Raw genomic sequence first — 114,344 nt, forward strand, 5'->3', positions numbered from 1 at the left:
AAGGATTTCATTTTTTCTTGAGCCATAACCCACATATCGCGACAGGCAATAAGCGTCACAACAGGTTTATCTTTTAATAATTGCTTCGCTTGGTCTGTTTTTAGAAAGCCAGTAATAGGTGTTGCGGGGGCTAAAAACCAAACAGTGTAACCGATAATAATTAAGTCATAGTCATCGGATAAATGCGGAGCTGGCTTTAGTTCACAACCATTCATATAGATTGCTTCAGGGAAAGCATCAAAAAATGAGTAAAACGTCCATGGATACGGATAAGGTTTGACAGGCTCCAAGATGTGATAATCAACTTGTATTTCATCACTTTGATTAAGTGGTTCTGTGGCGGATTTTACAAACTGAGAAAGCTGCCCACTTTGAGAGTAAGAAATGACTAGAACTTTTTTCATAACAAGACTTAGATTGGTTATTGGCTAGCAATTGATTTAAATGGTAGAACGATATCGCGGATATAATGCGCAAGGTTATCATTAACTCACGAAAATGTGTGAAAATATACGTTTAATTGCGACTCTAAGAGGCTGTACTCACTCTCGCAAACTAAATCCTCTTTTTAACGTTATCCCAGCACTCGCTTAAGCCATAAGGTTGAGTTCGGTACGCAGAAGTTGTGTAGCGTTTAGATACGAAAAAGCTGTGTCTTACGACACGGATCTTTCTAAACCTGGCTCTCTCGGTTGGCACTCAACGCGGGAGTTAGCTCTGAGACATTTGCTTGGAACAAGCAAGTAGCAGCTAAAACTCAACCTTTCGATTGAGCTTATTCTGGTTTTGGCTTCGCTCTGTCGGGAGTCAACGCGGGCGGCTAGCTCTGAGACATTTGCTTGGAACAAGCAAGTCGTAGTTAAAACGAAAAAAGCTCAACCTTTCGGCTGAGCTTTTTTCCAAATTTGGCTCCCCCTGCGGGACTCGAACCTGCGACATACGGATTAACAGTCCGCCGTTCTACCAACTGAACTAAGGGGGAATTGCTTTGAGCGAGGCGAATATTAGCGATCAGCTTAGGTAGTGTCAATATGATTAGCGCTATTCTAACCAAAAAAATCACATAAAAAATTCTTTACTTTCCTGAATCCCTTGCCGAATAAGGGGCAGCTTTAGTTATCCACCAATTTTGTGGATAACTATGTGTGTGAAATTTGAGTAAGTCAGAAAAATGTAAAACTTGATGATATTGGAATTTGGCTGAGTTTGACGATTGTGGCTGTAATGTGTTGTTGCGCAACGAATTATATAGGTATTTTTCGCTGACTCAAGGAAGTGGAAGAAATCTAAATATTGTGGATTAAAGTTATTTTCTAGCGAAAATGTGAATAAGCTGTGAGTTAAACTGAGCTTGTTTTAAAGGTAGATCTCTAGCAGGGCGGAAGATAATATCAGGATTAAAGATGATGATCTAGCGGTAAAATGCCACTTTATATAAAACAGAGATTAATTTTTTCGTTAAAGCTTGAGTCTGTATATATATACAGCCACAATAGAGCTTCCTCTTTATGACTAGACAGAGATGAAGTATGAGCAAAGTTTTTGATTTAGTATCTGATTATAAGCCTTCTGGTGATCAGCCGACAGCGATTGAGCAGTTGCTTGATGGCCTTGACTCTGGATTAGCCCACCAAACTTTACTTGGTGTTACTGGCTCAGGAAAAACTTTTACGCTTGCTAATGTGATCGCCAGTGCTCAACGACCTGCCATTTTACTTGCACCTAATAAAACTCTAGCAGCTCAGCTTTATGGGGAAATGAAATCTTTCTTTCCTAACAATGCGGTTGAATACTTTGTCTCTTACTACGATTACTATCAGCCTGAAGCTTACGTACCAACTACGGATACTTTTATTGAGAAAGATGCGTCAGTGAATGCTCATATCGAGCAAATGCGTCTGTCCGCGACTAAAGCACTATTAGAACGCAAAGATGCCATCATTGTTGCTTCTGTGTCGGCGATTTACGGTCTGGGTGACCCCGAGTCATATTTACAGATGATGCTACATATTCGTCGTGGTGATGTGATGGACCAGCGCGATATTTTACGTCGACTAGCTGAGCTTCAGTATAGTCGCAATGATGTTGCTTTTGAGCGCGGTCAGTTTCGCGTGCGTGGGGAAGTGATTGATATCTTTCCGGCTGAATCCGATCAAGACGCGGTACGTATCGAGATGTTCGATGATGAAGTGGACTGTATCAGTGTCTTTGATCCTCTCACTGGTGCCGTCAAGCAGCGTGACTTGGCGCGTTATACTATTTATCCCAAAACCCACTATGTTACGCCAAGAGAACGGATCCTTGATGCAATAGAGAAGATTAAAGTCGAGCTAGAAGGGCGTAAGAAGCACCTTCTCGACAACAACAAATTGCTTGAAGAGCAGCGTATTTCGCAACGTACCCAGTTTGATATTGAGATGATGAACGAACTTGGTTTTTGTTCGGGTATCGAAAACTACTCACGCTACTTGAGTGGTCGTAGCGAGGGTGAGCCGCCGCCAACCTTGTTTGATTATCTGCCGCACGATGGTCTACTGATTATCGATGAATCTCATGTCACAGTCCCTCAAATTGGTGCGATGTACAAAGGAGACCGTTCGCGCAAAGAGACGTTGGTGGAATTTGGTTTCCGTCTGCCTTCCGCTTTAGATAACCGTCCGATGAAGTTTGAAGAGTTTGAGTCTATCTCACCTCAGACGATATTCGTCTCGGCCACACCAGGGAACTATGAATTAGAGAAGTCGGAAGGTGAAATCGCAGATCAGGTTGTTCGTCCGACAGGTCTGCTTGATCCTGAACTCGAAGTTCGTCCGGTAGCGACACAGGTTGATGATCTGTTATCAGAAATTCGTATCCGTGCCGCGAAAGATGAACGAGTCTTGGTGACCACATTGACCAAACGTATGGCAGAGGATCTGACCGAATATCTGACAGAGCATGATGTCAAAGTTCGTTACTTACACTCGGATATCGATACCGTTGAAAGGGTTGAGATCATCCGTGATTTGCGTTTGGGTGAGTTTGATGTACTGGTCGGTATCAACTTATTACGAGAAGGCTTAGATATGCCAGAGGTTTCCTTGGTGGCGATTCTTGATGCTGACAAAGAAGGCTTCCTACGTTCAGAGCGGTCGCTTATTCAGACCATTGGTCGTGCGGCTCGTAATATATCGGGTAAAGCGATTTTGTACGCCGATAGAGTCACAAAATCGATGGAAAAGGCGATGGGTGAGACAGAACGTCGTCGCGAAAAGCAACAAGCTTACAATCAAAAGATCGGCATTGAACCACAGGCACTTAAGCGTAATGTCAAAGACATTATGGAGTTAGGTGACATCACGAAGAGCAAAAAACAGCGTGCAAGCAAAACAGTACCGCTGTCTAAAGTGGCTGAGCCATCTCAGAGCTACGATGTAATGACACCTCAGCAGCTAGATAAAGAGATCAGCAAGCTTGAAGCGCAAATGTATCAACACGCTCAAGATCTTGAGTTTGAATTAGCGGCGCAAAAGCGGGATGAAATCGATAAGCTGCGTAAACAGTTTATCGTCAATAGTTAGTGGCCTAGACTTAAGACAAAAAAATAGCCAGCAGAAACTGGGTTCTACTGGCTGTAATTTGTGAATACTAAGTTCACTAACAACGTCAGTTGGCTAGGTGACCCGTAAGGGTCAATAGGTATTTTGCATATAGCGTGCCAAATTATATTGCTGGTAAAATGCGTACTTCATCACCATATTCAGGAGTTTTTTGTCTTTTAAATTGCATAATGCAAAGCGCAATGCGACTATTTATATAAATGCGAAGAATGCCTTGGCTAGGTTATGCAATATAATACACAAGCAAAAAACTCAAAGTATTTGTTGATGGTAGAAGATACTGCTTCTGTTGCGGCGTTGTATCGTTCTTATCTGACACCTCTACAAATTGATATCAATATCGTCGGTACGGGCCGTGATGCAATTGATAGTCTCAATTTCAGAACGCCTGATCTAATCCTGCTTGATCTGCGTCTACCTGATATGACAGGTATGGACGTATTGCACGCGGTCAAAGAAAAGAACCCTGACGTCCCTGTCATCTTTATGACGGCACATGGCTCGATTGATACCGCCGTTGAAGCGATGCGCCATGGTGCGCAAGATTTTCTTATTAAACCCTGTGAAGCTGACCGACTTCGTGTAACGGTTAATAACGCCTTACGCAAAGCGAACAAGCTGAAAAACGACGGAGGTAATTCAGGAAGTCAGGGCTATCAAGGTTTTATCGGTAGTAGCCAAACGATGCAAGCGGTTTATAGAACCATTGACTCTGCAGCGACGAGTAAAGCGAGTATCTTTATCACCGGAGAAAGTGGCACGGGTAAAGAGGTCTGTGCGGAAGCCATTCATGCCACAAGTAAACGTGGTGACAAACCTTTTATTGCCATTAACTGTGCTGCGATTCCAAAAGATTTGATTGAGAGTGAGCTGTTTGGCCACGTTAAAGGGGCCTTTACTGGAGCCGCTACCGATCGGCAGGGTGCCGCTGAATTGGCCGATGGAGGTACACTTTTCTTAGATGAATTGTGTGAAATGGATCTGGATTTGCAAACCAAACTGTTACGCTTTATTCAGACTGGTACTTTTCAAAAAGTTGGCTCATCGAAAATGAAGAATGTCGATGTGCGATTTGTTTGTGCGACCAATAAGGATCCTTGGAAAGAAGTTGAACAAGGGCGCTTTAGAGAAGATCTGTACTATCGTTTGTATGTAATCCCGCTTCACCTACCACCTTTAAGAGATCGAGGTGATGATATTATTGAGATTGCCTACTCATTATTAGGTTTTATGTCTAAGGAAGAAGGTAAAGATTTTATTCGCTTAGCACCAGAGGTTGTTGAGCGTTTCTCGCGCTATGAGTGGCCGGGTAATGTGCGTCAACTTCAAAACGTTTTGCGGAATGTGGTGGTATTGAATAACGGCCGTGAGATTGACTTAGCGATGTTGCCACCACCACTTAATCAACCTTCAAAAAATGAAATTCGAGTGGCACGACCGCAGAGTGAAACTGTCACAGTACAAGATATTTTCCCCCTGTGGCTGACAGAGAAGAATGCGATTGAACAAGCCATTAAGGCCTGTGATGGCAATATACCGAAAGCAGCAGGCTATTTAGACGTTAGCCCATCTACAATATATAGAAAGCTGCAAGCTTGGAATGCGAAGGAAGTGCAATAGTGGATATACTAGATCAAAGCAAAATCGACAGGCTTGCCAGTGAAATCGGAGAAGAAAATGTTCCGGTGTTGCTCGAGATATTTTTAGGTGAGCTGCAAATGTATATCAACAAGCTTTCTCAAATAGACGGTGCTGAGCAAGAGCAGTATTTAAAAGAGATCAGTCACGCGCTAAAAAGCAGTGCCGCAAGTTTTGGTGCTGAGGCACTGCGCGCTTATTCGGTTGAGGTGGATTCATGTGCGAAGTTGGGTGTTGCACTCGACTCCGAGAGTAACAAGCAACAAATGTTATCTCTACTGGGCGAAACCCAACAGAGATACCAACAATTATTTGATCAGTAACCACTCGATAGCTTGTTGTAGCTTTGCCCGATCATGACGCCAGTCACGATTGGGTGAGGCCAGCGGCGTCGTAACACAGTTCCAACCGTCTAACTCAGGGTGGGGAGCTTCTCCCAGAACCACATCGATCTTTCGCCCTTGGCAAGAGCGTTCACACCATTCTAATTTTTCTTGTAACGTCATTTGCCCTGCAGGTCCAAACTCAGGTGAAAGGTTCTCGACAAAAACGAGTTTCGCGGTGCGGTTATTGGCTATCGCTCTGCCTACTTCTGGCAGCAAGAGCGGTGGCATAATACTGGTAAGAAAACTACCTGGACCAAGAACAATGGCATCGGCTTCTTCAATCGCGATGACCCCTTCCTTGGTCGCAGGGACCTCTGGTTCGAGATCCAATCGAATCAACTTTTCGGGCATTTCATCGACATTGGTCTCACCCGTAACCCAGCGTCCGTCTGGAGCCAGTGCCTTTAAGTCTGACGGGTGTTCTGACATCGGGATGATATTGACATCAACTTTCAGCATATTGCGGATCAGGTTTGTTGCGTCAAGAGGTCGAACCGAGAGGTTATCAAGGGCGGTAAGCATCAAGTTGCCGAGGTTGTGTCCATCGAGTTCTCCGGCGCCTTTAAACCGATATTCAAACATCATCGAGCTAATGGATGGGTCAGTGATGAGCTGATTGATACAGTTGCGCGTATCGCCCCAAGCGATGCCACCTTGGCAGTTGCGAATGCGTCCTGTAGAGCCACCGTTATCTGTTGTAGCAACAATACCTGTTGCGTTTGAGCCAAAATCTTTCAATGCTGCAAGCATACGTCCAAGGCCATGGCCTCCACCGACCGCGACCACTTTTTTGCTAGCGTAAATTGTCATGCTGAGCTTCTTTTTATTCATAACCAACTACAATTTAGATTATTGCATTAATAACCAATACTCAATATTAGGTAATTTGGGCTCCAAGCACGATTTTTTCGCTTTGAGGGTAGAATCACACACAATTATTAAGTATTTTATTTGTCAGCTACTACCAAAATCGTTAGGTAGTTGCCATAACTCCGAGCTCTATAAGCTAAGTCCAGTGGGATAAGCCTGTTGAGCCAGTGACATGTTGTCACAAGGGCATACTTGGAAATGATTATGCCTCCCGTGTTTGGAAAGGTGTTCCGTGGCGCAACAATTCGAAGATAGATTCCATCGCAAGTTTTATTATTTGCGACTTTCCGTTACAGATGTCTGTAACTTCAAATGCACATATTGTTTGCCTGATGGCTATAAGCCTTCTGGGCAGAAAAACTCGTCTTTTTTAGCATTGCCAGAGATCAAACGCGTTGTTAGAGCGTTTGCTGATTGTGGCACCTCTAAAGTACGCATTACTGGCGGTGAGCCAAGTTTGCGTAAAGATTTTACCGAAATCATCCATACGGTGGCTTCAACCCAAGGTATTCGTAAAGTTGCGACGACAACCAACGGTTATCGAATGGAGAAGCAAGTCGCAGAATGGAAAGAGGCAGGGCTAACTCACATCAACGTCAGTGTTGATAGTCTCGACCCACGCATGTTCCATCAAATTACTGGTGAAAACAAATATACTCAGGTCATGGCGGGTATTGATCGCGCATTTGAAGTGGGCTATGAACAGGTCAAGGTCAATGTTGTATTGATGAAAGACCTAAATGCGCACGAATTACCAGCCTTTCTAAATTGGATCAAAGATCGCCCGATTCAATTACGATTCATCGAATTGATGCAAACCGGTGAAATGGATGAGCTGTTTCAACGTCACCACGTCTCTGGAGTGGCTATTCGCAATCAATTGATTGCCAATGGCTGGTTACTGAAAGTGCGTGATAACAATGATGGTCCTGCTCAGGTCTTTGTCCATCCTGATTACCAAGGTGAGATCGGCTTGATCATGCCTTATGAGAAAGACTTTTGTGAAAGCTGCAACCGACTGCGTGTTTCTGCAACGGGTAAGCTTCACTTATGTCTGTTTGGTGACCATGGCGTTGAGTTACGTGATTTGCTTCAACAAGATGCTCAAGAGCTAGCACTTATCGAACGAATTCAACAACAGCTGCAAACCAAGTCGGTCAGCCACTTCCTTCATGATGGAAACTCGGGTATGACTCCTCACTTGGCATCCATCGGCGGCTGATAGACATCCTTAATCAAACTTCATGCTTGTGCATTCGATAAGCATGAGCTGACTTTGACAAAACTAAAGGTGAACAAATGGGTCACGCAGAAAGCAAATTCCAACCAGCAAATATCGCAGTACTAACCGTTTCTGATACACGCACTGAAGAGAACGACACTTCAGGTGGCTACTTAGTTGATAATGCAGAAGAAGCAGGTCATAACATCGTCGACAAAAAAATAGTTATCGATGATATGTACAAGATTCGCGCTATTGTCTCTCAGTGGATTGCTGACGAAAATGTTCAAGCGGTAATGATTACTGGCGGAACAGGTTTTACTTCTCGTGATAGCACACCTGAGGCCCTTAAACCTTTATTCGATAAAGAAGTTGAAGGTTTTGGCGAGCTATTTCGTATGGTTTCTTATGAAGAGATCGGCACATCAACGATCCAATCTCGTGCTATTGCTGGTTTTGCTAACCATACTGTGATTTTCGCAATGCCGGGATCTACAGGCGCTTGTCGCACGGGCTGGACAAAGATCATTAAGCAGCAGCTAGACGCAAGTCACCGCCCATGTAACTTTATGCCTCACCTAGCAGTCTAAGAGTAGGAGCCGATAATGAGCGAATTCACTCATATCAATGCTTCCGGTGAAGCAAACATGGTAGACGTATCTGCCAAAGCAGAAACGGTACGCGAAGCGCGCGCTGAAGCCTTTGTTCATATGACTCCAGAAACTCTAAAATTGATTGTTTCTGGCTCACATCACAAAGGTGATGTGTTCGCAACGGCGCGTATTGCAGGTATTCAAGCAGCGAAGAAAACTTGGGACTTAATTCCGCTTTGTCACCCCTTGTTGCTATCCAAAGTTGAAGTGCAGCTAGAAGCGATTGAAGCTGAGAGCATGGTCCGTATTGAATCAGTTTGTAAGCTTGCGGGTAAGACAGGAGTTGAAATGGAAGCATTGACAGCGGCTTCTGTCGCTGCACTGACTATCTATGATATGTGTAAAGCTGTGCAGAAAGATATGGTGATCGGCCAAGTCCGGCTGCTAGAAAAAACGGGTGGCAAGTCAGGTCACTTTAAGGTGGAGTCATGATTAAAGTACTGTTTTTTGCACAAACTCGTGAATTGGTAGGCATTGATGAACTACAGCTCGAGGGTGAATTTGCGACTGTTGAAGAAGTGCGTACCTACCTAGTACAGCAAGACGGTAAGTGGGATCTCGCGCTAGAGCCAGGTAAACTACTTGCCGCCGTTAATCAGTCAATTGTACCGTTTGAGTATTCTATTCAATCTGGTGATGAAGTGGCATTTTTCCCTCCGGTAACGGGAGGGTAATTATGGATAGTCGAGTTTCTGTTCAGTTTGAGGACTTTTCCGTAGGTTATGAATATCAGGCTTTAGCGCAGGGTACTTCTGCGGGCGCAGTTGTCACTTTTACCGGTAAGGTGCGTGATATGAACTTGGGCGATAACGTGACGGGGTTGTCACTTGAGCACTACCCTGGAATGACAGATAAAGCGCTTGGCGAAATCTGTGATGAAGCGCAGCAGCGTTGGCCAGTTCTCAATATTCGCGTGATACACCGTGTCGGAGATTTAGATATCGGCGACCAGATTGTCTTTGTTGGCGTTTCAAGCGCTCACCGTGGCGCGGCCTTTGAAGCGTGCGAATTTGTCATGGACTACTTAAAAACCAAGGCACCGTTCTGGAAGAAAGAGCGAACAACAGAGTCAACTAGATGGGTTGACTCCAGAGACTCTGATGCCAAGGCTGCGGAGCGTTGGCAGCGTAATCCCTAATTGCAATTTAAAACTTGAAGCTCCTATCAACAGGAGCTTTTTTCATTGTCAGTCAATTGATGTATAGAGCCGCGTTGACGTCCTTTGGCATAAAACAATGCTTTATCGGCAATAGCGATAAACCTTTCAGCATTCATATCTTGTGGGACGATATGACAGTGACGTATACCAATGGTAATCGAGAACTGTTCACCGACTGAAGATGAAGGGTGAGGGATGGCAAGTTTATTCACCATTTCTTGGAGCTGCTTGGCACGTTCAATACTTTCAGATTCAATTACGTTAGGTATAAATACCAAAAACTCATCCCCACCATAGCGGAAACAGAGGTCGTCATTTTTCGCCCAATTATGAATTATGCTGCTGAGTGTTTTGAGTGCTTTATCGCCTTGTTGGTGACCAAGACTGTCGTTGTACTGTTTGAAGCAGTCAACGTCTATCATCAACACTGCTGAACCAATCAGTTTCAATTTCGCCAATTCAATCGCTTCAGGTAAAAGCGCATCTAATGCGTAACGGTTATACATTTGACTTAGGTGGTCAATATAGGTCAAGCGCTCGAGTTCAATCTGCTGATGGGCGAGTCTATCTAGTGCTCTTTTGTATTCGGTGATGTTTCTTACTGTCCATAGCACCAACGATGTATTAGGTAAGGGAATTACAAGAGCGCTAAAGTGCTGAACTTGCTGAGGCCCTTCAATACCATCAAAGCAGCGTAAATCTTTTGGGTCTAAACTGTATTCAAGCTCAGAAGCAGTTTGGCTTTCAATGACATCAACAATCACTTGGCTAAACCAAATAGCTTTGTCAGCTGGAAGTACTTGATATTGATTGAGACCAACAACCGCAGTGGGGTCATGATGACGTTTCTTGTCTCTACCTCCCCAAGCTTCGACATAAGTTCCTGATTTATCGATCAGAAATGTCGGCTCTGGCAGTGACTCAAGAACTTCATGCATCATATCTGGGTTACTAGCAATCTTGGCTGAAAAAGTAGAATTCATGTCATGCCCCCATATATTGATTGATGCAACTATTTACAGTTTAGACATTTAATCTTGGAACGCATGTCACGAAAGGGTGAAAGATGACTTATATCATAATTAAAAGAGCCGTCCTCATTGCTTTGGTGGTAGGGACCTTACTCAATATCATTAACCAGTACGATGCGATTTTTGCAGAGCACCCATTTAACTGGCTAAAGGCTTGTTTGACCTATTGTGTACCATTTTGTGTTTCACTATTTAGTACCTGGCTGGCTCACCGCGATACGCAAGCGCACTGAGACTAGCACGGAGTTTATGAAACGTGATAGCCAGCACCTATTGTAAAAATTGTTGTTTTCCATTTAGTAAAATCAAGAAATTAGGCAACAATTACAGTATATGCAGCGAAGCTTGCACGTTAAGGAGACATAAATGGAATCGTTGAAAGTAAAAGACTATATGACATTGCAAGCCGTAACCTTTGCGCCAGAGATGTCACTAAGCGCGGCTTTAGATAAAGTGATGAACTCTAGATACCTTGGTGGTCCGGTGATCAACGAAAGAAAGGAAGTGATAGGCTTTCTTTCAGGACAAGACTTGCTTGATACTCTTATTAAAGTGAGTTACTACTGCCAAGACAGTCATACCGTGGCTGATTGTATGCATCCAGAAGTACTATCAGTCACATCTGATACTTCGATTATCGAACTTGCCGATATGATGAAAGTCGGACGGCCAAAAGTTTACCCTGTGATTGATGGGGGCAAGCTTGTCGGTATTATTACCCGACGAGATGTATTACGTGCTATTGGCAAGAACATCGAAGATTGCTTTAAGCATCCGGTGTAACATACTAATTCGCTAGATAAATAAGAGGTGCGAAAATCGCGCCTCTTATTTTTTGTTGTTGAGCAATACTGAAAGGAGAGCAAAATGCCCGATCAAAGTGCCAAATTTGTTGAAGGATCAACCATGCGACATATTTTGGTGATGTCGGGAGCAGGGTCGGTTGGCCTTATGGCATTGTTTGTGGTCGATCTTGTCGATATGCTGTTTATCAGTATGCTGGGGCAGGTTGAGTTGGCTGCTGCGGTCGGTTTTGCTGGGACTTTAGTTTTTTTCTCAACGTCTATCTCTATTGGTACTTCTATTGCTATGGGAGCGTTAGTTTCAAAGGCGATTGGCGCAAATAAGCGGCAATATGCTCGCGAACTAAGTACCAGTATTTTGTGTACCGCAGTGACGATCAGTGTGATTGTCGCAGCGGTAATGTTCGCTTACATTCCTGAACTATTGCAGGCAATTGGCGCTCATGGCGTAGCGGCAGAGCGAGCTGAAGCCTATCTAAGGATCATTTTGCCTAGTGGGCCGGTTATTGCAGTGGCAATGGCTGCGGGGGCGGGTTTGCGTGCCGCGGGGGATGCTAAACGTTCAATGTGGGCTACATTAGCGGGTGGATTAGTGAACGCAATTCTAGATCCGATTTTTATCTTCGGTTTTGGTTGGAATGTTGAAGGCGCGGCACTAGCTTCGGTATTTGCTCGCTTTACTGTGCTATTTTTCTCAATCTACCCACTTATTCGTGTCCATAAACTGGCGGCGAAATTTAACTATAGGGTTTGGTTAAGTAATCTAAAAATTATTGTCGCGATTGCTATTCCGGCGATCATCACCAATATAGCCACGCCAATCGGTAATGCGATCGTTACTTCTGCAATTGCCCAATTTGGTGAAAACTATGTGGCGGGCTTTGCGGTTATCGGCCGACTCATACCAGTCTGTTTTGCGGTTATTTTTGCTCTGTCTGGGGCTGTTGGGCCTATTATTGGACAGAACTACGGCGCGGAGCGTATGGATCGTGTAAAAGAGACGCTTAATAACTCTTTAATCGTCACCACACTTTACACCATCTCAGTTTGTATCATTCTCTACTTTGCTCAAGACTTAATTATTCATATGTTTAGCCTTGACGGTGACGCAGAAATTATCGTTGCTACATTTTGTACCTATGTTGCAGTGAGCTTTATTTTTAATGGCGCGCAGTTTGTAGCCAATACGTCGTTCAATAACTTAGGTAAGCCTCTATATTCAACGGCACTTAATCTGGGTAAGGCGACGTTAGGAACTTTGCCATTTGTTCATTTAGGGGCGCTTTGGTTTGGCCCGCTGGGCGTCCTTTATGGTCAGGCGATAGGTACTGTGGTATTCGGCGTCATTGCAATTGTTGTATTGCGTAAACACATCTCTGATTTGATGCGATCAACCTGTGTCACTCACGAGGTGTCAGATCCTTCAATTACTAGTGTCAATAGCCAACCATTCTGTACTCATGACGCGGTTTTAATTAATGATGTGGCGTCAACGACAGAAATTTCGCAAGAAAGCGCAGAAAAAGTTTGACCTTGGAGTAGGCTCCAAGGTTTACACTAATAGTGTACAGTGAATGGAGATAAACATATGTGCACTAAACATCAAGCTTGCCGCTCAGAAAAACTCGCGGCTAATCCTTCCCAATCTGGTTCTTGTGCTAGCCCACAAATCTCAACCATCAAGATGGCAGGTGTAACGAGTACAGAATCGAGCTGCTGTAGCTCGGACAGTTGTAATAGCGGGGCTGACCCATCTGACGAAGAGGGCGAGCCCAGTTCTGCTTCGCGTTATACCCACAGCTGGAAAATTCAAGGGATGGATTGCCCATCCTGCGCGCGTAAAGTAGAAACCGCCGTTAATCGAGTCGATGGCGTTGTGGAAGCCAAAGTTCTGTTTGCTACCGAAAAGCTGATTATCACCTCAGATAATACCCGCGTTGCCCAGCTCGTTGAACAATCGATTTTAGATACCGGTTTTACCTTTGCCAGTCCAAATTCAAATACTCCTAAGCCTGTGTCATCGGGTTGGAAATCTGTTCTACAACAAAACGCTCAGATTATTGCCATTGCTTTGGCGATGGCTGTGGCGGCAGCGATCAAGCCAACACTTCCTTACATCAGTGAGTGGATGTTTATCCTTACCTGTTTAGCAGGCTTATACCCAATCGCGAAAAAGGCGATCAGTCTCGCTCGCTCTGGAACGCCTTTTGCGATAGAAACTCTCATGAGCGTTGCTGCGCTCGGAGCACTTTACTTAGGAGAGACCATCGAAGCCGCAATGGTGCTATTGCTGTTTTTGATCGGAGAACGACTTGAGGCTTTTGCGGCTTCTCGCGCTCGTAGTGGTGTTCAGGCACTAATGGAATTGGTCCCGGAGAATGCGACGAAAATTGTCGATGGTGAACGCGTCAATGTTTCCGCTAGAGAGTTGCAGCCTGGTGATGAAATAGAAGTCTCTCCTGGCTCTCGACTACCCGCTGACGGTAAACTTATTGGCGACGTAGCGAGCTTTGATGAAAGCGCCCTCACAGGTGAATCCATTCCTGTTGAACGCTACCAAGGTGAATCTGTGATTGCAGGTGCAGTTGCTGTCGATAAAGTCGTTAGATTAACCATCACTTCAAAGCAGGGCGAGAACGCGATAGATCGAATTCTCCATTTGATCGAAGAAGCCGAATCTCGTAAAGCGCCACTAGAACGGTTCCTTGATAAGTTTAGCCGTTGGTACACACCGCTAATGATGCTGGTTTCGTTAATGGTGATTGTCACGCCACCGCTATTGTTTGCTCAACCTTGGGAAACGTGGATCTACCGTGGACTGGCTTTGCTGCTTATCGCATGCCCTTGTGCTTTGGTTATTTCGACGCCTGCCGCGATTACTTCTGGGTTAGCCGCCGCCGCTCGTCGAGGAGCCCTGATCAAAGGGGGCGCGGCGTTAGAGCAGTTAGGTCGAGTCGAAACTATCGCGTTTGATAAAACGGGCACCTTAACTAAAGGAAAACCGGAAGTCACAGATGTCGTTGCCTTGGAAGGTTGGACTGAGCATTCTCTATTGGAAAAGATAGCGGCTATTGAAGTGGGCTCTAGCCACCCACTGGCGGTATCTTTGGTGAATAAAGCGAAAAAACTTAAGCTAGATATTGCAGAGGCTGATGACAAGCAAGCTTTAGTTGGAAGCGGCGTTCGTGGGGTCGTGTCTGGCAATGAATATCAAGTGAGTGCACCTAGTAAGGTTGGCTTTGCTTTACCTGATTCGCTGGTTGAGATGATTGAGCTGCTGGAAGGGCAGGGTAAGACCGTTGTTGTTGCTATCGAAGCAAAACGTAACATCATGGGGGTGATCGCGTGGCAAGATACCCTGCGTGACGACTCTGCAAAGGCGGTGAAAGCGCTTAATGAGTTAGGTATTCACTCGATTATGCTAACTGGAGATAATCCACGTAGTGCTTTGGCTATCAGTTCAATGATTGGTATCGACTACAAGGCGAGTCTACTTCCGCAAGATAAAGTGACATATGTCGAACAGCTTTCAGCTAGCGGTAATGTTGCTATGGTCGGTGATGGTATCAATGATGCTCCGGCGATGAAAGCGTCTAGCATAGGTATTGCGATGGGCGGTGGTACAGATGTCGCGTTGGAAACCGCTGATGCAGCGATAACGCACAACCGTTTAATTGAGTTAGCTGGCATGATTGAGTTATCTCGTGCCACACTCAATAACATTCGTCAGAACATCGCTCTAGCACTTGGCTTGAAAAGCGTTTTCTTAGTGACAAGCCTACTCGGTATTACGGGTTTATGGGTGGCTGTTTTAGCAGACAGCGGGGCGACTGCTATTGTGACTCTTAATGCATTAAGGTTGCTAAAATTTAAGTCTAAGCAAGATTAAATAACTCAAGCGGTATATAGCCCCTGCATTGTTGATGTAGGGGCTATTTTTTATGCAACTGATAATTTGATATTGCTTATAAGTGTGATGTAAACCGTTTTTATGTGCAATGGCCTTGTTTGTTGCGAATGGTGTTGTGAAGATGATCACTATAATGCTCGCAGGAGTTCGCTAGAGTATGTCTTGTACCCAATAAGTTTTATAGAGCGCATCGGTTAATTAATGTATAACCCAACTGCGCCACAATAAGGAGCCCCCTATGTCTCAAGCTGTATTCCACCTTGGCGTTACTGAATCTGATCTGGCTGGTGCAACACTAGCGATCATTCCTGGTGACCCAGCACGTGTACAAAAGATTGCCGAAGAAATGGAAAACCCAGTTTTCCTAGCAAGTCATCGTGAATACACGCTTTACCGTGCTGAACTAGACGGCCAACCAGTTGTTGTTTGTTCTACAGGTATTGGCGGCCCTTCAACATCAATTGCAGTAGAAGAGTTAGCTCAGCTTGGCGTTCGTACTTTCCTACGTGTTGGTACAACAGGTGCGATTCAGCCACACGTAAATGTGGGTGATATGATTGTATCTACAGGTTCTGTTCGTTTAGATGGTGCAAGCTTACACTTTGCTCCTATGGAGTTCCCAGCAGTAGCAGATTTTGAAGTTGCTACGGCGATGAAAGCCGCGGTAGAAGAGTCTGGTGCAGCTGTTCATATGGGTGTAACGGCCTCAAGTGATACTTTCTACCCAGGTCAAGAACGTTACGATACTTTCTCTGGTCGTGTGGTTAAGCGCTTCCAAGGCTCAATGCAAGAGTGGCAAGACATGGGCGTTCTTAATTTTGAAATGGAATCTGCAACGCTTCTGACTATGTGTGCTAGCTCAGGCCTTAAAGCAGGCTGTGTTGCTGGTGTTATCATCAACCGTACACAGAAAGAGATTCCGGACCACTCTACGCTAAAAGAAACAGAAGCGCGCTCTATCAAAGTGGTAGTAGAAGCTGCTCGTAAAATGCTTTAAAGCTATTTAGTGAACTGTCCTTTTAAAGCTCCGTATTTTCGGAGCTTTATTATTTTTATTGGGGGATATCTTTTTTATCTGGAGAATTTATTCGGTTACTGTCAAAAACAATGGCTTGGTACTCTCCACTTTCAATTAGCACTTTTAAACCTTTAGAAAAAACTTCACTGAGTGTGCTACTACGTTGCATGTCTTTCTGAGTGAACATGATGTACATACTATCTTCAACTAGGGGTTTATCACCAATACGAATTACTCTCGCTTCTTCCTTTGATAAGTACTTGTCAATAAGGTATTTTCCACGAATCAGCCCAGTAGGATAGGCATCGATGCGGTGTTTAGCTAGTTTCTCAAAATTGCTTTCCTCTGTGTTTTCAATGGTTGGTTTGAGGCCTGCGTTTAACAGTAGATTTGTGGCTTGATAATCTTGCGTTGCGCCAATGTGAAAGTTCTTCAAGTCATTCAGTTTTTTCCAACTGAAACTCGCATCCCCATGAGAAAAGAAAACGACTTTTTGAGTAAACATGGCGTCTGAGAAATAAAAACTCTGTTTTCTCTCACTGTTAAACATCCATGGGAAGGTTCCGTCATAGGTGCCTTGTTTTGCCAATCTAAGCGAGCGAGACCAAGGGTAGTAACTAAGTATGACTTCATAACCTTGGCTTTCGTATGCACGAATTACTATTCGTTCAGAGATTTTTTCTCTGGGATTATTGGACGAGCTTGTATACGGAGCCCATTCTCCTATCGCAAATCTAACCGTCTTGGTGTCCGCGTTGGCTGAGAGCCCGACAAGTACGCAGCACAGCGCTACGGCTATTTTTTTCATCTCTATTCCTAAAAACAAGAATATGTTCAATTACAAGTTTAGATGGCAGATGAGTGATGTGCGCGATTAATGAGATTTCTATTACTTGTTAGAGTGATAAGATAAGGCTAGGGTGTCGTGGAGCATTGCACCCAAGCCTTAGAAGTTAGCTGTAGGCAACTTTTGGTAAAGGCTGATACAGATTTTCGGTCATATCTGATAGCATTTGGTCATATACTTGAGAAACAATCAGCGAGATATCAGTCGTGAGCTGGTAGAGCTCTTCGCTTTCCATTTGAATCTTATCACTAGCATTGATTTCAGTGAGAGCATGCATAGCTTTCGAACTTATTGGAGAAGCGACTGACAGAGGGCTGATTAGTGACAGTTGGTTCAACTTACGTCTGGCTTTGTCACAATAGTATTTCACTCTCAGCATACCGTTTGGATGATTTAGATCCTGAATCGAAATTCTTAGTTGGGTGAGTACCTCCATACTGTCTAATACTTGCTGCCAGTTCATATGGTACTCATCACTGATGTCTTCTCGTCCCGACTCAATTAACCAAGCAATCGCTATTTCATCCATAAGAAACATACAGTGTCTGATGGTTTTTCCGTGAATGACCTGATTGCGAGCAACGGTTCTCTGATCCCATTCTTTATGAAGTGTTTTCAGTTTTAACTGAAGAATACGGTACATGGGTTTGTTCTCGAATTGAGCATTGGCGATCAGCTGGTTTGATCGCTCCATCATGGCATCGTAATTTTCTTCTAACTGACTTTGGTGGATGTCAAAGTGGTGACTGGTCAACGCCTGATGGGTGATTGCTCTATGTTGACGACTTAGTAACAGTAACTGGCGTAGCAGAATTAAAAGCTCGAATTTACGTTCTAAGCCTGAATGACGTTTTTTCGAAAAGTAGAATAAGGTTACAAGCACGACAAATGAAATAATCAGTGAAAACAGCACGAACATAACCAACTCCTTGTTGTGGTTTACCTATAAAGTGGTAGAGCAGGTTTGGTGCCAAAGTTATTTTACTTATAATTCATATAGTTATAATTTTTATTGGAAGATGTTTGAACTCAATTGGTGCAAGAAAGCACTGAAAGTGTGAATAAGGACACAAAAAAGCCCTGCTGATTAGAGCAGGGCTTTCGATTAAAGTGGTGTTATTTACATTACACGCATACCAGGTTGTGCGCCTTCGTGAGGCTCAAGAATCCATAGGTCACTGCCACCAGGGCCAGCAGCTAGGATCATGCCTTCAGACATACCAAACTTCATCTTACGAGGCTTTAGGTTAGCTACCATTACCGTTAGCTTGCCTTCGAGCTCTTCAGGTTTGTACGCTGACTTAATGCCAGAGAATACCTGACGAGTTTCACCGCCGATGTCTAGTTGGAACTTAAGCAGCTTGTTTGCTTTTGGCACTTCTTCACAAGAAATAATACGTGCGATGCGCATATCGACTGCAGAGAAAGCGTCAAATTCAATCTCTTCTGCGATTGGTTCTTTGTCTAGCTCAGTTTGGCTTGCTTTGTTCTTTTCAGCTTCTGCTTTCTCTTTTGCTGCAACTTCTGCTGCGGCATCTTCTTTAGAAGCTTCAATCATCGCTTCAACCTTCTTAGGATCGATGCGGTTGAACAGTGCTTTGAACTTAGTGATCTCGTGATCAGTTAGTGGCGCTGCAACACCTTCCCAAGTTAGCTCTTCGTTTAAGAATGCTTCAGTACGCGCAGCAAGCTCTGGCATTACTGGTTTCAGGTAAGTCATCAGAACGCGGAATAGGTTGATACCAACAGAGCAGATAGCTTGTAGCTCTTGGTCTTTACCTTCTTCTTTCGCAACAACCCACGGTGCTTTCTCATCAACGTATTGGTTCGCTTTGTCTGCTAGTGCTGTGATTTCACGAATTGCACGACCAAATTCACGAGTCTCAAAAAGCTCTGCAATACGATCGGCGGCAGCAGCGAACTCGTTATATAGCTCTGGTTCAGCGAAGTTAGCCGATAGCTTGCCTTCAAAACGCTTAGTGATGAAGCCAGCGTTACGAGATGCTAGGTTAACAATCTTGTTTACCACGTCAGCATTTACTCGCTGAGTGAAGTCTTCAAGGTTAAGGTCTAGATCATCGATACGGCTGTTTAGTTTCGCTGCGTAGTAGTAACGCAGACACTCTGGATCTAGGTGATCTAGGTAAGTCGCTGCCTTGATGAATGTGCCTTTCGACTTAGACATCTTCGCGCCGTTTACCGTTACGTAGCCGTGTACGAATACGTTGTTTGGCTTACGGAAACCAGAGCCTTCAAGCATCGCAGGCCAGAATAGCGAGTGGAAGTAGACAATGTCTTTACCGATGAAGTGGTAAAGTTCTGTTGTGCTGTCTTTCTTCCAATACTCATCGAAGTCTAGGTCTTCAGTTTTGTTACATAGGTTTTTGAATGAAGCCATGTAGCCAACTGGTGCATCTAGCCATACGTAGAAGAACTTGTCTTTTTCACCTGGGATCTCGAAGCCGAAGTAAGGTGCATCACGAGAGATATCCCACTGTTGAAGACCTGACTCAAACCACTCTTGCATCTTGTTTGCAGTTTCAGACTGAAGTGAGCCAGAGCGAGTCCACTCTTGTAGCATGCTTTCAAACTGAGGCAGGTCGAAGAAGAAGTGCTCAGAGTCTTTCATTACTGGTGTCGCGCCAGAAACTGCTGATTTAGGATCGATCAGTTCAGTTGGGCTGTACGTTTCACCACAGTTGTCACAGTTGTCTCCGTACTGGTCTTCTGATTTACACTTAGGACAGGTACCTTTTACGAAACGATCCGGTAGGAACATCTCTTTTTTAGGGTCAAACAGCTGAGAAATCGTACGGCTAGAAATGAAGCCATTTTTCTTAAGCTCAAGGTAGATGTGTGAAGCCAGCTCACGGTTCTCTTCAGAGTGTGTGCTGTGGTAGTTATCAAAGCTAATATCGAAGCCAGCGAAGTCTTTTTGGTGCTCTTCACTTACTGCAGCGATCATCTCTTCTGGTGTAATACCCATCTGTTGTGCTTTTAGCATGATTGGCGTGCCGTGAGCATCGTCAGCACAGATGAAGTTTACAGTGTTGCCACGTAGGCGTTGGTATCGAACCCAGATGTCTGCTTGAATGTGCTCAAGCATGTGGCCTAGGTGAATCGAACCGTTAGCGTACGGAAGGGCACAAGTTACCAGTAATTTGCGTGGATCGTTTGCCATACTTAATATTCGCTTCTTAAGGAGTATAGAAAAATAGACGCTAATACTACCTTATCCCACCAGTGACTCCAAGGCTTCAACGACTGTATCCCCCTAGTTTTTTCAGGGTTCAGTCTAGGCTGGTGGAGTGTTACGATTAGAGACATAAGGAGGACCTATGCGTCAGTTCACTTCAAAGCAAGATTTCTGTGATTGGTTGAATCAATTTGAGCATCCAAGCCTCGCCCCTGGTTGGGCGTCTACGGCGAACGTCGTTTCAGTTGAAGCCAATCGGTTTACAATTGAAATTCCTTTTGCAGCCAATATATTAACTCAGGATTTGTCTGATTGGATGAGAGCTGCACAAGACAAACGTGAGGTTGGTTCATTCTCGTATAACATCGTTGTAGCGCCGAAGTCTCTGGAAACCCATGTTCCCGCATCGGTGAAAGGGGTTAAGAACGTCATTGCGGTAACTTCAGCAAAAGGCGGAGTCGGTAAGTCGACCACGTCCGTAAACCTTGCCTTGGCTTTGGCAAAGTCTGGAGCCAAAGTCGGGCTTTTGGATGCCGACATTTATGGTCCTTCAGTGCCGCTAATGCTTGGCAAAACCAACGCCCAACCAGAAGTTCGCGACAATAAGTGGATGCAACCCATAGCAGCTCATGGGATATTCACCCACTCAATTGGTTACCTAGTGTCGAAAGATGAAGCGGCAATTTGGCGTGGGCCTATGGCAGCTAAGGCGCTAGCTCAACTTTTGAATGAAACTGAGTGGCCTGAGCTGGATTATCTGGTTATCGATATGCCGCCGGGCACAGGGGATATCCAGTTGACGTTAGCTCAGCAAGTTCCGGTAACCGGAGCGGTGATAGTGACAACTCCCCAAGACCTTGCTTTAGCTGATGCTCGTAAAGGAGCGGCAATGTTTAACAAGGTTGATGTTCCTGTGATTGGCCTCGTAGAAAACATGAGCTATCACATCTGTAGTCATTGTGGTGAAAAAGAGCATATCTTTGGTGCGGGTGGCGCAGAGAAAATGGCCAGTGAATATGGTCTAGATCTTCTGGCTCAAGTTCCGTTACATATTCAGATGCGTGAAGATATCGATAAAGGTATGCCAACGGTTGCTGCGAGACCAGAATCAGACCATGCACAGCAGTATCTTGCCCTAGCTGAGGCGGTGAGCTCGAGATTGTATTGGCGGGGGAAAACCAAACCCGATTCCATTATGTTTACCATGGTGGATTAACCATCTAAATGCATTGCAATTAGAGCGCCTAATGAGCGCTCTTTTTAATTTTTATTCTGTGTAATCGATTGCGCTGAAATCTTTTATTCCATTTAAGTAATTCAAGGCAATCGCGACTGGCAACCGATGACTGAACTCCCTATAATCAGGCGGTTTATCTAAATTTATACTAATGCTCAGGGCTCACTTCGGAGGGCACTGCTAGTATTAGCATATGACACCAATCTAAATCATCGGGTGCAAGAATAATGTCTGATAATAATCAATGCGTCATCGTAGGTATTGCTGGCGCGTCTGCTTCTGGAAAAAGTTTAATCGCGAGCACTATTTACAATGAACTACGTGAAAAAGTGGGCGATCATCAAATTGGTGTGATTACGGAAGATTGCTACTACAACGATCAAGGCCATCTTAGTATGGATGAGCGTGTAAAAACCAACTATGACCACCCAAGCGCGCTAGACCATGATCTATTGTGCGAACATCTAGAGCAGTTAGTTAAGGGACAAGCGGTAGAAGTACCTGAGTACAGCTACACAGAACACACCCGTACTGACAATACGACTTCAATGACGCCTAAGAAAGTTATTATTCTTGAAGGTATTTTGCTGCTTACAGACCCACGTCTGCGTGATTTAATGCATGCGACCGTATTTATGGACACGCCACTTGATATCTGTCTGCTTCGTCGTGTTAAGCGTGACGTTGAAGAACGCGGCCGTACTATGGATTCTGTATTAAAACAGTACCAAGAAACGGTTCGTCCGATGTTCATGCAGTTTATCGAGCCTTCGAAGCAATACGCAGACATTATTGTCCCACGTGGTGGTAAAAACCGTATCGCCATCGACGTATTAAAAGCTCATATTGCAAAACTTTTGAAAGCTTAACGTTGAATAGACACTTAAGACTTTATTTTTTATGAGATAAGTGGCACTTTTAGTGCCACTTTCTTTTTATGGTCGCCATAAATATTTACCCGATCATTTATACTTGGAGCTGACCTTTGTCATAAGAGGCGTGCTCACCAAGTAAGGATAATGCTGATGAAGAAACTGTTCCTAATCATAGCAATCCCAGTGGTTGTTATTCTCGGTGCTTTAATTGCACTGGTAACTTTAGTTAACCCAAACCAATTTAAACCACTTATCGTTGAACAGGCGAAAACCCATACTGGTCTCGATCTTGTCATCGATGGTGATATTAGTTGGCAATTTTTCCCATCGATTGGTTTCGAACTAGGTCAAACTGAGCTACGTAACCCGAAAGGCTTTGAACAGCTTAACATGTTCAAGGTGGATACTGTTGGTGTCGATGTATCTGTTATGCCTCTGTTTAGCCAACAGCTTGAAATTGGCAACATCACCCTTGATGGCGCCGCTTTTTCGCTAGAGACGCTCGCTGACGGTACGAAGAATATTGATGCTTTAACTCAAGCACAAAATGCTCAAGTAGAGTCAACAAGCGCGCCAGCAGCTACAGAAATTAGCTCGCAACCTGCAGTTGAAGAAGCATCTCAAGCAAGTGACAGCGCATCGGCTTGGACGATTAATTTAGCAGGCGTGACTATCTCTAATGCGTCGGTTGAAATTCAAGATAAACAAGCAGGTTCATTTACTAAGCTGTATGACGTTTCTTTGAATCTGTCTCAGTTTGCTGTCGATACTTGGACTAAAGCGGACTTTGCTGCTAAAGGCGAAGCGAATCAGCAGAAATTCACTGCCAAGGGTGATGCTGAGTTTAAGCTTGCAAAAGGCTTTAAAGAGTACGCACTACGTAACATCAACCTTGATGCAACCTTTAGCGACCCTGCGACAAAAATTGAGAGCGCCAAAATTGGCCTAGAAACGTTTGAGTTTGATAAAACCAATGCGTTGACTTATGCCGTGGTGGGTAATGCGGCTGGTCTAGATATCGATATGAAAGGTTCGGCTTCATTGCAAGTAGATCAGGCAATCAGCAAAGTGCTAATGAAGCAAATGGTGCTAGACGCCACGTTCAAAGGAGACTCACTGCCTCAGTCGCCTATGAAGGTAGATATGGCATCCGATTTGTCGTTTGATCTGACCAAGAACCATTTAAGTTTTATACTCGAAAAACTAACAGCAAATGCTCTGGCGTTTGACGGTAAAGCAGACGTGACCTTAGGTGATATCCCGAAAGTGCGCTTTGCTTTGCATAGTCCGAATATTGACTTGGACGAGTTTTTAGGACTTGGCAAGGCCGAATCGGTACAAGCACCATCAGAAACTACACCAGCGCCTGACGTTCCAGAGCAAAAGCCTGTTCAAACTTCACCACAGAAACCGGCTCAAGAAGTCGAACCCGATCTCTCGGCGCTGAAAACTTTGGATGTCAAAGGCAACATTACAATCGATAAGTTCAAAGCCAACAATGCCAAAATGCAGAACGTAAAGGCGAGCTTTTCGGTTAACCGAGGTGTGGCTGAGCTAACGTCATTTACCTCAAACCTATATCAAGGTTCTATTAGTGCTACGGCTCGTTTAGATGCGCGCAAGTCGCCAGCAAGCTACACAGCGAAGAAACGTATCAAAGGGGTACAAGTACAGCCGTTGCTTATTGATGTAGCAAACAACGATATGCTTGAAGGTACGGGCAATATTGATGTCGACGTTAAGGGTAGCAGTTTAACGCCAACTGGTATCAAGAAGAATCTAGTCGGTACGGTCGTTATCAACTTTGAAGATGGTGCTGTTAACGGTATTAACGTCGCTCAGTTAATTCGTGAGAACTATTCCAAGATTAAGGGCCAAAAAGTAGAGTCGCAAGGCGAAGTTCAGAAAACGGACTTTAGCGCGATGAAAGCAACCTTAAAGTTAAACAAAGGCAATGTGTCTACCAATGATCTTACTATGCAGTCGCCACTGCTTCGCATCCGTGGCAACGGCAGCGCCAACTACATCAATGAAACGGTCGACTTCACAGTGAGTACTTCTGTTGTTGGTTCGCTGAAAGGTCAGGGTGGCAAAGATATTGATGAACTGAAAGATGTCACCATCCCAATCAATATTTCAGGCACTTGGGCTGAACCTAAGTTCAAACTCATCTTTGATGATGTACTTAAGCAAAAAGCCGAGAAAGAGATCGACCGTGGATTGAAGAAGCTCGATGAGAAACTTGGTGAAAAAATCAAAGATGAAAAGACAAAAGAAGCCGTTAATAGTTTAATCAAAGGGCTGTTTAACTAGCGTCTTTTCAGTCGTCTATCCAATAAAGCTTCAAACGCGCCAACTATGGCGCGTTTTTTCCACCTCTATTTTTTCTCTGTCAGTCCTACTTGGACAAACTTACGACATATTCATACAGTCAATGCTTTGCGCTATTGATAATGTTTACTCTCAACAAAGGAGGGATCATGAAAGCATTTATCTACACATCACTAGTCATTACCTCAGTGGTGGCAAATGGCGCGAATGCGGATGAGTTTGATGTGACATCTGCGCATGTAGATGGTTGTCCTGCGAACTTTTTTACTCATAAAGCGGAGGTGTTCGATGCTGTGACACTATGTGCGACCTATAAAGTGCCTGGACAAAAACTGGCCTATGCCGCCAATGTTACCGCACAATGGTTAGATAATGATCAAGATGGTGTCATTGATGAGCCCGCTTTGCTTGACCACCTGCGCCGTAATCAAGCGGTATTAGTGATGAGTAAGAGTGGATTTAGTGATGGTGCTTTCGATGAGATGGATATTGAGAGTAGAGTTGGCCAGGATCTGTCAGCAGATGAAACCAACCCAAGCAACCAACGTGATGCTTCTCAAGAGGAAATTCACCACCTCATAGTTAACGCTGGGTGGCAATCCTTGTACCCGAAGTTATTCAGTGATCAAAAGAGAGTGAATAGTGCACTATACCAGCAATGGAAGGTCGCTGATGAGCTGGGATACTATCAATACGATGATCCAACCTGCGATAGTGCATGCAAAACCATTGAATTCTTCTACTTAACTACAGCAAGCTACTTAGGTTCAAAAGCAGATCTGTTCTCGGATGAACTGAGCCTCAAGACAAGAGAAGAGTTAACGGAGAAGCTACCAGGGGTTGTTGCAATAATGGAATCCAAGGACTATCACTATTCGACTCATATGTGGCCAGATGGAAAGTATCCTCATCAACAAAACATCAAAATCATAGGCCAGTAGTATAGGTGCAGCCACTAGAACAGTGAGTCTCTAGTGGCTAAAAGCAGGTTACCAATCAACACCTTTTCAACATGTACATAGTCATTGCCAATTGTATAGGACAGTACATTAGTCGGTTAAAGCTTTAACTACTTAAGCTGGACAAAATATCACAATTACAAAAAAGTAATTCTATTTGCGAGTCGTGATAGTGATTACTGCAATTGATATATTTGTTGTACGCATATTTCAAAGAGATCGTCCGAAGGTGCCAACTTCGATTGTTTTCTTACTCCAAAACGGTAGGTAACTTAATTGCCAACAGAAAATATCACAAAATCAGAAGGTTGTGATGAAAGGCAATTCAGTTTCGCTCTACAACAGCCAGATAACAGGGCAACCATATAGACCTCTATCCAAAGCAGAAGTGACGCATGAGCTAGGTCAATTTGTTGAAACGATGTCCAAAAGTAAGTCGCGTCAAACAATTAATCTCGCATCTTTCATACATTGGGTCAAACCTGCGGTTCTTCATAGGCAATATAGATTTTTGAAGTTATCGAGTGATATTGAATACACGGGATACGTACTGTGGGGATGGGTAGATGATTCCACATTGTTGTCTTTCATGACGGAGCCTCGTTTCTCATTAAAACCTATGCATTGGAACGAAGGACGAAATTTGATCGTGGTAGATTGGTACGCTCAGAAAAATAACCTGAGCCAAATAAAAGCTATATATAAACACTTTACTTCCTCTACAAATCTTTCTTTCAAAGACGTCAATATCTGTATTCGAGATAGCCAAGGAAATGTTGTTAGAACTAATAAACGGGGGCTATATGGATGTTAAGAATATTAAAACTCATCAAGTCGTTGATTCTAACAATACTCCGTTTATAGGAACCCAGTTACCCGCTGAATCATTTGTCGCCTTTGATGCATACAAACTCAAGGACACTGAAGTTGTTTGGTTTAATAAAGAGTTACTCTCTAATTACAATGTTAGTGGAAGTGATGAAGAAATTGTTAGCGAGCTAATAAATAATTTTTCTTACGTTTCAAAGGGATATGCGGAAAGAAAGCGTATTCATATCCACGATAAAAAACAGTTTTTCGCTGACCAATATGGGTCTAAACATGAAGTTTGCAATGGTGGTAGTGCTAGGTGTGGTTTAAACGGCAAATTTCAAATAAAAGGTATTGGCCGCAACCCACTTGTCGCGCAAAACATGTCAGATAGTCATTCTCACGGCAAGCTTTTCATTGATGAAGCTATAAGTGAGGCGATATGGGGAGAGATCTGTAATAAGCATTTACCCCACGGAGCAGTTCGCACATTGGCAATAATAAAAACCAATACTAAGCAAGACTTTGGATATGTAGAGAATGCTCCGAAAAAACACTGTGCCTTAGCAATCAGGGAAGTCTCCGTGCGTCCGGCACATTTTGAGCGATGTACCTTTTTCTGGCCAGAAGAGAACTACAGTTTTTTACGTGACAATGATGCTAACCGCGTAAGAAAGGCAGTGCCGTATTTATCTAAATTTCTGCTGGCTGAAGCTACAGATGCTCTGCTAGGTGATGTTCTCAACCACTTGATAGATCGCCTTGCTTGCCAGATTGCTGCGTCGAGAGTGAAAGGAATTCCACATGGTTCCTTAACGAGTTCGAACATATCGATTGATGGTCGGTTTTTGGACTTTGGCACCATAACAGCCGTGCCAGATTTCGGTAACTATGTACTAGCAAATGGTGTTGGTGCCGTATGGGATGACCATGAACTCATAGAATCCTGGTTGGTTAACTTCGTTAACACTCTTAATCATTACTCGGAAGGCGAATTGAGCAAAGGTCGCATAAGAGAGTATCCGTCAGAATTTACGAAATTGCTTGATGAATATGAGAATAAGTTCTTGTTGATAGAGTTGGGAATTAAGGACCATTCAGATTCGAATTTACATCAAGCTAGCCTTTTAAAAGAGCGGCTTAAAAGCGATGAGCGTAGGGCTGTTACTCGCTTTAATGATCAAGAGTTTCGTCAGAATATTCTAATTGAAGCAAAGAAACTTGGTTTTGACGTTAATTATATTGGATTCCCCTTGCGACAGGCCAAGTATTCATCCTTTACCATGCTTCAAGGGCACTTGAATACAAAGTACGACTATCGATCTGTTGGTCAGCTTATTAATAGTTATTTAACATAAGTGAGATGATTATGATTGATGTGATCGAAATAATATTAATTTCTACGTCTTTACTGTCATTTATTACGACTCTTGTTTTGTTTGGGTGTTATAAACTCAGAAAATCGAAAGGCAAAAATGACAACGACCCAGAAGTTTCTGTATTTTTGCCTTTTTATAATGAAAATGAAGAGCACTTAGTATGTGCATTGAACAAGCTAAATGAGCAAAGCTATTCAAGTCGAATTCAGGTGATTGTGATTGATGATGGCTCTACAAATAATTCAATAGCTAGAGTTAAAGAGTGGATTTTTAACACAGAGTTAAAGCATGACTTCCAAATCATAGAAAGGGCAGTAAATGGTGGTAGAAAAGGCTTCGCCTTAGATCATGTCCTCAACCTTGGTGTTGCAACTGGGGATGTTTACGTTGTGGTAGATAGTGATACTTATATTGAACCCAACGGCATCTACGAGTTGGTAACCAAGCTTTGGTCTGATGAAAAATATGCAGCAGTTTGTGGGTACATCACGCCAGAGAACCATAAAGACAGTTTTATAGGTAAATTGCAACACTATGAACATATTAGCTTTTATGGCGCGATAAGAGCAGCCCAAGACAAATTCGGTTGTGTCCCTGTATTAGCAGGCGCGTTCGTAGCCCACCGAGCTTCAGTCGTGAACAAGTTAGGTGGATGGAGCGAGTGGCTAGTCGAAGATATCGCGTGGTGTTGGAAGGCAATATCTAACGGCTACCGAACAGGTTATGCACCTAAAGCAAAGGCAACGACACAGTGCCCAACTGATGCTAAAGGCCTGTTTAATCAACGCCGGCGCTGGGCCCGTGGACGAGTAGAAGCTTATACAGAAGCTTGGAAGACACATTGGTTAGCCGGCCTATGCGCATCTCCTTGGTTTCTACTTACGGCGGCACAATACATATTCCCATCTAGCATTTTTTTGCTTGGCTTTATGATTGTAACAGGTATTTGGATTCCCATTTTTATTGGTGCCGCAAATATATTTGTTTACTTTTTACTGGTCCGTTCTTATATAAAAGACTTTGACTTGTCTGGAGACTTATCAAACCGGCAAGTGATTAAAGCACCAATTTATTCAGCCCTATTAGAGTCTATTACATGGTTACCAAACTTGCTTGGTTACTCAGATGAGATTTTAGGTAGGAAAAAAGGCTGGTTAACAAGATAGTTTCTATGAGTGCAGTACTCTTTTACTGTAATTAAATATAAGGAAATAACTTATGTATAACTTAAGTATTGATGAAATTTCAATGGTAGATGGTGGTGGTGATGGTAATAGCAGTGGTTACCCTGCATCTCCTAGCGCAGTTAAGCAAATGTCAGGACCTCAAGGAGATGCAGGAAGAGCTGTATTAAACAACCTAGCAAGTATCGCAGGCGGAATTATAGGTGTTGTAGGGTCTTGTCCTGCCGCTGCGACAGGTATTGGTGCTGCTGGGTGCATAGCATCTGGGGTTGGCATTGCTCAAGGGGCGGCTGGATTGGCAGGTGGCAGAGGCCTGTAAAGGACAGGCTAGCATTTATTGCTAGCCTTTCTAGAAATAATGCTTTGAGGTGATATATGGACGAGTTAAAACGTATATTTAGGAACGAGTGCGTAAAAGAAAAGAACAATAAGTTTTTTATATTCCATCGCTCTCTATGGGGAAGGGTTATTGTAGAAAAGTCAAATGATGGATACAATTGCAAAGGGGAGTATATTGGTCATATAACTCTGTTTCTAATGTCTCTTATCATATACTTCACAAATGATAATAATACTGAGTATTCAAATTATATTTCGATATTTGGGTTAATTTTTTCGATCATTGGTTCAATTATTTTAGAAATAAGAATCTGCTACGTTAAATTGATTTTAAAAAATAATGTTTGATGTTCTCTAACAAGCTTATAATCATGCATGAATGATATACATGACTGGTTTGTCGGAATTTACTTTTTTTTGGATTATATCATGAAATCAAATTTAGCATCAGAGATTCTTAATAGTAATTCTAATACACTATATGTTAACTGGGCCTTATTAAATATGTGCAACTATAGTTGTACATATTGTCATGATGATCTCAATTCTGGCAGCATTGGCCATCCAGAAGAAGAAATAGCTTTGAAATTTATTTCTAAATTGCTAGATAAATCAAAGATAACTAATAAGAAACTATATGTGGAGTTTGGTGGTGGGGAGGTAACTCTCTACCGAAGTTTCGAGTCGGTCATAAAAAATATATATAACAACAAAGGTTTTGTTACTATTGTTTCAAACGGCTCAAAAAAAGTTTCTTGGTGGCAAGACAATGCTAAGTACTTATCGGGAGTGAGCCTCAGTTATCACATTAACGATATCAAAAGTGACTCGCATTTTACTGAAGTGTCTAAAATTCTTGAGGCTTCTGAAACTACCCGCTTCCACGTGAACGTTATGATGGTTCCAGAACGATTTGAAGATTGTTTAGCGTTTGCAAACAAACTTAAACAAGAAGTACGTTGCTCTATTGCTCTCCAGCCACTTTTTGAAGGCTTCGGCCATGGGGGAATTACTCAGAAGTATCCATATACCCCAGAACAAGAGCAAATAATGAAAGACTTTCGAGGTAGGCCAGAGCTTAAAGAGTTGCCACCTTCAATGGCTGAATTAGAAGTAAATTATACCGATGGCACAACCGAGAATCTGTCTACTTTTGATTTAATTGCTAATGATCAAACAAATTTTATTGGTTGGGATTGTTACGCTGGTATCGATAGTTTAGTGGTGACATTTAGTGGTGATATTTATCGCTCTTGGTGTATGCAAGATGGGCCCATTGGTTCAATTTATGACGAAAATATTGAACTTCCTACTCATCCAACCAAGTGTAGAACTAAGATTTGTCAATGTGGTGTCGATCTATCGGCTAAAAAGGTTAATGCAAAGCTAATTTCACATAGGCAACAAGAAATTGCAGTGACTCAGCTTTAGTCTCACTTGTTAAGGGAAAGGAATACCCGTGGTAGCAAGAGCTAAGCATTTATATCGACCAGAGTATTTTGAAGCGCAGGAGTCAGACAATCAAGGCTCGATTTTAATCGATGCTTCATTGAATCAGCATGTGTTTGTAGGCGCGTCTGTGTTTGTTCTGTTGAGTATCATTGTTTTCGTTGTTTTTTCTGAATATACGCGCAGAGACACATTGAATGGAGTGGTAAGTCCGACTGGCGGTATTGTGAAGGTACAGTCTAACGATGAAGGCTATGCCGAAAATGTGTTCGTCATTGAAGGCCAAAAAGTGCTCGCTGGTGAGCCATTATATGAGATCAAAACCGAGCGATATGATGAGTTTGGGCAAGGTGTCAAAAAACGTATCGTTACCACCATTGAAAATCAAATTGCGTTGCTAGATGAACGTCGAAGTAAAGAAATAGAAAAATCGCAGCATCAGTTAGAAGTCATTGATGATGATCTAATACGTTTGTCAGAAGAGGCTGGAATACTTAAGGTTGTCGTTGATTTATCGGAACAAGAGCTTAGCCTTGCTCAAAGTCTGGTTGATAAACAACAAGTGTTAGTCAGCAAACAGTTCATCTCCTCTATTGAGCTTCAAAGACAAAGGCTCGAGTTGATAACACTAGAAGCTAAGGTGCAAACACAGCTCCTTAGTTTACAGCGATTGGTCAGAGAAAAAGCTAAGCTGAAAGAAACGAAAGAGACCCTCAAGTTGGAACTTGATATTGCCTTACAGGAAATAGATCGCCAGCTTCAACAAATTGCTCAAAGTAAAATCGAATACTTTTCTCAAACAGATACTCAGGTTGTATCACCTATTAACGGAGTGATTGCTTCCATCTTCGTTAAGGAAGGTCACTCAGTTAACAAGGGTCAACCCCTACTTGTAGTTATTCCTGAGGGTGAAGAGCCAGTCGTCGTTGAACTTTACGCCCCCAGCCGCAGCATAGGCTTTATTCAAGAAGGTCAAGATGTTCGCTTACGGTTTGATGCGTTCCCTTATGAAAAGTTTGGTGTTCAGCAAGGCGTCATCTCTTCCATATCAAAATCTGCTGTTTCTGCGGAAATGTTACCAAATAGTCCACTAATACAAAGTCAACTTTCTCGTACTCATGGTGGTGTGGGGTTGTACCAAGTGAGAGTCAAATTAGATAAACCAACCATTACGGTTTATGGAGAGGAGCAATTGTTTGTGCCAGGAATGACATTAACCGCAGATATTGAGTTGGATACGCGTAAGGTCTACGAGTGGCTTTTAGAGCCTTTGTACACTATCAAAGGGCGAATATAACGATGCATGCAGAAGGACTAATAGATTGGGGGTGGGGGAAGAAACTCCCGTTGATCCGACAGACTGAAAAAGCGGAATGTGGCATCGCTTGTTTAGCGATGGTTGCCGATTGGTATGGGTACAAAACCGATCTTAGGTCGTTGAGGGTAAAATGTGGCATTACTCAACATGGGATGTCGTTTGCACGGCTCATTGAATGTGGCTCACTTCTTAAGCTTTCTGGTCGAGCGGTGCGCTTAGACCTAGATGAATTAGAACAATTAGCCACACCTTGTATTTTGCACTGGAATCTAAATCACTTTGTTGTGTTAAAGAAAGTGAGTGGCAAGAAAATTGAAATTCACGATCCCGCAAATGGAGCATTGATACTGAATCATGATGAGTTAAACAAACATTTCACAGGAATTGCTCTCGAGCTGACACCAACTCATGACTTCGAAGAGAAAGTTGAAAGTAAAGCCGTTCGGCTATCAACCCTTATTGGAAAAACAGTTGGCCTAAAAGAGGCGTTAGGACGGATTTTTGTTTTCGCATTGGTATTGGAGGTGTTAGCTCTCACCTTGCCCATCTTCAATCAAATCGTCATTGATGAAGTGTTGGTTGGGTATGATAAAAATCTTCTCGTACTCGTCATTGGAGCCATATTGATAGTAACGGCGACTCAAACCCTAATAGGTCTTGCCCAGCAATGGGCGACAATCAAGCTTTCAGTGAACTTTAATATGCAGTGGGCTGCGAATGTTTTCCACCATTTGTTCCGATTACCAATTGATTGGTTCGAGAAAAGGGACATAGGGAGCATTAATGCGAAATTCGCCGCGGTAGATGTCATTCAGCAGACGTTGACGACCAGTGCAATTCAGGCTTTGCTCGATCTAGTGTTAGTCGTTGGCACATTATCTGTAATGTTGGTTTACAGCCCTCAACTCTCACTGATTGCCATCGCTGCTGCGTTAGGTTATATCGTTCTTAGGTTTGCGTGGTTTGGTGCGTTTAAACGTGCTGAAGAAAATACCTGGGAGGCGAGCACTCAAGAAGAAAGTTATTTCATCGAGACAGTTCGCGGTGTACTGAGCTTGCGAGTGAATGGGACTTTACCTTGGCGAGAGTCGTCTTGGAGAAACCTTAACATTAATCGCAGAAATGCGCAGCTACACGAGCAAAAGCTCGGGATGATCTACAACACAATGAATGTGACCATTGTTAGCCTGGTGTCTGCGACTGTTCTTTGGTTTGGTGCGAATCTGGTATTGGACGGACTCTTTACTATCGGTATGTTAATGGCATTCCTTTCGTATCAAGGACGCTTTTCTGCCAGCATTAGCTCACTAATAGATAAGTACTTCGAATTTAAGATGCTATCGGTGTACAACGAGCGTTTAGCGGACATTGTCTTAACCGAGAAAGAGACGAATAACGTTTCTGATGCCATGGGGCTACCTATTGTAGCTAGTGGCCAGGATGACAATGTTATCGAGTTTGACGATGTTTACTTCTCCTATGGAAAAGAGCAACCCCACATTCTTAACGGTGCGAGCTTTAGCGTCAAAAATAATGAAATTGTTGCGTTAGTCGGGCCATCTGGTTGTGGTAAGTCAACGATATCGAAACTTCTATTGGGGATATACTCAGTCACCTCTGGAGGCATTTACTATTTTGGTAATAAGTCGACGGCCTCTACATCACTGAGAAATCAAGTTGGAGCGGTACTTCAAGAAGATCAGCTGTTTAGCGGTTCGATTATCGAGAATATAACGTTTTTCGCTGGTGACTTAGATGAAGAATGGCTAGTTGAATGTGCTCGCAGAGCTGGTGTCCATGATGATATAGAACGCCTAAAGATGGGTTATCACACGCTAGTCGGCGAAATGGGCTCAAGTCTTTCTGGAGGCCAAAAGCAAAGAATTCTTATTGCACGAGCTTTGTACAAGAAACCTAAGTTTTTAGTGCTGGATGAAGCGACAAGCAGCTTAGATATCTATACAGAGTCCTTTGTCTGCCAAACGTTTAAAGCAATCAATATTCCTATTTTGATGATTGCCCATCGCCCAGAAACCATAGCTTCAGCTGATCGAGTTTTACTTATGGATGGCGGTGTAATCCAGGAAATCCCTAATAATTTCAAGCAGGAGACTCAAGATGTATCACTCTGAGCGGATACTCTGTCCAGATAATCATTCTGAATTCTCTGAAGTAGAATTGATGGAGCAATATGGCCAATACTTCGGGGCAGATGAATGGGTGACATTCTCTGGCTGTCCCTCAATTACATTAACCAAAGCAGGGACAAACAGTTTTGGGACTTTGCCCAAAGGTGACGAAGTAATTTCTATCGGTTCAGGCTGTTACATTGAGTCTTCATTCCTGCCTGCATTTCCTTCGGGTATATCAAAGCTAACAAGCGTTTCGATCAATGAAAGGCCTTTTGGGAAAATACTTATAGGTAAAGGCTGCGTTCTTCAAGGAACTTCGATTTGTTCTTATGAAAAAGTTTTAATAGGAAGCAATGTTATTTTTGGGCCAAATGTTGTGATTATGGATTGTAGTGGACATTCTTTATCGAATAGAGGAGGTGTGCGTGAGTTAGATAACCTGAAAGCTCAACCAATTACTATAGGTAATGATGTCTGGGTTGGTTACGGTTGTATTATTTTACCAGGTGTCAGCATTGGTGATGGGGCGGTCATTGGCGCTGGTAGCGTGGTTACGAAAGATATCCCTCCGAATAGTATGGCTGCGGGCAATCCATGTATTGTAAAGAAAACAGGAATAAATAATATTAGTAAGTAGGACATTGGCATCAAATTAGTAGCCACTAGAACAGCGAGTCTCTAGTGGCCAAAAACAGGTTACCAATCTACACCTTTGAGAGCTTTTACGCCTGACTCAAAAGCATGCTTGACGTTACGCACTTCGGATACGGTGTCGGCCATCTCAGTCAAGGTGCGATGAGCGCCACGCCCGGTGATAATTACCGATTGCATTTTAGGGCGATGGTTCAACGCCTCAACTAATTCATCTAACTCAATGTAACCGTAATTGACCATATAGGTCATCTCATCAAACAGCACGACATCAATCGACTTGTCTTGCAGCATACGCTTACACTTTTGCCACACTTTTTGTGCCGCTTCGGTGTCTTGCGCTTTACTTTGAGTTTCCCAAGTGAATCCCGTACCCATCACTTGAAACTCAACCCCGAGCTTTTCAAGCAGGTTACGTTCACCATTGTCCCATGTCCCTTTAATAAATTGAGCGACAGAACATTTCAAACCATGCCCGACAGCGCGAGCAATGGTGCCAAACCCAGAGGTAGATTTACCTTTACCGTTACCAGTAATTACGAGGAATAGACCTTTTTCTTCTTGAGCAGCAGCAATTCGAGCATCTACTTGCTCTTTCACTTTTTGCTGTCGCTCTTTGTGACGCACTTCTTTATTGGTTTCAGAGGTCATGGTAAATCCTTTTTTATTCAATAATTCTGTGTCTATGATAGCCCATTCACAGTATGGCAAAAACCTATGATTTTCATGGGAAAGCAGTTAGAAATAGAGGCTGAATAGGAAATGAAGAAGCTATTGGTTGTTTGTATGGGGAATATTTGTCGCTCGCCTACGGGTGAAGCTATTCTAAGAGCAAAATCAGAGCAATTAGGAATCTCTGTTGAAGTAGACTCCGCGGGTACTATCGGCTATCACCAAGGCAATCCGCCGGATTCAAGAGCGAAAGCTGCAGGGGAGCGCCGAGGTTATTCATTCAAAGGAATCCGTTCACGCAAAGTGGTAAGTAGTGACTTTGACAACTTTGACCTAATTTTAGCGGCAGATAGAGATAACTTTGCCGATCTTATTGCCCGTTGCCCGCAACGTGTACAGTACAAAATCAAACTGTTTCTTGAGTTTTCTGACACTGAATACGACGAAATCCCCGACCCTTATTACGGTGGGGATAGCGGTTTCGAGCTAGTATTGGATCTTATTGAAGAAGCTTCAGAGAACGTATTGAAGTCGCTTTAATACCGGATAATGGCGGAAAGGTTGTTACGCCGCCATTACTCTGCCACTAAAGTAATCATTAGAGACAATATACTCAGTATTGCGAATTAACTCATCTTGCACTTCTGCCCAGTGAGAGCTGTCATGCTCAATTGCTGGGACGACACCACCGACACGAATATTAAAAGGCGTTAACTCTTTTGCCCAACTTTGGGTAAATCCTGCCACCATTGATGTTGCATTGTCGAAGCCGGACATGTCTTGATAGTCTGGATGGGAAATGACATTAACTATTACACCATTCTTTTTCTCTTCTCGCATTCTTTCCGCGGTTGCCTGACCAAAGCTAAACAGTGTTGCAGCCATTAAAGATAGTCTCTGGGTAAATAAATCACTGCCGTGGTGATCAAAAATGTTGGGCATTGCCTCTGCGGTTAGCGTGTTGATCAAAACGTCGGGGGAGCGCTTGATAGTTTGATCCATAAATGTGAATAAGTATTGGATAGAACTGAGTGAGTGATCATCTATAGGGCACTGATAGACGCTGTCTGATATCTCTTTGCACTGCTGATAGGTCTGAGTAAGTTGTGGAGTTTTTCTGTCACACAATACCAACGTCGCACCAAGCGAAGCAAAGTGATAAGCGAGAGTGCTACCGATTTGAGAACCGGCAGATGTCACTAAAATTACAGCATTTTTTATATCCATTGGCTTACCCCCATAAGCAATGCATGCTCTAAAAGATGTCCACATAGCATGGTAGATTAGCTGTGTTTTAGTTGTGAATAACGTCAAATAACTCTTCGCTCAGTATGACAATGTTCGATTATTTGGCGCTATTCACACTATGCAGGTCAATTGTTAAGCAAGTCTGAAAAATGAGACACGAAAAGTGTGATCGAAAACGATCCGATTAGACTTGAGTTTGGATCTGGAAGGTGCGTTGCGCTTTGATGAGCTGGTTATAAAGATCGATAGGTATCAATTCTTTTGGTTCTTTCTCTCCCAGTGCTCGGCGCTGATGACCAGATAAATTGTGATACACCTCTTCCGGCATGTTATGCGTATCTTCAGGTAGGTATGTTAAAGCATCAGGTGTTAGGTAATGACTCAGCTTGGTACTCGGTAGTCCCGAGTTATGGAACAGTGAGGCCTGGTTTGCTGAGATGTCATAAGAGCCTTGATCGGATCGAAGCTGTTGGGGTAGTGGCAATTCAAACCTTTTACGCAGTGCTTGTTCACTGGTATCGATTTCGTCGACCTTTTCAAGTGGGGTATTGTCACGCACATCATCGGAAAACATCGACAGAATTAAAGCAAAGTCAGCTCGGCGTCCTTCATGTACGGCATGGTTAATACCCGTGCCAAACTGAAGCTCGCTGATAATGGCTGCTTTGTCTAATGTATGAATTTGCATGATGTTCCTCGTTCGTTGCTTTTATAGCGACTTAATGGTGAGAAACTTTAGGTAAATCATGGCTTGAAAAGAAAAAAGCCAGCGAAATACTGGCTTTTGAGTGACTAAATTTTAAATCCTAGGGGAATGGATTATTTTGCTAGGTTTTCTGCAACGAAGTCCCAGTTAACTAGAGCCCAGAACCCATTCATGTAGTCTGGACGAACGTTACGGTAATCGATGTAGTAAGCGTGTTCCCACAGGTCAACAGTAAGAAGTGGAGTTGTCCCTTCTTCTGTTAGAGGTGTTGCTGCGTTAGACGTGTTAACAATTTCTAGAGAGCCATCCGCTTTCTTAACAAGCCAAGTCCAAGAAGAACCGAAGTTGTTGATTGCAGAGTCTGTGAATTTCGCTTTGAACTCTTCGAACGAACCGAATGCAGCGTTGATAGCGTCTGCTACTGCACCTGTTGGCTCACCACCTGCGTTCGGCGCTAGACAGTGCCAGTAGAAAGTGTGGTTCCAGATTTGTGCAGCGTTGTTAAATACACCACCAGTAGAAGTCTTGATGATTTCTTCTAGAGATTTGCCTTCAAACTCAGTGCCAGGGATAAGACCATTTAGCTTAACAACATAAGTGTTGTGGTGCTTACCGTGGTGGAAATCTAGAGTTTCAGCTGAGATATGTGGTTCTAGTGCGTCTTTCGCGTAAGGAAGAGCTGGTAGTTCAAATGCCATTGCTCGATTCTCCATTTATATGAAAGGGTTACCCCTCTCGATTGCTTCCAGTGTTATTTATTATTCATAGCTAGCTAAATGCCAACCATGGTCGATTTGCTGACTTGCGCTATAGTTTAGCAAGTTTTTACTTTATTAAAAGCTTGGCCGTAGCATTTCTATATGAAAATTTTCTATCAGCTTAATCTCTTAAATCGTTTAAAGGATATAACCTTATACATAATAGGCTTTTTATTCTGTGCTAATGGTTTAGAATATCCGGATTACTTGCCGTAACTCCATTAAGAGGAAGCAATGGAAACTATCGATAAAATCAAACAGCAAATCGCAGAAAACTCGATCCTTCTGTATATGAAAGGCTCGCCTAAACTACCTAGCTGCGGTTTCTCTTCACAAGCGGCGCAAGCACTAATGGCTTGTGGTGAGAAATTTGCCTATGTAGATATCCTGCAAAACCCAGACATTCGTGCAGAGCTGCCTGCTTACGCACAGTGGCCAACCTTCCCACAGCTTTGGGTTGAAGGTGAGCTAGTCGGTGGTTGTGACATTATCATCGAAATGTTCCAAAAGGGTGAACTTCAGCCACTTGTCAAAGAAGCGGCTGAACGTGCAGGAACCAGCGAAGAGTAATCTGCACTATATGACAAATACTGTTTAAATTTACAGTTTTTCTTGATTTGTAAGGGCCACATTCGATAATGTGGCCCTTATTGTTTCTGTTTGACCCTGCTTTATGTCTCGTCTGTTTATTGCTGAAAAACCAAGCCTTGGCCGCGCAATTGCCGCTGCGCTGCCCGGACCAAAGAAAAATGACCAAGGCTTTATTCGTTGCGGTAATGGCGATATTGTCACTTGGTGCATTGGACACTTGTTGGAGCAAGTCGAACCAGACGCTTATGATGAGCGCTATAAAAAGTGGAATCTAGCTGACTTGCCAATTGTCCCGGAACAATGGCAGTTAAGACCTCGCAAGTCTTCCAGTAAGCAACTCACTGTAGTAAGAAAACTGCTAAAAGAGTCGCAGCAAGTCATTCATGCCGGAGACCCTGATAGAGAAGGGCAACTGCTGGTAGATGAAGTGCTCGATTACTGTAAGGTAAGCAAAACTAAAAAAGAAGCGACCCAGCGTTTGCTGATTAGCGATTTGAACTTGCCAGCGGTCAAGCGCGCCTTAAATCAAATGCGCAGCAACCGTGAATTTGTTCCGCTGTCTGTTTCTGCTTTAGCGCGCTCTAGAGCAGACTGGTTGTATGGTATGAATATGTCTCGCGCCTATACGCTACTTGGGCAGAAAGCTGGCTATCAAGGCGTCTTGTCGGTAGGTCGAGTACAAACTCCAGTGCTTGGCTTAGTGGTGCGCCGTGATGAAGAGATAGAGAACTTTATCCCTCGTGATTATTTTACTCTTCACGCCCTCATCCCGTATCAAGATGGCTCAAGCGCGTTTGATATACGCGCTCGTTGGAAACCGAGTGACGCGTGTAAACCTTGGCAAGACGAAGAGGGGAGAGTCCTCAATCGTAAGCTGGTGGAAAATGTCGCTAATCGAATTGCTAACCAACCAGCAAAAGTTGTTGAATCGGAACAAAAGCAAACCAAGCAATCGGCGCCACTGCCCTATTCGTTATCTGCTCTGCAAATTGATGCTGCAAAGCGATTTGGTATGAGTGCGCAGCAGGTGCTTGATACTTGTCAGTCTCTGTATGAAAAGCACAAGTTGATCACTTATCCTCGCTCAGATTGTCGTTATTTGCCGATGGAGCACTATTCCCAAGCAAGTAGCGTTTGTGATGCGATCAGCAACAATGCCAAGGAACTTGGTAGTGCAGTATCAGGGGCAAATCTGAGCCTTAAATCCAAAGCATGGAATGATAAAAAAGTAGATGCTCACCATGCGATCATCCCGACGCCGAAAAAGGCTTCAGTGAATGCGCTGTCTGGGAATGAGATGAAGATTTATCAGCAGATTGCACGCCAATATTTGATGCAGTTTTATCCCGCGGCGGTTTACGCTGAAGCTAAGCTGGTATTTGATATCGCAGGCGGTACTTTCATCGCCAAAGGTCGTCAGTTAGTTTCGGCTGGCTGGAAAGAGCTGATGGGTAAAGTGGATGATGAAGACGCAAGTGTCGATGCGGTTCCTCCTTTACCAGAAGGAAGCGTTCTAACCTGCCGAGAAGGTGAGATTAAAGATCGTAAAACGGAGCCGCCGAAACACTTTACTGAAGCTACTTTACTTCAGGCGATGACGGGGATTGCTCGCTTTGTGGAAGACAAGGAGCTGAAAAAAATACTCAAAGAGACCGACGGCTTAGGGACCGAAGCGACGCGCGCAGGCATACTTGATACTTTATTTAAACGTCAATTATTGCAGCGCCAAGGCAAGTCTATTCTCAGTACGCCTGCTGGGAGAGGCTTGATACATGCATTGCCATCCGAATCGACCTTTCCCGATATGACTGCGAACTGGGAGCATCAGTTGCAGGGTATGGCGGAGCGTAACCAAGCCTATCAACCTTTTATGCACGAACTCCAGCAGCGAATTGATGGTTTGATGCATCAAGTCCGTAGCGGAGAGATTCCTGAGTCTTTACGTCACTTACCTAAAGTAGAGCGCCCAGCTTACAAACGAAAAAAAGGCGGTTATCGTAAGAAGTCTTCTGTTAAGTCGGCATCTAAAAAGATTTAACCCACTTTGCGTCCACAGCGTTTAAATAGCTGTTGCCAATAGTCCACATGACGGCGTATTGCCTGACGGAAAGCGTTGTGGTTACTTGCTATTGGATAAACATAGTTGTGTATATTGGGCTGGGGATTAAAAATCGTTAAGTTAGATGACAGGGTTTGGTAATAACCATCGACCTTGGCCATATAGGGTTGCACTTTACCCACAAATTGCTGTTCAAAGACATTGTTTAGATATTTGAACTTAGTGCTATCACGATTTGTCGCGCAAATGATGCGATGGTCATATTCTGAGAGTTGTCGAGTGACCTGGTTTAGTTTGCTCGTTGCCATCGAGAGAGAGTAACTAAGATTGCCCACAATAAGCTTTTTCTCAAGAACCTCTTGAACGTCAATAACTTGGTTGCTTACATTGTCAGAAGCGAGATTCAAAGTTGCTAACGCTTGATTGATTTCAACCACTGTTTGGCCAAGGTTGGGTTCTAGCCACTGAGTTCCGCTAAGTTGTTTCTGCATCGCATCACTAGCAAATATCAGGTTCCAATGGTGCATCTCAAACTGAGACTGCTTTTGTTGTTGAATCGCGGCAAGTTTCAGTACCAGATCTTGTTCTAGAGCATTACTGCTTATGCACCGAGAGAGGCCATCCAATAGCGCTGTTTGGTAGTCATAATTACGAAACTCGTCGGCAACTTTACCTAAAACCGAGTTCTTCTCCGCTATCAGATTAAATAAACCACATTGCCTTAATTGGTAACTGTCGAGCAGGCCGATAGAGACAGAAGGCACGTCAACGTATAAATCGCGCTTTCGGGGCAACTTAGCGTAGCTAACCTTCAGGCGCATCTTGCACCCGCGCAACACGAGTTAAGTAATCATCAAAAAATTGGCTTGGGCTGTCATTTTGGCAAGCTGTTAGCGCAAACAACATCGGCATGATGAAAGTTGGTGATACCTTTTTCATTCTAGTGTTCCGTCACTCGCGGTGAATGGGCGGCACTACCGCGGATCGTCCGCATATAATCGGTAGGCGTTAAACCAAACTTAGAGCGAAAACGTTGACTGAAGCGTTGCTCGGACTTATAGCCACACATATACGCTAATTGAAGCACACTTAATGATTGGTCTTGCATCAAACTGAGTGCATGACTAAGCCGTACATCACTAAGAACCTCTCTATATCGGACATCTTCTTTCTTGAGTCGGCGAATGAAAGTTGCTCGACTAACTGCAAAATGTGCCGCCACCTCTTCTAAAGGGTGAGCTTCGCTGGGTGAAAGTGAGAGATATCGAGTAAGTTGCTCGCGAAAGGAAGCCTGTTGGTTTATGAACAGATGATGGAGAACGCCACGTTCAGCCAGTTGCTGATACAAGGGGGCAAGCCAAAGATGTTGAGTGTCGGTGCTCATGTGTGACAAGTCGAGGGAATAGAGTAGATTTAGCGTCTGGTCAATAGCGCTATCATTTTCTATCCACGGCTGATCCTCTAACCTTAAATTTTGCTGACTAAGCTGAATAAAGTCTTGATTTGGTGGCGAGTGAAAACTAAACACCCGAGAAAGGAACGCGCCTTTTTCGGGAAGGTTCTCAAAACTAAAACGCGATGAACCGCTACAAAGCAACAGCGTAGTTGGAGAAAGAGCGACATGACGCTCATTTTGTAACAGCCGCTTACTGCCAGAAATTACTTGAATGATGCTCGGAGAGTGAATCGTCACATTGCGCAGTTTTTGTGAATGCTGAGCTCTAAATGTTGCAATTTGATAGACGTGATTCATCACTTCTCCTGACTGTTTAGCGGGTGTGTGTTGCGGTCAAGGTTGCTTTGTCTAATGCAATACTATTAAGGGTAAACCCAACGACAGCAGCTGGTGTGTTTTTATCGAGTCCGAGTTTTGCTTTTGGCAGAGCCCACACTGTAAATTGGTAGCGGTGCATACCGTCGGCAACAGGAGGACATGCACCTCCAAATCCAACTGAACCATAATCTATACGCACTTCCTGACCACCAAGCTCAGTGATGTTTACACCTCTTGGCAGTTGAGTTGTTTTCACTGGAACATCTAATGCAATCCAATGCCAAAAGCCGCTTTCTGTTGGCGCATCAGGATCGTAGGCCGTAATTGCAAAGCTTTTTGTACCTTCCGGGATATCCTTCCAACTCAGTTGAGGCGATAAGTTATCTCCTGTGCACCCCCAACCGGAATATTCAAAGGTCTTAGCCATCGGATGGCCTTCTTGAATGTCATCACTATAGATTTGAAGTGCACTAGCTACGCCAGAAAAAGCGATGCTAGCAATAGATAGTATTGTGAAACCAAGTTGTTGTTTGATCGTCTTCATTGTGACTTTCCTTATTTTTAATCTGTTTATCTAATAGCGTTAAGCCAATTCAGATTAAGGAAAGAACAGCAATTTTAATCAACAAAAAGTATCAAATTTGTCTTAAAGCGTAGTTCATTTGATACTTAGTGTTTTTGGGAATTTTTATTAAACCAGTAAGTGGTTCACGTGTGGATTACCAAGGTAAACGATCACCATTGTAGTTAATAAACTCACCAGAACATGCTTGATCTGTTTGTTCAATCACTTTGATTAAACCCTTTGCGGAAGTGTCGGTATCAATCAACGCATTAGGCCCGCCCATTTCTGTTTGTACCCAGCCAGGGTGAAGTGCTAATACGGTAAAACCTTCAGCTGTCAGATCGTTGCTTAAGCTTTTGACTACAGAGTTGAGGGCCGCTTTTGACGAGCGGTAAATGTAGCCACCACCCGAGGTGTTCTCAGTCATGCTGCCGACTTTAGACGAGAGGCAAGCAATTTTCTTTAGCTGTCCTTTTTGCAGATTAGGGAATAAAGTTTCCACCAGTTTCAACGGTGCAATGGTGTTGATTTCAAACACTTTTCGCCACTCATCAACATCGGTGTTACCAAAGCCATAACCTTTTGGTCCGTAGTAGCCTGCATTGTTGATTAGCAAATCGATAGCGGGTAGTGCATTAGCAAATTCACTCAGTCCTTGATAATCCGTGATATCTAATGGGTGACAGGTAAGATTGTTACCTTCCAGTTTTAATAGCTCCTTCGAATTACTTTCTGAGCGATAGGTAGCGTGAACTTGCCAACCTTGAGCAAGGTAGTTTTTGACTAAGCTTAAACCTATGCCACGATTCGCTCCGGTGATTAGAACAGTTTTCATCACAAGTCCTTTAGATTTTCTCTGAGTGTTTGTTGAAGAATATCAGAAAGCTAGCGGTAAAGGGACTTGGTTGATTGCCTGATAATAAGCTCGATAGGTGGCAAGCGTACTTCATGCCTGTTGCCGCTTAGTAAGTTAAGAATAGACTCGGCGCATACTACGCCAACCTCTTCTACAGGTTGGCGCATGGTAGTGAGGGCGGGTGTAAAGTAGTAAGAAGTAGGCAGGTCATCAAAGCCAACCACTGAGATGTCTTCCGGTACTCGATAACCGTGGTCATGCAGGGCTTTGATCGCCCCATAGGCTGTTTGGTCATTGGCAGCGAAAATGGCGCTGAAGTGACTCTTAGATTCAATTAATTCCTTAGTCAGTTGATAGCCACATTCACTGCTGAAGTCGCCTTGTTTAATCAGTTTTGGCTGAACCTTGATTCCTGCCTCTTGCAACGCTTTCTTGTAACCGACAAAGCGTGCGACCGCATCGGGTTGGTTGAGCAAACCTTTAATATGGGCAATGTTTAAGTGACCTTGTTGAAGTAGGTGCAAGGTCGCCATGTAACCACCAAGTACGTTATCGATGTTAACGCAGCGCACCCGATCGCCAATCACATCATAGCCAACGGCGACAACAGGGATGTTTTCTGCATATTCAAGGATTTGCTTCTCGGTGAGGCTGCCGGTGACAATGATGACGCCATCAACATTACTTTTAGACAAGTAGTCGAGAGCATGAGATTCAAGTTTGTTTTTCCAGTGTCCGGTCGCGATAACCAGAGAATAGCCCTGTGCATTGAGGACTTTCTCCATGTCATTCAGAATACGGCTTGTATGAGGGCTTTCGGGGTTTTGCACCAGAACGCCGATGGTCATGGAGCGCGTGTTGCTGCCCTGATTCATGGTGTAGTTAGGCTTATAGCCCAGCGTTTTTATTGCTTGCTCAATGTTGTAGCTTTTTTCATCAGAGACGTAAGTTGTCCGATTGAGAAAACGCGAGACAGTACTGGGTGAGACACCAGCAAGTTTGGCGACATCATAGATAGAGGAGGATTTATTCTTCTTTTTTGATTTCATCGAACCAACAACAAAGCAAGCCAAATACTGAATATAGAAAACACCCAGTCAGAGCTCAATACAGCTGATAGGGAAGTGAGAGGTCTATTAATAAGCCGATGCTAAGTGAGCATCGGCTTACTCATGCTATTAGAAGGTGGCCAGTGAATTTTCACTCAAGGCATCAAACAGATGAACCGCATCTAAATCGAGATACAGAGTCAGTTCACTGACATCAACTTCCGCCGCTTGTGTTTCTACCATCAGTGGTTGCCCCGCAATTTCGGTTTTTAGCAGTATGCTTGCGCCTAGCAGTTCTTTGTCCTTGATCTTGACCGGCAGTGGCAAAACTCGATCGTGGTCCACCTGTTCGGCACGCAGATGGATATCCGTTGGCCTAACACCGAAGTGAAGTGCCAGATTTTTAGAGGCATGCGCGTGGAAACGCTGTGGAAGCGGGATGCGAACATCACCAAGCTCTATCTGCCAATTGCCTTCATCGCCAACTAATTGTGCGTCAAGCATGTTCATCGATGGGTTACCAATGAACTGGGCAACAAACTTATTAGCAGGCTGCTGGAACACTTGTGTTGGTGTGCCCACCTGTGCGACATAGCCATCTTTAAGAATGACAATACGATCAGCAAGTGTCATGGCTTCTATTTGGTCATGGGTGACGTAGATAGTGGTTGTTTGTAGTTCTCGATGAAGCTGCTTGATCTCTTCGCGCATGGTACCACGCAGCTTAGCATCTAAGTTTGAAAGTGGCTCATCAAACAAGAATACTTTAGGTGTACGGACCATAGCTCGACCCATTGCAACTCGCTGACGCTGTCCACCAGAAAGTTCTTTAGGTTTGCGATCTAGAAGTGGCTCTAGTTCCAACATTTTTGCTGCTTTACGCACTTCAACATCAATCTGGCTTTTTGCCATGCCTTTGAGCTTGAGAGCAAAGGCGATATTTTCGTATACCGTCATATGTGGGTAAAGTGCATAGCTCTGGAATACCATCGCTAAGTCTCTATCTTTAGCATCGATTTTATTCATCAGCTTATCGCCAACAAGTATCTCGCCAGCAGTGATGCTTTCTAGGCCAGCCAGCATGCGCAGCGTGGTTGACTTGCCGCAACCAGATGGACCGAGGAAAACCACAAACTCACCATCGTTGACGGTGAAATCGAAGTGTTTCACTACCTCGACATCGTCGTAAGACTTCTTAATGTTTTTGAATTCAACTTTAGCCATTACACATTCTCCTCTCGTCGCTCAAGTAGCATGTTACGGTAAGCAATGGCGCTCTGTTTTAGCGTACGTTTTTGGGTTTCATACTCAACGTGCACAATACCGAAACGCTGCTTGTAACCAAATGCCCACTCGAAGTTATCCATTAGGCTCCATGCGAAGTAGCCTTGTACGTTGACACCAGATTTAATAGCGCTGTCCACCGCTTCTAAGTGTGCTTGGAAATAGTTAACACGTTGGGTGTCATTCACTTCACCATTGATACAATCGTCTTCTCCTGCAGCCCCATTTTCAGTGATGTAAAGTGGCGGCAGGTTGTCGTAACGGTCGTTAAGACGGAGTAGTAGATCAGTGAGTGCTTGTGGGTAGATCTCCCAGCCGATAAAGGTATGTTCATTTTCTGACTGAGGCACGTCTTTGATATCACCATTTTCATCAAAGCGAACTACGCAGCGGGTGTAGAAGTTAATACCGATAAAGTCCAAGTCGGTGCGGATAATGTCGAGATCGCCCTCTAAGATCATCGGCATATTGTGAGATTGACGCTCAAGAACTAACTGCGGATATTCGCCTTTCAGTACTGGGTCCATAAACCAGTGGAAACCTTCTGCATCTGAATACTCGGCAGCAGCCACATCGCTATCGTTTAATGGGTATGCTGGTGTGGCATTGAACACACAACCATGCATGGCGTTAGGGGCATTCTTACGCATGTGAGGAATCGCTAAGCCATGAGCTAGCATTAGGTGGTGAGCCGACAAAAAGCCCTCGCGTTCGCCCTTAATACCCGGCGCATGGATTCCCCAACGATAACCTAGATACGAAGAGCAAAACGGTTCGTTAAGCGTAGCGTAGGAGTCGATTTTATCGCCGAAGTACTCACTGACTATGTTAGCGTACTGCTCAAATTTGTAAGCGGTTTCTCGGTTCAGCCAGCCCCCTTTATCTTCAAGGTACTGAGGGAGGTCCCAGTGATAGAGGGTGACAAAGACTTTTAAACCCCGCGCGTGACATTCATCGATGATCTGTTCATAGAACTTTAGCCCTTCTTGATTGACAACACCGTCTTGAGGAATGATGCGTGGCCATGCCATAGACAGTCGGTATGCGTCGACACCTAGCCCTTGAATCATCTCAATGTCTTGTTTCCAAAGATGGAAATGGTCACAGGCAACATCGCCGTTGTCTGCGTTATCTACTGCACCTGGTTTATTGCAGAAGGTGTCCCAGATAGATGGGCTTCGTCCACCAAGTTGAGCACCACCCTCAATCTGATAAGAAGACGTGGCGACGCCAAACAAGAATTCTGGGCTGCGTAATTTAGAATCAGTAGGAAGTTGGAATTTATTCATTGTTATTTAAACCTTTTTAGCCTTTAACAGCGCCTGACGTCAGGCCGCTAATCATTTGTTTCGACGCGAATAGATAAGTGACAACCAGTGGAAGAATCGAAATGGTTGTACCTAGCATGACCGCTCCCCAAGGGGTATTTGGGATACCTTGGACGCTGCGTAGCGCTTGGGTAATGACATAGTTTTCTGGCGTAGTGAGTACAACCAGAGGCTGCATAAACATGTTCCAGAAGAAAACGAATTGAACGATAGCAAGTGTTGCTAGAGCGGGTTTCATCAGTGGTAGAACAACACTCCAGTAGGTTCTAAACTCGCCTGCTCCATCGAGCTTAGCCGCTTCTAACAACTCCTTTGGGACTGACGCAACCACATGCTGTCGCATCAGGAAAATACCAAATGGTGTAGTGGTAAACGGCAGCCACACAGCTAGATGGTTATCGAGCAAGCCAAGGAATTTGACGATCATGAAGTAGGGGATCAAACTGAGCACTGGTGGGATCATCATCGAGCCGACCAACATACCAAACAGCAAGGTTTTGCCTTTGAACTTGTAGACAGCAAACGCATAGCCACCCATGCTACAAAACAGCAATGAAATCGTAGTGCCCAAAAACGCGATGTAGATTGAGTTAAACATCGCTTGCCAGAATGGCATTATTTCCAATAGCTTGGCGTAGTTAACCGCTAAGCTGTCGCCGATAGCGAAGCTGATCCCAGAGCCAAAGATCTCCGTTCTATCACGCGTGGATAGCAGTGCAGACCACAGGAAAGGGAACACGGTCATAATCGCAGAAACGATCAGGACTACAGCAAGTAATGCCATCAGCAGCTTGGTAAATATCTCTAGGCTACGATCACTTGGTCGCCAGCGAGGAGAAGTTATCGAGTTTGTCGTCATCTTATTGCTCTCCCAGACCTTTTTTACCGAAGAAGAAGAATTGAATTGCGGTACAGCCAGCAATCAACATAAACAGCAGCCAAGAGATCGCTGAAGCGGTGCCCATTTCAAGCCATTCCCAACCTACTTTGTATAAGTACATTGAGATGGTTAAGCCAGATTGGCCGGTACCACCCGTACCACGTGTTAACACGAACGGTTCTTCAAACAGTTGCAGGTTGCCGATGATAGTCATGGTGACTGCAAAGAAGATAAATGGACGAATCATAGGTAGTGAAATGCTCCAGAATCGACGCCAAGCGTTAGCACCATCCATACGGGCGGCTTCAAGAATATCTTTTGGAATTGTCATCAAACCGGTTGTGTAGAGTACAATGTTGAAGCCGGTGTATTTCCAGAACACCATAATTGCGATAGACGGTTTCACCATGGTGGCGTCATCAAGCCAACGGATTGGTTGGTAGTCATTTACCCAAGCAAATGCCCAGCCAAACAAAGAGCTATCCGCTAATGCCATCAAGCTTTGGTTAATGATTCCTGAGTTGGGCGAATACATGTTGAAAAAGATCAGTGATGCTGCAACCGTCGAGGTAATGAACGGCAGAAAATACGCGGATGTTAGCCAGTGGCGAAGACGATCACTCATCGAGACCAAAATGTAGGCAACGGGCAGAGCGACTAAGTGCTGTGCCACACCTGACGTAATCGCAAGCCAGAGTGTGTTTTTTAATGAGCGCCACAACCAAGGGTCGGTTAGGGCAATGTGGTAGTTCTCTAGCCCCACATAGTCCATAGCGCCAAGGCCTTCGACCGGGTTCCACTCATGAAAAGAGAGATAGATAGAAAAAAGCAGTGGGAAAATCCCAAATACCGAGAAAATAATCAAAAACGGCAGTAGGAATCCATACGGTGTAAGCGCTTTCAAACTCAGGCGAGAAAAAAGGCTTTCGCGTTGTGATGTTTCCATAACCTTGCTCGCTGCATGATTCATAGTAACGACCTCTAGTCAGGAAGGCGCTGTACGCCTTCCTTTCTTACCAAATATGTAACCAATTAAAGATTGCGTGTACGACGCTTAATCATGCGCTCTGCTTCTTTGAGTGCAGTTTTGATGTCTTTACCTTCATCAAGCACTTCCATCAGAGCATTTTCTAAGATTATCGAGCGAGCAACGTGGTCACCTTTAGCCGGAGCAACAGGCTTGATGTTTTTCGCCACATCAGCAAACAGCAAACGGGCTTTTTGACCGCCGAGGAATTCGACTTCCTCTTGGAACAAAGCGTCATCGTAGGTTTGGGTGTTGGCTGGGAATGCAGCAATGGTTTCAAAGTGCTTAAGCTGAATATCACGACGCGTTGTCATGTATTCAATCAGTTTCCACGCTTCATCTTGGTGTTTTGACTGAGTTGGAATTGAGAGGAAAGATCCACCCCAGCTACCATAGATACCATCTGGCAGGTGAGAAACGCCCCAGTTACCTGCGGTTTCAGGTGCGATCCAGTTATTGAGGTGACCAAGCAGCCATGCACCAGATAACTGAGTGGCAAAGGTGCCATTACGGAAACCTTCATACCATTCGTTTGACCACGCTAAGATTCGCGCATCTAAGCCTTTTTCACGGATCTCTTTTGCCACTTCGAATGCATGCACAAAGCGCTCAGAGGTGACCACTGGGTTACCATCTGCATCGAAGTAGAGTCCTTCTCCTTCAGGCACTGTGGTGAAGATAATCGCTTGGGCAACGTCGGCCGCAGAAGCAATCAGGTAAACGTCTTTTTTCTTCAGCTCTTCACCCGCTTTGATGTAAGAATCCCAGTCTTTGATCGCCTGGTTTACATCAATGCCCGCTTTAGCAAACACATCACTGCGGTAGTACATTACCCCAGGGCCTAGGTCGACAGGCATACCATAAACATCACCGTCGGCACCTTTACCTTGCGCCCAAGCATAAGGAGCAAAACTCTCGGCAAACTTATCGGCACCATAGTTTTCAGATAGGTTAACTAAACCGCCAGAAGCGACAAAAGGGCCAATTTTTTCGACATCAACGACAATAACATCGCCTGCACCTGAGCCTGTCGCAAGGTTAGTGGTCAGTTTGGTGTGGTGGTCGCCATGATTGTTCATCAGATAATCGACCTTGATTCCTGTCTCCTTTTCGAAGTCAGGCAGCAGAACCTTGAGGCTGCTATCGAAATCTGGGAAGCCGTCAAAGCGAATAATTGAGTCGGCGGCGTTGACTGTCGTAGCAAGTCCAAGTGCGGTGACAGTGGCAAGCGTCAAAGTTTTTAGTTTCATCTTCTTGTCCTTAAATGACTTTATTTAGAGTTGTTTTACTGAGCTTCTAGGCACTAGGGTAGGTGACAGTTTGAAGCTCACATCTCGCTTGTTTTTGTTGAGTATTTGAATAACCAGTTGAACCGCTTCGGCACTCATTTGCTCAATGGGAAAATTCACGGTTGTAAGCGGCGGCGAAATATAACGAGCAAACAAAATGTCATCGAAGCCAATCAGTGACACTTGATCTGGGACCTGAATGTTGTGCTCTTTCAATACCTCAAAAGCGCCGAACGCCATATGATCATTACTGGCAAAAACGGCGGTAAAAGGTCGTTCACGCTTGAGCAGCTTGCGCATTGCGCTTATGCCAGACTCTTCGGTAAAACCGGCCTCTGAAATCAGTGCTTCGTCGAACAGGAGTCCCGCTTCTTCAATCGCTTTGCGGTAACCCTGCAGACGCCCCCGTGCATCTGATTTGTCCAGAGGGCCGGTAATACATGCAATGTCGCGATGCCCCATTCGCAACAAATATTCGGTTGCCAGTTGGCCCCCTAATTCGTTATCAATTTCGATACAGTTCTGCGCTAGTTCTGGTACAAAACGATTGACCAAAACCAAAGCCACTCCTTTTGCTTCTAGCTCTGTTAGGTAGTCATCTGAGAGGTGCTGAGTGTGCAAAATCATTGCATCGACTCGACGCCCAAGTAGAAACTCCACCGACTCACGCTGGCCCTGTTCGGTATTTGAGCCAGCAGTGACGATTACGTGGTAGCCAAAACGGCGTAACCTTTTTTCAATACTATGCAGGATGCCAGAATAAAACGGACCACCGAGCTCAGGGACTATGATGCCAATGCTGCCAGTGCGGCTAGATGCGAGTGCTTGTGCAATCGAGTTTGGGCGGTAGCCCAGAACTTGAATGGCTTTCTCTACCTTAAGCTTTTTGTCATGGCTTACTCGACTCGTGCCATTGATGACGCGAGATACTGTCGCTTGAGAAACGCCTGCATACTCAGAAACATCTTTTATGGTTGCCACAACTTACCTCTACAACTGCTTTTCACATAAACGCATGAACGTTTTCGAAACCGCTTTCACGAGGCTTAGTATTAAAGATCTTAGTTAAAGCCTATGTGAGAAAAATCACACTCAAATAAGCCCTGAAAAGCCTTATTGTTCAAAGGATGAAGCGGTATGCAGTTTCTATCTACCTCATGAAACTGTTTCATGAAATGGTTATTTGATGCACAAATGTATTGCTGAGATGATTGATCTAGGTTTTGCTATCGACAAAAAAAGAGCCGCTAAAAAGCGGCTCAAATGGTTTGGAGTTAAGTTGAAGCGGCTAGCAGAATATTGTTAGATTGCTAGCGAAATAGTTGGACAGTATTGTGCTGATTACCACCAAGCTTCCCACATGGCGCCTAGGCTAAAGGTATCTTGCTTAGCGGTTGTTGTTGCGGTTGCTTTATTGTCGACTTCGCCTGCTGTTGCGTAGAAGCGGAGCATTGGACGTGCACCAGATCCCCAATCAAAGGCGATGTTTTGTGAAAGGGTCACTTTCCAACCAGAGTTGTCATCAGAGGCTCTGGCATAGTCGACTACTTGATAACCCGCTTCCAACCAAGTCGAGTGGACATCATTCCAGAAGTACATAGGGCGAATGACGGCACTGTAGTTGGTTCGCTCATCTTCGACCTTAGAAGAGCCATCGACAGAGTAATCGTGGTAGGCAAGCAAGTACTCAACAGCGGCACTTTCACCAAGAGTAGAATTACCTTCAAAGCTCGCATAGAGCGTCGTCAGATTATCGGTTTTCCAGAAAACACCATTATCCGCGTTATCAGAGTACCTTAGTACCAGTCGGTTAGAACCATTGTCATGTGGGCGAGAGAAAACTGCTCCTAGTTGGTACGCATTAATGCTCTTTGCATCATCAATCGCTTCTGAATCAAATCCGTAGTTAGCGTACAGTTCAAGGTCGGCGAAGCCAAGATTGATGCCATGCAGTTTAGAAGTGAAAGCGTAAGCGCCGCTGTCGCCTGTACCCGCACCACCAGTACAATTGATAGAAGGATTAGCACCTGGTTCTATTGTTGGGCTACAGCTGTCAACGGCACCGACTACGCCAAAATCAAGTTTGATTGAGCCAAGTTCTAGGTTATTGATACCGCCACCTTGGCCATCGTGCATCATCCAGAAGTAATCATTAATGCCTTGTTGTGGACGCTGGTGGAAGTCACGCCCTGCCCATACATAAGCGTTAGGCTGGCTTTCAAATACGTTGGTTGCACCAGCGTAGGCTTTTTTGATGTTTACCTCATCACCCCAATGGTCGAACATCACTACAACATCCCAGATAGCGCCGCTGTCACTTTGAAACACTTTTGCGAATTGGAACTCTCCACCGTTGCCTTCGTTGCCTAAACGACCAATCGCTGAAGAGCCATTAAATGATCCATCGACCTGAACATACTTCTGGTCACCGGATTGGTAATGTGCGCCATAGCGAGCATAACCAGAGAAGACCACGCCGAGAGGGACTTCAATATCTGGAGTTAGCACAGCAGGTTGCTGGTCGTTGACATAATCAGTCTGCATCCGGCTTTCCAGTTCCTGAATGCGTTGTTCGAGTGCCTGTAGTTCAGTTTCAGTAGCAAAAGAGGTGACGGAAGCAAGCGAAGCTGCCACTGCAATTGAAATAGGCAATAGCTTAAGTTTTTTCATGATAATTCCCTATATGACATTGTGTTGTTGTTCTATTGGGAATCTTAAAAAATGAAATGGATGAAAAGGTTTGAGCGCTTCACACCACGCCTAGGAGGAGACTGTCATGAAACTACACTCTAGTATGGTGAGTCGTGTATTAATATTAAAAACAACTGGATATCTATATTTATCAAAGGCGATGAATTCAATGAAATCGCTTTCATTTCATGATTTTCTATAAGGTATATCACGTTACATTCAAATGCTTTGCGCCTAAAAAAGCCTCTTGCTTTGAATGCTTTCACTATTATGAAAGTTTTCATAGAACGTAAAATTCTTACAATCTATGACGCTCTATACGGTTAGGAAAGAACCATTCGTATCAAAAACCAACTGCTTAATAACATTGCTAGGAACAAAAACAGGGCAGATACAGTTCCTGCCGCAACCCCTAGTAATAGGTAGTATCGAGTATTCAAACTGAGCCCTTACATTGTATTGGTAATCATTATCATTTAGATTGTTTTGCAACCGCAAATCAAGCTGATACCATGAATCCAACCTTATGGACTTTGTGTTGTTATGATTCCTCTGATTTACCATTCCCTCTATTCTGAGTTGCCGCTGCCTGAAGGGCATCGCTATCCAATCAATAAGTATCGGCTGCTGTTTGAGGCAATTGAACAGCAGCGAGCTGCTAACCCTAAATGGCAGCAGACTTTTCAATATGTGCAGCCAGCCCCAGTTGAGCAGGTGGAAGTGAGTCAAGTTCATTGTCCTGACTACATACAACTTCTTACGTCAGGTGAACTACCTGCGCCAAAGATGCGCCGAATCGGCTTTCCATGGAGCGAAACACTGATTGCTCGGACGTTGACGTCCGCTGGTGGAACCTGCGAAACGGTTCATCAGGCCGTTAAGCATGGTGTCGCTATCCATTTAAGCGGCGGATATCACCATGCGCACAGGGATTTTGGTAGTGGCTTCTGTTTAGTGAACGATCTAGTGTTGGCAGCCAAAAGGGCGCTGACTCTTAAAGGGATAGATAAGGTTTTGATTGTTGACAGCGATGTTCATCATGGAGATGGCACGGCAACACTGTGTGAAGAAGAGGACGCGATAGTTACGCTCTCTTTTCACTGTGATAAGAACTTCCCTGCGCGCAAGCCAGATTCTGATCTCGATGTACCGTTAAGCAGAGAAACGGGGGATGTTGAGTTTCTTGAGGTGTTCACCTCGGTGGTTGAAATGGCAGTTAATCTACATCAGCCCGATCTCATTCTATATGACGCAGGCGTTGATATTCATGAAGATGACGAGCTAGGGTATTTGAACATCTCTAGTGACGCTATCTACACGCGAGATGCATATATGTTTGATCTTGCTAAACGAAGGAACTTGTCAATTGCATGTGTGGTTGGTGGCGGCTACCGCAGTGAGCATCAGGCTCTTGTCCCAATTCATATGCAGCTTATTCGTGCCGCGTTGAACAGCTACCAAAGTTAAAGGATAAATGATGGAACATCGAATTCGCGCCGCAGGGATACTGATTAAAGAGGGTGCAATGCTACTTGTTAAAGTGAAAGACTTTACCGGTGAGTATTGGATTCCACCCGGTGGTGGTATGGAGTCAAGTGATCAAAGCTCGAAAGCCTGTGTGGTTCGTGAGTTTAAAGAAGAGGCGGGTATAGATGTCCAAGTTGGAGAGCTTATCTGCGTTAGGGAGTTTCTCGAAACGCATAAACAGCGCTACCACGCGGAGTTCTTTTATTTAATTGAAGGGTTTTTAGGGACACCTCATCTAGAGAACTTAGCAGGACTAAATGATGAAGGCTACATTCAAGACGTTGAGTGGGTTCCAATCCCTGATCTAGCAGATAAAAGAATATATCCAGCAGAACTCAAAGATAAGCTTGTTGAATTGATTGAGACCAAACGCTTCTCAACTCACCTTGGTAGTTATGTTCAGGGTGAAAATGAAGATATCGATTATCTTTAGAATGATTTGAGACGATAAGCCGCTGATTACTGAGCAGCTTTCTTATGGGACGTGTTTGAAAGTCGAGTTGCGTTCAACTAGGGATTTAATGAATCCCTATTAACTTTACTTGCGCTAAAACGAAGAAAGCCCGCTAAAAAATTAGCGGGCTTTCTGAATGTGGCGGAGAGATAGGGATTTGAACCCTAGATACGCTATTAACGTATGCCGGTTTTCAAGACCGGTGCTTTCAACCACTCAGCCATCTCTCCGTTGTTGAAGCGAATAATATAGAGCTAGAGAAAAGTTGTAAACCCCTAATTTTACTGTTTGCTTTAATTATGAGCGGTTGGCTATAAAAACCTAGACAAGCGAGCGTTTTTTAAGCTTTTATCTGAGTGGGGATTCGAGTCATCTAGAAAAATGTTGTTCTGTAATCGATAGTTACGTTGATTGGAGTGGGTATCTAGCCTAACCACAAAATTAAATTCCGCTTATAGCTCAATAAGTGGGGGAAGTGGATGCAAATCAATTAAAGGCGTTGCGTGTTTCAGTCCAAACAGAAATAGTCGATGATTTGAGTCATTAGTAAGATGATTCAATTCGACCAGCTCAAGTAAAGCGTAAAATCGATTGACGTACTGACTGGTTTCAGCCGGAAGTGTGAGGTGAGAGTAATGCTGGCTGCCGGCTCGTTGAATTGCTCTGGCTACCCTTCCTTCTCCCGCATTATACGCGGCAAGAGTTAGTGTTAAATCACCGAACTTACTATAGAGAAAACTTAGATAGTTAATAGCTGCATCTGTACTAGCGGCGGGGTCAAAGCGTTGGTCGTTATTTTGGCTGACATTTAAGCCAAAGCGCTTGGCGGTTGCTGGGATAAGCTGCCACAAACCAGCGGCATTCGCACCAGAAACGGCGTTGGGGTTGTAAGATGACTCTAGCATAGGAAGTAGGACTAAGAGTTTCGGCAGTTTTTGACTTTCAAGCTGATGCGATATGTCTTGGATCAGGGCTTGGTTAGCGTTCAGCCTAGCTTGAATTTGCTGCTTATAGGGTGATAACAAGCTAAGCTCTTGCTCGAGATCAACTGGATGCGAAGTAGCAAGCACAGTAACTGGATTCATTAGCGTAAGAGAAATTAAGGTCAGCCCGATTAACCAGCGCAGCTGTGCTAACACTTTCTCCATATCGCTACAAAAGTTCAGTGTAAGTGTGTTGGCTCGGTTCTTTCAGGCTGCTGATTAGCTCATGGAATGCGGCAGAACTTGCCCCGTTGTCACTGTTGAGTTGCTGGCACTGTTCAATAAGAGACGCTAATGTTTGCCACTGGTGACGAACTTTGTGAGCAATTGACTGAGGTAGAGCATTGAATATCTTTTCTATACTGCTCTGCTCTAACGGTAAACCTAGTTTGTCCATCACTTGGCTTCTCATCTTTGCGTTGGCGTTAAGTTTTTCGATCAATGGTTTCTGGGTGTTGATATTTTGATTGAGTTTTTCTGCATCAAAGGTCAGGTAGAGCATTCTCTGATCCTGCAGTAGCGGAGCGAGCTTGCGGTACAACGCGATATCTTCTCCAACGCTTCGAACAAAGTTTTGAACAAGACGAGAAGCTTCAGATGTCATGGTTATTCCTCAATATTGCCGCAGAATACGACAGTGTTTACTCGTGGCCAGTATGGAATTGCAATACCGCGTGCGATAGGGCTTTGGTGTCTAGGGTAAGTTCACCTTTGGCCAAAGCGTTTCTGACTTGTTCTACTTTGGCCAAGTCGACATCTGGAAGTGATGCCATTTGGGCTTGAGCCTGGTCGATAGCGGCAGTATTGGCATTAATCATTGCTTCACTTACTGGCTGTTTTGTCGTTGTCTCAGCTGGCTTTTTAGATGCTTGATTGAAATTGGTTTGTGGGACATGTCCGCCCGCAACTTTATCGATTTTCATGATGTGGTCCTTAATCATCGTGGTTACAGGTTTAATGCGACTATTCCGTGATAGAAATTAAATCCAAGTGATAACTTTTTATATCTACCTGAATTTATAATCTATTTACGAGTGTGGAATGTGAAAAATGATAGCTTCAGTCCAAAAATCAAAATTGAGTTTGGACTTGATTCAGTCCAGTCACGACCGCTTTAATGGTTTTCCCCGAAGAACTATTTTGCACATCGATCTGCTCTCCGTAGTCCCCTTCCTCTAGTGCGATGCCTTTTGTTCGGGCACTAAACCCATCCTTTGTCGCGGTGATAACCACTTGATTACCTTTTGCTACTAGCGCAGGGGAACTTAGTTTACGCGAGTCTAAAATCTGGCCAGTTCGAATGCGCCGCTTGGCAGTTTTGTTGATGACTTGCGATGGCTGAGTGAAAAAATCTTGTTCCCTGTTAAGCGTTCGTCGTTCTATGTGAATCAAGCCTGAAGAGATAGGTTCATCGCGATTGATGCCTGATTTAGCGACGACAACATCGAGAGTGAGAGAGGCTTTGATGGTGACATTGATTCGCCAATCAGCAGATGGAGACGCGCAACTTACCGAGCGCTTTAAGTTTCCAACTGGGAGCGTTTTATTATCGACACCCGAGATCACAACAGCTGTCGGACAAAGTGGTAAATGCTGTGCGGCGCTAGGGACGTGAATAGCCGTTTTAAGCTGATAGTTGTGCCATTGATTACGCTGAGCACGTGCTGATACCGCTTGCGCAAGGTGGCTCTTTACGGCCGAGCGAATAGTCTCTTCAGACATAAATTGCTCTTCAGCATACACGCTTGGTGTGGCTAGAAAAACAGTGGCCAAAACCCCCATAACACAGGAGGAAATAAAGGCGTTTCCCACAGATGCAAGCTCTTCCGTAAAGCGGAAGTTGGCTTTCCTTTTGTTTTTATAAGTCATTGATAAATTAAAGTTATTTTTGTGGCATGTATCTTGTTGTATTAGTCCTTAATCGAGCCGACTGTAAGGAAAGATACATGGCTATCTCGTTTGAAAATGCGTTGGGCGTTCACCCTGACGCGCTGAATTTTCGGGTTCAGCGTACCAAAGTCCTTGCTAGTAACCTAGCAAATGTTGATACCCCCGGGTACTTGGCGAAAGACTTGAGTTTTACCACCGTAATGAACCAAATGACACCACAAGGCGTGAGCAAATCTGTACCTAAATTACAGATCTCCTCGCAGTATTCGATTCCCTACCAAAACAGCAAGGATGGCAATACCGTTGAGCTTGGTGTTGAGCAAGGCAAATTCACACAAAACAACATGGATTTTCAAACTAGCCTGACTTTTCTGAACATGAAGTTCAAAGGCCTAGCGAAAGTCATAGAGGGACGTTAACTATGTCATTTACAGACATTTATTCCATTGCGGGCTCGGCCATGAATGCCCAAACCGTCAGGTTAAATACCGTCGCGAGTAACCTAGCAAATGCAGATGCGGTCTCTGCTAACCCGGATGATGCCTATAAAGCGTTGAAACCTGTTTTTGCAACGGTATACAGCAAAACGCAGTTGGCAACGAGTGAAGGTGTTTACCCAAATGCTGAAGTTCGGATTGTTGATGTGGTGCAAAGTGCTGGCAAAGCTGAGAAACGCTTTGAGCCAAGTAATCCTTTAGCTAATGATGAAGGGTACGTCTTTTATCCCGACATCGATGTGGTTTCGGAAATGGCAGACATGATGTCCGCAACACGCAGTTTTGAAACCAATGTTGAAGTCCTTGGCAATGTAAAAAGTATGCAGCAAGGATTACTCAGATTAGGGCAGGGCGGCTAATGAGTATTGCACCTTACAACGCGTTGAGCAATGACAAACCTGTTGGCTCAGCCACAAGTAGCCTCGGGATTTCAGGTAACCCTCAAGATACCAATAGCGCCTCTTCACTTGAAAATGAATTTATCAGCTTGATGGTGGCTCAAATCCAAAATCAAGATCCACTTAATCCATTGGATGGTACGGAATATGTCGGCCAATTAGCGCAGTTCTCACAAGTTCAAAGTACAGAAAACATGTCCAGTATGATGCAAAACAGCATGGTGCTTTTGGACAATATGCAGGTGCTATCGACAGCAGGTTTAGTGGGCCAGACGGTCTATGTGTCGGGCAATGAGTTTGAACTTAATGACAACATTCAAAGCGGCAAGATTGAACTCGCTCACTCTTCTAGCCAAGTCACCTTAGTGGTCAAAGACGAATTCGGACAAGCAACCAAAGTACCTTTGGGGGCGCATCCGAAGGGCGATGTCGATTTTTCGATTGACCCAGTAAAGCTAGGTCTGAAACCTGGGAATTATTCTGTCTCAGTTGAAGTACAAGAAGGTCAAACGAAACCCAATGTACTGCTTGCAGGTAAAGTGGAACAAGTCCGGATCCCAAGTTCAGGTGGAGCTGCCTTTGTCAATATTGAAGGTGTCGGTAGCGTGCCTTTCTACCAGATTACTCAGTTTGGTGCTTAACCAATAAGGAATAAAGAGGTTAATTATGAGTTTTAATATCGCCCTAAGCGGCTTAGATGCAACCAATACCGAGCTGAACACAATCAGCCACAACATTGCCAATGCATCAACCTATGGATTCAAAGGGGCTCGAACAGAGTTTGCAGCTGTCTACAATGGTATGCAGCCAGGTGGTGTGGAAGTCGCTTCTATATCTCAGAACTTTGACAAAAATGGCTCAGTCAGTGGTACGGGTCGTGCGATGGATCTTGCGATCAATGGTAGTGGTTTTTTTGTCACTAAAGATACTTCTGGTCAACTGCTCTATACCCGCTCAGGTGTGTTCGGTACGGACAAAGACAACTTCGTGACAGGTAACACGGGTGGCAAACTTCAAGGTTACAGCGTAGATGGTAATAACAACCTACTGACGGGGGCGACAGGCGACATCAAGATTTCAACTTCGTCGTTAGCGGCAAAAGCGACAGACCAAATGGAGTTTGTCGCAAACCTAGATGCGAGCGCCTCCGTCGTTGACCAAGTGGCAAATCCATTTAATCCAAATAATACCGACTCGTTTAATTCTTCCTATACCACCAAGGTGTACGACTCGTTGGGTAACGCACACACTGTTACTCAATACTTTACCAAAACGGCAGCCAATACTTGGGAAGTGAACGTTCAGGTTGATGGTAGTGCTACCCCAACCGCAACCGTCGGCATGACGTTCAATGCTGACGGTACGCTTGCTACGCCAACCGGGAGCTACAATGTGGCCTTCCCAGCCGCGGGTGCTAATGCCATGAGCGTTGATATTGATTTGGCGGGTAGCACTCAATTTGGTGCGGCGTTTGGTGTGAGCACAAACAACCCGAATGGTTATACATCTGGTGAACTGGCTGGTGTGCGTGTCGAAGACAACGGTATGGTTTATGCCACCTACACCAATGGTCAGTCTCAGCTTCAGGGGCAAGTGATATTAGCAGACTTTGCCAACCCACAAGGCCTAGCAAAAGTGAGCGGTACGGCTTGGACACAAAGCTTTAGCTCTGGCGCACCTATTTTGGGGGTTCCGGGCACAGGGACATTGGGTGATCTTACCCCTGGTGCTCTTGAAGGCTCGAATGTCGACTTGACCAGTGAGTTGGTCAACCTGATGACAGCGCAGCGTAATTATCAAGCGAATGCCAAGACAATATCGACTAACGATAAGCTGACTCAGGCGCTATTTAACGCGATTTAACGGGGCCTGACATGGACAGTTTGTTATTTACAGCAACCTCTGGTGCGAGCCGCGTTTTAAAAGCTCAGCATGTGCGTTCGAACAACTTATCTAACGCCGATACCGCAGGGTTTCGAGCTGATATGGAGCGAGTGTCCAGCATTCAGTTGCAAGGCTCGGGTTTTGACGGCCGCACTATGGTGGTGACGAACTCCGCTTCAACCCGATTTGATGAAGGCGACATCGTAAAAACCGGTCGTCCGTTAGATGTGGCTGTGATGGGAGAAGGTTATTTGGCGGTACAAACCGCCGATGGGCAAGAAGCATATACGCGAGCAGGCAACATCAAAGTTGATTCATTTGGTGCGTTGAGCATCAACGGCTTTGCTGTGTTGGGTGATGGCGGACCGATTGTGCTGCCCGATTACCAAAAAGTAGAGGTTAGCGAGCGAGGTCGAATCTCTGTAGTGCCACCTGGTGGTGGTGCTGAGTTAGAAGTAGGCACGCTAAAGCTTGTTAAACCGCAGACACAGCAACTGCAAAAACAGAGCGATAGCCTATTGCATAGTGTCGATGGTAATCCGTTTGAGGCCGATCAAACCGTGCAATTGGCTCCGGAGCATATTGAAGGCAGCAACGTTTCGGCCATTGATGAGTTGTTAAACGTGATGTCTCTAACGAGAAATTTTGAGATGCAAGTTCGTATGATGAAAACAGCCGAAACGCTTGCTCAAGCTGGCAATAAATTAATGTCGTCGCGATAGTCGACGTCTGACGGAGTAGAAAATGAATTCAGCATTGTGGGTAAGTAAAACCGGCATGGCGGCACAAGACACCAAGATGACCGCGATTTCAAACAACCTTGCTAACGTAAATACGGTTGGGTTTAAACGTGACCGAGTGGTATTTGAAGATCTATTTTACAGTATTCAGCGCCAACCCGGAGCCTTGGTTGACGAAGTTAATGAACTGCCTGCTGGCATCCAGCTTGGTAGTGGTGTTCGTGTCGTAGGAACACAAAAAGTGTTTACTCAAGGTAACACACAAAATACCGCCCAAGAACTCGACCTTGCCGTCATGGGTAAAGGCTTTTTCCAGATTGAAAACTCTGACGGACAGATCATGTATACGCGAAATGGCCAATTTCATGTGAATTCTGAAGGGCTAATGGTCAACAGCCAGGGGCTTCCTTTAGAGCCACAGATTCAGATACCTGAGAATGCCCTTTCGTTGACGGTTGGTGTAGATGGTACTGTTTCTACCACGACAGCAGACAGTACCGCGCCACAACAGCTTGGGCAAATTACCTTAGCCAAATTTATTAACCCTGCGGGCCTAGAGGCGCAAGGTGGCAACCTATTCCGCGAAACGGAAGCGAGTGGTCAGGCCGAGGAATTAATCGCGGGAGAAGATGGTGTTGGCAGTATCAAGCAAGGCTCGCTTGAAGGCTCTAACGTGCAGGTTGTGGAAGAGATGGTCGACATGATCACAACCCAACGCGCTTACGAAATGAATGCCAAAGTGGTGTCAGCTGCAGACGATATGCTGAAATTCGTTGCGCAATCTATGTAGTAACCGAGAGATGATAAAGGAACAAGCAATGACATCATTTGCAAAATCTTGGCCGCTAGTGGTTATTTTACTTTCGGGTTGTGCGGGGAGGCCAGAGTTTTTACCTCCCGAACCGGATGAAGAGAAGTACGCACCGCCGGCTTTAGACTATTCATTGCCAGAGGCTCAAAATGGCAGCCTTTATCGTCACCAGTATTCAATGACTTTGTTCCAAGATAGAAGAGCGTATCGTGTTGGCGATATGCTCACTGTGCTACTAGCGGAAGAGACGGAGTCGAGTAAAAAGGCCGACACCAAATATGGCAAAACCTCGAGCGTCGGATTTGCTGCACCAAGTGTTGGTGGAAAAACCATTGACGAACTTGCGGCAAGTGTGGATGCAAAGCGCGCATTTGATGGTAGTGCGTCGAGTTCACAAGGCAACAAACTTGAAGGCTCCATTACGGTAACAGTGCACGAAGTATTGCCTAATGGCGTGTTACGTATTAGCGGTGAAAAGTGGATACGCCTTAATCAAGGTGATGAGTTTATTCGATTAACCGGCATTGTCCGAGTTGATGACGTTAGTCGTAACAATCAAGTCCCCTCCTCGCGAATTGGTGACGCACGGATCACCTACTCAGGGCGTGGCGCTATTGCTGACAGTAATGCATCGGGTTGGCTGACACAATTTTTCAACAGCCCATGGGTACCTTTCTAATGAGACAACAAATGACTTTATTGACCTCCATTCTGTTGATGTTCTTTGTCGGTTCAACGTCTTCTCAAGCCGAAGAAAACAGCATGGATAAACATCGACGCTCACTACTCACTGGCATGTTAATAATGCTTTCGTTGGGGGCAAGTGCGCCCTCCCAAGCGCAGGTGACCATCCCAGTTATGGATTTGGTGGATGTGCAAGGTATTCGAGAAAACCAGTTAGTCGGCTATGGTCTTGTTGTTGGCTTAGATGGTCAAGGGGATCGTAATCAAGTGAAGTTTACCGCGCAGTCTGTGACGAACATGCTGCGTCAGTTTGGTGTACAAATCGATGATAGTACCAACCCTAAACTGCGCAATGTCGCGTCTGTTAGCGTAACGGCAACGGTTGACCCAATGGCGGGCTCAGGGCAAAAACTCAATGTTGTTGTGTCATCGATTGGTGATGCGAAGAGCTTACGCGGTGGCACCTTATTGCTTACCCCTTTGCGCGGAATTGATGGTGAGGTATATGCCGTTGCTCAAGGTAACGTGGTAGTCGGTGGTGTCTCAGCGGAAGGAAAAAGTGGTTCGAAAATCGTGATCAACACGCCAACCTCTGGCCGTATTCCAGGCGGTGCGATGCTAGAGCGTGAGGTGCCCAATGATTTCGCTGAACAAGAGCACATTGTACTTAATCTACGTAAACCCAGTTTTACCACGGCTAAGAACATTGCCCGAGAGGTAAACAATATATTTGGCCCTGAAGTCGCGGTAGCGAAAAACAATGTCCGAATCAATGTAAGAGCCCCTCAAGATAGCCAGCAACGGGTTGTGATGATGTCGATGCTAGAAGAGATTAGCGTCGCTGAAGGCAGAAAACCGGCCAGAATCGTTTTCAACTCTCGTACTGGCACGGTCGTGATCGGAAAAAGTGTCAAAGTGAGTGAGGCTGCGGTGAGTCACGGTAACCTAACTGTGACCATCGCAGAGTCACAACAAGTCAGTCAGCCTAACGCATTTGCTGACGGAGAAACCAAGGTTATCGACCAATCTTTACTTGATGTCCAAGAAGAGCAGGCGCAAATGGCAATTTGGCCTCCGGGAACTGAACTTAATACGATAGTTAATGCCGTCAATAGCTTAGGTGCGACACCGACCGATTTAATGTCTATCTTGCAAGCGCTACATGAGGCGGGTGCCCTTAATGCAGAGCTGGTGGTGATTTAAGGAGCCAGTATGAAGTTTGACGGACTTAACGAGCAAGCAAAAATGAACTCAGTGCTCTATCACGATAATAGCGCGCTGATGAATATCAAAAACAGTAACCAACAAGGTGCAGCTTTGGAGGCAGTGGCAGGGCAGTTTGAGGCCATGTTTTTGCAGCTAGTTCTGCGTCAGATGCGCAGTAGTAGTGATGCCCTTGCGGATAAAGACAGCCCATTTTCGAGTCAGCAATATGGTGTTTTTCGCGACATGTATGATGGTCAGCTTGCGATTGAAATGGCGAGAAAACAAAACTCGGGCATTGCAGACATGTTGATTAAACAGCTAAGTCCTTCAATGGCTGAAGTCGAGTTCGAAACTCACTCGATAGGCGCTTCGGCCAATGATGCTCTTACTGCTGTGGAACCAAGCTCACAACTTCCAAGTGATGCACCTGTCAATGTGCAGGCGCCTCTACATTCTACAGGCCAGTCGGTCGCCTCTGTAAGAGAGATTCTGGGTGAAGCAGGCGTTACAACGGCTTTTGCTCAGCCACTAATTCGAAAAATGGAGCTATAAATGAGTTTGGTCAATATTGCATTATCAGGCCTGAACGCAAACCGTGTGGCGCTTGACGTAACAGCGCAGAACGTTTCAAACATTAATACTCCTGGCTATAGTCGCCAACAAGCTTTACTGGCATCGGTTGGTGGTGGTACGCACGACAAGTTAAGCGCTGGTTCTGGGGTGGAAGTGACCAGTATTCGTCGCGTGACGGATGAGTTCCTTGTCAAGCAGACTTGGTCAACCAACAGTTTATCGTCTTATGCGACTCGTTATACCACCAACTTCGGCCAGTTAGAGAATATGCTAGGTGCAGATGGTTTTAGCCTATCTGCAGGACTAGATACCTTGTTCTCGGCGTTGAACGACGCGACAGTAAAACCAGAATCGGTCCCTTATCGCCAACAAATTATCAATGAAGCAGAAGCAATTTCGCGCCGATTCAATACTCTTACGGAGTCGCTCTACAATCAACACAAAGATATGAGTGACCAGAGAAGTGCGGCGGTCACTCATGCCAATAGTCTGATGAACAATATCGCCAATGTGAATAAGCAGATTGTTGAGATGCAGGGTACGGGTGGCAATCCTGCAACCTTGATGGACGAGCGGGATGCATTGATTGGTGAGCTTTCCAAAGTGGTTGAAGTGAAAACCACCGCTCAGCACGACGGTAGCTTGCAAGTGACTTTGGTTTCAGGGCAGCCACTGGTGATGGGCAGTGACGCGGGTAAGCTCAAAGCAATTCCAGATCCGAGTGATCCTTACTTAGCAAACATGCAAGTAGAGTTTGGCACGCAAAACTTTGCTGTAACGGGTTCAACAGGTGGGAAAATTGGCGCGTTAAACGATTACCAAACCCAAGTCTTAAGCCCATACCGAACAGCGATTGACGATATGGCCAAAGCATTAGCTGACGAGTTCAACACAGTACTGGCAACGGGGAAAGATCTTAATGGGAATGCTGGTGGTGCATTGTTTAGCTACGACCCTGCTAACCCAGCAGCCAGTTTAACCACGACTGATTTAAAACCTGATCAATTGGCACTGTCTTCTGATGGAACTCCAGGTAATGCAGATGTATTGGACCAGCTTGTGGCGATCAGTAATAAATCGGTTGCGATCAGTGGTTTTGGTTCTTTAAGTCTTAATGATGCTTTCACCGCAATGGTCGGCGAGACGGCAATTAAAGCGCGTCAGGCAGATGCAGACTACAAAGCTAAGGTGGCGATCAATGAACAGGCCATTGCCGCTCGCGACAATATAAGCGCGGTGAACAGTGATGAAGAAGCGGCAAACCTGATGACTTTCGCTAACGCGCACAATGCCAATATGAAAGTGATCAGTACCGCGAATCAATTGTTCGACTCTGTACTCAAATTATTTTAAAAGTGGGAGAGCCTAAATGCGAATCAGTGATACTCAATTTAGTCAGATGATGCTGCAAAGCTTGCAAGTTAACAATGCAGGTTTAGGGCAGGTGCTGCAGCAGATGTCGACAGGTGAGCGCTTAACTAAGCTTTCTGATGACCCGATGGCATCAATTCAACTGCTGAACTTAGGTAGAGAAGGGTCTGCGATTAATCAATACAAATCCAATATCGCCAACGTAAAAACCGCGCTTTCAAGTCAGGAAGTTCATCTAGATTCAGTCAATGACAGTATTAAGCGTATGAATGAGTTAGTGCTTTGGGGGGCAAACGGTACACTCACTGATGACGACAGAGAAGGCATTGTTACCGAATTGGAAAGCCTCCGTGCCTCGGTGGTGTCTTCTTTTAATGCCCAAGATGAAGAAGGCCGTTTCTTATTTTCTGGCACACAAACTGATACACCAGCGTTGTCAAATACCGCAGGCACTTACACCATTGATGGTAACAATGACAAGCGAGTTGTGACAGTAGCCAAAGGTGTTTCGATGGAAGCCAATATGACAGCGCAAGAGATCCTTGATCTCGGCGGAACAAACTTACTCAATGATCTCGAAGCGGTGATCGCTGAGTTTAAGGCGCCAACAGCCGCGTTTCGTACCACAGTTGAATCAACCTTGACCGCAATCGAAAACACGTCTGCGAATGTACTAGGGGCGATGACGGAACTGGGTGGGCGCCACAATAACCTTGATCTGATGGATAGCGCTCATAGCGAGAATAAGCTGTTTGTTGATAAGGTGACAGGTGACCTTTCGGCACTTGATTATGGTGAGGCTTCAGTTCGCCTGAGCAATTACATGGCAGCGCTTCAAGCAACTCAGGCGAGTTACGTTAAGATCAACGATCTGAGTTTGTTCAACCGAATCTAAGAGGTAGTCTTCATCCATGGTTATGAGTACGGTAGAAGTTCGCCCCCATAACGTCCGACTGGCTGGCTCTGAGCGGGCGACCATTTCTCCGCCACGTTCTTCAGACACCCAGGTTGATAATCGTCAGCTAAAATCTGCGGGCCATAATCCAGCACTAGCATCGTTTTCGGTGTCTGGTGTTTTGCTTACTCAGGGGCAGCAGAATGCAACATCGGTACAAATTGCTCAGCGCTCCTTACAGGCGATTGGTAGCGAGTTGTCAATGATCAAACAGGGGTTAACACGAGCGTTAACCAGTGGTGCGAATAACATTGCCGGGCTGAAAGAGGGTTTGTCGCGCTTTAAAGCAAATATTGAACATGTATTAGAATCTGCGCGCTTCGATGGTAACAAAGTGGTTGATAATCAGTTAACTTTGAAAATTGATAAAGCAGATATGCGGCGCTTTTCCATTCCAGGACTCAATGTTCATCGCTTGAGCGACAAAGCGGAACAAATTCGTTTGGATTTCCCTCAAGGACATTCAGTAATGATTCAGTTTGATGGTCGAGCCGATGGTAAACAGACGGTGAAGATGCTGGATCGCAGTCTCGTCCCTTTGGGTTTAAGGGCATCGATGGCAGAAGATGGCACTATCTTGTTTGAATCTTCTGAAGTGGCTTACCAGCAGATGCAGCAGAAAGTTATGGTGACTGGACAAGGGCATCGCTTTCCTGCTGGCCAGTCTAATGTCATGACCCTCAAACCCGAGCCGGAAGGTATCTCAGAACTGAGTTTTGATTTGTCGTCGCGTGAAGGGATCAAGCAGACCATTGCTAAAGTAAATCAACACCTTAGACAGGTGCAAAAAGGATTAGAGCAGGCTAGTTCTTTCGGCTCTGAACTCAGTGCACAAATGACACTTATCCATAGCCAATCCAACCTACTATCAGCCAATGAAGTTAATGAAAAGCTTGCGAGTCTTACACAAAATGATGGCATGTTCGCTACGGCATTTCAGGCACTTAACGCGCAAGCGAACGTGAAACGGCATTCGGTCGTTGCCTTGATAAGATAGTGTCTAGGCATCAGGTAATTGATTTCAAACTCTCCCTAAAGTGGAGAGTTTTTTGTACCCGCTACACCAAGAAAAAGAAATACAGGAAACAGACAAAGGCGAGCAGAGTCGCAGACAGTGTCGGATAAATAATATGAGCATCTCGTTTGTCGGTTCGCTGAAAGCAAAGGGATGTCAGTAAAACGTTGTATAGGAGCAACAAGGTACTAATTGCCGTACCGCTGTTAAGAGTCAGGTTGTAGAGTTGACTGAGAAATAACGACAGCAACACGTAGTCGATGATGATGAGCCACAAAAATGCTTTTTGTAGGCCATCTTTTTTTGCATGACTGACTTTATGTTGAGGCATGAGCGTATCGTACTGTGTTGCCCCAAGCTCAGTTCTTTAGTGATCTGAGCCTGAGACAGGGGGGTTAAAGGTCTTGCAGCGTTTTATCGCTGCTATCAGCAGTCGGAGTATAATTAATCACTTCCTGCCTAATGACGGGTTTGTTGAACTGGGCTTTTTGTTTTGCCTTTTGCAGTTCACTGTCGTTTTTGTTGCCAAAGAACGTCTCCAATACTTCTGCTGCGGGCGTTGTTAAAACAAACAACTCTATGCGTCGATTTTCACTTGATTCAGGGTTGTTGTCGTTGAGTAACGCTCTGTCAGACATGCCAGTGACTTGTAACACTCGCTCGTCTGGCATACCACCGGCGACTAAGGTATGCCTAGCCATATTGGCCCTTGACGCCGAAAGCTCCCAATTTGATTTGCTGTTAAATCGGCTGCGAAAGCGTGTCGCGTCGGTGTGACCACTTATAATGATGGGGTTGGCAACGCGCTTAAATACAGGTGCGAGGGCGATGAGTAAGTCTTCAAAGAAGGGTGTCAGTTCTGAGCCACCGCGACCAAACATGTGCTGTTTATAGTCATCTTGCAATACGATTCGTAGCCCTTGGGGTGTTACGGTTACATTAACGTTGCCTTGTGCGCTACTTTGACGAACGGCCTCTTGAATCACTTTTGCTAACGCCGCCAAGCGTTCTTGTGTATCAAATGTCCCCGGTATCAGTGAATCGGTTTCTGGTCCGTCACCGTCACCATCAAAAAATGAGTTTACAGTATGTGTCGAGTTGTGTCGGCTTGGCACTGATGAATCAGATGCCAGATCGATAGGAGAGATACTCTGCGATGTATCAAAAGGGTTACCATAGCTCTTATCAAACACACTTGAGCTATGCAGATGAGCAACGATCGCTTTTCGCTCTTCCTGATCAACAACCTGCATTACCCAAAGAACCAAGAAAAGGGCCATTAATGCGATCATAAAGTCAGCAAATGCCACTTTCCAGGCCCCACCGTGGTGTAGGTCGTGGTCATGGGTTTTGGCCCGTTTAAACACAACATGTTCTTGTCTTTGCATTATCCCTCCTGCTCAGCCAGCCATTTCTCCATTTGATTGAAGGTGGGTTTGATGTCGAGCTGAATGTGTTTACGACCAGCGTCAATTGCTAACAGTGTTGGCTTTTTAGCAACATACGCGACTAGGGTTGCGCGAACACATTCGAATGCCGTCATGTCACGTTTAACACGCTGTGCCATAGCATTACTGAGTGGATCTAGGCAGCAGTAACAGCCGAAGATGCCAACAAAGGTGCCCACTAACGCTGCTGCAACGTGGTAGCCAATCAGTGCAATTGAGCCATCAATGGCAGACATGGTGATAATGATGCCGCCAACTGCGGCCAAAATACCAAAGCCAGGCAGTGCTTCTGCGGTACGCTGCATTGAGCGAGAAGGCAGAAGTAGGTCGGTTTGGATGGCATCAATTTCTTGTTCTAACAACCCCTCTAATTCATGAGGCGACATTTGTCCCATTGCCATTAAGCGCAGATTGTCAGTAATGAATGACACCAAGCGATAATCTTTTGCAACCAGTGGATAACGACTAAACAAAGGGCTTTGTTCTGGGTTTTCAATATGTTTATCAAGCGACTTAAACCCGCCACTACGCACTGTTTCCAATAATACTTGCAGTAGTGCCATTAGCTCCATGCAGTATTCACGTTCTTCCTTTGGACCTGAGATGGTCATGCCCACCTGGCGGCGCATTTCTTTAAGAACTTGTGGTGGGTTGCCAATGATCAATGACCCGGCGGCTGCGCCGATAATGATAAGAAACTCAGCTGGCTGCCAAATCGCACCAAGGTTGCCACCTGCCCACATATATCCGCCAAAGACACAGAGTAAGACGGTGATGGCTCCAAAAAACTTTTGCATGAGTGACTCCTAGGAGGATAAGTAGTGATTAAGTTGTTTAAGGGCTTGTTTATGTAGCTGGCAAATGCGCGGAGGCGTCAAATCCAGTACCAATGCAATTTCATGAAGGTTGAGTTCATGTTGATAGAACAAGGTCAGCAATAGCTGGTCTCGTTTGGGGAGTTTTTCTAATGCTACTTCGAGACTGCGACGAGTCTGTTCATGGGCCATACCGTCATAAATGGCCTCAACATTGGTTTCGATGCCATTTTCAATCAGTTGGTCTAAGCTCTGCATCTCACCAGCGAGTACTGCGTTTTGGCGCGCAAGGTAGTCTTTTTCAGTCGTGCCCAGAGCTTCGATGATTTCTGAATCTGTTGGCTGTCGACCCAAAGTTCGCATCAGGTCACGTGTGACGTCATTGAGTTCGTGAGCCTCTTGACGTGTTTTTCGCGAACGCCAATCAAGCCGGCGTAGTTCATCGAGAATGGAACCACGAATCCGACATACTGCAAAAGCAGGGAAGTTTGGGTCTTCAATGTTGCCGTAGCGTCGCCCGGCTTCGAGTAAGCCAATTAAGCCAATTTGCTGCATATCTTCGATGCTGCAATGGGGCGTTGCATGGGCTCTGAGTTGATTGACGATGCGCTTAACCAGTATCTGATGTTTGGAAAGTAGCTTGTTTTCATCAATAGGAACGGAAGGTGAACTGATTTCACCCTCCATGCTGTACTCTTCCTGAAAGTTCATATCCAGCATAGTTGTGCTCCTTATTGCACAACGTATTTGGTCAGCAATACATCATCGATTTCTCGAACGAGTTCGGTATCTTCAAAGGCGAGCAGAACGGTTTGTTTCACTTGGTTTTGTAACAGGTTGACGGCGCCATCTTGACGTAAATCATCGTAAGTTTTATCGCTAAACAGCTTGAGCAGCGAATTACGAACAATAGGCATATAGTCATCAATGTTCTGAATTTTCTCTGGTCGGCGAGTTTCAATAGCAACTTCCAGCATCACAAAGTGGGTCTGTCTTTTTCCTTTCACGCTAAGAACGATTTTTTCAAGTTCATGAAAACTAGGTGTCCGAACAGGAACTGGTTCTTTGGTAAGGAATGAAAGGGGTGAATCAGCGAAAAAATTTTCCGAACTTGATTCGTTCCCTGATTGTTTCAAAAACCAAATTCCGCCAACAACAGTTGCAGCGGAGACCAGAGCGCTGGTGAAGATCATAGCAGCAAAAATTGCGATCATTTGTTGTTTAGTCATAACTCTGTTCCTAGTTTGTTATGCGTGTGTGCTGAGCCAGTGCTCTGAATGGGTATTAGAACTATCCGATGTAGTTGTGCCTGTATCGGAAAAGGTTGCGGAAGATAAAATATGTTTCTCTTGTTCTTGCTGGTGAGGCGACCGATGTTGATCCGAATCACCTGAGCCAACATTGACATCGACGTGAACAAAGTTCTGATTCTGTAGCTCTGCACGTAGACGATCTGAGACTTGCATCAACGCCTCACGGGTAGCGGTAGCATTGGCATTAATCTGCACACTAAGGCGGTCACCTTCGACTCTAACTAATAAGTCAAGTTTGCCAAGCTCTGGTGGGTCTAGGCGGATTTTTGCTTCTTGCATGCTTTGTTGAGCTTGTAAGGAGACTCGATCATGGAGAACCTGCATCATCTGCTCTCCCCACTTCCCTGCGTGGGTATCAACCTTAACTGCAGCCCATTCTGAACCTTGCGATTGCGTCACTAGTGCATTGGGTTGAGTCGCTGTGGCCAGTTGAGGTTGGCTTGCGGTGTGAGAGATCGTTTGCAAAACGTTTTGCAGTGATTGATTAACTGAAGGAGAACTCAGTAACTCTGCGGCCTGAGTGCTTGTTGGCGCTTTCAGTAGTGCAAGATCATTTTGTTGGCGAGACTGAGTGCTTGCACTGACTTCACTGATTGTCTTAGCCGTTGTTTGTGGGTATTTTGACTCAATAAACCTAGGTTGGTTTTGCTGAGCTGTCGCGACTGATTGAAGAGCAGCTAGTGTTTCTTCAAGTGGTTCTATATCTGTTGGCGAACCATTAGGGCTATAGGCTAGCAATGGTGGTTCTTGGTCGCTGTTTCGCTCCGCCGCCTGTTCGCTGTGTTCTGGCTGCGCCACGTTCCATAATAGGGCTGAATTCTGCTCCATCGCTAGAGCGCCGCCTAGTTCAAAGCGATGAGTGTCTGTACTTTGGCCAAAAGAGCGAGCTTGGTGAATACCACCAATTGAGTTGGATTTCCCCACCGTTTTGGCTGGTTGAGTTTGCACTGAAGAGGTGTCAATCATCTAATGCTCCATGGTCATTGCAAGCTGATACGCTTTAGCTCGTTCGTGCTGCGCGTCGACAACATTAATGTCTGCTTCCAGTTCACTGATGGCTTTCTCTAACACAGTAAAGGCTTCGTGATGAACTGCCCTGACTTCCTTGATCACTGGTGCGAGTCGAGGATCTTTAAGGTAGGGTTGATGGCTTTCCAATAGCTCGCGAAGTTGTAAGTCGTAGCGTTTAAGCCCAGGCCAATCTTGGGTTTTTGTCGCGATTTGAATCAGCTTAGATAGGTGACGGAATCGCTCAGGTGAAACTCTATGCTTGCTGACCAAAATTCATCCACCCTTCTCGAATGTTGTTCATGACATGCTCTACACTCGTCAACTTATCCAGATTGTTTTGGACACTGGCCTGATACAGTTCTACTTGGCAGAAGTCATACAGTTGGTGCAGACTCTGGGCAACTTCTCCCCCATTCTCTGCGTCAAGAGCGCTGTCTAAACCGACTAAAATGTTCATGCACTTATTGATACCGGAACCTTTCTCGGCAAGGCGTCCGGCAGACATGTGACCGCGGACACGTTCAATTTCATTAAGCAGGCCGTCAATAAGCATCACCACCAATTGGTGAGGATTGGCGGCAGCAGCTTGAGCATCTAAGTCGACTTGCTGATACGAATTGTATCCAGAATCCATTAACATAAAACGTCTCCTAGTGACCGTTAACCAAACAACGACATGGTTTGATTCATCTGGCGCATAATGGTGTTCATTTGGGTAAATTGTTTGAGGTAGCGGTCGTAGGCCATATCATATTTACGGTCTAAAACGACTTGCTTATCATTGATTCGATCAATGTTTTGTTTGAGCGCATCCTTGCGAGATTTGAATAATCCAGACGAGAATTGCAGGTAAGGCTCGATAAGTGCTTCGACAGAATCTAGTAGTGCACCATCATCATTGAACATGGCTTCAAGCCCTGCGCTATTGTTTAACTGAGCTTTATCGAACTTTTCTGAATCTAGCTTCATTTTGCCATCACGGTCGATGTCTATGCCTACTTGACTCAGGCGTAAGCCGCCAAATTCGCCACGAACCGCGGACTTGACCTGGCTTTCAATCGAACGCAGGGTTGGATCGCTAGCGAGAGCAGGGCGCTTGTTGTTCTCACTATCGATTTTCGAGTGTTCGTTCACGGTTGACATTAAACTGTTATAGGCGTCAATAAATTTAGTGACTTGTTCTTTCGTGGCCTCTTTATCACCGCCTACCTTCATCGTTAGCGGTGAATCAGCGCTCGCCTGAGCCTTGTTTACAGTGATGTCAACGCCATCAATAGCGTTGCTAAATGTATTGCTACTGCCAGTTAGCTTTAGACCCGAGCCTTGTGCACCTAGCCAGACAACCGCATCTTTCGCAGCAGTGATGTCGGTCAAGGTAGAAAATGCATTTTCAAACCAAGCTTGACCTGTACCCGTAGCCTCTACTTTCGTTAGTGCTTTCGTGGTGCCAGTTTCTTCACTCGATAGCATGAAATGCGTCTGACCATCTGATCGAACCAGTGTTGCGTTTACGCCAGGATTATTTGGGTCGTTGTTAATTGCTGAAGTTAGATCTGCAATGGTTGCCTTGCCATCGCCATCACTATCTAGGGCAGACAGATCGAGCGTCATGGTTTTACTATCGACAGTAAATTCAAGCGTTCCAGTCAGGGGAACTTCGGTGGTGGCGTCTAAGCTTGCTGGCATATTGGTTGAGACTTGATGAGCGGTAGCGACTTGTTCTACAAATATCTGGTAGCTACCTGTCAAAGCTTTTGAGTTAGCCGTAGCACTGAAAAAACCGTCTTCGGAAATGGTTGCGCTGTTTTTAATAATACCAGCGGTACTGCCGTTCATTTCAGTCACAGCCGTTCTAAATTCGCGTAGTGCCGATTCGACTTTACCAAGTGCATCTAGCTGAGACTGGTACTGTGATGCTTGCGTTGAATAACGCTGTCTAAATGACTGAACATCGAAAGTGGCCAGTTGTTTGGCCATCGTTGCTGGATCTATTGAGCTCATCAGAGTACTCCCTTTACTAAGTGTCTCGCCAAGTGGCAGAAGTCACACATCACCAATCTATTCGGTTTGAGTAAATTGCAATATGAGTGCCAATGTAAATATTTATATTTATCAATGGCTTGTTCTTGTTTTTTCTAAAAAACGGAAGAGAGCCTTCCATGATAGGAATTCCGCCATTTCCTGCGTGAAGCGGATTGTTCCTTATAAAATAGAGGCGACCAAAAAGGAGCAAAGATTAAGTTTAAAATTCACGCGAACTGAATCGGATAAAAAAAGCCCCCTATTGAAAAGGGGGCAAAATCACTAGAGTAATTTAAATTGTTACTTGTCTTAGAATGCTTAGCGAAGCAGAGACATTGCCATGCCAGGTAGCTGGTTAGTCTGAGAAAGAACCGTTGTACCTGCTTGCATCAGCATTTGGTTCTTCGTCATGTTTGAAGATTCAATCGCGAAGTCTGCGTCTGTGATACGGCCTTTTGCTGCGGCTGTGTTTTCAGAGATGTTCGCTAGGTTGTTGATCGTGTGGTCTAGACGGTTGATGTTTGCACCTAAAGAAGAACGCACGGTGTTGATTTTGTCGAATAACGCATCAACTTTAGCAATTTCGCCGTTAGAGTTAGCGTTGTTATCAAGAGGTCCTGTTGCGGCTAGGTCTGTTTCGATGGCTTTAACCAAAGTAGAAACATCCACGTCAAGTTTTTCACCTGTTGATGCCCCAATTTGGAAAGTAACTGCTGCTGCTAATTTACCATTTGTAGTCTCAAGCAGTTTCTGTCCTGCACCGTAGGTCGTTTCGTTGATAATGCGTCCAGCTTCTTTCTCAAGCTCTTGATATTCTGCATCTAGCGCAGCAAGTTCAGTCGCACCGTTAGTGCCGTTCGCGCCTTGAGTTGCAAGGTCTTTCATGCGGTAAGCAATGTTGGTTAGCTCTTCAAGTGCGCCGTCTGCTGTTTGCAGCATCGAGATAGCATCTTGAGAGTTACGCATCGCAACAGACATGCCGCGAGTTTGTGCTTCAAGTTTGTTGGCGATAGTAAGACCTGCTGCGTCGTCAGCTGCAGAATTGATACGCATACCAGTACTTAGGCGTTCCATCGCTGTGGTGAGTAGGTCATTAGTGCTGCTTAGTGTATTTTGCGTTACTAGTGATGCGTAGTTAGTGTGCATTGATAAAGCCATCTTAGTCTCCTTCGTTTCTCTCAATACTCAGATTTCGGCTTCAGGATTTCCCCTGGTCACTAACAAGAGGCGGACGACGGCAGGCAAAGATTAACTAAAAAGTTTAAATAATGATAAAAATAAGCAAAATCAGACCAAATAGGAGATGTTGATTCCACTATTTGGCCCTTTTGTGGGTCACCAAACCTCATTTTCGTTTTCAAATGTTTTAAAGGAAAGTGATGTTGGAATGTCGCTAAAGTAGCCAAAATAGTAACTGGCACCCAGCAACTTGTATTGATTGAGTTCTTTTTGGCTCGCGACACGGCTCGCTACCCATTTCAGCTTATGCTTCTTGAGCAATCGCACAATCGGCAAAAAGGCTTGGCGATTTTCTTTGTCTTCTAGCGATATCGAGATCTTGAGCATTGACGGTTTAAATTGAGCAATTCGCTCAAACAGCGGACAGGGTGGTGTCACTTCAAACCACAAAGCATAGGCAAATTCTTCAATTTTTTCGACTAGGTGGGCCATTACGGAGGATAAACTGGATTTATTGCCCAACTGCAATGAAGGGATGACATGGGCAAACGCTTGTTTGTGGCATTGAATCACTTGTTCAAAAAATTCGTTTCCAGGTTGCCATGTCAGGGCTTCAACTTGCAGTGGTACCACCACATTGCTGATCAAATCTGGGTGGAAAGTTTCGAGTTGAAAGCGTGTCTGGCGTAGAGCCAAATACAGACTAAACAGATCGAGGCAATATTTGATGTTTTGCGACAGATCAAACTGATACACGCTTTGCTCCCCATCTCCGCCAAAGCGAAGTGTCAGATGCTGGAATTCGACCTCTCCCGATCGCGTTTCGCGTATCGCCTGACATGCATGTTTGATGTCATTGTGTTTGAGTGCCTCAAAAAGGAGCATATCGTCTTCAGTCTCAACATACTCTTCCATGAGTTTAATGATGTAGCCGTACATGGCTTGATGTGAATTTAGATTACCCAAGGTTACCTACCACGTTGATCTGTTTTGTTTCAGGAATTTCGTTATAAGAAAGCACCGCTAGACCTTGCGAGAATGTTCGCGCATAACGGGCAATTAATGGCCTAAGCTGAGGCATTACCAACAGAATGGGTGCCAGCCCTTGTTGTTTAAGCTGCTGCTTAATTAATGGCAGGTTTTGTTGGAATTGGGCGAGGATGTTTGGCTCGATCGGAAAGCTGTCTAGCATAATGGTGCCACTTGATTGCGCTTGCTGCATCGAAGTCAACAACATCTGCTCTAACTCGTCAGACAGTGCATATACTTTAAGTTCGGTCTTTGGTCCTGCGACTAAATTGACCAAAGTCCGGCGTAGGGCGCAGCGTACATCTGCTGCCAGTAAGATCGGATCTTTAGTGTTCTCTGAAGACTCCAACATGGTATTGGCAATAGTGCGAATGTCTTGAAGTGGGACTTGATCCAATAGCAGTTGCCGAAACACTTTTAATTGCTGCGCTGGGTTAAGTGCTGCTGTCAGTGCCTCGGCAAGTTTTGGCGCTTGCTGAGTCAGCCTTTGTGTCATTGCCTCTACGTCATCATGGTTGAACAGCTCTGCTAGGTGAGTCTTTATTACTTTGCTGATGTGAGTTGCGATTACTGTGGCATCATCAACGACCTGATAGCCCATATTGAGTGCTTTCGCTTTATCTGGATGTTCAATCCAAACTGCTGGAAGTTGATAAGCGGGATCGCTGCCCAAAATACCATCGATTTCGCCATAGGTTTCTCCCACAGCAATCGCCATGAGGCGGTCTGGCTCGATAAACCCTTGGTCTATCAATTCCCCGTTGAGTGAAATCGTGTACTGGTTGGGTTTAAGGCTAAGGTTGTCGCGGATACGAACTTCGGGTAACAGAAAACCCACTTGCTCTGACAGGTTGCGACGTAAACCGCGAATTCGTTGCGTCAGCGGCGCACCTTGCTCCTTGTTCACTAAGTGAACAAGCCGATACCCTAAAGCCAGTGACAGTGTATGGATATGGGGAATGTCTTGCCAACTAAGTGGTGCCTCTTCATGCTGCATCGCCTGACTGATCACTTCTACATCGTCAAGTTGCGCCTCATGGGCGGGATTTTTAGCCTGTCGCCAGCCAGCAAAAGCAACCACAGCAGCGAAGGTGAAAAACGCAAGGTGCGGCATGCCAGGGACAAGACCGATGACCAACATCACTGTAGCGACGGTGAACAAGGTTGTAGGCGAGGCGAGCAACTGTTTGTGCATCGTCTCAGACATACCGTTGTCGCTATCATTGATGCGAGTAACGATAATGGCGGCGGCTGTGGCTAATAGTAACGATGGGATTTGTGCGACAAGGCCATCACCAATGGTGAGAAGTGCGTAGGTTTTAAATGCTTCAGTGGCGGATAAACCGTGCTCGAACACACCGATGCTAATACCGCCAGTGATGTTAATAAACAGGATCAACAAGCCAGCAACGGCATCCCCGCGAACAAACTTAGAGGCACCGTCCATCGAACCATGAAAATCCGCTTCGTTTGCCACTTCACGGCGACGTTGGCGAGCTGCTTCTTGATCTATCAGACCGGCGTTAAGGTCAGCGTCAATCGCCATCTGTTTACCGGGTAAGGCATCAAGGGTAAAGCGAGCCGATACTTCTGAAATGCGCTCACCACCCTTGGTAATAACCACAAAGTTGATGATCATTAAGATAACGAATATCACCATACCAACTACGTAGTTACCGCCGATGACGACCTCACCAAATGCTTGGATAACCTTACCCGCTGCGTCACCACCATTATGACCTTCAAGCAGTACCACCCGCGTTGAGGCAACGTTTAGAGTGAGACGTAGTAAAGTTGCGATCAGCAATATGGTCGGAAAAATCGAAAAATCGAGCGGACGTTTTGCCGTTGTACTGACCAGAAGAACAAGAATCGCGAGCACAATGTTAAAGGTGAACAGCGCATCGAGCAGTAATGGTGGCAAAGGTAGAATAACCATTGCGAGTACCATCAATAAGACCAGCGGAATCCCGACAAAGCCTTTGGCAGAAGTCTGTAATTGTTTTAACCGATTGAGCATAGGTTGGTGTCCTTGGATTAAATCTAGGTAGTTAGTGTTGCAGGTGTTTTGGAATCACAAAGTGAGGAAGTGGCATCGGCTTTTCGCCTCCCCCAGTTCGAAACGATTTCAATTGCATAACATAAGTAAGAATGTGCGCCACAGCGATGTAGAGCTGACTAGGAACTGCTTGCTCTATGGCGGTGGTGTAGTAAATAGAACGCGTTAGTGGTGGCGAGTTAATGATCTCGATTTGGTTTTCACGGCCAATACGCTGAATATGCATTGCTGTTTCATCGACACCTTTCGCGACCACAAATGGCGCATCAGATAAGCTAGGGTCATATTTAACCGCAACGGCATAGTGGGTTGGGTTAGTAATGATGACGTCTGCAGTCGGGACCATTTTGTCTATCTTACGGCGAGCAAACTGTTGTTGAATTTGTCTTATGCGCTGTTTAACTTCTGGTCGACCTTCATTGTTTTTGTACTCTTCTTTGAGTTCTTGTTTGGTCATCTTGAGTTCTTTTAAGTGTTCCCAACGTTGATAAGGAATATCAATCACACCAAAAAGCAGCAACGCGAACCCCATCAATAGCAATCCATCAAACAGGATCGTCATAACTTTAACCACACCTTGCTCAAGGGACAGTCTCTGCATACCAAGCAGTGGTTGGAGGTGATTGTCTAGATAGCCGTATAGAACGCCAAATATTACCGCCACTTTCAGAGTAGATTTAATAAGTTCGACCACTGAGCGAGTAGAGAACATCCTTTTGATGCCACTTAACGGATTTAGCTTGCTCATTTTGGGCATGGCGTTGGCAGGCCGGAACATCCATCCGCCAAGAATGAGTGTACTGGCAACGGTTACGCCTATGATAACAACAAACATAGGTGCAAGAAGCGCAATGAGGACACCAAGACTATGACCAAGTTGCTCGATCATCTGTATTGGGTTTTCGAGGTCTTCTTTAGTCAGAGCCATGTTATAGCGAAAAATCCCGGCGACACTGTCCCAAATTTCAGTCACTTGACTGTAGAAGTAAACCGCGACTGCGAGAAATATGGCTGCTGTGGTGAACTCTTTGGCTCGTGGAATTTGGCCTTCCTGACGTGCCTTCTTTACTTTCTGGGGGGAGGCTTTTTCGGTTTTATCTTGAGAAGATTGTTCGCTCATGCGCCCCCCGCCATATATTGGTTAAGGAAACGCAAAGTATCGTTGACCAAAATGGTATACCGACTTGGCACGCCCGAGACTGAAATTAATACACTGAATAGACCAAGTAGCATCGTCATAGGAAAACCAAGAGCATAAACGTTGAGTGACGGGGCTGCTCTATTCATAACACCAAAGCTGATGTTGGCAAGTAGCATGGAAACGATAGCGGGTAAAGCCAGAGCCAAAGAAGCAGCGAACATCCAACTGAACAGATTGACAATGCCTTGCAATGAAGCAAGTGAAAGCCCAGATCCAACCGGCCACACCACAAAGCTTTGGATTAAAATATCAATGATCACCAAATGACCTTCTAGCGATAGAAAGAGTAGCGTACTGAAGATCAGAAAGATTCGACCAAGGATCGCGACGGACATCCCATTGACGGGGTCGTTCATCATCGCCATACCCAGACCCATTTGCATCGAAACAATCTGGCCAAGGGTGGTGAAAATGGTAAACAACATGTGCAGTATCAAGCCAAAAAATAACCCCCATATCGCTTGCTCGAAAGCAAGGTACAGTGAACTCATTGAAAACAGATCAACCGTTGGCATGGTTGGCATCAAAGGGGCAGAAATTACGACAATAGATAGGGCGAGTAGGCTTCTTACCCAAACTGGGATAAGGGCATCGCCAAAAAACGGCATAGAGATAAACACTGCACCGATACGGAAAAAGGGCCACCAGAGTTGGCCCAGTAACTGCGAGATGTCAGCAAACGATACGCTCATTAGCCGATCATTCCCGGAATGCTGTGAAACAGATAGTCGAATAGATCCATAATTTTTCTCAGCATCCAGTGCCCTGCAAAAATCACCATCAACAGCGTGACTAATAGTCGCGGTAAGAAACTTAAGGTTTGTTCGTTGATTTGAGTCGCCGCTTGGAAAATTGCGATGCCAAGACCAACGATTAGGCCAGGAACAACGAGAACGGCAACCATCGAAATGATAAGCCAAACAGCATTAGAGAATAGGGTAACGGTCATTTCCGGAGTCATTAGGTTTCCTACTATCCGAAGCTTGCTGAGAGCGTACCGACCGTCATTGCCCAGCCGTCGACGAGTACAAACACGACAAGTTTAAAAGGTAATGAGATGATGAGAGGAGAAAGCATCATCATACCCATCGCCATCAAAACACTGGCGACAACAAGGTCAATAATCAGAAATGGGATGAACAGCATAAAGCCAATTTGAAATGCGGTTTTCAACTCACTGATTACAAATGCAGGGAGAACGACAGCAAATGAAATATCTTCAATTTGGGTGTCCAGAGGTTCATTGGCAATACGCAGCATCTGTTCCAATGCGGTTTGTTGAGTTTGGGCAAGCATGAAGTTACGAACAGGTTTTTCGGCGATTGAGAAAGCCTGCATCAAAGTGATTTCGCCATTATCGTATGGTTGGAAAGCATTATGGTAAATATCAGTCCAAACGGGGCGCATAATGAGTAGGGAAAGCGCTAAGGCAATACCGACTAACACTCGATTAGGTGGGCTTTGTTGTAAGCCAAGTGCTTGTCTTAAAATTGCTAGCACCACAATAATACGCGTGAAACTGGTCGCCATTAAAATAAATGCGGGTAGGAAGCTTAAAGCCGTCATCAACAGCAGAATTTGGAGCTTTACACTGTACTCTTGTTGGCTAGCTCCATCACTGACAGACAGAATCGTCAGGCCAGTTTCGCTCGCAGATAAAGGGAAGGCGAGCATTAAGCTTGTCAAGCCAATCAGTGTTACCCAGCCTTGCAGTGAACGTACATTCGCCATGCTTGTGTAAACCTTACTGAACGGCTGTTGCTAATGCTGAATCCACAACATCAATTAATCGCAAGCCATACTTTTCGTTAACCACTACGACTTCTGCATGGCCCATCAGAGAGCCATTGACTTTAACATCAAGTGGTTCGCCGTTTAGTTTGTCTAATTCGATGACGCTACCTTCTCCCGCTTTCATCAAGTCACCAAGTGCGATGTCTTTGCTAGCCACTTCAAGCGTTACTGTTACAGGGATGTTCCTAAAAAAACTCAGATCTCGCTCTGGAGTGGGGATAGAGCTTTCTAGACGATCTGATTGAGAACCCTCAAGTTGAAAATCGTCAAAGTTCAGTTCTTCACCATTGAAGGTCGTTGTTTCGGTAGGCTCACTCATTATAGTGACTCCTTATCATGGTTGATGATCAAAACAAGCTGCCCATCTTTCTCTGCAACTCGTCCGTTAAAGAGGTGTTCGTCGCCAATACTGACTGGAACGGTAGAGAGCAGCTCAATGGGTAAAACATCATTGGGCTGCAAGGAGATTATTTCGCTGAGCGGTAACTCTTTCTTGCTCAATAAGACATTAAGCTTTACTGGCGTTGACGTGAGTGATCGGCAAAATGGCTCACTCATAGCGTCGTTGGCTTGAAGATTTAGCTGTTCGGTCAAGGTGGTAACGAGCTTTTCATCTAGTTTAAGGTGCACCATGCCTTGATGTTCAGGTAAAGAAATTTCTATTTTTGCCCATAATCCATTACCTTGCGCTGGCTCGAATTCGCAACTTGACCACATCTGTTGAGGTGCTAGCCAACTCGTCATTTGGCGTCCCAGTCTTTCTTGCAGCCTTAAATCACTGTTACTCAGAACCTCACTGGTTCTTTTCATCTTGGCGTCATAGAAACTATCGGCAAGCTTGATCAAAGTTGCCTTATCTCCGTTGATATAGACCTTTCCTCCACCATCGTGTTGAAAAGTGCTGGTGGTTGCTTTGTCCATTTCATTTGCTGTCATCGTATGCAGTGACACCTGCTTGATGCAGGCATGTACTAGGCTGCTTTTAAGCCAGCTTTGTAGCTCGCAAGTTAGGTTGTTGCATGAACTAGACATTAAACTTTCTAACCTTTCACGAATAACATGAATTGGCTTGCCCAACGATTCTATGTTTAATGCTTGATAGTCTGGAATAAACATCTTGGTTCTGGGTTCCATTTATATTTTACCGTGCTCTGACAAAGCTAATGGCTAATTTTTACCTCAAACGTGGCAAGTCTACATAGAGGTTTTAGTTCTAAATAAGTGTTTGTTATGAAATTTGTGACTTTAGTTCATATGTTGATTTAAGTCTCTAATTAGAGCTTCTAATCAAAAATAAAACAGGTTAATTTCCGAATCGCATCAACTATAAGATAAATATAAAACTGGCCTTTTAAGGGTGTTGTTGTTGATTTGGTTACTGCATTTTGTTGGATTTATGTGACTTTTTGTCAAATCTTTAAAGTTCATAATTATTCAAATGGCTAGGTTAGTGAGCAAAAATAAAGAATTCGCAAACCTATTTGGTGTGTATGTTTTGATCTATCCACATGGTATTTAGAAAAGAATGCCAAATATTTATCCAATATTTTAATAAAAATACGATGGCAGTTTATTCAAGAATATATTCGTTGGCTTTACTTTTTCTTAGTTTTCAATCTTCGTCTAATAGTTTGGTTAAGATTCCAATGGATGAAGTTAATTGGGAATATAAAGGTACCAATCTGAAATGTGATTTGAAATATAATAACCCTTCCTATGGGAAGTTTTATTTCCGCTCGGAAGAAAAAGGGGTGATTTATTTCAAAGCTAGCGTGAATGGCGCAAATAAACGTGGGCATTCTGGGGTGCTTTTAAGTACTCCTGCGCCGTGGAATATCGGCCGCGCACCTAGAATAGTGACCAATATTGCTTCTGTAGACAAAGGCACCATGTCTTTTAGTACAAATGTCGAAGGTTTGTTGGTGGATATTGAAGCAGGCAATTGGCTTCAATTTACTATCGGCGGAAACAGTCCTTCCGACAAAAGCACGTATCTTGTGCCGACAATACGCATTCACAATGCACTTAAAAGGTTTCGTGATTGTCAGTCGTCTTTACCATTAATGTCTTATACACAAGCAAGGGATATTGCTCTTTTGTTTGAGCTCGGTCAGATAACACTTAACGCAAACCAGCTTAAAACTCTTTCAGCATTGAATAGTTATCTAATGGTTGATCCTAAAGTCGACAAACTGCTGATAGATGGTTATGCCGACAATGTTGGTTCGAAGATTGGCAATTTAAAAATTTCGCGTCAACGAGCGGAGCAGGTGGCTAGCCAGATGGAAAAGCTTGGCGTTGACCGCAACATGATCGAAGTGCGTGCTCATGGCTCTCGATATCCCATTGCGAGCAATGCGAATCATCAAGGACAGGCCAAGAATCGCCGAGTCACCTTGCGATTGGTTCGCAGCGATGAAGCGGTGCTTCCAATGACACCAGACAACAACGATAAGGGTAAGGTTTGAAAATGGCAGATACTGCAAACATCTTGTTGGTTGAGCCGAAAGACGAACTTGCTCAACCCGTAATTAGAGTACTTGAAGAGTCAGGTTACACGATCACCCATTCAAGAACGGGGCGAAGTGCTTTGCTAGAGCAAGCCGCGGGCATCACGTTAGTGAGTTCAAACCTTCCAGATATGTGTGTGCGCGAGTTTGTACATTGTCACCAAAAGAAGCCTGGTGATGGTGTCTCAATCGCCATCGTAGAGCAGGAGCAAGGTATTCTAGCGGCTGAAACTATGAAAGCGGGCGCGACGGATTACTTGCTAAGACCGTTTGAAAAAAGCCAGTTGGTTAATTTACTTAGCCGAGTTGAGGCTGTAGGTAAGCCAATGGCGAATATTGTCGCAGAGTCATGGCGCAGTAAGCAGGTATTACAACTTGCCCATCGAGCGGCGTGTACTAATGCGAGTGTATTAATCACTGGAGAATCGGGTACGGGTAAAGAAGTGCTTGCTCGCTATGTGCATGAACAGTCTTCGCGCTCTGAAGGCCCTTTTATTGCGGTGAATTGCGCTGCAATACCCGAATCAATGCTTGAAGCTGTCCTTTTTGGCCATGTTAAAGGGGCGTTTACCGGAGCAACCAATTCACAGAGCGGTAAGTTTGAAGAAGCGAATAATGGCACGATTTTGCTTGACGAAATCGGTGAAATGTCACCTGCGGTACAAGCAAAGTTATTACGCGTGTTACAAGAGAGAGAAGTTGAGCGAGTGGGAAGCCACAAGCCAGTCAAGCTCGATATTCGCGTGATCGCTGCAACCAATAAAGATCTAAGAGATGAAGTGAAAAATGGTACTTTCCGCGAGGACCTTTACTACCGACTTGATGTGCTTCCTCTTCATTGGCCGCCTCTAAGAGAACGTAAGGACGACATTTTACCCATTGGTCAGTTTTTCATTAGTAAATATCAAGATGGTAGCCAATGTCACCTCTCTCAAGATGCCATGGTTGCCCTTAGTCAATATCATTGGCCGGGAAACATCCGCGAGCTCGAAAACGTTATCCAACGAGCGCTGGTTATGAGACATGGGGATTACATTACGGCTCATGATCTGATGCTACCTGTAGAGTTGCTAACGCCACAGGAAGAATATAAAACAACTCAAACAATGGGCCATGTAGAGGCTAAGAAGCAAGCCGAGTACCAATACATATTAGATAAACTGCGCCAATTCGGCGGCAACCGTACCAAGACGGCAAATGCGCTTGGGGTAACCACTCGTGCTTTGCGCTACAAGCTAGCAGCGATGCGCGAACAAGGTATTGATTTACAGTCAGCGCTAGGCTCGGCTGCATAAAGGAGGTTAAGTCATGGCAAGTCAACCACTCAACAGTGCATTCACCGCAGAGCAGTTAATGCTGACCAAAATGGATGTGATGCGCACGCAAGTACAGCCAGAATTCGTTGTTTCTGCAAACCCACTTGATGTTCAGAAAGCTAATTCACCTATGTCATTTTCAGCAGCGATGACGAATGTGCTTGATTCTGTGAATGCTCATCAATCAATCGCCACTCAAAAGATGACCGCAGTTGAGACTGGGGCAAGTGATGATCTTGTTGGTGCAATGGTAGCGAGTCAAAAAGCCAGTTTGTCGTTTAATGCCTTAATGCAAGTGCGCAATAAGGTTGTTACTTCTTTTGAAGACATCATGAAGATGCCGGTGTAAGCCATGTCAGAGATTACTACTCAAGTCGCTGGAGGAGCACCGTATAATCCGGCACCAGCACAGTCGACGTCAATTCGAGGAATGGATGAGTACACAGCTAAACTCAAACAGCTTTGGTCTAATAGTCAACGTAACTTAGTGCTTTCTGCCGTCCTTGCGGCAATTGTTGCTGCAATTATCGTTGTGGCTCTTTGGAGTTCGACACAAAGTTTCCGGCCTCTGTATAGTCAGCAAGAACGTTTTGATACTGGCGAAATTGTCTCAGTATTAGAAACGGAAGGAATTAACTACCGACTTCAGGAACAGAACGGTCAAGTATTGGTACCTGAGGGAGAAGTAGCGCGAATTCGTATGCTGCTGGCAGCTAAAGGAGTCAAAGCCAAGTTGCCTACAGGACTTGACTCACTCAAAGAGGATAGCTCTTTAGGTACCAGTCAGTTTATGGAAACAGCCCGCTATCGACACGGATTAGAAGGGGAGCTTGTTAGAACAATTATCTCTTTAAATGCAGTGTCAAACGCACGCGTACACCTTGCTATTCCGCGTCAAACCTTGTTTGTACGTCAAAATAGTGAGGCGCCTTCTTCTTCTGTCATGCTCGAACTTAAACCCGGAGAAGAACTTAAACCAGCACAGGTCGAAGCCATCATCAACTTGGTGGTAGGTAGCGTGACTGGTATGAAACCCGAGCTGGTGTCTGTTGTTGATCAATATGGTCGTTTACTCAGTGCAGATGTGGCTTCATCTGAAGCGGGAAAAGTTAACGCTAAGTACCTCGAATATCAAAAAAACGTAGAAAAGCAGATAATTCAGCGCGCATCAGACATGCTGACCCCCATTCTTGGTCCGAGTAATTATCGCGTGCAAGTGGCGGCAGATATGGACTTCAGCCAAGTAGAAGAAACTCAGGAAATTCTAGACAACGCCCCGATTGTGCGCAACGAACACACGATTACTAATAACTCCGTTGACCAAATCGCGTTGGGGGTTCCTGGAACCCTAAGCAATCAACCACCTGTTACTGGCGAAGTGCCAACACAAGATAGCCAGAATACCAATGCCCGCTCTGAAGTGAATCGTCAATATGCGGTGGGTAGCAGTGTTCGACGTACTCAGTACCAGCAAGGCCAAATTGAAAAACTAAGTGTCTCTGTTTTGCTTAACGAATCAGCGGCACCTAATGGTACAGCCTGGACACCAGAAGAAAAAACGCAAATCTCAACCATGATTTCTGATGCTGTAGGTATTGCCGCAGATAGAGGTGACAGTTTTAGCCTGATGAGTTTTAACTTTACACCACTTGTTATTGATGCTCCTCCAGCTATCCCTTGGTGGCAAGATCCAACGGTTCAGCAACCGATGCGTTACGTCATTGGTGGCATGTTAGGTATGGCGATGATCTTCTTTGTTTTACGCCCTCTTATCATGCATCTCACCGGTGCGGACATGCGTTCGCAGGAGCTTGAGTTTGCTGAGCCACAAGAAGAGTCTGTGTATGACAACCTACAAACACGGGAAGAACGCGAAAGAGAAGAAGCCCTCAATCGCAAGCTTTCTGAAAAAGGCATTGCCGCTTCAAATGGCCTCGATGTCAGCAATGACATGCTACCGCCAGCAGGTTCGCCACTGGAAATTCAATTGAAGCATCTACAACTTATCGCGAACGAAGAGCCAGAGCGTGTCGCAGAAGTACTTAAACAATGGGTGAATGTGAATGAACACAGCAGAATCAAAGCAGAAAGCCACGCTTAATCATGTTGAGCAAACCGCATTAGTCCTTCTCGGTATGGGCGAAGATGCAGCGGCAAAAGTGCTGCGCAATTTTACTCGTGATGAGACGCAACGTGTTACTAAAGCAATGGCGCGGTTGAATGGCATTAAAAGTGACAGTGCTCACGGTGTGATTCAGAGCTTCTTTGAAGATTTTCGTCAGCATAGTGGGATACGTGGTGCTTCCAAAGAATATCTCTCGAACACCTTGAGAAAGGCGTTAGGCAACGATCTTGCGAAAGGCCTGCTCAACAACCTGTATGGCGATGAAATTCGTAACAATATGCAGCGCCTACAATGGGTTGAGGCTGAAGTTCTCGCTCGTTTTATCGCTAATGAGCACCCGCAGATGCAGGCGATTTTCCTTGCTTACCTGCCATCAGAAAGCTCGTCGGTAGTATTAAAACACCTGCCGGAAGATTATCACGATGAACTGCTCTACCGAATCGCGCAGTTGCAGGATATCGACCACAAGGTCGCTGGTGATCTGAATGATTTGATTGAGCGCTGTATTGAGCAGGTATCGACGAGTCAAAGTGCGCCCTTGTCGGGTGTAAAACAAGTGGCTGATATTATTAACCGCTTTGAAGGTGACCGCGGCTCACTAATGGAGATGCTCAAGTTGCACGACGAAGAGGTTGTGCACGCAATTGAACAGAATATGTTTGACTTTATGGTCTTAGGCCGTCAAAGCGAAGAGACTATGGACCGTTTGGTTCAACAAGTGCCGTTGGAGCTTTGGGGCACTGCACTGAAAGGTGCAGAAATTACCTTGCAGCAAGCCATCAAGCGTTCAATGCCTCAGCGGATGGTGAAAGCATTGGAAGATGATATGCAAGTGCGTGGCGCCGTACCACTGAGCCGAGTAGAAAGAGCGCGCCAAGATATCATGCAGATTGTACGCGAACTGGATGAGACTGGAGAAATTGAGCTTGTTCTGTACGAAGAGCCCACAGTGGAGTAATTACGATGTCATTGATTAAATCTCCGCTGTTGACCGTGCCAGCCTCGGGATATCGGGTTCATCGCTTTCCGCCGCTCGCACAACCTGTAGTGACTGATGGTGAGTTTGACTTGGAAGAGTCGTGGCAAGATGCTCAAGCAGACCTGCAACAGAAACTAGAAGAAGGTTTCCAAACTGGGCTAGAACAAGGCCATGCTGAGGGATTGACTCAAGGCTTGTCACAGGGTAAACAGCAAGGTTTGCTAGAGGGGCAAAAAGAGGGATTTCAAAAGGGGTTTGTTTCTGGCGAACAGTCTGGTAAACAAACTTTTATTGAAGCCGCTAAACCTGTTAGTGAACTTTACCAAACCTTGTCGCGCTGGCAGTCAGAACGAGAGCAACAGCAACGCCATATCATCTGTGAATTAGTACAAAAGGTAGCACAGCAAGTCATTCGCGCTGAATTGACTCTGATGCCGCAACAGATTTTAGCCTTGGTCGATGAAACTTTAGAAGCCATGCCTGGAAAAACAGATAAGGTCACCGTTCACCTCAATCCGCAAGACCTTGACCGAATTACGCAGATCAACTCAGAACTTCCCAAAGAGTGGAAGTTGGTGGCAAATTCAGAGTTGCCGTCGGGGGGCTGCCATTTGGTAACAGAGGAGGCTGAGGCAGACGCGAGTTGTGACTCCCGACTACAGGCGTGTATGGATAATGTCAAAGAGCATCTTCTTGATGAGGCTGTTCCAGCATCTGTAGAAGGCGAGCATGAGTAACACTTTAGCTTTTGAGCTGTTGTCTGAACGTACCAATGAGGCATTAGCCTCCCTTGATTCGATCCCAGTGGCGCGAGTAACGGGGCGGTTGGTGAAGGTGAATGGCCTGATGTTGCAAGCGGTAGGGTGCCGATTTAAGCTTGAACAACGTTGTTTAGTAGAAACAGCCGAAGGTGACATGATTGAAGCCCAAGTGGTTGGTTTTGATCATACCATTGCGTTTCTGATGCCGATTCGTCGTTTAGGTGGGCTGTTTGCGGGTGCTAAAGTTATCCCTTTAGATGGTGACAGTACCGTGCATCTAAATGAAACCTGGCTAGGGCGTGTAGTGAATGGGTTGGGAGAAGCCATTGATGACGGGCCAAAACTAAATGGCGGTGACCGAGTCTCTCTCGACCCTAAATCAATCAACCCATTGAAACGCAGGCCCGTTGATACGCCACTGAATGTTGGCGTGCGTGCAATTAATGGATTACTCACCGTAGGCAAAGGTCAGCGGATAGGGCTGATGGCGGGTAGTGGTGTCGGTAAGAGTGTTTTGATGGGAATGATTTCTCAGAGCACCGAAGCTGACGTGATAGTGGTTGGTTTAATTGGCGAACGTGGGCGAGAAGTTCGAGAGTTTATTGAACGAAATCTGACGGAAGAAGCACGTAAAAAAGCCGTTATCATAGCCGCGCCTGCCGATGAATCTCCACTTATGCGTTTGCGGGCGACCTTGCTTTGCCATCGCGTAGCCGAGTATTTTCGTGACAAAGGCAAAGATGTACTGTTAATGATGGACTCATTAACACGCTATGCAATGGCACAGCGTGAAATTGCGCTTTCGTTAGGAGAACCTCCAGCTACTCGCGGTTACCCACCTTCCGTTTTCAATGTATTGCCTCAACTGTTAGAGCGGGCGGGTAATAGCGAAAACCTTCAAGGAAGCTTGACGGCGATCTATACTATTTTGGCCGCGGGTGATGACCAACAAGATCCCGTGGTTGATTCTGCGCGTGCCATCCTCGATGGTCATGTGGTTTTATCACGTAAGCTGGCTGAGCAAGGACATTTCCCAGCTATTGATATCAACGCTTCTATCAGTCGTTGCATGGCGGGATGCTCTCAACCTGCTCATCTCACATTAGCGAATGAGTTTCGTAAAACGTACTCCAACTATCTTCAAGTAAAAGATCTGTTGCCTTTAGGCGGCTATCAGCCAGGTCAAGATCCTGAGCTAGATCGCTCGGTCGCCCTTTACCCCAGCTTGACAGCCTATCTACAGCAATCGGCAGACAGTTCTGTCGACTATCAGCAAAGCCTGAGCGAATTGGCGCAGCTATTTCAGCAATTGTAGTGAGGGAACATGCAGTCGAAGATCCAAGCCATAGAAAGATTTCAGAAGATCGAACAGAAAAAACGAGACTTGATGTCTCAGCAGCTTGAGTTGGTACGTCAACAACAGACGCAAGCCGAGAATCAACTAGAACAACTGATCGAGCTGAGAAAGCTAAGCGCGCCGAAGTCTTGTTCAGGGACATTTTTCCATCGTGAAATGTTGGTGAACCACAGCCGTGTCGACCAAATGATCAATAAGTTAATTGTCCATCAAGAACAGGAACAAGCGCTTAAGCAAGCGCAATGCGTATCTTTGCAAAAACACTTACAGCATAAACATATACAAGTGAAAGGGTTAGATTACACGGTTGAGCGTTGGCAAGCGGAACTGAGGACACATCAACAGCACTTGGAAGATATCGCTCTTGAAGAAGTGATCAATAACCGGTTTGCGCGAAAGTCTCGTTAAAACAGTCGTCAGGTCTTGTTTATTTCGGCACAACAAGCCTCAAAATCAATGGAGTAAATGGTGTCGATATGCTCAAGTTAAAAGATGCGAATGTTCTCATCGTTAAAGAATTTCCGAATAAAAGTATTGGCATATCCAGTTTATTGCTCTCGCTTGGCATTAAGCAGCATAAAATCATCCATTTGAATGCGCCTCATGAGCCATTGAACCGAACTTTTCATGATCGCTTCGACATTTTGATTTGCGATCAAAGTTATCGTCGTAACCAAGTCAAGGCATGCGATTTACTTAATGAACTCAATGTTATGCGGACAATTGATGAGCGTTCAACCATCATCATGGATTGTTTTGAGACTAACATAAAAGATGTGTCTTACTATCTTGCTGATATTCACCTTAAGCCCGAAGACACACAAAGGGACATCAGCGAGCTGATTCGCAAGGTATTTGAGAAGAAGAATAAAGTCTGGCCCTTGCTGCAGCGCGAGCATGACTTCTCAGAAGAAGAGATGACCAAGCGCTATCAGTTCTTTGAACGCCATTATCCCGAGTATCAGTACGATTTAATGCTTAACCGGGGTCACCAGTATTTGATCAACAGAGATCTGAAAGCGGCCACAGAGCTTTATGGAGCTTTGATTAAAGAGGCAAGCAAAAAAGATTACTCCTTAGAAGTTAGCTTTTTCCTCAACGCCCTGAGTTTGAATGGTCAGTCAGAAGATGCTTTAGAGTTACACGAGAAGTTTGATGTGTCGAAAGTTCAGTTTGGCCAACCATTTGATGAAATGGGCACGTTACTGTTGCTCAAGAATGGTCATTTTCAGCGCGCCTATCGAATGTTGTCAACATCTGGTATTCGCTATGGGCATAACCTTGCTCAGCGAACCATGATTGGCTTGATGGGAATCATCATGGGTAAAGCAGAGCAAGGACTTGAGCATTTTTCGTCGAACCTTGCCACCGCTAAACTGCTTAACAGAGACGTGGCTTATCATATGTTGAACTATATGTTTGCATTGTTGATGCTGTGGATGAAAGGAGGGGAAGGAGCAGCACTATATGAGAAAAAGTACCAGCAAATGCTGAAAGAAGTATCGCGTTATAAATTGAGTGAGGCTGACGACCTACAGCTAGCGATGATCAGGCTTCATGGCGATTGTTTAACGATAGGCAGTCAACATGCTGAGTCATTGATCAGTGGGTTGACCAAAAAACTCACCAAGGCAAGCTGTACTTCTAAGATACATGCTCTGTATTTGGCGTCAGGACTTGCTAACAAAACGTATTTTTATGAACTTCGTAAAGGTTTAATTCAATGTGAAAGTGTGTTTATGATCGATCCTATCCCCCCATTTTGTTCCGCCATAGTAAAATCTATGGATTTCAGCCAGTTTGCGACAGAGATGGGGCAGTTCCAGCGAGAAAAGGTAGAATGACTTATGCCCTTTTCAGCCGCTCGTTCGAGCAAAGCGACCTTATTAAGCTTGATATTAAATTCTATTTCTATGTCTGGGATAAGGTTTCCGAACTGACAAACTGGCTCTTTTCGCCGTCAGGTTGCCTGATAAAATCCTCGCTATTCTGATTCATCAACTTTAACTCCGTGCCTTTCTAACACTATGGAATCAAACAGTTTTACTATAACGGTATCTGGAATTGATGGAACAAAGTTCTTTAATCTCTCTTTTCGTATGATTAAGGGCATTAAGCTACTGTTACTTTTGTTCACCCTCGTATTTTGTACGTTGATTGCCTTGCTTTCTATATTTGTCGATGACGCTTCCGATTCAAAACGAGAGAAGAAAGAAGCCGTCAGTAAGGCCTATTCGTTAGAGAAACAATTACTGCGTTCGCATGAATTTCAGAGTGACTTAGAAAATAACCTGAGTCAAAAACAGCAAGACATTGCCTATATCTCTGAGAAATTAAAGGGCATTGAATCAGCTCTGGATCTTTCCAATGACGCGCTGGATCTAAAACAGCGTGTAAATAATGCAGGGCTGAGTGTTGCAGCACGTCATCAGATCATGCAATTGATCCCAAATGGACGCCCGGTGAAGCAGGGGTACTTGTCTTCACATTATGGCAAGCGGCTTCACCCAGTAAAAAAGATTCGCGCGATACATCATGGTATCGACTATGCCGTAAATGTAGGAACACCAATATACGCACCAGCTGACGGTGTTGTCGCCGTGACCAGAAAGAGCAACAAAGGGTCAGGCAACTTCCTTCGTATTTCTCATTCGTTTGGATTTAGCTCTTCTTACTCGCATTTAAAGGCGTTCAAAGTGAGTAGAGGCGATTATGTTAAAAAAGGCGATCTGATTGGATTGTCTGGTAACACTGGACTGTCGACCGGTTCTCACCTTCATTATGAAATCCGTTTGGTGGGGCGTTCACTTAACCCGTTACCGTTTGTCCAATGGGAAATGAATAACTTTGACTCGATTTTCGAATCGAATAAGGATGTAAAATGGGATTACTTAGTAAACAAAATAGAGAATCAAATAGCCATTGCTCTCAAACTGTCATCGCCGATGGAGCCTATATCGAAGGAAAGCTCAAGCTTACTTGTAACATCCATATCGATGGGCAAGTGAAAGGCAGCATTGAAACAGACCACACAGTGACAATAAGCGCGACCGGGTCTGTAGATGGTTCAATTCGTTCTGAACGTTTGGTTATCAACGGACGATTTTTAGGTAATGTATATACTAAAAGTCTAGAAATTCTAGAGCATGGCTATCTTGAAGGTGAAGTTTCTGCGTCAGAGTTTACCATCCAAAAAGGTGGTATATTCCTAGGCAACTCTAAAAACGTCAAAAGCGAAGAAGTGGTTGCATTAGACTCGGCAAAAAAAGCATCTAAGGTGAGGAGCAAGGCTGAAGATAAGAAGGTGGAGCAGTGCGCTTAAGCCAACACTACTCAGATTCATTCAAGAAAAAGCCCAATCATCGAATTGGGCTTTTTCTTATTTCCATTTGGATTCCATCGTACCGATTCGCTAATCAATAGAAGGAATAGCAAAGAGGGAATAAAAAAGAGAGCCGAAGCTCTCTTTCTAGGTGTATGGTCGGACTGACAAGATTTGAACTTGCGACCCCCGACACCCCATGACGGTGCGCTACCAAGCTGCGCTACAGTCCGATGTCATTAATTTAATCGTAAATGGCTGCGGGGTCAATCATATAACGCTATGATTTAGTTACTTTTTGCGTAAAAACGTTGCAGTTCAGTCAAGCCTTGCATCAGCACAGGTAGTGTTGGGTTCTCATCTTTCAAGCGTTGGTAGTTGGCATTGTACAGTTTGTAGTTACCAAACTTGTCGATCACCGTTGTGTCTGCTGTGGTAATCAAGGCTAGTTCTCGTGAATCTCCTGCGAGAATCCAGCGGCGTTTGCGTTCATCAAATAGGTTGCGGCCACTACTGAAGTCAGTCGGATTAGATGAGACACCCAGCAAGTCTTGCAGAAGCGTCACAGACATATCTAGGTGGCTAGTTCTATGTTGGTACTCGCCCGCTAATTTACCTGGCCAATGGATAATCATTGGTACTTTTAGCTGGTACTGGCTGTAATTGGTATTTGAGCCCCAGCTATTGGTTTTGGTTTCGTTAAACTCGGTAGCGTGATTTGAAGTGATTACGATCACAGTAGATTCATCAAGTTCTAATGTCGCAACTTGTTCAAGCAATTGACTTAATTCAGAGTCAGCGTGGGCGACAGACTTCTTATAGCCTGCTTTTAGTTTCTCGCCTGTTGACTGCTGCGTGTTGCTATCGTTGTATGTGCTGAAGTTATCAACGGTTGTCAGCTCAATGTAGCTAAACCAAGGTTTTTTGCCTTGCTGCTGAACCCACTCAGCCCATGCGTCAATTGCTTGCGTGTCTGCTGATTTACTGTCGTTGAAGGCGATGCCGTTGAAGTTCATACCACGGAAGACAGTCTCACCATACAAAGGCTCGTCAAAGTTATCTGCGCTAAACAAACCAAACTGGTATTGCTTGTTGATCAAAGTGTCGATTAAGATGGGCTTAGAGCCTTGGGTTTTAATACTGCTTGAATAGCTACTTGGTAGGCCGTAAAACAGACCAAATACGCCGAATGAGTCGTTACTTGAACTGTAATGATTGGTGAAGTTCAAATTGTCTTGAGCGAATGCGTATGTTGCAGGCATTTCTTGCTCGGTTAGCATATCGGCACGTAAGTTATTTACGCTAACAACTAATATGTTGAGCGGATTCGCACGGCGGTTAAACTCAATTTTTTCAAGTGGGTAGCGGACTAATTCTACGCTGTCTTGGCTTTGCTCTAAACGTTTAAGATACTCTTCACGGTCTAGTAATCCATGCCTTTCCATAAATGACTTCGCGGTCATTGGGTAAGAGAGCGGAAAGTTGGCGCGTTGCGCAGTTATTGGATTGTAGAAGTAGGCATCGGCCCATACATAGATCAGATGGCTGGCAATAAAACTGACAAAAAACAGTGCTGCTATTGGTCGGCCGACATGCTTATGTGACAGCTTACGTTGTTTACGCCACACCCATTCAGATAATGCCAGTTGAATAAGGAATATAAACGGTAAGACAATAAACAGGTGCTGTAAATCGACACTGATGGTCGAGCTTTCATCGCTAAACAAGACTTCCCATACAACAGGGGTAAGATGCAAGTTGATCGTCTGGTAGGCTTGCGTGTCGACCAACAAAATGGTTAATCCGACGGTTGCAAAACAAACCGCCACTAAACGGAACAGTTTTCGTGACGGTATGACAAAAGTAAGCGGAAACAGTACCAGCAGGTACAAGGCAAATACGAGGAAACCAAAATGGCCGACCCAAGAGATCATCAAATAGAATTGACCAAGCAGAGTTTCAGGCCACGGAGACTGAGAGATATAACGGGTTCCGATCAGCATTGCCGCGATGATGTTGAAAAAGGCAAACCAGTGCCCCCATCCCACTAAACGCGATACGCGTTCGCCGTATGTATTTCCGTTATCGACCATGTAAGTGTTCTACTGTCCGTTATTATTTTTAATGTTTTTTGTCTTCAACTGAAGAAACAAGTGCTTCTGCGAATTTTTCAGCAATTGCTTTACGTTGTGAAGCAGCAACGTCTTGATTTAAGACATTGGTAGCGATATTTCCAGCAATCATTAATGCAAGCTCTGGACCCGCTGAATGTTTTTCAAGTACCGCAGCCACTTCCGTTAGGATTTGTTCCACTTGTTTGTCGCTGTATTTGGATGTAATCGGCATAAAGACTCTAATGATGATAGTAAAGCGGCTTATGATAACCTACAATGCCACGCAACTGAAACCTACGCGGCGATAAATTTCATCATGAGCCTTCATCTTTCTAACGTTATCTTACATCAATTACAGAAAAACGATGCAGATGAACTAGTTGTTAACTTTCGTTCCGAGTCTCTATCTAATGACAACTCGACCGAAAACCTAGTTGCTGAACTTCATCGTGTATTCAACTCTAAAGCTGGTAAAGGCTTTGGGTCCTTTAAATCTGACAGCGATTTTAACAACTGGTTGCAAGAGCTACGTCAAGGAAATAAAAACTTTTACGATTTCTCGCAGTTAAGCGCTAATCGCCTTAAGGATGAGTTATCAAAATACCCGTTTGCAGACGAAGGTATTTTGGTCATTGCAGAGTATCAATCGCTTGCAACAGATTACCTATTTGTTGCTATTATTCCTTCAAATCAAAGCCTTAAAGTAACTGAAGGCCTAGATATTAGTGCGACGGACTATCTTGATCTAAGTAAGATGGATATCGCAGCGCGTATCGACTTGACCAGTTTTGAAACGGATAAAGACTCGAATCGTTATCTAGCGTACATCAAAGGGCGTGTAGGGCGTAAAGTTGCAGACTTTTTCCTTGATTTCCTACAAGCAGAAGTAGGCCTAGACAGCAAGGTGCAAAACCAAGTGTTAATGCAAGCGGTGCAAGACTTCTGCGCAGATTCAAAACTGGAAAAAGATGAAGCGATTAGCTACAAAAAACAAGTAGCGGATTACTGCAACGAGCAGATCAAGTCAGGGGATGAGGTTCAAGTCCGTGAGTTGTCTGGCGAGCTTCCTCCTTCTCAAGATGGCACAAGCTTCCTTGATTACACTCAAGAACAAGGTTATGAACTTGAAGAAAGCTTTCCTGGTGACCGTACAGCAGTACGTAAGCTAACGAAATATGTCGGGGCTGGTGGTGGCTTGAATGTAAGCTTCGATAGTTTGCTACTGGGCGAGCGCATTTTTTATGATCCAGAGACCGATACGTTAACTATTAAAGGCACTCCGCCTAACCTACGAGATCAGCTTACTCGCAACAAATAACCTCTCTAGAATAGGACTGACTGCAACATTTTTGCAGCTAGTCCTCCACTTCTGCTTGATAGTGTATATTCTTGTAATACTAGGGATTTATCTACAGGCAAGAGCATGGACGGGAAAGCGCTGAAAATCGGCTGGGTGCTGCTAGTAATCTGGATAGGCAGTATTGCTGCTATGGCGAGTAGTTACCGGTCGATAGACACAACCAAACAGCAGGTTTATGAACTAGGTAGCGGTATTCAAGAGCTGCGCGACTCGTTCTCGTTTGATTCACCTTACGGTGTTCATATGGCTGACTCTCAAGCCCTTAACTTACAGCTCATTTATGCGCTACGCCTTCAGCTTGAAACCCACTACCAAGACAGTTGGTTCCTTCCAGACATTACTCAACTACTTTTTACGGCTGACCGCTTTATTGAGCAGTCCCAAGTTTACCTTAACAATAGCTTGGACTTACTTAGCTTGGTTGAACAGGTTGGTACCATGCGTGAACGTTACGACAACGAATCTATAGAAACCCTCTACTTTCGTTTGAGTGCGAATGTATTAGAAGCTGTTTTTGGTGATAGCGCATCTAGTCCTCAGGTCTATCGTGACCTTGATAAAATCTACGTTCAATCGAACCAGCTTTCAGCCAAAGAACGTCAAGACTTGCAACAGGTGCTTGCGCAAGTCTCTTCTGTACTAGGAGGCTATGCTCAAGGGCGCTATATCGTAGAGAAACTACGCACGCATGACGTTCATAAACAGATCAATATGTTGCGAGGTGAATTTGATCGATTGCTTGCTCGTTATGTTGTTGCTGGACTAGCGCTGACTCTGGTTATCTTTGGTGGCTTTATCTCTTTGCTTCGATTTGCACAGCAGGTTCCTCGCGTTCAATCCGAGAGCATTTCACCATCTATTCTTGCCGAAAGTGAAATAGATGCTCCAGAAGCCGCTGAGACTGTGTTATCAGCAGTAGAAAATGTAGCGCAAGAGTCCATCATACTAAAGGGTGTTCACTCTTCTCCTGAGTCTGTTGCCCAGTACCAACAAGCGGAAGCGAATGGTGAGATAGATGAAGTTGAAATTGATTTTGACAAGATGCTTGAATCATTAAACAACGACATGGAATCGGTCTGTATGCTACTGGAAGTGTTCATTGAAGATCACAAAGGAGACGCCGATAAAATCGTACAGTTAGTCAGCGATTCACCTGAAGAAGCACAAAGAGCTGCGCATAGCTTGAAGGGGGTAGGAGGAAACCTTGGAGCCACCAAACTCAGAGAAGCGGCCGGGAAAGTTGAATTGGCACTTAAAGAGGCCAATCAAGTTGAGCCAAATAAGGTTGAAGAGCTTAAAACGCGCCTTGAACGAGCCATAGAAGAAGCTAGGGTTTTCCTAAAAGAGCACAATACCATCAATAGTTAACCTTGGTCTAACTTTTAAGGTATAAGCTAAGTGCAGTGCAACCAACGAAACCTATTGATTCGTTATTATTGGCAACAAAAAAGCGCCTCAACTAAAGCTGAGGCGCTTTTTGTTATCTGTTGACTTTACGCTGTTTGCTTGGTGAGTTCAGCTTCTTCTTCGCTAACCTCAGCCGTTGCTGTTGGTTCACACTTGTCAACGAACCACCCCATGTACGAAGTGATAATGGTAACAATGATACATACAAAGCTTAACCACATGAATGGTGCGTAAGATAGAGTGGCGACACCAAGAATACTTGCCATATAGATGCCGTTATCACTCCAAGGCACCATGCCTGAAGTCAACGTACCGCCAAACTCTGCATTACGTGATAGGTTCTTGCGCTTGTAACCTAGGCGGTCGTAGTTTTTGGCACAAATTTTTGGTGTTAAGATCAAAGACACATACATCGCGGAGCCAAACACGTTACCCATAAATGCAGTACCGATGGTACTTGTTGCCAGAGAACCTGCGCTTTGTACACGGCGTTCAAACAGCTTAGCAACCGTTTCTAGTACACCGACTTTATCTAGCAAGCCACCAAAACCTAGACCAAACACAATCACAGCAACCGAGCCAAGCATTGAAGACATACCGCCGCGGTTAAGAATTGAGTCGATAAAGGCCACACCCGATTCAATTTCGAATGGCGCCCAAGCTGTGCTGAATGCTTGGAGGAAGTCGACATCTTGAATCATCACTGCCCAGATAATACCGAGGAGCGAGCCAAAACTGATCACTGGGAAAGAAGGCATACGCATTGCCAGTAGACCTAGCACAATAATCACAGGGACAAACGAGTACGGAGTAATGTAGAACTGCTGTTCCATAGCTTGGATCACCGATTGCACCTGAGACATATCGACATTACCAGCATAGTGGAAGCCAAATGCGGTAAACATAATGCCCGTAATAATGTAGCTAATCAGAGCGACAGGCAGCATACCTTTAATATGTTCAACCACTTCAACGTTAGACATAGAAGAGGCTAGGATCACTGAGTCTGATAGTGGGGACATCTTGTCGCCAAAGTAACAACCAGAAAGAACCGCGCCTGCAGTGATTGGTGCTGGAACACCCAAACCTTGGCCTATCCCCATCATAGCGATGCCAGCAGTACCAGCCGCGCCCCATGACGTACCCGTTGCAAGAGCCGTTAAGGAACAGATGATCATTGTTGCTAAAAGGAAAATCGAAGGATGAATCGCTTTCAGACCATAATAGATAATGGTTGGTACTATACCACCAGAAATCCAAGTACCGACTAGTGCGCCTACAGCTAGCAAAATAAGTACGGCACCAAGTCCGTTAGATATTCCGTTTAGAGCTGCTTTTTCTAACTCTTTATATTTGTGGCCTAAACGAATACCTAGAACCATGATGATGAACCAGCCAATGTACAGGGCTAGCTGAATAGGTAGGTCAAGCTTAGCGGTGAACGAGAACGCCATTAGCAAGAATAACCCAAGGGAGACAACAACCTGCATCAAGCTTGGCAGACGGGGAGTATGTTGTGTCATACGGAGCCTCTTAATTATTTATTAGCAAATGCAAACAGGGGAACAAATCTGTTTACGAAGGAGTGTTAACTCCAATTTAAGGACGTAGGGCACTCTACATTAGATGGAATAATATTTCGATAAAATGTCGCTTTCGTGTGATTTGTGTCTGTTGATTGAATTGTTGCTAGTTAAAAATGTGGTGAAACGTTAAAATTAGTCGCAAGTGTTGTATCTAAATGTAAGTTTTGTGTGGCGCGAGCTTTTCGTTGTTGTTTTGTCTGTGGCGTGTTTTTGTATAGGTAAATAACAAGTGGTGAAAAAGTCTACAAAACAAGGCTTCTGGTCGGCATTAACGAAATAAGAAATAAAAGTTACAGATTTGATGCAATTTTCTCTTGAGATTTTGCTGCGAAAATTGAATATTGAGCTATTCCCTTTTTAAAATTGAATACACGGAGAGTTGAGAATGAGAGTAGGTTTAGTCGGTTGGCGTGGCATGGTGGGTTCTGTGCTAATGCAGCGAATGGTTGAAGAGAAAGATTTTGACCTTATTGAGCCAGTTTTTTACAGCACATCTCAGATCGGTATTCCTGCACCTAACTTAGGTAAAGAGGCAGGCCTACTTCAAGATGCTTTTGATATTGAGAGCCTAAAACAGCTAGATGCAGTGATCACTTGTCAAGGTGGTAGCTACACGGAGAAAGTCTACCCAGCACTACGCCAAGCAGGTTGGAAAGGCTACTGGATTGATGCCGCATCAACTTTACGTATGGCGCAAGATTCGATTATTACGCTAGATCCTGTCAACCTAAGCCAGATCCAACAAGGTATCCACGGTGGTACAAATACCTTTGTTGGTGGTAACTGTACAGTGAGTTTGATGCTGATGGGTTTAGGTGGCCTATTTGAGAAAGGTCTGGTTGAGTGGACAAGCGCGATGACTTACCAAGCGGCTTCGGGTGCGGGCGCTCAAAACATGCGTGAGTTGATCTCGCAGATGGGTGTCATCAATGATTCAGTTAGCTCTGAGTTAGCCAACCCTTCAAGCTCTATTTTAGATATCGATAAAAAAGTCGCTGACACTATGCGCGGAAGCTCGTTCCCAACCGATAAGTTTGGTGTACCGCTAGCTGGGTCGCTTATCCCATGGATTGATGTTAAGCGTGACAATGGTCAAAGCAAAGAAGAGTGGAAAGCAGGGGTTGAAGCAAACAAGATACTTGGTTTCCAAGATGCACCAGTGCCTATTGATGGAACCTGTGTTCGTATTGGCGCGATGCGTTGTCACTCTCAGGCACTAACGATTAAGTTGAAGCAGAATGTGCCAATGGATGAAATCGAAGAGATGATTGCTACCCACAATGATTGGGTAAAAGTGATTCCGAACGATCGTGACATCACTGCTGAAGAACTGACGCCAGCAAAAGTGACAGGCACGTTATCTATCCCAGTCGGTCGTCTGCGCAAGATGGCAATGGGAGATGATTTCCTAAACGCGTTTACGGTTGGTGACCAACTGCTGTGGGGCGCAGCTGAGCCGTTACGTCGTACACTACGTATTATCTTAAATGAAAAGGCTTAACCTCAATTAGATTTGCCTTTATCAATCAAGACCCTACTCTTTTAGTAGGGTCTTTTTTATTAAGGAAAACAATGAGTATCCTACGTATCTTCCTAGCCGTGGTTGCGGCGATTTCAGCATGGATTGTTACCCATATGTTGGTTGGCGAGTTAATTTCATGGGCCGCGATACTGTTCTGCCCAGAAGAGTTTGGGAGTGGTGGGGTTTGTTATGTGGACTGGTGGAGAGATGTCGTCTTCATTTCTGATGTAATCGGGGTTGGCTTGTCAGCATGTGCGACCATTTTGGTCGCTGTTTGGACAGCTAATAGCCACAGACAAAGAGTTTCTCGGGTGACGTACTGCATTGGTATGTTACTGGCAAGTGCGCTTGTGATAAGCACCTGGTTAAGTTGGCTTGCCGTATCGTCATGGCTTAGCGCATTGGTCATTGGATGGCTAACCGTTAAGTGCTTGGATCAGCGATACGACAATAAAAGTTAAGTCGATTTCTCAACGGGTACAACGCGCTGATCTGGGGAGGCAAGTTCGCTGCCACAGTGCTTACAATGTAGAGCGTCAGAGTCATGACCTGTTTGCATACAATTTGGGCACTTGACAAGAGTTTTGTGTGAGTTCATCTCTTGGTTTAACTCAGCAGTAATGATGCCAGTTGGCACTGCCAGTATTGAGTAACCGAGTAACATGGTCATAGATGCAATCGCTTTACCTAGCGCTGTTTGCGGAATCAAGTCACCATAGCCGACGGTAGTAATAGTGACAATCGCCCAATAAATACTTTGCGGAATACTGGTAAAGCCATTCTTTGGCCCTTCAATGACATAGATTAGTGCACCAAATATTGTGACCAAGATGGCGACTGTACTAAAGAAGATAAAAATTTTGCGTTTGGCCATTAGTAAAGAGCGCAACAAGATATTGGAGTCTTGTAAGTAACGGACTAGTTTCAATACGCGAAAAATACGCATTATCCTCAGTGCTCTGATGACGCCCATAAACGAGGCGGATGGGAAGAATATCGCTAAATATGTAGGCAGTATTGCGAGCAAGTCGATGACACCGTAGAAGCTTTTTGCATACGCTGTTGGCTTTGGCGAGCAATAGATCCTCAACAGATACTCAATCGTAAACAAACCGGTAAAGGTATATTCCATGTACCTTAGTTGTGTTCCCCAGCTTGATCGAACGGAAGGAATTGATTCTAACACTAGCACGAGTAGAGATGACAAAATCGCCACGATGAGCGCAAGATCGAAAGTACGGCCCGCCTTGGTGTGAGTACCGAAGATAATGACGTAAAGGTGATGTTTTAAAGAGTTTCTTGGCATGATAGAACGACATTTAGTGAAGTCATTCTATCATACTCGATAATTTGGCTTAGGCTAACCCTGGGAAGAGGTTACGTAGGCCGTTAGCAATAAATTCAATGCCCAGAGCACCAAGAATCAAACCCATAATACGAGTGATTACGTTGATCCCAGTCTGACCTAGGAAGCGCACGATTAATGGTGCCGAACGGAATAGTAGCCAGGTACACAAAGCAAAAATGATGATGGTAATTACGATACCGACGGTGTCGAACATGCCTGGATAGCGAGAGCCATAAACGATAGTCGAGCTAATTGCACCTGGCCCAGCCATAAGGGGCATGGCGAGTGGTACAACACCGATTTGTTCGCGGCTAACGTATTCAGACTTCTCTTGTTTGTTCTGTTTATCTTCACCTAGCTTACCGCTCATCATCGAAAACGCGATACTCAGAAGCAATAGACCACCCGCTACTCGGAACGAGTCTAGCGAAATGCTAAACATATCGAGCAGTATCTGCCCTGCCATTAGAGATACGACCAATATAATCGCCACAGCAAGGTTCGCAGTGACCGCAGTCTTGTGCTTCTCTTCTTGAGTCATATGACCGGTTAGAGAAACGAACACAGGCATGATGCCAACAGGGTTAACTGCAGCTACCAAGCCAAGGAAAAACTGCAAAAATATAGCGATTTCGAAGGTCTGCATTCGGTGTGTCCAAACAAAGTAAAAAGAAGGAACAGATTACATGCGGAATATAGTCGAAATCTTACTCATGAACGAATGAAAAAAACTAACGTTAAACCTATTTCATTACTGAGAAAATCTTATTATTGAAGAAAACGTAAACACTAATGACTTACTATGTTATGTAGAGTGTGGTTAGAAGATGGTACGTTTGACATAAACGTTAACATTCGCACATTTTAAATAAAAATAGAGACTGAATATAGAGAGATAATGCGCTTAGGATATACTCTCAGTAGCACAAATTTTATGGATCACATGTAAGTATGTGGTCAAAAAATGAAACTTTTTTACAAAATGTGGTCATTTGACAAATATAAAGGGCTAACTGCTGAAAATTTGCCCAACAGGGTTTTGTGATTTAAGTCTATGATTATTATGGGTTTAAAGTGAATTTTGAGAATTAGGTACCACTAAGTGGGTAAATAGTTTTTGAGAACTGATCTGGGTCAATTATTTTCATAACCTGAAATAATATACTCAGTCCTGAAAGCGATTTACTAAGTTCTCTGTTTCAACAATCACAGTGACCTTACTAAAAAAGTTTTGAATATTTATCAATTTAGGAGATTCACTATGCCTGTAACTAATATGGCTGAACTAGATGCAATGGTTGCTCGCGTTAAAGCGGCGCAAGCAGAGTTTGCAACATTCTCTCAAGAGAAAGTAGATGCAATCTTCCGTGCAGCATCTTTAGCAGCTAACCACGCTCGTATCCCGCTAGCACAACAAGCGGTTGAAGAGTCTGGCATGGGTATTGTTGAAGACAAAGTAATCAAAAACCACTTTGCTTCAGAGTTCATCTACAACAAATACAAAGATGAAAAAACATGTGGCATCCTAGAAGAGGATGACAACTTAGGTACTATGACTATCGCTGAGCCTGTGGGCATCATCTGTGGTATCGTACCAACAACTAACCCAACATCTACTGCAATCTTTAAATCTCTAATCTCTCTAAAAACGCGTAACGGCATCATCTTCTCGCCACACCCACGTGCCAAGAACTCTACTAACGATGCAGCGAAATTAGTTCTAGATGCAGCAGTAGCTGCGGGCGCACCAAAAGACATCATCGGCTGGATTGATCAACCATCTGTAGAGCTTTCTAACGCTCTTATGAAGCACGACGGTATTGCACTTATCCTTGCAACAGGTGGTCCAGGCATGGTTAAAGCAGCATACTCTTCTGGTAAGCCAGCAATCGGTGTAGGTGCAGGTAACGTTCCTGTAGTTATCGATGAAACTGCTGACATCAAACGTGCTGTAGCTTCTATCCTTATGTCTAAAACATTCGATAACGGCGTAGTATGTGCTTCTGAGCAAGCAGCTATCGTAGTTAGCGAAGTATATGACGAAGTGAAAGAGCGTTTTGCTTCTCACAAAGCTCACGTTCTATCTAAAGCTGACGCAGATAAAGTACGTAAAGTACTTCTTATCGACGGTAACCTAAACGCGAAAATCGTAGGTCAACCTGCTCCAGCAATCGCTGAAATGGCTGGCGTTAAAGTGCCTGCAGATACAAAAGTACTTGTAGGTGAAGGTCTAGGTAAGGTATCGATCGACGACGAGTTTGCACACGAGAAACTATCTCCAACTCTAGGTCTATTCCGCGCTGACAACTTCGAAGACGCTGTTGCTCAAGCGGTAACTATGGTTGAAATCGGTGGTATCGGCCACACATCTGGTCTTTACACTAACCAAGACGTAAACGCAGATCGCATCCGTTACTTCGGTGACAAGATGAAGACAGCACGTATCCTTGTAAACATCCCAACTACTCACGGTGGTATCGGTGACCTTTACAACTTCAACGTTGCACCGTCTCTAACTCTTGGTTGTGGTTCATGGGGTGGTAACTCTATCTCTGAAAACGTTGGTCCTAAGCACCTTATCAACAAGAAAACTGTAGCTAAGCGAGCTGAAAACATGTTGTGGCACAAACTACCTAAGTCTATCTACTTCCGTCGTGGTAGCCTTCCAATCGCAATGAGCGACCTAGAAGGTAAGAAACGCGCATTCCTAGTCACTGACCGTTTCCTATTCAACAACGGTTACGCTGATGAAGTCGTTAAACTGCTTAAAGAACAAGGCATCGAAGTTCAAACTTTCTTTGACGTAGAAGCTGATCCAACACTATCTGTTGTTGAGAAAGGCGCAGAAGCAATGAAGAGCTTCCAACCTGACGTAATCCTAGCTCTAGGTGGTGGTTCACCAATGGATGCAGCTAAGATCATGTGGGTTATGTACGAGCACCCAGAAACTCACTTCGAAGAACTAGCAATGCGCTTTATGGATATCCGTAAACGTATCTACAAGTTCCCTAAAATGGGCAAGAAAGCTGAGCTTGTATGTATCACTACTACATCTGGTACTGGTTCTGAAGTTACTCCATTCGCGGTTGTTACTGACGACAAGACTGGTGCTAAGTACCCACTAGCTGACTACGAAATCACACCAAACATGGCTATCGTTGATGCTAACCTAGTAATGAACATGCCTAAGTCTCTAACAGCATTCGGTGGTTACGATGCAGTAACTCACGCTCTAGAAGCTTACGTATCTGTTCTTGCTAACGAGTACTCAGACGGTCAAGCTCTACAAGCGCTTAAGATGCTAAAAGAGTACCTACCTTCAAGCTACGCGAACGGTGCTAATGACCCAATCGCTCGTGAGAAAGTACACAACGCTGCGACTATCGCTGGTATCGCGTTTGCGAACGCATTCCTAGGTGTTTGTCACTCTATGGCGCACAAAATTGGTGCTGAGTTCCACCTACCACACGGTCTGGCGAACGCACTACTAATCTCTAACGTTGTACGCTACAACGCGAACGATAACCCAACTAAGCAAACTGCGTTCTCTCAATACGATCGTCCACAAGCACGTCGTCGTTACGCTGAAGTTGCTGACCACCTAGGCTTAAGCCAAGCTGGTGACCGCACTGCTCAGAAGATTGAACGTCTACTAGCATGGTTGGAAGAGCTGAAAGGCGACCTAGATATTCCACTGTCGATTCAATCAGCTGGCGTATCTGAAGCAGACTTCGTTGCGAAACTAGACGAGTTAGCAGTTGAAGCGTTCGATGATCAGTGTACAGGTGCCAACCCACGTTACCCACTAATCACTGAGCTTAAAGAAGTGCTACTTGCTTCTTACTACGGTAAAGCATTCGTAGAAGGTGAAACTTTCGAAGGTACGACTGTTATCAAGAAGAAAGCCGACCAAGAATCTAAGCCTGCAGCGAAAGCTAAAAAAGTAAAAACTGAAGCTTAATAAGTAAGGTTCAGTATGAGATAGGTTTTCGCTAGCACGGAACCTACAAATCGGGAAAAGATCAAAGCCCCAGTCGAGAGACTGGGGCTTTTTTTACTTAAGAGCCAATTTCTGCTCGCGTAGTTGGGACACCTGATCAAAACCAATGCCCCAATTGTCGGTATTGATTTCGTCGATGACAACGAAAGTAGTTGCTGGATCTTTGCCCAATACATCAACCATGACTTGGGTCATCGCGTTGATGATTTTGTGCTTTTGTTGAGATGTGACTTGTTCGTCAGTCACCTTGACGTTGATATAGGGCATGTTCACTCCTTATCTTTATAGTCTGCATACATCTTATTGACGATTCGCCACTGTCGGTTTTCATACAATAAGCCAAGAAAATCGATGTAAGTCCGACCTAACAATGGACATAACACTTTTACCATCGCCTGATGGCCAATGATGTCTATTGATAGGATTTGATAGCCATAGTAATCACCACGATCGATTGGTTTCGGTCGCTGTTCTACGAGTGTTAACCACTCGGTGAGTTCTCGTCTCAAATCAGGGGCTTTGAGATAAGCATCGGGGTGAAAGATGCGAGCTAACAATTGGCTATCGCCGCTATGTATGCCGGTAAAATATTGCTCAATCACGTTTGTAATGGTCTCAAAGTCGTTTTGAAGGTGGTTGTCACTTTTCATGTGTCTCTCTACTTAGCCGCTATTGGACTGACATTCTGATATTCAGCATTTAGTGAAGTAGTGAAGCTCGGCCTCGCTAATACTCGATCAATCATCTGCTGCGATTTAGCAGGGATGATGATATCGACAGGAAAAGCAGCACCCCAACGCGAATATACTGCCAGCATGATGTCTGCAGGAGAGATCTGGATCCCGCCTAAAAACGGAGCGTCTTCCAGTTTCTGTTCGACAACTTGCCAAAGCTTATTGATGCTTGAGGTTGCCGCATCGAAAATCTGCTGGCGTAGCTCCTCTTCAGAGATGGAGCTTGCTGCAAAAAACAACTTGCTGTAAGCCGGGTGCATGGTGGCATTCGCAAACATGATGTTCTGGGTAGCAACTTGTTTCGCAACTGGGTCATCATTCGGCCACAGTTTTGATGGATGCTTTTCAAGTAGGTAAAGCATGATGGCTGCGCCTTCGGTTAAGGTTTGATCGCCATCAACAAGGACAGGGACGTTCGCTACTGGGTTAATTTGAGAAAACGACTCTAAGCTTTGCACATTAATTAAAGCCACTTCTTGCTGAAGTTCGCGTAACACGGTTTGAGTAGCGAGAGAGCAAGCCTCTGGTAAAAAATATAAGGTATACATGATGTTAACTCCCAACTTTAGTCGTTTAGTTTCCGTTCACTGGACGAAAACGATTAATTTCATATGCCGGCAAGAAAAACAATAGAGCAAACGATTGTTGAGATATATAGTGACAATGAGAACCATGTGTTTCTGGAATGAGAACAGTTAGAGCAGGGCGATATATGAACAAACTAAGAGCGATCGAACTATTTGTTCGTCTGGTAGAAGTAGGGAGCTTTACTCGTCTTGCTGAGCAGGAGAGAACATCAAAATCTATGGTAAGCAAGGAAATCAGCCGATTAGAGCAAGATCTAGGAGCGAGGCTGTTGCACAGAACGACACGAAATATTCAACTGACTCATGTCGGTAAAGAGTACCTAAAATATGCCAACGAAATTCTGAATAAGGTCGGTGATGCAGATGCATTTGTAAAAACGTTGGCTCAAGCACCGAGAGGGAAGATCAAGGTCAATGCGCCAATGGCACTAGGAATCACAGACTTGTCTATGCTGTTTGCCGATTTTATGCGCGCATATCCGGATGTCGATATTGACATTCACTTAGGGGATGAAAACATTGATTTAGTTGCTGAAGGGTTCGACTTAGGTTTTAGAGCCTCAAGCCAGCCATTTGATTCCAATTATATCGGCAGGGCATTATGTGAATTTCAGTACCACCTATGCGCTGGATCTGGTTATTTTAACCATCATGCTCACATTTCATCAGCTCAAGATCTTTTGGCTCACAACTGTTTTGAATATGCTTACTTTAAAGGAAAAAACGTTTGGCCTGTTGATGGGTTTGTTGCTACTTCTGGTTCATTGCGTGTAAATAGCGTGTTGTTTATGCTGCAAGTAATCAAAGCCGATTTGGGGATTGGTTATTTACCCGAGTTCGTATGCCGCGAACTGTTGGAGAAAGGTGAACTGGTTGAAGTTTTGCCTGACAGCGAGAAAAGTAAGCTCACACTATATGCGTTATATCCTGCACGCCAGTTTGTACCACCCGCGGTTATACAGTGTATTAACTTCGTCGAGAGGTGGTTTGAAAGTCATAAACCATTATAAATAGGACCCTCGCATATGCGGAGGGTTCTATTCATCGGATCGTTCTACTTCTCGTCTTCAGGTAGCTTAACGTTAAGCTCCAACACGGAAATATCGTCATCTTTGTGCTCGAAGGACAAATCAACCATAGACGGATCAATGGCGACGTACTTGCTGATCACTTTAAGAATATCTTCTTTCAACTGCGGTAGGTACGAGGGCGCTGGGTCATCCTGGCTACGTCGTTCTGCCACAATAATTTGCAAACGCTCTTTGGCCAAGTTTGCAGAGCTTTTTTTCTGGGGACGGAAAAACTCAAGTAGTGACATTTAGCCTCCGAATAGTCGTTTAAAGATTCCTTTCTTCTGTTCAGTCAGAAAGCGGAAATCCACTTGCTGACCAAGCAGGCGCTCAACAGCATCGTTATAGGCCATACCTGCGTCAGACTGCTCGTCGAAAATGACAGGTACGCCTTTGTTAGACGCATTGAGTACTGCCTGACTCTCTGGGATAACACCCAGTAGCGAGATATGAAGGATCTCTTCTACGTCTTCAACGCTAAGCATTTCACCTTGTGTAACGCGTGTTGGGTTGTAACGCGTCAGCAGCAGATGCTGCTTCACTGGCTCCAAGCCTTCTTCCGCACGGCGTGACTTAGAGTCTAAGATACCAAGAATACGGTCAGAATCGCGGACAGAAGAGACTTCAGGGTTAGTAGTAACGATGGCCTCATCTGCAAAGTATAGTGCCATCAGCGCACCTTGCTCGATACCTGCCGGTGAATCACAGATAATAAAGTCGAAGCCCATTTCATCTAACTCATCAAGAATACGACGAACGCCTTCTTTGGTTAATGCATCTTTATCGCGAGTTTGAGAAGCAGGAAGAATGAACAGATTCTCTGTGCGCTTGTCTTTGATCATTGCCTGGTTCAAGGTCGCTTCACCATTGATTACATTAACAAAGTCGTATACGACTCGGCGTTCGCAGCCCATGATCAAATCTAAGTTACGCAGACCGATATCAAAATCGATAACTGCGGTTTTTTTTCCTTTTAAAGCAAGGCCAGAAGCGATCGCTGCGCTTGAAGTGGTTTTACCCACCCCACCTTTACCTGAAGTGACAACAATAACGCGTGCCATTATGTGTTCCTTATAAGATTAAATCGTTAACAACTCGAACTTGAGTGAGTCGTCGTTCAAACTAAACATAACTTTTTGCTGCCAGAACTCGTCTGCGAATTGCTCGGTGAGCCAGTAGTGCCCCGCAATCGACATAAGTTCGGCATTAAGCTTATTGCAGATGATGACTGCGCCGGTATTTCCGCTAGCACCAGCGATTGCCCGGCCGCGTAACGTTCCATGAATATGAATGGAACCATCTGCAATGACCTCTGCCCCCTCGCTGACATGGTTAAGTACCACTAGATCGCTGTCCTTGGCATAAATTTGTTGCCCAGAACGTACGGGGGTGCGAATGACCTTAGCGGGGGCCATTGTCGCGGGTGCTTGAGTTGGCGATTTGCTTGCCGACATGACAGCGAATTTAGCTTCTGAAGCTAGATTCTGCGTCCGTCTGTCTTTGCACCCAGTGACACCAACTGGAATCATGCCTGCTTGAGAAATGCCTTCTTTCAGTCTCACAAAGTCAATGTCACCATCGACTTTTGAAATATTAATGACAACAGGGGCATGAGCAAAAAATGCCGGTGCTTGCTCTACCTTTTCTTGTAGGAAATGGATAGCTTTATCAATATTATTGTCAGAAAGGTGCAAAACTGACAAAGTAAAGCTGCTGCCTTTTAGGTCTGGGGTCTGTGACATCTTTTACTTACAACCTCTTAAGGGCGTTGCCTGAGACTAGGGGTGTCATGTTATATTCCCAGAATAAGCACAGCAAGTTATCTTGCGCTCAATTGAGTGTTTTGCTTTAAAAAATAGCGAAACATTGACGTTCCATGAATTAAACGGACAAAAGGCTTCCAATGCTTTGTGCAATTTACAAAAGTTCTAAAAAAGAAGGCACTTACTTATATATCCCGAAAAAGGATGATTTTTCACAAGTTCCTGACACTTTAATGCAAATGTTTGGCAAACCTATTATGGTTATGGTGGTCAAACTGGAAGGGCGTACGCTGGCACAAGTTGATGTGGAAAAAGTCAAACAGTCGCTTAAAGATGACGGTTTTTTCTTACAAGTACCACCGCCGCCAAAAAACCTACTCGATGAATATAAAGAACAAAAACAAGCTCGTCAGCAATCTAAAGAGTAAAAAATAATTTGATTGTTGGTTTCATTTGCTCAAGGAGGGCAATGTGAAAAAAATACTGTCAGTCGTTCTAGGGTTCACTTTTGCCACCTCTGTTTATGCCAATGAGGTGAGTTTTGAACAATATGTTGAAGGCCTAAAACAAGAAGCGCGAACCAAGGGCATCTCAGAACTGGTTATCACTCAGGCTTTCGAGAATGTAACCCATAAGCCACGTGCGATTAAAGCGGATAAAAACCAGCCGGAAAAGAAATTAACGCTGGACGAGTATATTCCTCGTGCAGTACCCGACTGGAAGGTTAAGCAAGCGAAAGCGCTGTACAAAGAACACTATGCAGAGCTGAGTCGAATTGGTGAAGAATACGGTGTACAGCCACGTTTTATCGTCGCGTTATGGGGTGTCGAAAGTAATTTTGGCAAATTCACTGGTAATTACAGAGTGATAGATGCGTTATCAACGCTTGCTTACGACGGTCGCCGTGAAGCTTTCTTCCGTAGGGAAGCGATGGCTGCACTACAAATATTAGAAGAAGGGCACATTGAGGTTGATGACTTTAAAGGCTCTTGGGCAGGCGCAATGGGCCAGTGTCAGTTTATGCCAAGCTCATTTCTTTCTTATGCCGCAGATGGAAGCGGAGATGGTAAGAAAGATATCTGGAATACCGAAGCGGACGTGTTCGCGTCAGCCGCGAACTATTTGAGCCAGTCAGGTTGGGATGACAAGTTTACTTGGGGGCGCCAAGTTAAATTGCCACAAGATTTTGACATGAACTTAGAGGGCAGGGTTGAAGGTAAAGAAAAAACTTTAGCCGAATGGAATCGACTTGGTATCACTCGTTATGATGGTAGCGCGCTGCCTAAAGTCGATGTGGATGCATGGTTGACTGCACCAGATAATGCGAATGGTCGAGTTTATCTGGTCTACAACAACTATAATGTTTTGATGAAGTGGAACCGCTCTTACTATTTTGCACTAGCCGTCAGTCATCTAGCGGATAGAATTACACTGTAGATAAACAACGCAAACCAAAGGAGTTCAATTGAGCTCCTTTTTCATTTTGGAGAGAGTGTGCTTTCAGAACGTGCTGCACAAATGGTGGTATTTGCTGCCTTGCTAAAACATAAGAACTTTACCTTGGCTGCTAAGAGCCTAGGGGTATCAGTTTCCCATGTGAGTAAGCAATTGGCTCAGCTTGAGTCGTCGTTAGGTGTGAAGCTGGTGCAACGCACTACACGCAGTTTTACACCGACAGAAGCAGGGCAGAGATTTTATGAACACTGTGCTCAATTGGTTACCATTATCGGTGAAGCGCAGCTTGAAGTTGAAAGTCAGCGCGATGAAGTGGCGGGCTTAGTGAAAATTGGTTTATCGCAGTCATTTGGTACTTTGCATATCATTCCTGCAATTGATGAATTACGACGACAA

General features: G+C 44.7%; 116 protein-coding genes, 3 tRNA genes, 1 pseudogene and 1 riboswitch (2 of these 121 cut by a window edge). Of the genes and pseudogenes, 62 read left to right on the plus strand and 58 right to left on the minus strand.

Annotation, left to right across the window (positions count from 1 at the left end):
- Positions 1–404: the 5' portion of a flavodoxin family protein gene (locus tag ZX61_RS04445; protein WP_049843507.1), read on the minus strand. It extends 511 nt beyond the left edge of the window; only the first 404 of its 915 coding nucleotides appear in the window; it begins with the start codon at positions 402–404; the stop codon falls past the left edge of the window.
- A 502-nt stretch (positions 405–906) separates the two neighbouring features.
- Positions 907–982 (minus strand) — tRNA-Asn (locus ZX61_RS04450).
- A 547-nt stretch (positions 983–1,529) separates the two neighbouring features.
- On the opposite strand from ZX61_RS04450, the gene uvrB reads away from it, so the two are divergent.
- The 3 genes from uvrB (at position 1,530) to luxU (ending at position 5,560) form a co-directional block, all read left to right on the plus strand.
- Positions 1,530–3,560: an excinuclease ABC subunit UvrB gene (gene uvrB / locus ZX61_RS04455; protein WP_049843508.1), complete on the plus strand. Its 2,031-nt coding sequence runs from the start codon at positions 1,530–1,532 to the stop codon at positions 3,558–3,560.
- Between the two features lie 264 nt (positions 3,561–3,824).
- Positions 3,825–5,219 (plus strand): quorum-sensing sigma-54 dependent transcriptional regulator LuxO, encoded by a 1,395-nt coding sequence (gene luxO, locus ZX61_RS04460; RefSeq protein ID WP_049843509.1) that lies wholly within the window; start codon positions 3,825–3,827, stop codon positions 5,217–5,219.
- Complete coding sequence (gene luxU, locus ZX61_RS04465) at positions 5,219–5,560, plus strand: quorum-sensing phosphorelay protein LuxU (RefSeq protein ID WP_049843510.1); 342 nt, start codon at positions 5,219–5,221, stop codon at positions 5,558–5,560. Before luxO ends, luxU begins: the two co-directional genes overlap by 1 nt.
- On the opposite strand, the gene ZX61_RS04470 is transcribed toward luxU, so the two are convergent.
- Positions 5,546–6,433, minus strand: coding sequence for a YvcK family protein (locus tag ZX61_RS04470; RefSeq protein ID WP_049843511.1), 888 nt, complete (start codon positions 6,431–6,433; stop codon positions 5,546–5,548). The genes luxU and ZX61_RS04470 overlap by 15 nt on opposite strands.
- A 168-nt stretch (positions 6,434–6,601) precedes the next feature.
- A riboswitch (molybdenum cofactor riboswitch) is annotated at positions 6,602–6,737 on the plus strand.
- Here ZX61_RS04470 and moaA point away from each other — a divergent pair.
- The 5 genes from moaA (at position 6,726) to moaE (ending at position 9,506) form a co-directional block, all read left to right on the plus strand.
- Positions 6,726–7,715 carry a GTP 3',8-cyclase MoaA gene (gene moaA, locus ZX61_RS04475; protein ID WP_049843512.1) on the plus strand — a complete coding sequence of 330 codons (990 nt, stop codon included), beginning with the start codon at positions 6,726–6,728 and terminating at the stop codon, positions 7,713–7,715. (Overlaps the previous riboswitch by 12 nt.)
- A gap of 77 nt (positions 7,716–7,792) precedes the next feature.
- Positions 7,793–8,305 carry a molybdenum cofactor biosynthesis protein B gene (gene moaB, locus ZX61_RS04480; RefSeq protein WP_049843513.1) on the plus strand — a complete coding sequence of 171 codons (513 nt, stop codon included), beginning with the start codon at positions 7,793–7,795 and terminating at the stop codon, positions 8,303–8,305.
- A 15-nt stretch (positions 8,306–8,320) separates the two neighbouring features.
- Positions 8,321–8,800, plus strand: coding sequence for a cyclic pyranopterin monophosphate synthase MoaC (gene moaC, locus ZX61_RS04485; protein ID WP_049843514.1), 480 nt, complete (start codon positions 8,321–8,323; stop codon positions 8,798–8,800).
- Entirely contained in the window at positions 8,797–9,042 is a 246-nt protein-coding gene (moaD, locus tag ZX61_RS04490; RefSeq protein WP_049843515.1) for a molybdopterin synthase sulfur carrier subunit, read from the plus strand. Before moaC ends, moaD begins: the two co-directional genes overlap by 4 nt.
- Before the next feature lie 2 nt (positions 9,043–9,044).
- Entirely contained in the window at positions 9,045–9,506 is a 462-nt protein-coding gene (moaE, locus tag ZX61_RS04495; protein WP_049843516.1) for a molybdopterin synthase catalytic subunit MoaE, read from the plus strand.
- 26 nt (positions 9,507–9,532) lie between these two features.
- On the opposite strand, the gene ZX61_RS04500 is transcribed toward moaE, so the two are convergent.
- Positions 9,533–10,510 carry a sensor domain-containing diguanylate cyclase gene (locus ZX61_RS04500; RefSeq protein ID WP_049843517.1) on the minus strand — a complete coding sequence of 326 codons (978 nt, stop codon included), beginning with the start codon at positions 10,508–10,510 and terminating at the stop codon, positions 9,533–9,535.
- A gap of 83 nt (positions 10,511–10,593) precedes the next feature.
- Between ZX61_RS04500 and nrtS the strand changes: the two genes are divergently transcribed.
- The 5 genes from nrtS (at position 10,594) to udp (ending at position 16,268) form a co-directional block, all read left to right on the plus strand.
- On the plus strand, positions 10,594–10,791 hold the full coding sequence (gene nrtS, locus ZX61_RS04505) for a nitrate/nitrite transporter NrtS (RefSeq protein WP_049843518.1): 198 nt from the start codon (positions 10,594–10,596) through the stop codon (positions 10,789–10,791).
- Between the two features lie 133 nt (positions 10,792–10,924).
- Positions 10,925–11,341 carry a CBS domain-containing protein gene (locus ZX61_RS04510; RefSeq protein ID WP_049843519.1) on the plus strand — a complete coding sequence of 139 codons (417 nt, stop codon included), beginning with the start codon at positions 10,925–10,927 and terminating at the stop codon, positions 11,339–11,341.
- Positions 11,342–11,425: 84 nt separating this feature from the next.
- A complete protein-coding gene (locus ZX61_RS04515; RefSeq protein ID WP_049843520.1) occupies positions 11,426–12,892 on the plus strand; it encodes an MATE family efflux transporter in 1,467 nt (488 codons plus the stop codon).
- 57 nt (positions 12,893–12,949) lie between these two features.
- Positions 12,950–15,250, plus strand: coding sequence for a zinc/cadmium/mercury/lead-transporting ATPase (locus ZX61_RS04520; protein WP_049843521.1), 2,301 nt, complete (start codon positions 12,950–12,952; stop codon positions 15,248–15,250).
- Positions 15,251–15,509: 259 nt separating this feature from the next.
- The gene (gene udp, locus ZX61_RS04525; RefSeq protein WP_049843522.1) at positions 15,510–16,268 is read left to right on the plus strand and encodes a uridine phosphorylase; all 759 of its coding nucleotides are present in this window, start codon (positions 15,510–15,512) and stop codon (positions 16,266–16,268) included.
- 55 nt (positions 16,269–16,323) lie between these two features.
- Here udp and ZX61_RS04530 read toward each other — a convergent pair whose 3' ends face one another.
- The 3 genes from ZX61_RS04530 to metG form a co-directional block, all read right to left on the minus strand.
- The gene (locus ZX61_RS04530; protein WP_049843523.1) at positions 16,324–17,097 is read right to left on the minus strand and encodes a substrate-binding periplasmic protein; all 774 of its coding nucleotides are present in this window, start codon (positions 17,095–17,097) and stop codon (positions 16,324–16,326) included.
- 145 nt (positions 17,098–17,242) lie between these two features.
- Complete coding sequence (locus tag ZX61_RS04535) at positions 17,243–18,055, minus strand: hypothetical protein (RefSeq protein WP_049843524.1); 813 nt, start codon at positions 18,053–18,055, stop codon at positions 17,243–17,245.
- A gap of 201 nt (positions 18,056–18,256) precedes the next feature.
- Positions 18,257–20,317, minus strand: a complete 2,061-nt coding sequence (gene metG, locus ZX61_RS04540; protein ID WP_049843525.1) for a methionine--tRNA ligase — start codon at positions 20,315–20,317, stop codon at positions 18,257–18,259.
- 157 nt (positions 20,318–20,474) lie between these two features.
- Between metG and apbC the strand changes: the two genes are divergently transcribed.
- From apbC to ZX61_RS04605, 12 genes are all read left to right on the plus strand, one after another.
- The gene (apbC, locus tag ZX61_RS04545) at positions 20,475–21,548 is read left to right on the plus strand and encodes an iron-sulfur cluster carrier protein ApbC (RefSeq protein WP_049843526.1); all 1,074 of its coding nucleotides are present in this window, start codon (positions 20,475–20,477) and stop codon (positions 21,546–21,548) included.
- 248 nt (positions 21,549–21,796) lie between these two features.
- The gene (gene udk / locus ZX61_RS04550) at positions 21,797–22,438 is read left to right on the plus strand and encodes a uridine kinase (RefSeq protein ID WP_049843527.1); all 642 of its coding nucleotides are present in this window, start codon (positions 21,797–21,799) and stop codon (positions 22,436–22,438) included.
- A 156-nt stretch (positions 22,439–22,594) separates the two neighbouring features.
- Positions 22,595–24,757, plus strand: a complete 2,163-nt coding sequence (locus ZX61_RS04555) for an AsmA family protein (protein WP_049843528.1) — start codon at positions 22,595–22,597, stop codon at positions 24,755–24,757.
- Positions 24,758–24,924: 167 nt separating this feature from the next.
- On the plus strand, positions 24,925–25,716 hold the full coding sequence (locus tag ZX61_RS04560) for a hypothetical protein (RefSeq protein ID WP_049843529.1): 792 nt from the start codon (positions 24,925–24,927) through the stop codon (positions 25,714–25,716).
- Between the two features lie 331 nt (positions 25,717–26,047).
- Complete coding sequence (locus tag ZX61_RS04565; RefSeq protein WP_049843530.1) at positions 26,048–26,548, plus strand: toxin-activating lysine-acyltransferase; 501 nt, start codon at positions 26,048–26,050, stop codon at positions 26,546–26,548.
- Positions 26,538–27,902: a protein adenylyltransferase SelO family protein gene (locus tag ZX61_RS04570; protein ID WP_049843531.1), complete on the plus strand. Its 1,365-nt coding sequence runs from the start codon at positions 26,538–26,540 to the stop codon at positions 27,900–27,902. Before ZX61_RS04565 ends, ZX61_RS04570 begins: the two co-directional genes overlap by 11 nt.
- Before the next feature lie 11 nt (positions 27,903–27,913).
- Positions 27,914–29,089: a glycosyltransferase gene (locus tag ZX61_RS04575; RefSeq protein WP_049843532.1), complete on the plus strand. Its 1,176-nt coding sequence runs from the start codon at positions 27,914–27,916 to the stop codon at positions 29,087–29,089.
- Between the two features lie 52 nt (positions 29,090–29,141).
- Positions 29,142–29,426: a hypothetical protein gene (locus tag ZX61_RS04580; protein ID WP_049843533.1), complete on the plus strand. Its 285-nt coding sequence runs from the start codon at positions 29,142–29,144 to the stop codon at positions 29,424–29,426.
- Between the two features lie 449 nt (positions 29,427–29,875).
- Positions 29,876–30,877 (plus strand): radical SAM protein, encoded by a 1,002-nt coding sequence (locus ZX61_RS04590; protein ID WP_049843535.1) that lies wholly within the window; start codon positions 29,876–29,878, stop codon positions 30,875–30,877.
- Positions 30,878–30,905: 28 nt separating this feature from the next.
- Positions 30,906–32,192 (plus strand): HlyD family secretion protein, encoded by a 1,287-nt coding sequence (locus ZX61_RS04595; protein ID WP_049843536.1) that lies wholly within the window; start codon positions 30,906–30,908, stop codon positions 32,190–32,192.
- Positions 32,193–32,194: 2 nt separating this feature from the next.
- Positions 32,195–34,345 (plus strand): peptidase domain-containing ABC transporter, encoded by a 2,151-nt coding sequence (locus ZX61_RS04600; RefSeq protein WP_049843537.1) that lies wholly within the window; start codon positions 32,195–32,197, stop codon positions 34,343–34,345.
- The gene (locus ZX61_RS04605; RefSeq protein WP_049843538.1) at positions 34,332–34,982 is read left to right on the plus strand and encodes a DapH/DapD/GlmU-related protein; all 651 of its coding nucleotides are present in this window, start codon (positions 34,332–34,334) and stop codon (positions 34,980–34,982) included. Before ZX61_RS04600 ends, ZX61_RS04605 begins: the two co-directional genes overlap by 14 nt.
- Positions 34,983–35,041: 59 nt before the next feature.
- Here the strand turns inward: ZX61_RS04605 and cobO are convergent, their stop codons facing one another.
- On the minus strand, positions 35,042–35,647 hold the full coding sequence (gene cobO, locus ZX61_RS04610; protein ID WP_049843539.1) for a cob(I)yrinic acid a,c-diamide adenosyltransferase: 606 nt from the start codon (positions 35,645–35,647) through the stop codon (positions 35,042–35,044).
- A gap of 111 nt (positions 35,648–35,758) precedes the next feature.
- On the opposite strand from cobO, the gene ZX61_RS04615 reads away from it, so the two are divergent.
- Positions 35,759–36,208: a low molecular weight protein-tyrosine-phosphatase gene (locus tag ZX61_RS04615; RefSeq protein ID WP_049843540.1), complete on the plus strand. Its 450-nt coding sequence runs from the start codon at positions 35,759–35,761 to the stop codon at positions 36,206–36,208.
- A 24-nt stretch (positions 36,209–36,232) separates the two neighbouring features.
- On the opposite strand, the gene ZX61_RS04620 is transcribed toward ZX61_RS04615, so the two are convergent.
- From ZX61_RS04620 to sodB, 3 genes are all read right to left on the minus strand, one after another.
- Positions 36,233–36,895 (minus strand): SDR family oxidoreductase, encoded by a 663-nt coding sequence (locus ZX61_RS04620; protein ID WP_049843541.1) that lies wholly within the window; start codon positions 36,893–36,895, stop codon positions 36,233–36,235.
- Between the two features lie 205 nt (positions 36,896–37,100).
- A complete protein-coding gene (locus tag ZX61_RS04625; RefSeq protein WP_049843542.1) occupies positions 37,101–37,604 on the minus strand; it encodes a VC2046/SO_2500 family protein in 504 nt (167 codons plus the stop codon).
- A 131-nt stretch (positions 37,605–37,735) separates the two neighbouring features.
- Positions 37,736–38,320: a superoxide dismutase [Fe] gene (gene sodB / locus ZX61_RS04630; protein ID WP_049843543.1), complete on the minus strand. Its 585-nt coding sequence runs from the start codon at positions 38,318–38,320 to the stop codon at positions 37,736–37,738.
- A 294-nt stretch (positions 38,321–38,614) separates the two neighbouring features.
- Between sodB and ZX61_RS04635 the strand changes: the two genes are divergently transcribed.
- Both ZX61_RS04635 and ZX61_RS04640 read left to right on the plus strand, forming a co-directional pair.
- A complete protein-coding gene (locus ZX61_RS04635) occupies positions 38,615–38,950 on the plus strand; it encodes a Grx4 family monothiol glutaredoxin (protein WP_049843544.1) in 336 nt (111 codons plus the stop codon).
- A 103-nt stretch (positions 38,951–39,053) separates the two neighbouring features.
- A complete protein-coding gene (locus ZX61_RS04640; RefSeq protein WP_049843545.1) occupies positions 39,054–41,009 on the plus strand; it encodes a DNA topoisomerase III in 1,956 nt (651 codons plus the stop codon).
- Here ZX61_RS04640 and ZX61_RS04645 read toward each other — a convergent pair.
- From ZX61_RS04645 to ZX61_RS04700, 12 genes and pseudogenes are all read right to left on the minus strand, one after another.
- Positions 41,006–41,969: pseudogene (locus tag ZX61_RS04645) on the minus strand (DUF3080 domain-containing protein). The gene ZX61_RS04640 and the pseudogene ZX61_RS04645 overlap by 4 nt on opposite strands.
- A gap of 1 nt (position 41,970) precedes the next feature.
- Complete coding sequence (locus tag ZX61_RS04650; RefSeq protein WP_049843546.1) at positions 41,971–42,783, minus strand: helix-turn-helix transcriptional regulator; 813 nt, start codon at positions 42,781–42,783, stop codon at positions 41,971–41,973.
- Between the two features lie 16 nt (positions 42,784–42,799).
- The gene (locus ZX61_RS04655; RefSeq protein WP_049843547.1) at positions 42,800–43,348 is read right to left on the minus strand and encodes a YbhB/YbcL family Raf kinase inhibitor-like protein; all 549 of its coding nucleotides are present in this window, start codon (positions 43,346–43,348) and stop codon (positions 42,800–42,802) included.
- A 175-nt stretch (positions 43,349–43,523) separates the two neighbouring features.
- Positions 43,524–44,204 (minus strand): SDR family oxidoreductase, encoded by a 681-nt coding sequence (locus ZX61_RS04660; RefSeq protein WP_049843548.1) that lies wholly within the window; start codon positions 44,202–44,204, stop codon positions 43,524–43,526.
- A gap of 50 nt (positions 44,205–44,254) precedes the next feature.
- Entirely contained in the window at positions 44,255–45,274 is a 1,020-nt protein-coding gene (locus ZX61_RS04665) for a substrate-binding domain-containing protein (protein ID WP_049843789.1), read from the minus strand.
- A 129-nt stretch (positions 45,275–45,403) separates the two neighbouring features.
- The gene (locus tag ZX61_RS04670; RefSeq protein WP_049843549.1) at positions 45,404–46,498 is read right to left on the minus strand and encodes an ABC transporter ATP-binding protein; all 1,095 of its coding nucleotides are present in this window, start codon (positions 46,496–46,498) and stop codon (positions 45,404–45,406) included.
- Positions 46,498–47,847, minus strand: coding sequence for a GH1 family beta-glucosidase (locus ZX61_RS04675; RefSeq protein ID WP_049843550.1), 1,350 nt, complete (start codon positions 47,845–47,847; stop codon positions 46,498–46,500). The genes ZX61_RS04670 and ZX61_RS04675 overlap by 1 nt, the downstream gene beginning before the upstream one ends.
- Before the next feature lie 16 nt (positions 47,848–47,863).
- Positions 47,864–48,745 (minus strand): carbohydrate ABC transporter permease, encoded by an 882-nt coding sequence (locus tag ZX61_RS04680; protein WP_004748472.1) that lies wholly within the window; start codon positions 48,743–48,745, stop codon positions 47,864–47,866.
- Position 48,746: 1 nt separating this feature from the next.
- Positions 48,747–49,736: a carbohydrate ABC transporter permease gene (locus ZX61_RS04685; RefSeq protein WP_008077977.1), complete on the minus strand. Its 990-nt coding sequence runs from the start codon at positions 49,734–49,736 to the stop codon at positions 48,747–48,749.
- 62 nt (positions 49,737–49,798) lie between these two features.
- Positions 49,799–51,043, minus strand: a complete 1,245-nt coding sequence (locus ZX61_RS04690) for an ABC transporter substrate-binding protein (protein ID WP_049843551.1) — start codon at positions 51,041–51,043, stop codon at positions 49,799–49,801.
- A gap of 24 nt (positions 51,044–51,067) precedes the next feature.
- Complete coding sequence (locus tag ZX61_RS04695) at positions 51,068–52,063, minus strand: LacI family DNA-binding transcriptional regulator (protein ID WP_049843552.1); 996 nt, start codon at positions 52,061–52,063, stop codon at positions 51,068–51,070.
- 360 nt (positions 52,064–52,423) lie between these two features.
- Entirely contained in the window at positions 52,424–53,752 is a 1,329-nt protein-coding gene (locus ZX61_RS04700) for a carbohydrate porin (protein WP_049843553.1), read from the minus strand.
- Between the two features lie 564 nt (positions 53,753–54,316).
- Here ZX61_RS04700 and ZX61_RS04705 point away from each other — a divergent pair.
- Positions 54,317–55,240 (plus strand): histone deacetylase family protein, encoded by a 924-nt coding sequence (locus ZX61_RS04705; protein ID WP_049843554.1) that lies wholly within the window; start codon positions 54,317–54,319, stop codon positions 55,238–55,240.
- Between the two features lie 10 nt (positions 55,241–55,250).
- On the plus strand, positions 55,251–55,733 hold the full coding sequence (locus tag ZX61_RS04710) for an NUDIX domain-containing protein (protein WP_049843555.1): 483 nt from the start codon (positions 55,251–55,253) through the stop codon (positions 55,731–55,733).
- Between the two features lie 160 nt (positions 55,734–55,893).
- Here the strand turns inward: ZX61_RS04710 and ZX61_RS04715 are convergent.
- The 5 genes from ZX61_RS04715 to flgA form a co-directional block, all read right to left on the minus strand.
- Positions 55,894–55,984 (minus strand) — tRNA-Ser (locus ZX61_RS04715).
- 222 nt (positions 55,985–56,206) lie between these two features.
- The gene (locus ZX61_RS04720; protein ID WP_150114960.1) at positions 56,207–56,839 is read right to left on the minus strand and encodes a lytic transglycosylase domain-containing protein; all 633 of its coding nucleotides are present in this window, start codon (positions 56,837–56,839) and stop codon (positions 56,207–56,209) included.
- A 67-nt stretch (positions 56,840–56,906) separates the two neighbouring features.
- On the minus strand, positions 56,907–57,341 hold the full coding sequence (locus ZX61_RS04725; RefSeq protein ID WP_049843557.1) for a flagellar protein FlgN: 435 nt from the start codon (positions 57,339–57,341) through the stop codon (positions 56,907–56,909).
- 37 nt (positions 57,342–57,378) lie between these two features.
- Complete coding sequence (flgM, locus tag ZX61_RS04730) at positions 57,379–57,660, minus strand: flagellar biosynthesis anti-sigma factor FlgM (RefSeq protein ID WP_049843558.1); 282 nt, start codon at positions 57,658–57,660, stop codon at positions 57,379–57,381.
- A gap of 148 nt (positions 57,661–57,808) precedes the next feature.
- A complete protein-coding gene (flgA, locus tag ZX61_RS04735) occupies positions 57,809–58,459 on the minus strand; it encodes a flagellar basal body P-ring formation chaperone FlgA (RefSeq protein WP_235431292.1) in 651 nt (216 codons plus the stop codon).
- Between the two features lie 224 nt (positions 58,460–58,683).
- Between flgA and flgB the strand changes: the two genes are divergently transcribed.
- From flgB to ZX61_RS04795, 12 genes are all read left to right on the plus strand, one after another.
- The gene (gene flgB, locus ZX61_RS04740) at positions 58,684–59,046 is read left to right on the plus strand and encodes a flagellar basal body rod protein FlgB (protein ID WP_049843560.1); all 363 of its coding nucleotides are present in this window, start codon (positions 58,684–58,686) and stop codon (positions 59,044–59,046) included.
- A gap of 2 nt (positions 59,047–59,048) precedes the next feature.
- Positions 59,049–59,483, plus strand: a complete 435-nt coding sequence (gene flgC / locus ZX61_RS04745; protein WP_049843561.1) for a flagellar basal body rod protein FlgC — start codon at positions 59,049–59,051, stop codon at positions 59,481–59,483.
- Positions 59,483–60,163, plus strand: coding sequence for a flagellar hook assembly protein FlgD (gene flgD, locus ZX61_RS04750; protein ID WP_049843562.1), 681 nt, complete (start codon positions 59,483–59,485; stop codon positions 60,161–60,163). Before flgC ends, flgD begins: the two co-directional genes overlap by 1 nt.
- 25 nt (positions 60,164–60,188) lie before the next feature.
- On the plus strand, positions 60,189–61,385 hold the full coding sequence (gene flgE, locus ZX61_RS04755) for a flagellar hook protein FlgE (protein ID WP_049843563.1): 1,197 nt from the start codon (positions 60,189–60,191) through the stop codon (positions 61,383–61,385).
- Between the two features lie 11 nt (positions 61,386–61,396).
- The gene (gene flgF / locus ZX61_RS04760) at positions 61,397–62,128 is read left to right on the plus strand and encodes a flagellar basal-body rod protein FlgF (protein WP_049843564.1); all 732 of its coding nucleotides are present in this window, start codon (positions 61,397–61,399) and stop codon (positions 62,126–62,128) included.
- A gap of 22 nt (positions 62,129–62,150) precedes the next feature.
- On the plus strand, positions 62,151–62,936 hold the full coding sequence (gene flgG / locus ZX61_RS04765) for a flagellar basal-body rod protein FlgG (RefSeq protein WP_049843565.1): 786 nt from the start codon (positions 62,151–62,153) through the stop codon (positions 62,934–62,936).
- A gap of 10 nt (positions 62,937–62,946) precedes the next feature.
- On the plus strand, positions 62,947–63,636 hold the full coding sequence (gene flgH, locus ZX61_RS04770; RefSeq protein WP_193395082.1) for a flagellar basal body L-ring protein FlgH: 690 nt from the start codon (positions 62,947–62,949) through the stop codon (positions 63,634–63,636).
- 83 nt (positions 63,637–63,719) lie between these two features.
- Positions 63,720–64,844: a flagellar basal body P-ring protein FlgI gene (locus ZX61_RS04775; protein ID WP_327196956.1), complete on the plus strand. Its 1,125-nt coding sequence runs from the start codon at positions 63,720–63,722 to the stop codon at positions 64,842–64,844.
- A gap of 9 nt (positions 64,845–64,853) precedes the next feature.
- Entirely contained in the window at positions 64,854–65,399 is a 546-nt protein-coding gene (locus ZX61_RS04780) for a rod-binding protein (protein WP_049843568.1), read from the plus strand.
- A complete protein-coding gene (flgK, locus tag ZX61_RS04785) occupies positions 65,400–66,773 on the plus strand; it encodes a flagellar hook-associated protein FlgK (protein ID WP_049843569.1) in 1,374 nt (457 codons plus the stop codon).
- Positions 66,774–66,789: 16 nt separating this feature from the next.
- Positions 66,790–67,686 (plus strand): flagellar hook-associated protein FlgL, encoded by an 897-nt coding sequence (gene flgL, locus ZX61_RS04790; RefSeq protein WP_049843570.1) that lies wholly within the window; start codon positions 66,790–66,792, stop codon positions 67,684–67,686.
- 16 nt (positions 67,687–67,702) lie between these two features.
- Entirely contained in the window at positions 67,703–68,743 is a 1,041-nt protein-coding gene (locus tag ZX61_RS04795) for a hypothetical protein (protein WP_049843571.1), read from the plus strand.
- A 61-nt stretch (positions 68,744–68,804) separates the two neighbouring features.
- Here ZX61_RS04795 and ZX61_RS04800 read toward each other — a convergent pair whose 3' ends face one another.
- From ZX61_RS04800 to ZX61_RS04890, 18 genes are all read right to left on the minus strand, one after another.
- Positions 68,805–69,092, minus strand: a complete 288-nt coding sequence (locus ZX61_RS04800; RefSeq protein WP_049843572.1) for a hypothetical protein — start codon at positions 69,090–69,092, stop codon at positions 68,805–68,807.
- Between the two features lie 64 nt (positions 69,093–69,156).
- Positions 69,157–70,149 (minus strand): flagellar motor protein MotB, encoded by a 993-nt coding sequence (locus ZX61_RS04805; protein WP_049843573.1) that lies wholly within the window; start codon positions 70,147–70,149, stop codon positions 69,157–69,159.
- Positions 70,149–71,006 carry a flagellar motor stator protein MotA gene (gene motA, locus ZX61_RS04810; RefSeq protein ID WP_049843574.1) on the minus strand — a complete coding sequence of 286 codons (858 nt, stop codon included), beginning with the start codon at positions 71,004–71,006 and terminating at the stop codon, positions 70,149–70,151. Before motA ends, ZX61_RS04805 begins: the two co-directional genes overlap by 1 nt.
- Before the next feature lie 9 nt (positions 71,007–71,015).
- On the minus strand, positions 71,016–71,744 hold the full coding sequence (locus tag ZX61_RS04815) for a FliA/WhiG family RNA polymerase sigma factor (RefSeq protein ID WP_049843575.1): 729 nt from the start codon (positions 71,742–71,744) through the stop codon (positions 71,016–71,018).
- Positions 71,745–71,755: 11 nt separating this feature from the next.
- The gene (locus ZX61_RS04820) at positions 71,756–72,253 is read right to left on the minus strand and encodes a flagellar basal body-associated FliL family protein (RefSeq protein WP_049843576.1); all 498 of its coding nucleotides are present in this window, start codon (positions 72,251–72,253) and stop codon (positions 71,756–71,758) included.
- Between the two features lie 18 nt (positions 72,254–72,271).
- A complete protein-coding gene (locus tag ZX61_RS24435) occupies positions 72,272–73,300 on the minus strand; it encodes a flagellar hook-length control protein FliK (protein ID WP_443083317.1) in 1,029 nt (342 codons plus the stop codon).
- A 3-nt stretch (positions 73,301–73,303) separates the two neighbouring features.
- Positions 73,304–73,618: a LafD gene (locus ZX61_RS04830; RefSeq protein WP_049843577.1), complete on the minus strand. Its 315-nt coding sequence runs from the start codon at positions 73,616–73,618 to the stop codon at positions 73,304–73,306.
- Positions 73,602–73,988, minus strand: coding sequence for a flagellar export chaperone FliS (gene fliS / locus ZX61_RS04835; protein WP_049843578.1), 387 nt, complete (start codon positions 73,986–73,988; stop codon positions 73,602–73,604). The genes ZX61_RS04830 and fliS overlap by 17 nt, the downstream gene beginning before the upstream one ends.
- 20 nt (positions 73,989–74,008) lie before the next feature.
- Entirely contained in the window at positions 74,009–75,349 is a 1,341-nt protein-coding gene (gene fliD / locus ZX61_RS04840) for a flagellar filament capping protein FliD (protein WP_049843579.1), read from the minus strand.
- Positions 75,350–75,688: 339 nt separating this feature from the next.
- Positions 75,689–76,528, minus strand: coding sequence for a lateral flagellin LafA (gene lafA / locus ZX61_RS04850; RefSeq protein ID WP_049843581.1), 840 nt, complete (start codon positions 76,526–76,528; stop codon positions 75,689–75,691).
- 177 nt (positions 76,529–76,705) lie between these two features.
- On the minus strand, positions 76,706–77,515 hold the full coding sequence (locus ZX61_RS04855) for an EAL domain-containing protein (RefSeq protein ID WP_049843582.1): 810 nt from the start codon (positions 77,513–77,515) through the stop codon (positions 76,706–76,708).
- On the minus strand, positions 77,508–79,598 hold the full coding sequence (gene flhA / locus ZX61_RS04860) for a flagellar biosynthesis protein FlhA (RefSeq protein ID WP_049843583.1): 2,091 nt from the start codon (positions 79,596–79,598) through the stop codon (positions 77,508–77,510). Before flhA ends, ZX61_RS04855 begins: the two co-directional genes overlap by 8 nt.
- A gap of 31 nt (positions 79,599–79,629) precedes the next feature.
- Positions 79,630–80,757: a flagellar biosynthesis protein FlhB gene (flhB, locus tag ZX61_RS04865; RefSeq protein WP_049843584.1), complete on the minus strand. Its 1,128-nt coding sequence runs from the start codon at positions 80,755–80,757 to the stop codon at positions 79,630–79,632.
- Positions 80,754–81,530 carry a flagellar biosynthetic protein FliR gene (gene fliR, locus ZX61_RS04870; protein ID WP_049843585.1) on the minus strand — a complete coding sequence of 259 codons (777 nt, stop codon included), beginning with the start codon at positions 81,528–81,530 and terminating at the stop codon, positions 80,754–80,756. Before fliR ends, flhB begins: the two co-directional genes overlap by 4 nt.
- Positions 81,530–81,799 carry a flagellar biosynthesis protein FliQ gene (gene fliQ, locus ZX61_RS04875; protein WP_049843586.1) on the minus strand — a complete coding sequence of 90 codons (270 nt, stop codon included), beginning with the start codon at positions 81,797–81,799 and terminating at the stop codon, positions 81,530–81,532. The genes fliR and fliQ overlap by 1 nt, the downstream gene beginning before the upstream one ends.
- Positions 81,800–81,810: 11 nt before the next feature.
- Positions 81,811–82,512: a flagellar type III secretion system pore protein FliP gene (gene fliP / locus ZX61_RS04880; protein WP_235431298.1), complete on the minus strand. Its 702-nt coding sequence runs from the start codon at positions 82,510–82,512 to the stop codon at positions 81,811–81,813.
- 70 nt (positions 82,513–82,582) lie between these two features.
- Positions 82,583–82,951, minus strand: coding sequence for a flagellar motor switch protein FliN (gene fliN / locus ZX61_RS04885; RefSeq protein ID WP_049843588.1), 369 nt, complete (start codon positions 82,949–82,951; stop codon positions 82,583–82,585).
- Positions 82,951–83,766: a FliM/FliN family flagellar motor switch protein gene (locus ZX61_RS04890; RefSeq protein WP_049843589.1), complete on the minus strand. Its 816-nt coding sequence runs from the start codon at positions 83,764–83,766 to the stop codon at positions 82,951–82,953. The genes fliN and ZX61_RS04890 overlap by 1 nt, the downstream gene beginning before the upstream one ends.
- Positions 83,767–84,278: 512 nt before the next feature.
- Here ZX61_RS04890 and ZX61_RS04895 point away from each other — a divergent pair.
- The 11 genes from ZX61_RS04895 (at position 84,279) to ZX61_RS23565 (ending at position 95,002) form a co-directional block, all read left to right on the plus strand.
- Positions 84,279–85,100, plus strand: a complete 822-nt coding sequence (locus tag ZX61_RS04895; RefSeq protein WP_049843590.1) for an OmpA family protein — start codon at positions 84,279–84,281, stop codon at positions 85,098–85,100.
- 2 nt (positions 85,101–85,102) lie between these two features.
- Positions 85,103–86,437: a sigma-54 interaction domain-containing protein gene (locus ZX61_RS04900; protein WP_049843591.1), complete on the plus strand. Its 1,335-nt coding sequence runs from the start codon at positions 85,103–85,105 to the stop codon at positions 86,435–86,437.
- A gap of 13 nt (positions 86,438–86,450) precedes the next feature.
- Positions 86,451–86,807 carry a flagellar hook-basal body complex protein FliE gene (gene fliE / locus ZX61_RS04905; protein WP_049843592.1) on the plus strand — a complete coding sequence of 119 codons (357 nt, stop codon included), beginning with the start codon at positions 86,451–86,453 and terminating at the stop codon, positions 86,805–86,807.
- Between the two features lie 3 nt (positions 86,808–86,810).
- Positions 86,811–88,559 carry a flagellar basal-body MS-ring/collar protein FliF gene (fliF, locus tag ZX61_RS04910; RefSeq protein ID WP_049843593.1) on the plus strand — a complete coding sequence of 583 codons (1,749 nt, stop codon included), beginning with the start codon at positions 86,811–86,813 and terminating at the stop codon, positions 88,557–88,559.
- Positions 88,522–89,541 carry a flagellar motor switch protein FliG gene (locus tag ZX61_RS04915; protein ID WP_049843594.1) on the plus strand — a complete coding sequence of 340 codons (1,020 nt, stop codon included), beginning with the start codon at positions 88,522–88,524 and terminating at the stop codon, positions 89,539–89,541. The genes fliF and ZX61_RS04915 overlap by 38 nt, the downstream gene beginning before the upstream one ends.
- Positions 89,542–89,546: 5 nt before the next feature.
- Complete coding sequence (fliH, locus tag ZX61_RS04920; RefSeq protein WP_049843595.1) at positions 89,547–90,299, plus strand: flagellar assembly protein FliH; 753 nt, start codon at positions 89,547–89,549, stop codon at positions 90,297–90,299.
- Positions 90,292–91,638, plus strand: coding sequence for a FliI/YscN family ATPase (locus ZX61_RS04925; protein WP_049843596.1), 1,347 nt, complete (start codon positions 90,292–90,294; stop codon positions 91,636–91,638). Before fliH ends, ZX61_RS04925 begins: the two co-directional genes overlap by 8 nt.
- 9 nt (positions 91,639–91,647) lie before the next feature.
- Positions 91,648–92,088, plus strand: coding sequence for a flagellar export protein FliJ (locus ZX61_RS04930; RefSeq protein ID WP_049843597.1), 441 nt, complete (start codon positions 91,648–91,650; stop codon positions 92,086–92,088).
- Positions 92,089–92,156: 68 nt separating this feature from the next.
- Positions 92,157–93,524, plus strand: coding sequence for a hypothetical protein (locus ZX61_RS04935; RefSeq protein ID WP_049843598.1), 1,368 nt, complete (start codon positions 92,157–92,159; stop codon positions 93,522–93,524).
- A 183-nt stretch (positions 93,525–93,707) separates the two neighbouring features.
- Entirely contained in the window at positions 93,708–94,688 is a 981-nt protein-coding gene (locus ZX61_RS04940) for a M23 family metallopeptidase (protein ID WP_049843599.1), read from the plus strand.
- On the plus strand, positions 94,673–95,002 hold the full coding sequence (locus tag ZX61_RS23565; protein ID WP_064429705.1) for a bactofilin family protein: 330 nt from the start codon (positions 94,673–94,675) through the stop codon (positions 95,000–95,002). The genes ZX61_RS04940 and ZX61_RS23565 overlap by 16 nt, the downstream gene beginning before the upstream one ends.
- Before the next feature lie 156 nt (positions 95,003–95,158).
- On the opposite strand, the gene ZX61_RS04950 is transcribed toward ZX61_RS23565, so the two are convergent.
- The 3 genes from ZX61_RS04950 to ZX61_RS04960 all read right to left on the minus strand — a co-directional run bounded on the left by ZX61_RS04950 (position 95,159) and on the right by ZX61_RS04960 (position 97,348).
- Positions 95,159–95,235 (minus strand) — tRNA-Pro (locus ZX61_RS04950).
- A gap of 54 nt (positions 95,236–95,289) precedes the next feature.
- Complete coding sequence (locus ZX61_RS04955; protein ID WP_049843600.1) at positions 95,290–97,095, minus strand: DUF3413 domain-containing protein; 1,806 nt, start codon at positions 97,093–97,095, stop codon at positions 95,290–95,292.
- 28 nt (positions 97,096–97,123) lie between these two features.
- Positions 97,124–97,348 (minus strand): YejL family protein, encoded by a 225-nt coding sequence (locus tag ZX61_RS04960; RefSeq protein ID WP_049843601.1) that lies wholly within the window; start codon positions 97,346–97,348, stop codon positions 97,124–97,126.
- A gap of 84 nt (positions 97,349–97,432) precedes the next feature.
- On the opposite strand from ZX61_RS04960, the gene yejK reads away from it, so the two are divergent.
- Together yejK and ZX61_RS04970 are read left to right on the plus strand one after the other, a co-directional pair.
- Positions 97,433–98,434, plus strand: coding sequence for a nucleoid-associated protein YejK (gene yejK, locus ZX61_RS04965; RefSeq protein ID WP_049843602.1), 1,002 nt, complete (start codon positions 97,433–97,435; stop codon positions 98,432–98,434).
- Positions 98,435–98,539: 105 nt separating this feature from the next.
- The gene (locus tag ZX61_RS04970; protein WP_049843603.1) at positions 98,540–99,844 is read left to right on the plus strand and encodes an Hpt domain-containing protein; all 1,305 of its coding nucleotides are present in this window, start codon (positions 98,540–98,542) and stop codon (positions 99,842–99,844) included.
- 125 nt (positions 99,845–99,969) lie between these two features.
- Here the strand turns inward: ZX61_RS04970 and nhaC are convergent, their stop codons facing one another.
- Positions 99,970–101,406: a Na+/H+ antiporter NhaC gene (nhaC, locus tag ZX61_RS04975; RefSeq protein WP_049843604.1), complete on the minus strand. Its 1,437-nt coding sequence runs from the start codon at positions 101,404–101,406 to the stop codon at positions 99,970–99,972.
- A gap of 448 nt (positions 101,407–101,854) precedes the next feature.
- On the opposite strand from nhaC, the gene asd reads away from it, so the two are divergent.
- On the plus strand, positions 101,855–102,970 hold the full coding sequence (asd, locus tag ZX61_RS04980) for an aspartate-semialdehyde dehydrogenase (protein WP_049843605.1): 1,116 nt from the start codon (positions 101,855–101,857) through the stop codon (positions 102,968–102,970).
- A 71-nt stretch (positions 102,971–103,041) separates the two neighbouring features.
- Positions 103,042–103,452 carry a hypothetical protein gene (locus ZX61_RS04985; RefSeq protein WP_049843606.1) on the plus strand — a complete coding sequence of 137 codons (411 nt, stop codon included), beginning with the start codon at positions 103,042–103,044 and terminating at the stop codon, positions 103,450–103,452.
- On the opposite strand, the gene ZX61_RS04990 is transcribed toward ZX61_RS04985, so the two are convergent.
- Together ZX61_RS04990 and ZX61_RS04995 are read right to left on the minus strand one after the other, a co-directional pair.
- Positions 103,449–104,297, minus strand: a complete 849-nt coding sequence (locus ZX61_RS04990) for an ion transporter (protein ID WP_049843607.1) — start codon at positions 104,295–104,297, stop codon at positions 103,449–103,451. The genes ZX61_RS04985 and ZX61_RS04990 overlap by 4 nt on opposite strands.
- 49 nt (positions 104,298–104,346) lie before the next feature.
- Positions 104,347–104,985, minus strand: coding sequence for a YchE family NAAT transporter (locus ZX61_RS04995; RefSeq protein ID WP_049843608.1), 639 nt, complete (start codon positions 104,983–104,985; stop codon positions 104,347–104,349).
- A 615-nt stretch (positions 104,986–105,600) separates the two neighbouring features.
- Between ZX61_RS04995 and adhE the strand changes: the two genes are divergently transcribed.
- A complete protein-coding gene (gene adhE, locus ZX61_RS05000) occupies positions 105,601–108,300 on the plus strand; it encodes a bifunctional acetaldehyde-CoA/alcohol dehydrogenase (RefSeq protein ID WP_049843609.1) in 2,700 nt (899 codons plus the stop codon).
- A 93-nt stretch (positions 108,301–108,393) separates the two neighbouring features.
- Here adhE and ZX61_RS05005 read toward each other — a convergent pair whose 3' ends face one another.
- Genes ZX61_RS05005 through ZX61_RS05015 form a run of 3 tightly spaced genes read right to left on the minus strand, consistent with a single transcriptional unit; the run spans position 108,394 to position 109,621 of the window.
- Positions 108,394–108,606, minus strand: a complete 213-nt coding sequence (locus tag ZX61_RS05005) for a tautomerase family protein (RefSeq protein ID WP_049843610.1) — start codon at positions 108,604–108,606, stop codon at positions 108,394–108,396.
- Between the two features lie 2 nt (positions 108,607–108,608).
- Positions 108,609–108,989, minus strand: a complete 381-nt coding sequence (locus tag ZX61_RS05010; protein ID WP_049843611.1) for a nuclear transport factor 2 family protein — start codon at positions 108,987–108,989, stop codon at positions 108,609–108,611.
- Positions 108,990–108,997: 8 nt separating this feature from the next.
- Complete coding sequence (locus ZX61_RS05015) at positions 108,998–109,621, minus strand: glutathione S-transferase family protein (RefSeq protein ID WP_049843612.1); 624 nt, start codon at positions 109,619–109,621, stop codon at positions 108,998–109,000.
- 164 nt (positions 109,622–109,785) lie between these two features.
- Between ZX61_RS05015 and ZX61_RS05020 the strand changes: the two genes are divergently transcribed.
- A complete protein-coding gene (locus tag ZX61_RS05020) occupies positions 109,786–110,670 on the plus strand; it encodes a LysR family transcriptional regulator (protein WP_049843613.1) in 885 nt (294 codons plus the stop codon).
- A 44-nt stretch (positions 110,671–110,714) separates the two neighbouring features.
- On the opposite strand, the gene minE is transcribed toward ZX61_RS05020, so the two are convergent.
- Genes minE through minC form a run of 3 tightly spaced genes read right to left on the minus strand, consistent with a single transcriptional unit; the run spans position 110,715 to position 112,472 of the window.
- The gene (minE, locus tag ZX61_RS05025) at positions 110,715–110,978 is read right to left on the minus strand and encodes a cell division topological specificity factor MinE (RefSeq protein WP_049843614.1); all 264 of its coding nucleotides are present in this window, start codon (positions 110,976–110,978) and stop codon (positions 110,715–110,717) included.
- Entirely contained in the window at positions 110,979–111,791 is an 813-nt protein-coding gene (minD, locus tag ZX61_RS05030) for a septum site-determining protein MinD (protein ID WP_049843615.1), read from the minus strand.
- An 18-nt stretch (positions 111,792–111,809) separates the two neighbouring features.
- Positions 111,810–112,472: a septum site-determining protein MinC gene (gene minC, locus ZX61_RS05035; RefSeq protein ID WP_049843616.1), complete on the minus strand. Its 663-nt coding sequence runs from the start codon at positions 112,470–112,472 to the stop codon at positions 111,810–111,812.
- A gap of 161 nt (positions 112,473–112,633) precedes the next feature.
- On the opposite strand from minC, the gene ZX61_RS05040 reads away from it, so the two are divergent.
- The 3 genes in view from ZX61_RS05040 to ZX61_RS05050 are tightly spaced (at most 57 nt apart) and all read left to right on the plus strand, a layout consistent with a single transcriptional unit that may run on beyond the window.
- A complete protein-coding gene (locus ZX61_RS05040) occupies positions 112,634–112,921 on the plus strand; it encodes a YcgL domain-containing protein (protein WP_049843617.1) in 288 nt (95 codons plus the stop codon).
- A 43-nt stretch (positions 112,922–112,964) separates the two neighbouring features.
- Complete coding sequence (locus ZX61_RS05045) at positions 112,965–113,930, plus strand: lytic murein transglycosylase (protein ID WP_049843618.1); 966 nt, start codon at positions 112,965–112,967, stop codon at positions 113,928–113,930.
- Between the two features lie 57 nt (positions 113,931–113,987).
- A protein-coding gene (locus ZX61_RS05050; protein ID WP_049843619.1) for a LysR family transcriptional regulator crosses the window boundary here: on the plus strand, positions 113,988–114,344 show its start. Its footprint extends 585 nt past the window's final position; 357 of the gene's 942 nt are visible here — the first part of the coding sequence; it begins with the start codon at positions 113,988–113,990; its stop codon lies beyond the right edge, outside the window.

It is taken from the genome of Vibrio sp. VPAP30 (assembly GCF_001188205.1).
Classification (GTDB): domain Bacteria; phylum Pseudomonadota; class Gammaproteobacteria; order Enterobacterales; family Vibrionaceae; genus Vibrio; species Vibrio bivalvicida.

Coding starts and splice junctions, on each gene's coding strand:
- fliS (WP_049843578.1), bottom strand. CDS start 73,988: ATGTTAATGGATTCTGGATACAATTCGTATCAGCAAGTCGACTTAGAT.
- ZX61_RS04470 (WP_049843511.1), bottom strand. CDS start 6,433: ATGACAATTTACGCTAGCAAAAAAGTGGTCGCGGTCGGTGGAGGCCAT.
- ZX61_RS04665 (WP_049843789.1), bottom strand. CDS start 45,274: ATGAAATCAAAAAAGAAGAATAAATCCTCCTCTATCTATGATGTCGCC.
- flgB (WP_049843560.1), top strand. CDS start 58,684: ATGGCTATCTCGTTTGAAAATGCGTTGGGCGTTCACCCTGACGCGCTG.
- ZX61_RS04570 (WP_049843531.1), top strand. CDS start 26,538: ATGGATGTTAAGAATATTAAAACTCATCAAGTCGTTGATTCTAACAAT.
- fliF (WP_049843593.1), top strand. CDS start 86,811: ATGTCAGAGATTACTACTCAAGTCGCTGGAGGAGCACCGTATAATCCG.
- ZX61_RS04640 (WP_049843545.1), top strand. CDS start 39,054: ATGTCTCGTCTGTTTATTGCTGAAAAACCAAGCCTTGGCCGCGCAATT.
- flgE (WP_049843563.1), top strand. CDS start 60,189: ATGAGTTTTAATATCGCCCTAAGCGGCTTAGATGCAACCAATACCGAG.
- ZX61_RS04895 (WP_049843590.1), top strand. CDS start 84,279: ATGGATGAAGTTAATTGGGAATATAAAGGTACCAATCTGAAATGTGAT.
- ZX61_RS04960 (WP_049843601.1), bottom strand. CDS start 97,348: ATGCCGATTACATCCAAATACAGCGACAAACAAGTGGAACAAATCCTA.
- fliH (WP_049843595.1), top strand. CDS start 89,547: ATGTCATTGATTAAATCTCCGCTGTTGACCGTGCCAGCCTCGGGATAT.
- ZX61_RS05010 (WP_049843611.1), bottom strand. CDS start 108,989: ATGAAAAGTGACAACCACCTTCAAAACGACTTTGAGACCATTACAAAC.
- flgH (WP_193395082.1), top strand. CDS start 62,947: ATGATAAAGGAACAAGCAATGACATCATTTGCAAAATCTTGGCCGCTA.
- fliP (WP_235431298.1), bottom strand. CDS start 82,512: ATGCTCGCCTTCCCTTTATCTGCGAGCGAAACTGGCCTGACGATTCTG.
- ZX61_RS04655 (WP_049843547.1), bottom strand. CDS start 43,348: ATGAAGACGATCAAACAACAACTTGGTTTCACAATACTATCTATTGCT.
- flgG (WP_049843565.1), top strand. CDS start 62,151: ATGAATTCAGCATTGTGGGTAAGTAAAACCGGCATGGCGGCACAAGAC.
- ZX61_RS04955 (WP_049843600.1), bottom strand. CDS start 97,095: ATGGTCGATAACGGAAATACATACGGCGAACGCGTATCGCGTTTAGTG.
- ZX61_RS04800 (WP_049843572.1), bottom strand. CDS start 69,092: ATGCCTCAACATAAAGTCAGTCATGCAAAAAAAGATGGCCTACAAAAA.
- ZX61_RS04690 (WP_049843551.1), bottom strand. CDS start 51,043: ATGAAACTAAAAACTTTGACGCTTGCCACTGTCACCGCACTTGGACTT.
- ZX61_RS04795 (WP_049843571.1), top strand. CDS start 67,703: ATGGTTATGAGTACGGTAGAAGTTCGCCCCCATAACGTCCGACTGGCT.
- asd (WP_049843605.1), top strand. CDS start 101,855: ATGAGAGTAGGTTTAGTCGGTTGGCGTGGCATGGTGGGTTCTGTGCTA.
- metG (WP_049843525.1), bottom strand. CDS start 20,317: ATGGCAAACGATCCACGCAAATTACTGGTAACTTGTGCCCTTCCGTAC.
- minE (WP_049843614.1), bottom strand. CDS start 110,978: ATGTCACTACTTGAGTTTTTCCGTCCCCAGAAAAAAAGCTCTGCAAAC.
- nhaC (WP_049843604.1), bottom strand. CDS start 101,406: ATGACACAACATACTCCCCGTCTGCCAAGCTTGATGCAGGTTGTTGTC.
- ZX61_RS04560 (WP_049843529.1), top strand. CDS start 24,925: ATGAAAGCATTTATCTACACATCACTAGTCATTACCTCAGTGGTGGCA.
- moaE (WP_049843516.1), top strand. CDS start 9,045: ATGGATAGTCGAGTTTCTGTTCAGTTTGAGGACTTTTCCGTAGGTTAT.
- ZX61_RS04820 (WP_049843576.1), bottom strand. CDS start 72,253: ATGACTAAACAACAAATGATCGCAATTTTTGCTGCTATGATCTTCACC.
- ZX61_RS04520 (WP_049843521.1), top strand. CDS start 12,950: ATGTGCACTAAACATCAAGCTTGCCGCTCAGAAAAACTCGCGGCTAAT.
- ZX61_RS04510 (WP_049843519.1), top strand. CDS start 10,925: ATGGAATCGTTGAAAGTAAAAGACTATATGACATTGCAAGCCGTAACC.
- ZX61_RS05020 (WP_049843613.1), top strand. CDS start 109,786: ATGAACAAACTAAGAGCGATCGAACTATTTGTTCGTCTGGTAGAAGTA.
- ZX61_RS04940 (WP_049843599.1), top strand. CDS start 93,708: ATGGAATCAAACAGTTTTACTATAACGGTATCTGGAATTGATGGAACA.
- flgA (WP_235431292.1), bottom strand. CDS start 58,459: ATGTCTGAAGAGACTATTCGCTCGGCCGTAAAGAGCCACCTTGCGCAA.
- flhA (WP_049843583.1), bottom strand. CDS start 79,598: ATGCTCAATCGGTTAAAACAATTACAGACTTCTGCCAAAGGCTTTGTC.
- ZX61_RS04775 (WP_327196956.1), top strand. CDS start 63,720: ATGGATAAACATCGACGCTCACTACTCACTGGCATGTTAATAATGCTT.
- flgK (WP_049843569.1), top strand. CDS start 65,400: ATGAGTTTGGTCAATATTGCATTATCAGGCCTGAACGCAAACCGTGTG.
- ZX61_RS04635 (WP_049843544.1), top strand. CDS start 38,615: ATGGAAACTATCGATAAAATCAAACAGCAAATCGCAGAAAACTCGATC.
- cobO (WP_049843539.1), bottom strand. CDS start 35,647: ATGACCTCTGAAACCAATAAAGAAGTGCGTCACAAAGAGCGACAGCAA.
- moaB (WP_049843513.1), top strand. CDS start 7,793: ATGGGTCACGCAGAAAGCAAATTCCAACCAGCAAATATCGCAGTACTA.
- flhB (WP_049843584.1), bottom strand. CDS start 80,757: ATGAGCGAACAATCTTCTCAAGATAAAACCGAAAAAGCCTCCCCCCAG.
- ZX61_RS04625 (WP_049843542.1), bottom strand. CDS start 37,604: ATGCAAATTCATACATTAGACAAAGCAGCCATTATCAGCGAGCTTCAG.
- luxO (WP_049843509.1), top strand. CDS start 3,825: ATGCAATATAATACACAAGCAAAAAACTCAAAGTATTTGTTGATGGTA.
- udk (WP_049843527.1), top strand. CDS start 21,797: ATGTCTGATAATAATCAATGCGTCATCGTAGGTATTGCTGGCGCGTCT.
- ZX61_RS04995 (WP_049843608.1), bottom strand. CDS start 104,985: ATGCAGACCTTCGAAATCGCTATATTTTTGCAGTTTTTCCTTGGCTTG.
- ZX61_RS04780 (WP_049843568.1), top strand. CDS start 64,854: ATGAAGTTTGACGGACTTAACGAGCAAGCAAAAATGAACTCAGTGCTC.
- ZX61_RS04935 (WP_049843598.1), top strand. CDS start 92,157: ATGCTCAAGTTAAAAGATGCGAATGTTCTCATCGTTAAAGAATTTCCG.
- ZX61_RS05005 (WP_049843610.1), bottom strand. CDS start 108,606: ATGCCCTATATCAACGTCAAGGTGACTGACGAACAAGTCACATCTCAA.
- ZX61_RS04650 (WP_049843546.1), bottom strand. CDS start 42,783: ATGAATCACGTCTATCAAATTGCAACATTTAGAGCTCAGCATTCACAA.
- flgM (WP_049843558.1), bottom strand. CDS start 57,660: ATGAAAATCGATAAAGTTGCGGGCGGACATGTCCCACAAACCAATTTC.
- ZX61_RS04725 (WP_049843557.1), bottom strand. CDS start 57,341: ATGACATCTGAAGCTTCTCGTCTTGTTCAAAACTTTGTTCGAAGCGTT.
- ZX61_RS04680 (WP_004748472.1), bottom strand. CDS start 48,745: ATGACGACAAACTCGATAACTTCTCCTCGCTGGCGACCAAGTGATCGT.
- ZX61_RS04565 (WP_049843530.1), top strand. CDS start 26,048: ATGAAAGGCAATTCAGTTTCGCTCTACAACAGCCAGATAACAGGGCAA.
- uvrB (WP_049843508.1), top strand. CDS start 1,530: ATGAGCAAAGTTTTTGATTTAGTATCTGATTATAAGCCTTCTGGTGAT.
- ZX61_RS04685 (WP_008077977.1), bottom strand. CDS start 49,736: ATGAATCATGCAGCGAGCAAGGTTATGGAAACATCACAACGCGAAAGC.
- ZX61_RS04590 (WP_049843535.1), top strand. CDS start 29,876: ATGAAATCAAATTTAGCATCAGAGATTCTTAATAGTAATTCTAATACA.
- ZX61_RS04700 (WP_049843553.1), bottom strand. CDS start 53,752: ATGAAAAAACTTAAGCTATTGCCTATTTCAATTGCAGTGGCAGCTTCG.
- fliE (WP_049843592.1), top strand. CDS start 86,451: ATGGCAAGTCAACCACTCAACAGTGCATTCACCGCAGAGCAGTTAATG.
- sodB (WP_049843543.1), bottom strand. CDS start 38,320: ATGGCATTTGAACTACCAGCTCTTCCTTACGCGAAAGACGCACTAGAA.
- ZX61_RS04805 (WP_049843573.1), bottom strand. CDS start 70,149: ATGCAAAGACAAGAACATGTTGTGTTTAAACGGGCCAAAACCCATGAC.
- ZX61_RS04515 (WP_049843520.1), top strand. CDS start 11,426: ATGCCCGATCAAAGTGCCAAATTTGTTGAAGGATCAACCATGCGACAT.
- ZX61_RS04500 (WP_049843517.1), bottom strand. CDS start 10,510: ATGAATTCTACTTTTTCAGCCAAGATTGCTAGTAACCCAGATATGATG.
- flgF (WP_049843564.1), top strand. CDS start 61,397: ATGGACAGTTTGTTATTTACAGCAACCTCTGGTGCGAGCCGCGTTTTA.
- ZX61_RS04600 (WP_049843537.1), top strand. CDS start 32,195: ATGCATGCAGAAGGACTAATAGATTGGGGGTGGGGGAAGAAACTCCCG.
- ZX61_RS04620 (WP_049843541.1), bottom strand. CDS start 36,895: ATGGATATAAAAAATGCTGTAATTTTAGTGACATCTGCCGGTTCTCAA.
- ZX61_RS04670 (WP_049843549.1), bottom strand. CDS start 46,498: ATGGCTAAAGTTGAATTCAAAAACATTAAGAAGTCTTACGACGATGTC.
- ZX61_RS05015 (WP_049843612.1), bottom strand. CDS start 109,621: ATGTATACCTTATATTTTTTACCAGAGGCTTGCTCTCTCGCTACTCAA.
- udp (WP_049843522.1), top strand. CDS start 15,510: ATGTCTCAAGCTGTATTCCACCTTGGCGTTACTGAATCTGATCTGGCT.
- ZX61_RS04890 (WP_049843589.1), bottom strand. CDS start 83,766: ATGGAACCCAGAACCAAGATGTTTATTCCAGACTATCAAGCATTAAAC.
- ZX61_RS04930 (WP_049843597.1), top strand. CDS start 91,648: ATGCAGTCGAAGATCCAAGCCATAGAAAGATTTCAGAAGATCGAACAG.
- ZX61_RS04675 (WP_049843550.1), bottom strand. CDS start 47,847: ATGAATAAATTCCAACTTCCTACTGATTCTAAATTACGCAGCCCAGAA.
- motA (WP_049843574.1), bottom strand. CDS start 71,006: ATGCAAAAGTTTTTTGGAGCCATCACCGTCTTACTCTGTGTCTTTGGC.
- ZX61_RS04710 (WP_049843555.1), top strand. CDS start 55,251: ATGGAACATCGAATTCGCGCCGCAGGGATACTGATTAAAGAGGGTGCA.
- ZX61_RS04915 (WP_049843594.1), top strand. CDS start 88,522: ATGAACACAGCAGAATCAAAGCAGAAAGCCACGCTTAATCATGTTGAG.
- moaC (WP_049843514.1), top strand. CDS start 8,321: ATGAGCGAATTCACTCATATCAATGCTTCCGGTGAAGCAAACATGGTA.
- ZX61_RS04580 (WP_049843533.1), top strand. CDS start 29,142: ATGTATAACTTAAGTATTGATGAAATTTCAATGGTAGATGGTGGTGGT.
- ZX61_RS04990 (WP_049843607.1), bottom strand. CDS start 104,297: ATGCCAAGAAACTCTTTAAAACATCACCTTTACGTCATTATCTTCGGT.
- flgC (WP_049843561.1), top strand. CDS start 59,049: ATGTCATTTACAGACATTTATTCCATTGCGGGCTCGGCCATGAATGCC.
- ZX61_RS04555 (WP_049843528.1), top strand. CDS start 22,595: ATGAAGAAACTGTTCCTAATCATAGCAATCCCAGTGGTTGTTATTCTC.
- ZX61_RS04605 (WP_049843538.1), top strand. CDS start 34,332: ATGTATCACTCTGAGCGGATACTCTGTCCAGATAATCATTCTGAATTC.
- flgD (WP_049843562.1), top strand. CDS start 59,483: ATGAGTATTGCACCTTACAACGCGTTGAGCAATGACAAACCTGTTGGC.
- ZX61_RS04985 (WP_049843606.1), top strand. CDS start 103,042: ATGAGTATCCTACGTATCTTCCTAGCCGTGGTTGCGGCGATTTCAGCA.
- fliR (WP_049843585.1), bottom strand. CDS start 81,530: ATGAGCGTATCGTTTGCTGACATCTCGCAGTTACTGGGCCAACTCTGG.
- ZX61_RS04530 (WP_049843523.1), bottom strand. CDS start 17,097: ATGAAAAAAATAGCCGTAGCGCTGTGCTGCGTACTTGTCGGGCTCTCA.
- ZX61_RS04720 (WP_150114960.1), bottom strand. CDS start 56,839: ATGAATCCAGTTACTGTGCTTGCTACTTCGCATCCAGTTGATCTCGAG.
- ZX61_RS04535 (WP_049843524.1), bottom strand. CDS start 18,055: ATGTTCGTGCTGTTTTCACTGATTATTTCATTTGTCGTGCTTGTAACC.
- ZX61_RS04660 (WP_049843548.1), bottom strand. CDS start 44,204: ATGAAAACTGTTCTAATCACCGGAGCGAATCGTGGCATAGGTTTAAGC.
- minC (WP_049843616.1), bottom strand. CDS start 112,472: ATGTCACAGACCCCAGACCTAAAAGGCAGCAGCTTTACTTTGTCAGTT.
- adhE (WP_049843609.1), top strand. CDS start 105,601: ATGCCTGTAACTAATATGGCTGAACTAGATGCAATGGTTGCTCGCGTT.
- ZX61_RS04925 (WP_049843596.1), top strand. CDS start 90,292: ATGAGTAACACTTTAGCTTTTGAGCTGTTGTCTGAACGTACCAATGAG.
- ZX61_RS05040 (WP_049843617.1), top strand. CDS start 112,634: ATGCTTTGTGCAATTTACAAAAGTTCTAAAAAAGAAGGCACTTACTTA.
- apbC (WP_049843526.1), top strand. CDS start 20,475: ATGCGTCAGTTCACTTCAAAGCAAGATTTCTGTGATTGGTTGAATCAA.
- ZX61_RS04705 (WP_049843554.1), top strand. CDS start 54,317: ATGATTCCTCTGATTTACCATTCCCTCTATTCTGAGTTGCCGCTGCCT.
- minD (WP_049843615.1), bottom strand. CDS start 111,791: ATGGCACGCGTTATTGTTGTCACTTCAGGTAAAGGTGGGGTGGGTAAA.
- fliN (WP_049843588.1), bottom strand. CDS start 82,951: ATGAGTGAGCCTACCGAAACAACGACCTTCAATGGTGAAGAACTGAAC.
- ZX61_RS04900 (WP_049843591.1), top strand. CDS start 85,103: ATGGCAGATACTGCAAACATCTTGTTGGTTGAGCCGAAAGACGAACTT.
- fliQ (WP_049843586.1), bottom strand. CDS start 81,799: ATGACTCCGGAAATGACCGTTACCCTATTCTCTAATGCTGTTTGGCTT.
- flgL (WP_049843570.1), top strand. CDS start 66,790: ATGCGAATCAGTGATACTCAATTTAGTCAGATGATGCTGCAAAGCTTG.
- ZX61_RS04970 (WP_049843603.1), top strand. CDS start 98,540: ATGGACGGGAAAGCGCTGAAAATCGGCTGGGTGCTGCTAGTAATCTGG.
- ZX61_RS04815 (WP_049843575.1), bottom strand. CDS start 71,744: ATGCTGGATATGAACTTTCAGGAAGAGTACAGCATGGAGGGTGAAATC.
- ZX61_RS04575 (WP_049843532.1), top strand. CDS start 27,914: ATGATTGATGTGATCGAAATAATATTAATTTCTACGTCTTTACTGTCA.
- lafA (WP_049843581.1), bottom strand. CDS start 76,528: ATGGCTTTATCAATGCACACTAACTACGCATCACTAGTAACGCAAAAT.
- moaD (WP_049843515.1), top strand. CDS start 8,797: ATGATTAAAGTACTGTTTTTTGCACAAACTCGTGAATTGGTAGGCATT.
- nrtS (WP_049843518.1), top strand. CDS start 10,594: ATGACTTATATCATAATTAAAAGAGCCGTCCTCATTGCTTTGGTGGTA.
- fliD (WP_049843579.1), bottom strand. CDS start 75,349: ATGAGCTCAATAGATCCAGCAACGATGGCCAAACAACTGGCCACTTTC.
- yejK (WP_049843602.1), top strand. CDS start 97,433: ATGAGCCTTCATCTTTCTAACGTTATCTTACATCAATTACAGAAAAAC.
- ZX61_RS04615 (WP_049843540.1), top strand. CDS start 35,759: ATGAAGAAGCTATTGGTTGTTTGTATGGGGAATATTTGTCGCTCGCCT.